General features: G+C 31.3%; 87 protein-coding genes, 2 tRNA genes and 1 rRNA gene (1 of these 90 running past the window's edge). 53 read left to right on the top strand and 37 right to left on the bottom strand.

What is annotated here, in order from left to right:
* Nucleotides 1-19 precede the first annotated feature (19 nt).
* Together rrf and JAO71_RS09900 are read left to right on the top strand one after the other, a co-directional pair.
* A 5S ribosomal RNA gene (gene rrf, locus JAO71_RS09905) occupies nucleotides 20-126 on the top strand.
* A gap of 223 nt (nucleotides 127-349) precedes the next feature.
* Nucleotides 350-2,785 (top strand): helix-turn-helix domain-containing protein, encoded by a 2,436-nt coding sequence (locus JAO71_RS09900; RefSeq protein ID WP_203000548.1) that lies wholly within the window; start codon nucleotides 350-352, stop codon nucleotides 2,783-2,785.
* A 56-nt stretch (nucleotides 2,786-2,841) separates the two neighbouring features.
* Here the strand turns inward: JAO71_RS09900 and JAO71_RS09895 are convergent, their stop codons facing one another.
* Nucleotides 2,842-3,984, bottom strand: coding sequence for an acyl-CoA dehydrogenase (locus JAO71_RS09895; RefSeq protein ID WP_116823412.1), 1,143 nt, complete (start codon nucleotides 3,982-3,984; stop codon nucleotides 2,842-2,844).
* A gap of 93 nt (nucleotides 3,985-4,077) precedes the next feature.
* Between JAO71_RS09895 and JAO71_RS09890 the strand changes: the two genes are divergently transcribed.
* From JAO71_RS09890 to JAO71_RS09850, 9 genes are all read left to right on the top strand, one after another.
* The gene (locus JAO71_RS09890; RefSeq protein WP_203000546.1) at nucleotides 4,078-5,148 is read left to right on the top strand and encodes an anhydro-N-acetylmuramic acid kinase; all 1,071 of its coding nucleotides are present in this window, start codon (nucleotides 4,078-4,080) and stop codon (nucleotides 5,146-5,148) included.
* 220 nt (nucleotides 5,149-5,368) lie between these two features.
* Nucleotides 5,369-6,595, top strand: a complete 1,227-nt coding sequence (locus JAO71_RS09885; protein WP_054851732.1) for a Glu/Leu/Phe/Val dehydrogenase dimerization domain-containing protein — start codon at nucleotides 5,369-5,371, stop codon at nucleotides 6,593-6,595.
* Between the two features lie 12 nt (nucleotides 6,596-6,607).
* The gene (nhaB, locus tag JAO71_RS09880; protein WP_054851731.1) at nucleotides 6,608-8,080 is read left to right on the top strand and encodes a sodium/proton antiporter NhaB; all 1,473 of its coding nucleotides are present in this window, start codon (nucleotides 6,608-6,610) and stop codon (nucleotides 8,078-8,080) included.
* 44 nt (nucleotides 8,081-8,124) lie between these two features.
* A complete protein-coding gene (locus JAO71_RS09875; protein WP_028289171.1) occupies nucleotides 8,125-8,826 on the top strand; it encodes a MotA/TolQ/ExbB proton channel family protein in 702 nt (233 codons plus the stop codon).
* Between the two features lies 1 nt (nucleotide 8,827).
* A complete protein-coding gene (locus JAO71_RS09870; protein ID WP_028289172.1) occupies nucleotides 8,828-9,220 on the top strand; it encodes an ExbD/TolR family protein in 393 nt (130 codons plus the stop codon).
* 1 nt (nucleotide 9,221) lies between these two features.
* Nucleotides 9,222-10,109 (top strand): energy transducer TonB, encoded by an 888-nt coding sequence (locus tag JAO71_RS09865; protein ID WP_203000545.1) that lies wholly within the window; start codon nucleotides 9,222-9,224, stop codon nucleotides 10,107-10,109.
* A gap of 6 nt (nucleotides 10,110-10,115) precedes the next feature.
* Nucleotides 10,116-11,333 (top strand): bifunctional folylpolyglutamate synthase/dihydrofolate synthase, encoded by a 1,218-nt coding sequence (locus JAO71_RS09860; protein WP_203000543.1) that lies wholly within the window; start codon nucleotides 10,116-10,118, stop codon nucleotides 11,331-11,333.
* Nucleotides 11,334-11,380: 47 nt separating this feature from the next.
* The gene (locus tag JAO71_RS09855) at nucleotides 11,381-11,674 is read left to right on the top strand and encodes a hypothetical protein (protein ID WP_028289175.1); all 294 of its coding nucleotides are present in this window, start codon (nucleotides 11,381-11,383) and stop codon (nucleotides 11,672-11,674) included.
* Nucleotides 11,675-11,680: 6 nt separating this feature from the next.
* Nucleotides 11,681-14,167, top strand: a complete 2,487-nt coding sequence (locus tag JAO71_RS09850; RefSeq protein WP_203000541.1) for an Hsp70 family protein — start codon at nucleotides 11,681-11,683, stop codon at nucleotides 14,165-14,167.
* 4 nt (nucleotides 14,168-14,171) lie between these two features.
* Here the strand turns inward: JAO71_RS09850 and JAO71_RS09845 are convergent, their stop codons facing one another.
* The gene (locus tag JAO71_RS09845; RefSeq protein ID WP_203000539.1) at nucleotides 14,172-15,863 is read right to left on the bottom strand and encodes a hypothetical protein; all 1,692 of its coding nucleotides are present in this window, start codon (nucleotides 15,861-15,863) and stop codon (nucleotides 14,172-14,174) included.
* A 168-nt stretch (nucleotides 15,864-16,031) separates the two neighbouring features.
* Here JAO71_RS09845 and JAO71_RS09840 point away from each other — a divergent pair.
* Nucleotides 16,032-16,106 (top strand) — tRNA-Val (locus JAO71_RS09840).
* A gap of 84 nt (nucleotides 16,107-16,190) precedes the next feature.
* A tRNA-Val gene (locus JAO71_RS09835) sits at nucleotides 16,191-16,265 on the top strand.
* A gap of 37 nt (nucleotides 16,266-16,302) precedes the next feature.
* Here JAO71_RS09835 and JAO71_RS09830 read toward each other — a convergent pair.
* The gene (locus JAO71_RS09830) at nucleotides 16,303-17,580 is read right to left on the bottom strand and encodes a UDP-N-acetylmuramoyl-tripeptide--D-alanyl-D-alanine ligase (RefSeq protein WP_203000537.1); all 1,278 of its coding nucleotides are present in this window, start codon (nucleotides 17,578-17,580) and stop codon (nucleotides 16,303-16,305) included.
* 66 nt (nucleotides 17,581-17,646) lie between these two features.
* Nucleotides 17,647-19,323, bottom strand: coding sequence for a gliding motility lipoprotein GldJ (gldJ, locus tag JAO71_RS09825; RefSeq protein ID WP_036598436.1), 1,677 nt, complete (start codon nucleotides 19,321-19,323; stop codon nucleotides 17,647-17,649).
* Between the two features lie 275 nt (nucleotides 19,324-19,598).
* On the opposite strand from gldJ, the gene porU reads away from it, so the two are divergent.
* The 8 genes from porU (at nucleotide 19,599) to ctlX (ending at nucleotide 30,845) form a co-directional block, all read left to right on the top strand.
* Entirely contained in the window at nucleotides 19,599-23,489 is a 3,891-nt protein-coding gene (gene porU, locus JAO71_RS09820; protein WP_203000535.1) for a type IX secretion system sortase PorU, read from the top strand.
* A 33-nt stretch (nucleotides 23,490-23,522) separates the two neighbouring features.
* On the top strand, nucleotides 23,523-24,761 hold the full coding sequence (gene porV / locus JAO71_RS09815; protein ID WP_028606910.1) for a type IX secretion system outer membrane channel protein PorV: 1,239 nt from the start codon (nucleotides 23,523-23,525) through the stop codon (nucleotides 24,759-24,761).
* Between the two features lie 79 nt (nucleotides 24,762-24,840).
* Entirely contained in the window at nucleotides 24,841-25,323 is a 483-nt protein-coding gene (gene cdd, locus JAO71_RS09810; protein WP_028289182.1) for a cytidine deaminase, read from the top strand.
* Nucleotides 25,324-25,421: 98 nt separating this feature from the next.
* A complete protein-coding gene (gene pdhA, locus JAO71_RS09805) occupies nucleotides 25,422-26,423 on the top strand; it encodes a pyruvate dehydrogenase (acetyl-transferring) E1 component subunit alpha (RefSeq protein ID WP_203000529.1) in 1,002 nt (333 codons plus the stop codon).
* A 3-nt stretch (nucleotides 26,424-26,426) separates the two neighbouring features.
* Complete coding sequence (locus tag JAO71_RS09800; protein ID WP_203000526.1) at nucleotides 26,427-28,052, top strand: pyruvate dehydrogenase complex dihydrolipoamide acetyltransferase; 1,626 nt, start codon at nucleotides 26,427-26,429, stop codon at nucleotides 28,050-28,052.
* Nucleotides 28,053-28,145: 93 nt separating this feature from the next.
* Nucleotides 28,146-29,105: a M28 family peptidase gene (locus JAO71_RS09795; RefSeq protein ID WP_116823402.1), complete on the top strand. Its 960-nt coding sequence runs from the start codon at nucleotides 28,146-28,148 to the stop codon at nucleotides 29,103-29,105.
* Nucleotides 29,095-29,781 (top strand): SDR family NAD(P)-dependent oxidoreductase, encoded by a 687-nt coding sequence (locus JAO71_RS09790; RefSeq protein WP_203000524.1) that lies wholly within the window; start codon nucleotides 29,095-29,097, stop codon nucleotides 29,779-29,781. The genes JAO71_RS09795 and JAO71_RS09790 overlap by 11 nt, the downstream gene beginning before the upstream one ends.
* Before the next feature lie 131 nt (nucleotides 29,782-29,912).
* Complete coding sequence (ctlX, locus tag JAO71_RS09785; RefSeq protein ID WP_116823401.1) at nucleotides 29,913-30,845, top strand: citrulline utilization hydrolase CtlX; 933 nt, start codon at nucleotides 29,913-29,915, stop codon at nucleotides 30,843-30,845.
* Here ctlX and JAO71_RS09780 read toward each other — a convergent pair.
* A complete protein-coding gene (locus tag JAO71_RS09780; protein WP_203000522.1) occupies nucleotides 30,778-32,898 on the bottom strand; it encodes a tetratricopeptide repeat-containing sensor histidine kinase in 2,121 nt (706 codons plus the stop codon). The genes ctlX and JAO71_RS09780 overlap by 68 nt on opposite strands.
* A 344-nt stretch (nucleotides 32,899-33,242) precedes the next feature.
* Here JAO71_RS09780 and argS point away from each other — a divergent pair, with 344 nt between their 5' ends.
* Nucleotides 33,243-35,027 carry an arginine--tRNA ligase gene (gene argS, locus JAO71_RS09775; RefSeq protein ID WP_203000520.1) on the top strand — a complete coding sequence of 595 codons (1,785 nt, stop codon included), beginning with the start codon at nucleotides 33,243-33,245 and terminating at the stop codon, nucleotides 35,025-35,027.
* 84 nt (nucleotides 35,028-35,111) lie between these two features.
* Here the strand turns inward: argS and JAO71_RS09770 are convergent, their stop codons facing one another.
* The 5 genes from JAO71_RS09770 to JAO71_RS09750 all read right to left on the bottom strand — a co-directional run bounded on the left by JAO71_RS09770 (nucleotide 35,112) and on the right by JAO71_RS09750 (nucleotide 40,765).
* Entirely contained in the window at nucleotides 35,112-35,450 is a 339-nt protein-coding gene (locus JAO71_RS09770; protein ID WP_054851719.1) for a hypothetical protein, read from the bottom strand.
* A gap of 71 nt (nucleotides 35,451-35,521) precedes the next feature.
* Nucleotides 35,522-36,592, bottom strand: a complete 1,071-nt coding sequence (locus JAO71_RS09765) for a hypothetical protein (RefSeq protein ID WP_054851718.1) — start codon at nucleotides 36,590-36,592, stop codon at nucleotides 35,522-35,524.
* Nucleotides 36,593-36,758: 166 nt separating this feature from the next.
* Entirely contained in the window at nucleotides 36,759-39,263 is a 2,505-nt protein-coding gene (locus JAO71_RS09760) for a TonB-dependent receptor (protein WP_236011234.1), read from the bottom strand.
* Nucleotides 39,264-39,282: 19 nt separating this feature from the next.
* Nucleotides 39,283-40,197: a FecR family protein gene (locus JAO71_RS09755; RefSeq protein ID WP_203000516.1), complete on the bottom strand. Its 915-nt coding sequence runs from the start codon at nucleotides 40,195-40,197 to the stop codon at nucleotides 39,283-39,285.
* Between the two features lie 52 nt (nucleotides 40,198-40,249).
* A complete protein-coding gene (locus JAO71_RS09750; RefSeq protein ID WP_203000514.1) occupies nucleotides 40,250-40,765 on the bottom strand; it encodes an RNA polymerase sigma factor in 516 nt (171 codons plus the stop codon).
* 348 nt (nucleotides 40,766-41,113) lie between these two features.
* On the opposite strand from JAO71_RS09750, the gene JAO71_RS09745 reads away from it, so the two are divergent.
* From JAO71_RS09745 to JAO71_RS09730, 4 genes are all read left to right on the top strand, one after another.
* Nucleotides 41,114-42,172, top strand: a complete 1,059-nt coding sequence (locus tag JAO71_RS09745) for a hypothetical protein (protein ID WP_203000512.1) — start codon at nucleotides 41,114-41,116, stop codon at nucleotides 42,170-42,172.
* Nucleotides 42,173-42,267: 95 nt separating this feature from the next.
* Entirely contained in the window at nucleotides 42,268-43,035 is a 768-nt protein-coding gene (locus JAO71_RS09740) for a membrane metalloprotease (protein ID WP_203000510.1), read from the top strand.
* 43 nt (nucleotides 43,036-43,078) lie between these two features.
* Entirely contained in the window at nucleotides 43,079-43,672 is a 594-nt protein-coding gene (locus JAO71_RS09735; protein ID WP_116823391.1) for a porin family protein, read from the top strand.
* A 482-nt stretch (nucleotides 43,673-44,154) separates the two neighbouring features.
* Complete coding sequence (locus tag JAO71_RS09730) at nucleotides 44,155-46,257, top strand: glucan 1,4-alpha-maltotetraohydrolase domain-containing protein (RefSeq protein WP_203000508.1); 2,103 nt, start codon at nucleotides 44,155-44,157, stop codon at nucleotides 46,255-46,257.
* 146 nt (nucleotides 46,258-46,403) lie between these two features.
* Here the strand turns inward: JAO71_RS09730 and JAO71_RS09725 are convergent, their stop codons facing one another.
* Nucleotides 46,404-46,949: a CIA30 family protein gene (locus tag JAO71_RS09725; RefSeq protein WP_116823389.1), complete on the bottom strand. Its 546-nt coding sequence runs from the start codon at nucleotides 46,947-46,949 to the stop codon at nucleotides 46,404-46,406.
* Between the two features lie 125 nt (nucleotides 46,950-47,074).
* Between JAO71_RS09725 and JAO71_RS09720 the strand changes: the two genes are divergently transcribed.
* Genes JAO71_RS09720 through JAO71_RS09710 form a run of 3 tightly spaced genes read left to right on the top strand, consistent with a single transcriptional unit; the run spans nucleotide 47,075 to nucleotide 50,269 of the window.
* Nucleotides 47,075-47,674 carry a SprT-like domain-containing protein gene (locus tag JAO71_RS09720; protein ID WP_054851738.1) on the top strand — a complete coding sequence of 200 codons (600 nt, stop codon included), beginning with the start codon at nucleotides 47,075-47,077 and terminating at the stop codon, nucleotides 47,672-47,674.
* A 23-nt stretch (nucleotides 47,675-47,697) separates the two neighbouring features.
* On the top strand, nucleotides 47,698-48,780 hold the full coding sequence (locus tag JAO71_RS09715; RefSeq protein ID WP_054851709.1) for a mannose-1-phosphate guanylyltransferase: 1,083 nt from the start codon (nucleotides 47,698-47,700) through the stop codon (nucleotides 48,778-48,780).
* Between the two features lie 10 nt (nucleotides 48,781-48,790).
* Nucleotides 48,791-50,269: a DUF389 domain-containing protein gene (locus tag JAO71_RS09710; protein ID WP_054851708.1), complete on the top strand. Its 1,479-nt coding sequence runs from the start codon at nucleotides 48,791-48,793 to the stop codon at nucleotides 50,267-50,269.
* Between the two features lie 120 nt (nucleotides 50,270-50,389).
* Here the strand turns inward: JAO71_RS09710 and JAO71_RS09705 are convergent, their stop codons facing one another.
* Together JAO71_RS09705 and JAO71_RS09700 are read right to left on the bottom strand one after the other, a co-directional pair.
* A complete protein-coding gene (locus JAO71_RS09705; protein WP_028289201.1) occupies nucleotides 50,390-51,157 on the bottom strand; it encodes an ABC transporter ATP-binding protein in 768 nt (255 codons plus the stop codon).
* A complete protein-coding gene (locus tag JAO71_RS09700) occupies nucleotides 51,154-51,894 on the bottom strand; it encodes an MlaE family ABC transporter permease (protein ID WP_028289202.1) in 741 nt (246 codons plus the stop codon). The genes JAO71_RS09705 and JAO71_RS09700 overlap by 4 nt, the downstream gene beginning before the upstream one ends.
* Nucleotides 51,895-52,004: 110 nt before the next feature.
* Between JAO71_RS09700 and pafA the strand changes: the two genes are divergently transcribed.
* Nucleotides 52,005-53,666 (top strand): alkaline phosphatase PafA, encoded by a 1,662-nt coding sequence (gene pafA / locus JAO71_RS09695; protein ID WP_203000506.1) that lies wholly within the window; start codon nucleotides 52,005-52,007, stop codon nucleotides 53,664-53,666.
* A gap of 136 nt (nucleotides 53,667-53,802) precedes the next feature.
* On the opposite strand, the gene JAO71_RS09690 is transcribed toward pafA, so the two are convergent.
* From JAO71_RS09690 to rsfS, 6 genes are all read right to left on the bottom strand, one after another.
* Nucleotides 53,803-54,069 (bottom strand): acyl-CoA-binding protein, encoded by a 267-nt coding sequence (locus tag JAO71_RS09690; protein ID WP_028289204.1) that lies wholly within the window; start codon nucleotides 54,067-54,069, stop codon nucleotides 53,803-53,805.
* Nucleotides 54,070-54,072: 3 nt separating this feature from the next.
* A complete protein-coding gene (locus tag JAO71_RS09685; protein WP_028289205.1) occupies nucleotides 54,073-54,723 on the bottom strand; it encodes a phosphatidylserine decarboxylase family protein in 651 nt (216 codons plus the stop codon).
* Nucleotides 54,713-55,534 carry a phosphatidate cytidylyltransferase gene (locus tag JAO71_RS09680; protein WP_028289206.1) on the bottom strand — a complete coding sequence of 274 codons (822 nt, stop codon included), beginning with the start codon at nucleotides 55,532-55,534 and terminating at the stop codon, nucleotides 54,713-54,715. Before JAO71_RS09680 ends, JAO71_RS09685 begins: the two co-directional genes overlap by 11 nt.
* A 4-nt stretch (nucleotides 55,535-55,538) precedes the next feature.
* Entirely contained in the window at nucleotides 55,539-56,147 is a 609-nt protein-coding gene (locus tag JAO71_RS09675) for an LUD domain-containing protein (RefSeq protein ID WP_028606930.1), read from the bottom strand.
* Between the two features lie 114 nt (nucleotides 56,148-56,261).
* Entirely contained in the window at nucleotides 56,262-58,226 is a 1,965-nt protein-coding gene (ftsH, locus tag JAO71_RS09670) for an ATP-dependent zinc metalloprotease FtsH (protein ID WP_054851705.1), read from the bottom strand.
* Nucleotides 58,227-58,235: 9 nt separating this feature from the next.
* Nucleotides 58,236-58,607: a ribosome silencing factor gene (gene rsfS / locus JAO71_RS09665; protein WP_028289209.1), complete on the bottom strand. Its 372-nt coding sequence runs from the start codon at nucleotides 58,605-58,607 to the stop codon at nucleotides 58,236-58,238.
* Nucleotides 58,608-58,702: 95 nt separating this feature from the next.
* Between rsfS and JAO71_RS09660 the strand changes: the two genes are divergently transcribed.
* Nucleotides 58,703-59,428: a biotin--[acetyl-CoA-carboxylase] ligase gene (locus JAO71_RS09660; RefSeq protein WP_203000504.1), complete on the top strand. Its 726-nt coding sequence runs from the start codon at nucleotides 58,703-58,705 to the stop codon at nucleotides 59,426-59,428.
* On the opposite strand, the gene JAO71_RS09655 is transcribed toward JAO71_RS09660, so the two are convergent.
* Entirely contained in the window at nucleotides 59,412-59,819 is a 408-nt protein-coding gene (locus JAO71_RS09655; RefSeq protein ID WP_028289211.1) for an orotate phosphoribosyltransferase, read from the bottom strand. The two genes, JAO71_RS09660 and JAO71_RS09655, sit on opposite strands and share 17 nt — an antisense overlap.
* A gap of 64 nt (nucleotides 59,820-59,883) precedes the next feature.
* Nucleotides 59,884-60,528: an orotate phosphoribosyltransferase gene (pyrE, locus tag JAO71_RS09650; RefSeq protein ID WP_028289212.1), complete on the bottom strand. Its 645-nt coding sequence runs from the start codon at nucleotides 60,526-60,528 to the stop codon at nucleotides 59,884-59,886.
* A 121-nt stretch (nucleotides 60,529-60,649) separates the two neighbouring features.
* Here pyrE and JAO71_RS09645 point away from each other — a divergent pair, with 121 nt between their 5' ends.
* Both JAO71_RS09645 and JAO71_RS09640 read left to right on the top strand, forming a co-directional pair.
* On the top strand, nucleotides 60,650-61,231 hold the full coding sequence (locus JAO71_RS09645) for an NUDIX hydrolase (RefSeq protein ID WP_116823386.1): 582 nt from the start codon (nucleotides 60,650-60,652) through the stop codon (nucleotides 61,229-61,231).
* Between the two features lie 168 nt (nucleotides 61,232-61,399).
* Nucleotides 61,400-63,925, top strand: a complete 2,526-nt coding sequence (locus JAO71_RS09640) for a T9SS type A sorting domain-containing protein (protein WP_203000502.1) — start codon at nucleotides 61,400-61,402, stop codon at nucleotides 63,923-63,925.
* Nucleotides 63,926-64,164: 239 nt separating this feature from the next.
* Here JAO71_RS09640 and JAO71_RS09635 read toward each other — a convergent pair whose 3' ends face one another.
* A complete protein-coding gene (locus tag JAO71_RS09635; RefSeq protein ID WP_203000500.1) occupies nucleotides 64,165-65,898 on the bottom strand; it encodes a M14 family metallopeptidase in 1,734 nt (577 codons plus the stop codon).
* A gap of 97 nt (nucleotides 65,899-65,995) precedes the next feature.
* Between JAO71_RS09635 and JAO71_RS09630 the strand changes: the two genes are divergently transcribed.
* Nucleotides 65,996-67,657: a SulP family inorganic anion transporter gene (locus JAO71_RS09630; RefSeq protein ID WP_116823383.1), complete on the top strand. Its 1,662-nt coding sequence runs from the start codon at nucleotides 65,996-65,998 to the stop codon at nucleotides 67,655-67,657.
* Between the two features lie 76 nt (nucleotides 67,658-67,733).
* On the opposite strand, the gene coaD is transcribed toward JAO71_RS09630, so the two are convergent.
* Genes coaD through JAO71_RS09615 form a run of 3 tightly spaced genes read right to left on the bottom strand, consistent with a single transcriptional unit; the run spans nucleotide 67,734 to nucleotide 69,826 of the window.
* A complete protein-coding gene (gene coaD / locus JAO71_RS09625; protein WP_028289217.1) occupies nucleotides 67,734-68,192 on the bottom strand; it encodes a pantetheine-phosphate adenylyltransferase in 459 nt (152 codons plus the stop codon).
* Between the two features lie 12 nt (nucleotides 68,193-68,204).
* Nucleotides 68,205-68,813, bottom strand: a complete 609-nt coding sequence (locus tag JAO71_RS09620) for a hypothetical protein (RefSeq protein ID WP_203000498.1) — start codon at nucleotides 68,811-68,813, stop codon at nucleotides 68,205-68,207.
* A gap of 38 nt (nucleotides 68,814-68,851) precedes the next feature.
* The gene (locus JAO71_RS09615; RefSeq protein ID WP_028289219.1) at nucleotides 68,852-69,826 is read right to left on the bottom strand and encodes a D-alanine--D-alanine ligase; all 975 of its coding nucleotides are present in this window, start codon (nucleotides 69,824-69,826) and stop codon (nucleotides 68,852-68,854) included.
* A 126-nt stretch (nucleotides 69,827-69,952) separates the two neighbouring features.
* On the opposite strand from JAO71_RS09615, the gene JAO71_RS09610 reads away from it, so the two are divergent.
* The 4 genes from JAO71_RS09610 to JAO71_RS09595 all read left to right on the top strand — a co-directional run bounded on the left by JAO71_RS09610 (nucleotide 69,953) and on the right by JAO71_RS09595 (nucleotide 72,930).
* On the top strand, nucleotides 69,953-70,507 hold the full coding sequence (locus JAO71_RS09610; RefSeq protein ID WP_028289220.1) for a PASTA domain-containing protein: 555 nt from the start codon (nucleotides 69,953-69,955) through the stop codon (nucleotides 70,505-70,507).
* 10 nt (nucleotides 70,508-70,517) lie between these two features.
* On the top strand, nucleotides 70,518-71,558 hold the full coding sequence (locus tag JAO71_RS09605) for an RluA family pseudouridine synthase (RefSeq protein ID WP_028606937.1): 1,041 nt from the start codon (nucleotides 70,518-70,520) through the stop codon (nucleotides 71,556-71,558).
* Nucleotides 71,559-71,876: 318 nt separating this feature from the next.
* Nucleotides 71,877-72,635: a peroxide stress protein YaaA gene (yaaA, locus tag JAO71_RS09600; protein ID WP_203000496.1), complete on the top strand. Its 759-nt coding sequence runs from the start codon at nucleotides 71,877-71,879 to the stop codon at nucleotides 72,633-72,635.
* Nucleotides 72,592-72,930, top strand: a complete 339-nt coding sequence (locus JAO71_RS09595; protein WP_028289223.1) for a hypothetical protein — start codon at nucleotides 72,592-72,594, stop codon at nucleotides 72,928-72,930. Before yaaA ends, JAO71_RS09595 begins: the two co-directional genes overlap by 44 nt.
* On the opposite strand, the gene JAO71_RS09590 is transcribed toward JAO71_RS09595, so the two are convergent.
* Nucleotides 72,920-73,057: a 30S ribosomal protein THX gene (locus JAO71_RS09590; protein WP_082396101.1), complete on the bottom strand. Its 138-nt coding sequence runs from the start codon at nucleotides 73,055-73,057 to the stop codon at nucleotides 72,920-72,922. The two genes, JAO71_RS09595 and JAO71_RS09590, sit on opposite strands and share 11 nt — an antisense overlap.
* 128 nt (nucleotides 73,058-73,185) lie before the next feature.
* Between JAO71_RS09590 and JAO71_RS09585 the strand changes: the two genes are divergently transcribed.
* Nucleotides 73,186-73,857: a uracil-DNA glycosylase family protein gene (locus JAO71_RS09585; RefSeq protein ID WP_203000494.1), complete on the top strand. Its 672-nt coding sequence runs from the start codon at nucleotides 73,186-73,188 to the stop codon at nucleotides 73,855-73,857.
* A gap of 44 nt (nucleotides 73,858-73,901) precedes the next feature.
* On the opposite strand, the gene JAO71_RS09580 is transcribed toward JAO71_RS09585, so the two are convergent.
* Nucleotides 73,902-74,420: a VOC family protein gene (locus JAO71_RS09580; RefSeq protein WP_203000492.1), complete on the bottom strand. Its 519-nt coding sequence runs from the start codon at nucleotides 74,418-74,420 to the stop codon at nucleotides 73,902-73,904.
* Nucleotides 74,421-74,578: 158 nt separating this feature from the next.
* Between JAO71_RS09580 and JAO71_RS09575 the strand changes: the two genes are divergently transcribed.
* Nucleotides 74,579-74,854: a winged helix-turn-helix transcriptional regulator gene (locus JAO71_RS09575; RefSeq protein ID WP_051419137.1), complete on the top strand. Its 276-nt coding sequence runs from the start codon at nucleotides 74,579-74,581 to the stop codon at nucleotides 74,852-74,854.
* Nucleotides 74,855-74,863: 9 nt separating this feature from the next.
* Here the strand turns inward: JAO71_RS09575 and JAO71_RS09570 are convergent, their stop codons facing one another.
* Both JAO71_RS09570 and JAO71_RS09565 read right to left on the bottom strand, forming a co-directional pair.
* On the bottom strand, nucleotides 74,864-75,229 hold the full coding sequence (locus JAO71_RS09570; protein WP_028606942.1) for a DUF1304 domain-containing protein: 366 nt from the start codon (nucleotides 75,227-75,229) through the stop codon (nucleotides 74,864-74,866).
* Nucleotides 75,230-75,249: 20 nt separating this feature from the next.
* Complete coding sequence (locus JAO71_RS09565) at nucleotides 75,250-75,843, bottom strand: FMN-binding negative transcriptional regulator (protein WP_203000481.1); 594 nt, start codon at nucleotides 75,841-75,843, stop codon at nucleotides 75,250-75,252.
* Nucleotides 75,844-75,914: 71 nt separating this feature from the next.
* On the opposite strand from JAO71_RS09565, the gene radC reads away from it, so the two are divergent.
* From radC to JAO71_RS09545, 4 genes are read left to right on the top strand one after another with little or no spacing between them, the layout of a single operon-like run.
* Complete coding sequence (gene radC / locus JAO71_RS09560) at nucleotides 75,915-76,613, top strand: RadC family protein (RefSeq protein WP_203000479.1); 699 nt, start codon at nucleotides 75,915-75,917, stop codon at nucleotides 76,611-76,613.
* Nucleotides 76,614-77,912 carry a polysaccharide deacetylase family protein gene (locus tag JAO71_RS09555; RefSeq protein ID WP_203000477.1) on the top strand — a complete coding sequence of 433 codons (1,299 nt, stop codon included), beginning with the start codon at nucleotides 76,614-76,616 and terminating at the stop codon, nucleotides 77,910-77,912.
* Nucleotides 77,896-78,588 (top strand): YjjG family noncanonical pyrimidine nucleotidase, encoded by a 693-nt coding sequence (locus JAO71_RS09550; protein WP_116823374.1) that lies wholly within the window; start codon nucleotides 77,896-77,898, stop codon nucleotides 78,586-78,588. Before JAO71_RS09555 ends, JAO71_RS09550 begins: the two co-directional genes overlap by 17 nt.
* A gap of 2 nt (nucleotides 78,589-78,590) precedes the next feature.
* On the top strand, nucleotides 78,591-79,346 hold the full coding sequence (locus JAO71_RS09545) for a hypothetical protein (protein WP_116823373.1): 756 nt from the start codon (nucleotides 78,591-78,593) through the stop codon (nucleotides 79,344-79,346).
* On the opposite strand, the gene JAO71_RS09540 is transcribed toward JAO71_RS09545, so the two are convergent.
* On the bottom strand, nucleotides 79,343-80,620 hold the full coding sequence (locus JAO71_RS09540; RefSeq protein ID WP_203000475.1) for a replication-associated recombination protein A: 1,278 nt from the start codon (nucleotides 80,618-80,620) through the stop codon (nucleotides 79,343-79,345). The genes JAO71_RS09545 and JAO71_RS09540 overlap by 4 nt on opposite strands.
* A gap of 196 nt (nucleotides 80,621-80,816) precedes the next feature.
* Here JAO71_RS09540 and JAO71_RS09535 point away from each other — a divergent pair, with 196 nt between their 5' ends.
* On the top strand, nucleotides 80,817-81,584 hold the full coding sequence (locus tag JAO71_RS09535; protein WP_203000473.1) for a rhomboid family intramembrane serine protease: 768 nt from the start codon (nucleotides 80,817-80,819) through the stop codon (nucleotides 81,582-81,584).
* On the opposite strand, the gene rlmB is transcribed toward JAO71_RS09535, so the two are convergent.
* From rlmB to JAO71_RS09500, 7 genes are all read right to left on the bottom strand, one after another.
* Nucleotides 81,579-82,313 carry a 23S rRNA (guanosine(2251)-2'-O)-methyltransferase RlmB gene (gene rlmB, locus JAO71_RS09530; protein ID WP_203000471.1) on the bottom strand — a complete coding sequence of 245 codons (735 nt, stop codon included), beginning with the start codon at nucleotides 82,311-82,313 and terminating at the stop codon, nucleotides 81,579-81,581. The genes JAO71_RS09535 and rlmB overlap by 6 nt on opposite strands.
* Nucleotides 82,314-82,378: 65 nt before the next feature.
* Nucleotides 82,379-83,113 (bottom strand): hypothetical protein, encoded by a 735-nt coding sequence (locus JAO71_RS09525; protein ID WP_203000462.1) that lies wholly within the window; start codon nucleotides 83,111-83,113, stop codon nucleotides 82,379-82,381.
* 66 nt (nucleotides 83,114-83,179) lie between these two features.
* The gene (locus JAO71_RS09520; RefSeq protein ID WP_203000460.1) at nucleotides 83,180-84,685 is read right to left on the bottom strand and encodes a RagB/SusD family nutrient uptake outer membrane protein; all 1,506 of its coding nucleotides are present in this window, start codon (nucleotides 84,683-84,685) and stop codon (nucleotides 83,180-83,182) included.
* A 10-nt stretch (nucleotides 84,686-84,695) separates the two neighbouring features.
* On the bottom strand, nucleotides 84,696-87,998 hold the full coding sequence (locus JAO71_RS09515; RefSeq protein WP_116823368.1) for a SusC/RagA family TonB-linked outer membrane protein: 3,303 nt from the start codon (nucleotides 87,996-87,998) through the stop codon (nucleotides 84,696-84,698).
* 266 nt (nucleotides 87,999-88,264) lie between these two features.
* Nucleotides 88,265-89,674 carry a SusD/RagB family nutrient-binding outer membrane lipoprotein gene (locus tag JAO71_RS09510; protein ID WP_054851682.1) on the bottom strand — a complete coding sequence of 470 codons (1,410 nt, stop codon included), beginning with the start codon at nucleotides 89,672-89,674 and terminating at the stop codon, nucleotides 88,265-88,267.
* A gap of 13 nt (nucleotides 89,675-89,687) precedes the next feature.
* Nucleotides 89,688-92,906, bottom strand: coding sequence for a SusC/RagA family TonB-linked outer membrane protein (locus JAO71_RS09505; RefSeq protein WP_116823366.1), 3,219 nt, complete (start codon nucleotides 92,904-92,906; stop codon nucleotides 89,688-89,690).
* A gap of 117 nt (nucleotides 92,907-93,023) precedes the next feature.
* Nucleotides 93,024-94,712: a ShlB/FhaC/HecB family hemolysin secretion/activation protein gene (locus JAO71_RS09500; protein WP_116823365.1), complete on the bottom strand. Its 1,689-nt coding sequence runs from the start codon at nucleotides 94,710-94,712 to the stop codon at nucleotides 93,024-93,026.
* Nucleotides 94,713-94,893: 181 nt separating this feature from the next.
* Here JAO71_RS09500 and rpsL point away from each other — a divergent pair, with 181 nt between their 5' ends.
* The 8 genes from rpsL to rplB form a co-directional block, all read left to right on the top strand.
* The gene (gene rpsL / locus JAO71_RS09495) at nucleotides 94,894-95,268 is read left to right on the top strand and encodes a 30S ribosomal protein S12 (protein ID WP_028283866.1); all 375 of its coding nucleotides are present in this window, start codon (nucleotides 94,894-94,896) and stop codon (nucleotides 95,266-95,268) included.
* Between the two features lie 22 nt (nucleotides 95,269-95,290).
* Nucleotides 95,291-95,767 (top strand): 30S ribosomal protein S7, encoded by a 477-nt coding sequence (gene rpsG / locus JAO71_RS09490; protein ID WP_028283867.1) that lies wholly within the window; start codon nucleotides 95,291-95,293, stop codon nucleotides 95,765-95,767.
* A 6-nt stretch (nucleotides 95,768-95,773) separates the two neighbouring features.
* Complete coding sequence (fusA, locus tag JAO71_RS09485) at nucleotides 95,774-97,900, top strand: elongation factor G (protein ID WP_054851679.1); 2,127 nt, start codon at nucleotides 95,774-95,776, stop codon at nucleotides 97,898-97,900.
* A 12-nt stretch (nucleotides 97,901-97,912) separates the two neighbouring features.
* Nucleotides 97,913-98,218, top strand: a complete 306-nt coding sequence (gene rpsJ / locus JAO71_RS09480; protein ID WP_010181931.1) for a 30S ribosomal protein S10 — start codon at nucleotides 97,913-97,915, stop codon at nucleotides 98,216-98,218.
* A gap of 143 nt (nucleotides 98,219-98,361) precedes the next feature.
* Nucleotides 98,362-98,979 carry a 50S ribosomal protein L3 gene (gene rplC / locus JAO71_RS09475; protein WP_054851678.1) on the top strand — a complete coding sequence of 206 codons (618 nt, stop codon included), beginning with the start codon at nucleotides 98,362-98,364 and terminating at the stop codon, nucleotides 98,977-98,979.
* On the top strand, nucleotides 98,979-99,608 hold the full coding sequence (gene rplD, locus JAO71_RS09470; RefSeq protein WP_028289244.1) for a 50S ribosomal protein L4: 630 nt from the start codon (nucleotides 98,979-98,981) through the stop codon (nucleotides 99,606-99,608). Before rplC ends, rplD begins: the two co-directional genes overlap by 1 nt.
* Before the next feature lie 6 nt (nucleotides 99,609-99,614).
* Entirely contained in the window at nucleotides 99,615-99,905 is a 291-nt protein-coding gene (gene rplW / locus JAO71_RS09465) for a 50S ribosomal protein L23 (RefSeq protein WP_028289245.1), read from the top strand.
* Nucleotides 99,906-99,915: 10 nt separating this feature from the next.
* On the top strand, nucleotides 99,916-100,375 hold the 5' portion of the coding sequence (gene rplB, locus JAO71_RS09460) for a 50S ribosomal protein L2 (protein WP_028606955.1). 365 nt of this gene lie beyond the right edge of the window; 460 of the gene's 825 nt are visible here — the first part of the coding sequence; the start codon lies at nucleotides 99,916-99,918; its stop codon lies off the right edge, out of view.

Below are 100,375 nucleotides of genomic sequence, written 5' to 3'. Positions count from 1 at the left end.
CTACATACACCGAAAGATTTAAGGTGATTATAGCGATGGGGCTCACCTCTTACCATTCCGAACAGAGAAGTTAAGCCCATTTGCGCCGATGGTACTACATTGTGGGAGAGTAGGTCGTCGCCTTTTTAGAGAATCCTCAACATTTATTTGTTGAGGATTTTTTTTGTTTTATAATTTACTACAATCTTAAATAGGATATGTATACTTTAGGGGAAGAGTGAGATAACTGGGTTTAATATATTAAGAACTCTTTTTCAGTGTATTTTTTACTTGTATGATTATAATTTAGTGTGTATTTCTTTATTTATAGAATAGCATTATTTATATTACCATACATTATTAATCTTCAATGGAAATCAATAAAGACTTAATTCTAGCCAATAATTTTGTTAATAATACTGATAGAAATATTTTTCTAACAGGAAAAGCTGGTACTGGTAAAACAACCTTTCTTCATAAATTAAAACGTGATTCATTAAAAAGAATTGTAATCGTTGCTCCAACAGGTGTTGCTGCTATAAATGCGAAAGGTGTCACTATTCATTCTTTTTTTCAATTACCTTTTGGTCCGATATTGCCAAATGACGATTTAAACACTCCATCAGGTTTTAAAAGAAAGTTTAGTAAAACTAAAATCAATATTATTAAGTCTATGGATTTATTAATAATTGATGAAATTAGTATGGTTAGAGCTGATCTTCTAGATGGAATTGATAAAACCTTAAGACGGTTTAGAGATAGAAAAGTTGTATTTGGAGGTGTACAAGTTTTAATGATAGGAGATTTACAACAATTATCTCCTGTTGTAAAAGACAATGACTGGCATTTATTAAAACAATTTTATAAGAATCCTTTTTTTTTTAGTAGTTATGCTTATCAAGGATGTCAACCAATTTCTGTCGAACTAAAACATATTTATAGACAAGATAATCCTAAGTTTATTGATATCTTAAATGAAATAAGGACTAATACTTTATCAAAAGCTTCAACTGACGAATTAAATAAACGTTACAAACCCAATTTCATCCCATCGGATAATGACGGTTATATTTCATTAACAACACATAATAACAAAGCTGAACAAGTTAATAATTCAGCTTTAGCTAATTTAAAAGGAAAAGAAAAAACGTATAATGCTAAAGTAGAAGGTAAGTTTCCTGAATTCTCTTATCCTAATAAAGATAAATTAGTTTTAAAGGTTGGTGCTCAAGTCATGTTTGTTAAAAATGATAGCTCAATTGAAAAGCGTTATTTTAATGGTAAAATAGGTAAAGTTATTTTGTTGGATAAGGATGAAGTTGTCATTAAATGTCCCGATGATGAATTTAATATAATTACAAAAGCCGAAGTTTGGGATAACATTAATTATAATGTAGATCCAGAAACTAAAGCAATTACCGAAAACAAAATAGGTTCTTATACCCAAATGCCATTACGTTTAGCTTGGTCAATAACTATACATAAAAGTCAAGGTTTAACTTTTGATAAAGCTATCATTGATGCTGAAGGAGCTTTTGCACATGGTCAGACTTACGTTGCTTTGAGTAGATGTAAGTCATTAGAAGGCTTGGTACTTAAAAGTAAAATTACTTCTAACCAAATTATTAGTGATAATAACGTAATTCAATTTAATAAAGAAGCTGAAGCTAATCAGCCTACAGAATTAATTTTAAATCAATCTAAATCTAGTTATCAATTAGGTTTAATTTCTGAGATTTTCAATTTTTACAAATTTTTATATCCTGTTAATCGAATTTTAGATATTTACTATAAAAACATTGGAAGTTTTCAAGGTAATATAGAAACTCCTTTAATAACTATTAAGGATACTGTTGCTTCTTTATTAAAAGTTGCAAATGGTTTTAAAGCTCAATTGTCTGAGTTAACCTCTAAAGTTTTACTTCCAGAATCAAATAATCAAATTCAAGAAAGATTTATTAAAGCAATAAATTATTTTAAATCACAAACAGATTCTAAGATTATAGATACCTATAAAACATTTAATTTTTCAACTGATAATAAAAATTTAGAAAAAGATTTTAATAAACAATTAGATACACTTGAAGAGTTAATTGCTATCAAAACGCTTTATTTTTCAAATTTAAATAAAGGCTTTAAAGTTAACACATTCTTGGAATTACGAGCTAAGTCTGTTTTCTTAACTAAAGAAAAACCAAAAAAATCAAGAACATCTGTTATTGATGGAACTACCAATGTCGAGTTATTCGAGCTTTTAAGAGAATTAAGAAACACAATAGCTGAGAGAGAAGATTTAATACATTTTCAAATTTTCACTCAAAAGTCATTATACGAAATGTGTGAAACCTTACCAACTAATAAAACAGAGTTACTTAATGTTAATGGTTTTGGAAAAACTAGAGTTGAAAAATACGGAAAAGAAATACTAAAAGTTATTACAGATTACTGTAATGAAAATGATATAGAAACTTCAAAAGCTATTGAAGTTTTTGATAAACCGAAACCAAAACGAAAAAAAGGAGATACAATGTTGACTTCTTTACAGATTTTTAAAGCTGGTAAATCAGTAGAGCAAATTGCTTTTGAGCGTGATTTAAATGTCAATACTATAATTGGTCATTTGGCTAGCTTTATAGCAACAGGTGAGGTTAAAATAACTGATTTAATATCAGAAAAACATTATAAAGAACTTAAAGCCATTATACCAAAGCATAAATTTGAGAATCTATCCGATTTAAAACATCAAATTGATGATAAGTATACTTATGGAGAAATAAGATTAGTTTTAGACGAAATTTCAAAATAAAAAAAGGCTTTAAATTTAATTTAAAGCCTTTTTAGTTTTCTAGTTATAATCAAAGATTACCCTTTAATAACACCTCTAGAAATCACTATTTTTTGTATTTCAGAAGTACCTTCATAAATCTGTGTGATTTTTGCATCACGCATTAAACGCTCTACATGGTATTCTTTTACAAAACCATTTCCACCATGTATTTGCACAGCTTCAACCGTTTGTTCCATTGCAACTTTACTAGCATATAATTTAGCCATAGCACTAGACATGTCATAATTGTTACCTTGGTCTTTATCCCAAGCAGCTTTCATGACTAACATACGTGCAGCTTCAATTTCAGTATACATATCAGCTAATTTAAATGCAATAGCTTGATGGTTACAAATTTCTGTACCAAAAGCTTTACGCTCTTTACTGTATTTTAATGCTAGCTCATATGCACCAGATGCAATACCTAAAGCTTGTGCAGCAATACCAATACGTCCACCAGATAAAGTTTTCATTGCAAATTTAAATCCAAATCCATCTTCACCAATACGGTTTTCTTTTGGTACTTTAACGTCGTTAAATTGTAAAGTATGTGTATCACTTCCTCTAATTCCTAATTTATCTTCTTTAGGTCCAATGTCAAAACCAGGAGTTCCTTTTTCAACAATAAAAGCATTAATACCTTTATGTCCTTTTTCTCTATCTGTTTGTGCAATTACTAAGTATACATCACTACGTCCACCATTAGTAATCCAGTTTTTTGTACCATTAATAATATAGTGATCACCTTTATCAATAGCAGTAGTTTTTTGTGATGTTGCATCACTACCAGCTTCAGGTTCACTTAAACAAAATGCTCCTATAGATTCTCCCGAAGCTAACTTTGTTAAATACTTTTGTTTTTGTTCTTCTGTACCAAAAGCTTCAAGACCATAGCAAACTAAAGAGTTATTAACTGACACCATTACAGAAGCTGAGGCATCAATTTTTGATAATTCTTCCATAATTAATACGTAAGAAATAGCATCCATACCACTTCCTCCATACTTAGGGTCTACCATAATTCCCATAAAACCTAGAGCTCCCATTTTTCGTACTAATTCGTCCGGAAACGTTTGTGCGTTATCACGCTCGATAACTCCTGGTAATAATTCTGTTTGTGCAAAATCGCGAGCTGCATCGCGAATCATGATATGTTCTTCAGTTAGGCTAAAATCCATAATTTATATAAGATTGTTGATTTAATAAAAATTGTACGCAAAGATAAGTTTTTATTAGCATTTTTTCAATCGATATAGTTATTTTTACAGGATATGATTAAAGACAAGTTTTGCGTAATTGGTGTGATGTCTGGTACCTCTTTAGATGGTATAGATTTAGCTTTAATTTCATTTAAAAAAGAAACCGACTGGAGCTTCAAAATCAATAAAGCAACAACCATTGCTTATTCTCAAGATTGGACTAATAGACTAAAAGGCTTAACAGATTTAAATCCTTCACAATTAGACAGTTTAGATCAAGAATATACTACATATTTAGCTAACATAATTAATCAATTTATTCAAGAAAATAACATAAAAACTATAGATGCAGTATGCTCTCATGGTCATACAGCCTTGCATCAACCGGATTTAGGATATACGTTACAAATAGGAAACTTACCTAAGTTAGCAACATTAATTAAGCAAAATGTTGTGTGTGATTTTAGAGTTCAGGATGTTAAGTTAGGAGGTCAAGGTGCTCCTCTGGTACCTATTGGTGATCAATTATTATTTAATCAATACACTTGGTGTTTAAATTTGGGTGGATTTGCTAATATTTCCTGTCAAGCAGAAAACCAACGCATAGCATTTGATATTTGTCCAGTAAATATAGTACTTAATAAATACGTCAACAGTTTAGGTTTAAGTTTTGACAACAAAGGAAGCATTGCCAGAAACGGAAACATTTGTCAACCTCTGTTAGAACAGTTAAATGACTTACCATTTTATGCACAAAAGCATCCAAAATCTTTAGGATTGGAATGGGTAAAGACAAACATTTTTCCGTTAATAGATAGTTATAATTTAAAGACTGAAGACATTTTGCACACCTACGTTAAACACTGTGCACAACAAATAGCAGCAATAATAAACCAAACAGATAAATCATCGGTATTAACAACAGGAGGTGGTGTTTTTAATTCGTTTTTAATAGAAGAAATTCAAGTATTAACATCAAATAAAATTGTTATACCTTCAACAAAAATAATAGAGTTTAAGGAAGCCTTAATTTTTGCCTTTCTTGGTGTATTACGCTTGTTAAATCAAAATAATTGTTTAAAATCCGTAACAGGAGCTTCAAAAGACCACTCCTCAGGTAATATTTATAAATTCAATCCATAATTATCATTAGTTATGCTATGTGTTTAGAGCTCAGAAGCCCTAAAATGTTAACATTAAATTATCATAATAAAAATGGTTTAACTATTAAAATGCATTTTTTGTTTTTTTATATTTGTTGAACTAATAAAATCTAATACTTCTTAAGATGAATCAACTTTAGCTACCTTAATATTATTCTCCGATTTAAAAGAAAATATTAAAGTTGAAACCAAAATCAATAATGAAAGACTTATTAAAAATTTACGAAAATAAAGAACCAGAAATTATATTTAACTGGAAAGATTCCGAAACTGAAGCAGAAGGATGGACTGTAATAAACTCGCTAAGAGGTGGAGCAGCAGGAGGAGGAACCAGAATGCGCAAAGGATTAGACATGAATGAAGTGTTGTCTTTAGCAAAAACAATGGAAGTTAAATTTACTGTTTCAGGACCAGCAATTGGAGGTGCAAAATCAGGAATAAATTTTGATCCAAAAGACCCAAGAAAAAAAGGCGTTTTAGAGCGTTGGTATAAAGCAGTATCACCATTACTTAAAAGTTATTATGGTACTGGAGGAGACTTAAATGTAGACGAAATACATGAAGTAATTCCAATTACAGAAGAATCTGGAGTTTGGCATCCACAAGAAGGTGTTTTTAACGGACACTTTAAACCAACAGAAGCAGATAAAATAAACCGTATTGGACAATTACGTCAAGGCGTTATAAAAGTGTTAGAAAACACTAATTTTTCTCCAGATGTTGCAAAAAAATATACTGTAGCAGACATGATTACAGGTTATGGTGTTGCAGAAGCTGTAAAACATTATTATGATATTTATGGAGGAAGTGTAAAAGGAAAACGTGCAGTTGTACAAGGTTTTGGAAACGTTGGATCTGCAGCAGCTTATTACTTAGCTCAAATGGGAGCAAAAGTAGTTGGTATTATTGATATCTCTGGAGGAGTTATTAATGAAGACGGATTTTCTTTTGAAGACATAAAAGATTTCTTCTTAACTAAAAACGGAAACACATTATCAACAGATAATATGATTCCTTTTGCCGAAATGAATGAGCGTGTTTGGTCTTTAGAAACCGAAATTTTTGCACCTTGTGCAGCCTCAAGATTAATAACACAAGATCAAATAGATCAAATGATAAACACAGGTTTAGAAGTTGTATCATGTGGTGCAAATGTACCTTTTGCTGATAAAGAAATTTTCTTTGGATCAATCATGGAACAAACTGATGAGCGTGTAAGCCTTATACCAGATTTTATTTCAAACTGTGGTATGGCTCGTGTATTTGCCTACTTTATGGAACGTAAAGTACAAATGACAGATGAAGCTATCTTTAATGATACTTCTAATATTATCAAAAAAGCTATACAAAACGTACATGCTAAAAATACTTCTAAAAAAGAAATTAGCAAAACTGCTTTTGAAATAGCACTAAAACAACTTATTTAAAATATAATTAATATGTTCAAGAATTTTTTAGGGAATAGCCCAAAATGGTTTAAACTAACCATGATTAGTTTTTTAATTTTTAACATTTTTTCTTTTTTCGTATTAGGAAAAACTGTGACTTCATGGCTTTTTATTGCTGAGTTTATTTTTACTCTAGCTATGGCATTAAAATGTTATCCATTACAATCTGGTGGATTATTAGCAATAGAGGTTATTGCTTTAGGGTTAACATCTCCTGAAAATGCGTATCATGAAGTTGATCAAAATTTAGAAGTAATTCTACTTTTAGTATTCATGGTAGCAGGTATTTATTTTATGAAGCCATTACTGATGTTTATCTTTAGTAAAGTATTTACTAAAATAAAATCTAAAGTAGTTTTATCTCTATTATTTGTATTTCTATCAGCAGTTTTATCAGCCTTTTTAGATGCTTTAACAGTAACAGCAGTATTAATTAGTGTAGCTGTTGGGTTTTATGGTGTTTACCACAAAATTCATTCTAGTGAAGCAGATTATGACTCAAGTGGAGTAAAAGATAGAGAAGAATTAAGTGGAGAAACTCTAGAACAATTTAGAAGTTTTTTAAGAAGTTTAATCATGCATGGAGTTGTAGGTACAGCTTTAGGTGGTGTTTGTACTTTAGTTGGTGAGCCTCAAAACTTATTAATTGGTGAAAGATTAGGATGGGACTTTATTGAGTTTTTCATTCAAATGGCTCCAATAACTATTCCTGTATTAATTGCTGGTTTATTAACAACTATAATATTAGAGCTAACAGGATCTTTTGGTTTTGGTGAAAAACTACCTCCTGTTGTAGCTGGAATTATCGAAAATTACACAATTGAAGAAGACAGAAACAGAACAGATAAGCAAAAATATGCACTTATAGTTCAAGGTGTAGCAGCTGTATTATTAATCATGGGATTAGCTTTACATATTGCTCCTGTTGGATTTATTGGATTAGCTTTAATTATTTTCCAAACTGCATTTATGGGTATTATTGATGAGCACCAATTAGGTCATGCTTTTGAAGAAGCATTACCATTTACAGGTCTGCTTGTTGTGTTTTTTGTAATTGTAGCCATGATACATGACCAACATTTATTTAGTCCTATTATTAATTGGGCTTTAAAACAAGATCCAGCTGCACAACCAGGTTTATTTTATTTAGCAAACGGTTTCCTGTCTGCAATTAGTGATAATGTATTTGTTGCAACTGTATATATAGGAGAAGTTCAAGAAGCATTTAAAAGTGGAGCAATTGATAGAGAGCATTTCGAAAAATTAGCAATTGCTATTAACACAGGTACAAATCTACCAAGTGTAGCAACGCCAAACGGTCAAGCAGCATTCTTATTTTTATTAACTTCAGCATTAGCACCATTAATCAATTTATCTTACGGTAAAATGGTAAAAATGGCATTACCATATACAATTGTATTAGGTGTGTTAGGTTACATAATGGTAAAAATTGTTTTAGTATAATTTAATTAAAAGATTAGCGTTAGATATTTAAGTAAAAACATAATATGATAAGTACATTAATTCAAGACACTGCTCAAGCGGTAGATCCATTAACAGAAGGAGAACCAGTTGAAAAAACATTATCAATAATCGAGTTAATAACAACAGGTGGTACAGCAGGTATGATTATTATCGCATTACTATTTGTGTTATTAGTCATGGCGGTTTACATTTATTTTGAACGAATCTTTGCTATAAAGGATGCTTCAAAAATTGATTCTAATTTTATGAATCAAATTAAAGATTACGTTAGTAATGGTAAAATCGAGTCAGCTCAAAATTTATGCACAACAGTAGATTCGCCTGTATCAAGATTAATTAGCAAAGGGGTTTCTAGAATTGGAAAACCTTTAGACGATATTAATACAGCTATTGAAAATGCAGGACGACTAGAAATTTATAGTTTAGAAAAAAATGTAAGTGTACTAGCAACTATATCTGGAGCTGCACCAATGATTGGTTTCCTTGGGACAGTAATAGGTATGATTTTATCTATTTTTGAAATTGCTAATTCTGGTGGTTCTATAGATATAAAGACACTAGCAGATGGTTTATATACAGCAATGACAACAACTGTTGGTGGTTTAATTGTAGGTATTGTAGCTTACATTGCATACAACCATTTAGTTGTTAAAACAGATAAAGTTGTATATCAAATGGAAGCTAACTCGCTTGAATTTTTAGATTTATTAAACGAACCTAGTTAATATGCGTTTAAGAGGAAGAAATAAAGTAACACCAGAATTTAACATGTCGTCTATGACAGACATCGTGTTCTTACTGCTTATCTTTTTTATGATTGCATCAACTTTAGTATCGGCAGAAGCTATTGATTTATTATTACCTAAATCATCAAGCAAAACCACACAGACTAAAAACGTATCTGTAAGCGTTGATAAAAACGTTAACTATTATGTAGATATGAAGCAAGTATCTAAAGATAAATTAGAAGCAGAAGTACTAGCAAAAGTTGGTAATGTAGACTCTCCAACTATTACTATAAGATCAGATGAAAGTGTAGAAATGCAACATGTCGTGTTTATCATGGATATTGCAAACCGAAATAAAATCAAATCGTCATTGGCAGTAAAAGCACAATAAGATGAAATATTTAAAAACCAAACATGAAAAGAACTCAGCAAAAATAACAGCATTAATTATGTTGATATTACTATTGCTTCTATTTGTAGTTGGTCAAAATTATATGGATCCACCAGAAGAATATGGTGTTGCCATTAACTTTGGAGGTTCTTCTGGAGGTGGAGGAGGTGCACCAGCTCAAGCAGCTGCACCAAATAAAACACAGCCAGAAGAGACTAAACCTCAAGAAGAAGTACAGCAACAGGAAGCTGCTGCTGCACCAACGTCAAAAGAAGACGTCATTACACAAGAAGATGAAGACGCTGTTGCAATTAAAAAACAGCAAGAACAAGCTAAAAAGGAAAACGATGCTATAGCCAAAGCTAAAGCAGACCAATTAGCTAAAGAACAAGCTGCAAAAGCAGCTAAAGCTGCTGCAGAAGCTGCAGAAAAAAAGAGACAAGATGAGATTAGAAAAGCTAATGACGCTTTAATTAACGGAATTAGTAATTCAGAAAATGCATCTGATTCTAATAATAATGGTCCTGGAAATGGACCAGGTAATGGTTCTGGATCAGGTAACTCTTATGGACCAAGTAAATTTGGTGATGGTACAGGAAAAGGAAGTGGTAATGGTGTAGGTTATGGTTTAAACGGAAGAGGTAAGCCTAGATTTAACACTATTGTTCAGGACTGTAACGAGTCTGGACTTGTAGTTGTGCAAATTGAAGTTGACCGTTCCGGTAAAGTAGTAAAAGCAGTTCCAGGAGTTAAAGGAACCAAAAACACTGCTGCTTGTTTATTAGAACCTGCTCGTAAAATAGCATTAACTCATAAATGGGCTCCAGACAGTAATGCTCCAGAACGTCAAATAGGATTTGTAAGTATCAATTTTAAATTAGGTCAATAAACTATCATGACTTATTTAGAGACTGTAAATTGGATGTTTTCTCAACTTCCAATGTATCAAAAGCAAGGTCAAACAGCATTTAAAAAAGACTTATCTAACACTATTAATTTAGCTAATCACCTTAATAATCCACAACATAAGTTTAAATCTTTACATGTAGCTGGTACTAATGGTAAAGGCTCTAGTAGTCACCTGTTAGCATCTGTACTTCAGGAAGCTGGTTATAAAGTTGGATTATATACTTCTCCACATTTAAAAGATTTTAGAGAGCGCATTAAAATTAATGGCAAAGAAGTTAGCAAGCAATTTGTTATTGATTTTATAGAAGAAAACAAATCTTTTTTTGAAGATAATTCATTGTCTTTTTTTGAAATGACAGTAGGTATGGCTTTTGACTATTTTGCAAAACAAAAAGTTGATTTTGCAGTTATTGAAGTCGGTTTAGGAGGTCGTTTAGATTCAACAAATATTATTACTCCTGAGGTCTCATTAATCACTAATATAGGATTAGATCATGTGCAGTTTTTGGGTGATACTTTAAGTTTAATAGCTTCAGAAAAAGCAGGTATTATAAAATCAAATATCCCTGTTGTTATTAGCGAAACACAACCTGAAACTCAAGATGTTTTTAACGCTTTCGCGGAAAAAAACAGCAGTCCAATCTATTTTGCAGATCAATTAATTACCAAAACGTTTACAACAGATTTAAAAGGGAGCTATCAATCCAAGAATATAAAAGGTGTTGTGCAAACCGTAAACCTACTAAATAAAAAAGGATATAAAATATCTGAAGATAACATCGTTAACGGATTACTTTATTCGGTAAAAAATACAGGTTTAAAAGGACGTTGGCAGACATTAAATACAGCTCCTAAAGTTATTTGTGATACGGCTCATAATAAAGAAGGTTTAACTTTAGCAATGCAGCAGTTATCACAAGAAAAATACTCTAATCTTCATGTTGTATTTGGAGTGGTTAATGACAAAGATTTGGTTTCCATTTTACCTTTATTACCAAAACACGCAACATATTATTTTTGCAAACCAAACGTCCCAAGAGGTTTGGATGCTAGTGTATTAATGCAATCTTTTTTAGATAATGGATTTATTGGTAAGCCTTACGCTTCTGTAGAAGACGCATACAATACAGCATTAAATACAGCTTCGGTTGATGACGTAATTTATATTGGAGGAAGTACTTTTGTGGTTGCCGAAGTGGTTTAATTTCATATAAATTGTATCTTACACTTTCATTTAATTCATCATAAAAAATGTTAGAGATAATCAATCAAGTGTTTTCTATTCAATTAAAAAGTAATAAAGAAAATTTAACAGTTTTCAATAGAAATATTGATAGGATTAATCATGAATTTGAAACTTTGGGTTACCATATTATTAATCCAATTGGTCAAACATACCGAAACGAAATGACTGACGTTGAAGCCAATATTACTGGTGATTTTAATGGACAAATGAAAATTGTTAAAGTGCTAAAACCTATAGTTTATAAAAAAACTGATAACCAAAATAGTTTAGTACAAAAAGGAATTGTAATTGTAGAATAACACCCAATGAAGACCATTAACTTTGCTATTGATTTAGGTACCACAAACAGCTTAATTGCTAATTATAATAATGGTGCTGTTAAAATATATAATAACCCTTTAGGTTTAAAACAAACTTTACCTTCATGTGTTGCTTTTAGAGGTAATCGCACAATTATTGGAGATAAAGCTTTAGATTATTTAGAGAAGGATGCAGAAAATGTTTGCATGCTTTTTAAACGTAAAATGGGTACACAAGAAACTTATTTTATACCGTCTACTAACAAAGAAATGTCTCCAATAGACTTATCTTCTTTAATTTTAAAAGAATTAAAAAACTTTGTTACAGATACGGATCAACTACAAACTGCTGTAATAACAATTCCAGCATCTTTTGATACGATACAATCTAACGCAACTAAAAAAGCAGGTTATTTAGCAGGTTTTAAAGAAGTTGTTTTGTTGCAAGAACCTATTGCAGCATGTTTAGCTTTTGCAAATCAGTCTAATTTAGATATAGAAACATCTAAAAATTGGATTGTTTATGATTTTGGTGGAGGAACTTTTGATGTGGCTTTAGTTGAAGTCAATGACAGAGAATTGAAGGTTATAGATAATGAAGGCGATAATTTTTTAGGAGGAGCAGATTTTGATAATCTTATAGTCGAAAAAATAATTGTTCCAAAAATTGAGGCCAACGCTAATATTACTAACCTTTGGAAAGATATTAAATCTAAATCAAGTCGATATAAAGGCTTGTATTTCGAGTTGCTTAAAAAAGCTGAAGAAGCTAAAAAAGAATTGTCTGTTTATCCTGAAACAGAAATAGAGATAGATATTGATATTAAGGATGATAATATATTTGAACAGATTGTAATAACTAGAGCAGAGTTTGAAGCTGTTATTACTCCTAAGGTTGAGCAAACCATTACGTTTATTAAAAAAGTGATTTCTCAAAATCAATTATTAAACTCACAAATAGAACGTTTAATATTAATTGGAGGTAGTACTTATGTGCCTTTAATTAAACAGCGTATTAAAGAAGAAACCGGTATTTTAGTAGATTCTAGTATAGATCCAACATCTGCAGTTGTAGATGGAGCAGCTTACTTTGCTGGATCTAAACCTACAACTATTGAAACAGAAAAAACAATTGTAGTAGAGGAGGAGAGTAGTATTGACACTCAGATTTTTTATGAGCAAAACACTAGAGATTTAGAAGAGTTAATCACATGTAAAGTTTCTGGGACAGATTTAAAATATAGAGTAACAAGAACAGATGGTGGTTATGATTCCGGAATAAAAATAATTCAAAATGGTGGCTTTGCCGAGTTTGTACCGCTTTTAAAAGGACAATTAAACCAATTTAAAATTCAGGTTTTAGATCAACAGTTAAATCCTTTAAAAACCATCAACACAATAGCTATAAATCAAGGAAGTTATAACGTTTTAGGTCAACCGCTACCTATAGATATTTGTATGGAAGTTGATGATATTGATGCTTCGGTTACTAGATTAGAACAGATTTTTAGAAAAGGAAGTATTCTTCCATTAAAGAAAAAGATATATAAAACAGCATCAAAAACAATATTAAAAGATTCTGATGCTAATCTTATCATTAATATTGTTGAAGGGCAATCCAAAGGTTTACCAAGTTCTGGTTTAAGTATTGGTTATATAGAGTTTTCTGGAAAAGACCTTGAAGAAGATTTAATAAAAGGAACTGATATAGAAATAGAATTAGAGATTACAGAGTCTAGAGATTTAAAAATAAATGTCTATTTGCAAGCTTGTGATCAAGAATTTAAAAATGTTTTTAGCCAGTCAGAACGCACTATAAGTATTTCTAAAATAAACATGGAAATTAATGCTGTTTTATCTGATGTAGAATACCTTATCAAAGAACAAGTTGAAGAAGAAAATTTTGAGTATTCTAATAAGTTAGAACAATTAAGAGTTGGTTTAATTGAAATTCAGATTGAAACAACGTTATTAAATGATGATGATGTTTCTGATAAAAAATATCAATTAGACGATCAAAAGCGTAAGCTTATACAAACCTTTGATACGCTAACTAGAAACAAGGTTGTAGCTCTAGAAATTGAAGAGTATAACATTTCTAAAGATAGTTTAGAATGGGAAGTTAATAAAGAAGAAAACGAAAAATACAGGCCTAAATATCTAAAGGTTATTGCTAACGAAAAAGAAGTCATTAATTCTGGTGATAAATATTTAATTAGAGCTAAAATAAAAGAATTAGACGTATTGTTTAATTCAATTATCCAGTCTAGTGATGAGAATTTTATATCCTATTTTTTTGGTCTAAAATATACTTCAGGATTTACTGATACTAAAAAAGCAGATAAGTTAATGAAGCAAGGTGATGAAGCTATTGAGCGTAAAGATTATAAATCTTTAAAACATATTGTTTATGCATTATATGCTTTACTGCCAGATAGAGAAAAAGAGAAGCAAAAACAATTTAAAGATGATAGTAAAACAGGTTTAAGATAACTATTTAGTTGTATTTATTTTTATACCATTTTGTATATATGTAATCAATATTTAAGGCCTCAAGTTCTAGCTTATTGGTTTTAATATGATCACGTAAAAAAGTGTCAATAGTTGTTTTATTAGTCTTAAAATCTTTATTAAATTTTACTTCTTGACTAAAAGGCAAAATGTTAATTTCTGTATTTGTTCCGGTTTCAAATGTTTTTACTTTGTATAATTTAGATAGCTCAGTTTGTGTTTTAAAATGAGAGAATCGTCCAGGAGAAAAATATTGACCTGTATAAAATAATAACGAGTCTCCTTGTTTAATATTGATATACCTTGTTTCTTCATTAGGTATATAAATAGTTTGATCTATACCTTGGGTTAGCCTAAAAACAACAAGATCGTTATTACTATTGTTTTTAAGTAAACTATAATTATTTACTCTATTTTCTGAAGATTCAATAGTGTTAAACGTTTTTGGATAGGCATTTGTAAATGCAGTTATAGGTGTGGTTGGTTTTGGATTTTTTTCTTGATCTTCTCGTTTTGTTTTCAGCTTTAAGCTGTAAATAAATCTTATATGATTTTTTGATTTATACCTATTACCATATATGTTTGGTAATGTTATAGTTTTAATAGTTTTGTTGTTTTTTAAGATTACGGTTTCTTCTATATTGTTATTTTTAGAATTATTTGAACCTAAAGTTTGCTGCTCTAATTGTTTTTTTTCTTGAATTTTACGAATAGCCTCTAAAATATTTTTATTGTTTTCGTTTGTGTTACCAATATTAATTCTATCATATTGGTCATAATAGTTAGAAGGACTACTGCTATCACTTCTAAAAACTTTAGTTGCTATTCTAACCATTAAAATTAAAAATACTATAATGCTCCATATTCCAACACCTGTTCCTGATTTTGTTTTTTGAGATTTTCCAGTTTTGAATGCGTAAGGTTTAGCTGTTGCTGCATTTGATATTAAAACATCTTTTAGCATGTAGTTAGAAATTTCTAACTCTCCAAAAGCGACCATAGCTTTAGCGGTAAAGATAAAAGTAGAATTGTTAGTGTTTTTTCTTTTAGAATTATAGATATCAATTACAACTGAATTTAACTCGTTTATATCATCCTCAAATGAATTTGGATATTGACTTAAGCACTTAATAAAATTACGATTTGTGATATAAGCAACAGGATAATGCTTGTCTTCTAATTTTCCTTCTTCCATATAAACTTTAGCATAGTTTAGTTTAGAACTAAAAAAGCTAATAATCATTTGCTCTATTTCTTCAGTGAAAAGTCTTTGACTTAGAACAATATTAATTAGTAATATATATTTTCCTTTATTTAAGGTTTCAGCTAAAAAAGGTTTAATGTGTGCTTTTAAATAAGGCGCTAAAAACTGTTTTAAACTATCATTATTAGCAATGGACTCATGATGTATTTTAATTGAACTCTGAGGAATGTTACTATAGTCACCAGTTATTATTTGCTTTAACCATTGGTGTTTTTCTACAAAAATATGATGTTTTCTAATCGTTTCGTCTTTTAGCTCATCTATCATAGAAGCTAATTGACCTAAATTACTGCTGTTTTCCAAGACAGCTTTAGCTTTTAATTGCTTTTGTAATCGTATTATTTTATTGTTATCTAAGTCTGATATTGCCTCAATATCTAAATTTAGTTGGTCTATAATGGATATGTAGTTCAAATTGAGTAGCTATTTGAATTCAAAAATATTAAATTATTTATAATTTTTAGTTTTGTTATTAACTATATATTAATGAGTTAATTTTTTATTCGAAAAAAAAGTTATTTTTTTTGAATAAAAGGTTTTGAGAAATCAAAAAGTAATGTATATTTGCACACCTAATATTTAGGGCGCGTAGCTCAGTTGGTTCAGAGCACTTGGTTTACACCCAAGGGGTCAGGGGTTCGAATCCCTTCGCGCCCACAAAATCTCCGAAACCCCGTTTCGGATTTTTATTTTAAATTTGGTGATATATAAAAGTAACGTATATTTTCATCTTAATATTTAGGGCGACTAGCTCAGTTGGTTCAGAGCACTTGGTTTACACCCAAGGGGTCAGGGGTTCGAATCCCTTGTCGCCCACAAAAAAATCCGAAACTTTTGTTTCGGATTTTTTTATTTATAATAGTTTTAAAACTCTTTCTAAAGCCATTCCTCTAGAACCTTTAATTAAAACATGACTGTTTGTAATAGGTTTATAATGGGTTTTAAAATCTTCAAAAGAGCGATATTGTTTTACCTTATTATTTTCAGTTTTAGTTTTTATAAAGTTTTCTCCAATAAGTATGACTTCATCTATATTTAAGTGATTTGCTAGGTTTGCTATATTTTGATGCTCGGTATCTGCAGAGGCACCTAATTCAAACATATCTCCTAAAATAGCAATTTTATTTTTTTCATTTTGATTATTTAGATTTTGTAACGCAACTTCCATACTTGATGGATTTGCATTGTAGGCATCCATTATAATAGTATTAGTATCCTTTTTTATAATTTGTGACCTGTTGTTTGTTGGTACATAATCTTGAATTGCAGCTTTAATATCATTAATTGAAACATCAAAATACTTTCCTATTAGTGTTGCAACACTTAGGTTAGTAATATTATAGTCACCTATTAAATTTGATTGTATGGTTGTGTTTTCAGCCTTAAAATTTACAAAGGGATTTGCTTTTAATAAATTTATTAAATAATAATCAGTATTATTTTGGCTATATCCTTTACTGTTTTTGTACTGACTTAGTTTCTCTTTTTGAATATTATCATCGGCATTAAAAAATATAGTTTTGTTGTTAGAAGTTAAGTAGTCATATAATTCACTTTTACCTTGAATTACTCCTTCAACACCACCAAATCCCTCTAAGTGCGCTTTGCCAAAATTAGTTATATAACCAAAATCAGGTTGAGCAATTTGACATAAAAATTCAATTTCTTTTTTATGATTAGCTCCCATTTCTACAATACCAATTTCTGTTGTGTTGGTCATAGATAATAGTGTAAGAGGTACACCAATATGATTGTTTAAATTACCAATTGTAGCAGTTGTTTTGTACTTTTTGCTAAGTACAGTATTAATAAGTTCTTTAGTTGTTGTTTTTCCATTGCTTCCCGTTAAAGAAATAATTTTCAAACCCAATTGTTGTCTATGGTAGGTTGCTAGCTTTTGAAGCGTTTTAAGCGTGTTTGAAACTAATATAGTCTTGTCTGATCTACGATAATCTTCATCATCTATAATAGCGTATTTAGCACCTTTTTGTAATGCTTCGTTAGCAAAAGTATTACCATTAAAGTTTTCTCCGCTTAAAGCGAAAAACATATCATTAGTTTCAACGTTTCTAGTATCAGTGTTTACTGCTTTACAATCCAAAAACAGTTGGTATAGTTCATCTATTTTCATGAAATAAAAGTATAAAAAAAGTCCTAACAAATGTTAGGACTTTTTAATATTTAAACTAAATAGTTTTTAGTTTTTTGATTTTCTTTGACCTTTAGATTTAGATCCTACTCTAGACATAGCACATCTAAAACCAATGTAGTCTGTAGCCATGTTTTGTGGGTAATATCTTCTTTGTGCTGGATCTAACCAGTACTCTCTATCTTTCCATGATCCACCTTTGTAAACTCTAACTTCATCATTAATTAAAGAAGTACGTTTGTTTGATTTGTCATACTCTCTAATCATGTTTCCAGCAGAATCCATTTGGATGTTATGCTTTGGTGCGTTGTACATTTTTCTAGTAGATACATCTTCAGAAGTTTCTTCTTCATCATAACCAAATCTATCTGCATAGTATCTAGAAGATTGTGTGTCACCATCTCTAAAGTTACGGTTATCACTTCTGTCAAAGTTTGTTCTTAAGTAAGTTTCTTCTTCATCAATAGGTTGTGTAGCAATCTCACCTGGTAAATCTCTAGGTACTACTTTTCCGTTTGGTAAAGTATCAAATACAATCTCATCAGTAGTAACAATTTTTACTGTACCATCATCATTGATTGCATTTTTAGTATAAACATTTCCTCTATAGTAGTTAAAGTCATTAAACTCGTCATCAACTATTGGTCTGTAAACATCGGCAACCCATTCTGCAACGTTACCAGCCATATCGTAAAGACCATAATCATTTGGAGCATAAGATTTAACTTGACCAGTAATATCTGCACCATCGTCAGACCATCCAGCAATTCCACCGTAATCACCTTTACCTTGTTTAAAGTTTGCTAATTGATCTCCTTTTATTTTACGACTTCCAGAACGTGTGTACTGTCCATCCCAAGGGTATTTTTTACGTCCTCTATAAACGTTGTAGCTTCTAATTTCAGATAATCCTAAAGCAGCATATTCCCATTCAGTTTCAGTAGGAAGTCTGTATTTAGGAGAAATTAATCCAGTTTCTCTTGATGCATAAACGTTAATTTCGTCACCAGCAGCATTAGTTTGTGGCTTAAGATTCCCTCCTTTTAAAATATCTTCATTACCTCCAAAAGATTGGTTTGGCGAGTTTATATAAGTGTCAGTACTAAAGTTGGCGTCTGCTGTAGCTTCTAGATTACTACCTTCTTTAAGGTAACCATCTCTTTGTAAAGAAAGTTCGTTTACACGATCTGTTCTCCAGTTAGCAAACTCAACAGCTTGAATCCAACTAACACCAACCACAGGATATTCTCCATAACCTGGATGACGCAAATAGTTGTCTGTCATAACTTCATTATAACCTAAACGGTTTCTCCATACTAATGTGTCTGGTAAAACACCATTATAGATTGCTCTAAAGTTTTCTTCTTCTGGCGGATAAGTTCTTTTAATCCAATCTAAATATTCAAGGTACATTTTGTTTGTAACCTCTGTCTCATCCATGTAAAAAGACTGAACGTGTTGTTGATTTGGAGTGTTATTCCAATCATGCATAACATCGTCTTGTACTCTTCCCATAGTAAAAGTTCCTCCTTCTACAAATACTAATCCAGGAGCAGTTTCTTGCTCTTTAAAATTAGTGTTGTATTGAAACCCACCGTCTTTAGAATTAATTTGCCATCCTGTAGCCCTAGAGGTGTTAGAGCCACTTCCAGACCTCTTACAACCAACCAAGGTTAACGCAACTGCTACAGTTAATAATAACCTTGATACAATTATTTTCTTCATATTAATACGTTTAAGTAATCTAATAATGTTATTTTTTGGAGACGCAATATAAGAATTAAACCCAAGAAAACAAGTAAAAATGTCTTTTTTGAATAATTTTTTATTACACTTCATCCTATTTTTTTTACTTTACAACGATATAAAAATTACTTTTTATCGTTGTTTTGAAACACTATAACGTGCGTTTTTTCATTTTATTATTGTAATTTTGACTTGTTTTTATGAAATTATTAAGAAATAAATAATATCGTATAAAATTAGACGTTAGTATTGCAATGAAAAAGATATTATTTCTATTGGTTGTGCTTAACTGCCTGCCATTATTTTCTCAAGATAAAAAAGTAAGCATAGTTTGGAATAGTCCTCAAACATTTGCTGCGGATAGTTACAAATTAACTTTACCTTCCTTTAGTCCTTCTAAAAATTTTTCGTTTGATTTGGATAAGGGTATTCAGTTTGTTGAACAATGGAAAACCAATGGCTTAGTTAATGAAAACTCATTAATTATAAGTAATCCTGTATTTGTTTCTATTTCCAAGTCAGATTTAAAAAGTTTAAATGTAAATACTATTCCTGCAAGTATTAATGCAACATTAAAAAATGCAATTGCTAGAGACGTTAAGTACGCTGTTTTAACTTTAAGCCCTATTATTAAAGTTGGGAGCACTTATAAAAAATTAGTGTCATTTAATTATAGTTACAACACAAATGGTATCTCAAATCGTATTAGCAATATACAAACCATTACAAATTCAGTTTTAAGCACTGGTAGTTGGTATAAGTTTGAAGTAGAGCGCTCTGGAGTTTTTAAAATTTCTAAATCTTTTTTAAATCAAATGGGTATTAATGCAGATGCTGTTGACCCAAGGACAATAAAGATTTTTGGTAATGGTGGAAAAATGATGCCTTTTGCAAATAATGCTAACTTTCCTTTTGATCCTACAGAAAATGCAATAAAAGTTATTGGTGAAGATGATGGTGTTTTTAATAATGAAGATTACATATTATTCTATGCACAAGGACCAACTGCAGATGTAGACGTTTCTTATATCAATACAAATATTAATCCCTATAGTAATAAAACAGTTTATTACATAAATATTAGTTCTGGATTGGGTAAGCGAATCCAGAATTTTATACAACCAACAACTGCTGCAACACTGGTGGTTGATACCTTTCAGGATTATAAGTTTCATGAAGTTGATGAAACAAATATAATTTTTGTAGGTAGACGCTGGTTTGGAGAAAATTTTAGTGTTGAAAGCACTCAAAGTTTTAATTTTGATTTTCCAAACTTAGTAACTTCAGAGCCTATTAATATTAAGGTTGTTACAGCAACAACGTCTTCTAATGCTACTAGTTTTGGTATAAGTGTAAATACCAATTCAATTGGTAACATAGCGTTGTCTCAGACTAATTCTGCTGACGGAGTATATGTTACAGGAGGAACTTTTCAAGATAATACTTTAGTCACTAGTGATGATGTTAATGTGACTCTGGATTATAACAATCAAGGTAATCCTAGTGCAACAGCATATTTAGATTATATTGGTATTGAGGCTACTAGAAGTTTAACTTTTAATGGTAATCAATTTCATTTTAAAAATCAATCCACTACAGTAAACACTACAGGTGTTGCTAATTATAATTTATCTAATGCAGCTCAGGTACAAGAGGTTTGGGATGTAACAAATATATATGATGTTGGAACAATACCTAATACTAATCAAGATAATGTGTTAAGTTTTAATGCTCCAATGGGAGATTTAAAAACCTTTGTCACTGTTAGTTCTCAAAACTATTTTCAACCTATTTTATCTCAAAATAGTCGTGTTAACAATATTAATTTAAAAGGTACAATTTTTCAGAATGCTCAAGGGGTTTTTCAAGACATAGACTATTTAATGTTAACAACAAGGTCACATTTAGGTCAAGCCCAACGCTTAGCTCAGATTAATAGAGATAAGAAAAATTTAAACGTTAAAGTTGTCATTTTAGATGAAATTTATACTGAGTTTTCTTCTGGTAATCCTGATATAGCTGGTATACGTAATTTTGTTAAGTACGTGTACGATAATGCTAGTACTCCGGAAAACCGAGTAAAATACCTTTGCATTTTTGGTGATTCATCTTTTGATTACAAGGGTCGTATTGCTAGCAATACATATAATTTTCCAACTTGGAATGCTTATAGTAGTTTTAATTTATCAAGTTCATTTATATCTGACGACTTTTATGCTTATGTTGACGATAACGAAGGAACTTTAGATGTCTTTAATAACGCTAATAAATTGGATATAGCTGTTGGAAGAGTCTTGGCTGATACACCTTTAAGAGCAAGTCAAATGGTGGATAAGGTTGAAACGTATTATTCCAAAGAGGCTTTAGGTAGCTGGCGAAACAATTTTGTAGTTGTATCCGATGATGTTGATGAGGCTTGGGAAGCTACTTTGCAAGAAACAACAGATGAAATTGGTGACGAGGTAACAGCATTTAAACCTTTTATTAATGTAACAAAAATTCATTCGGATTCGTATCAGCAAGAAGCTTCAGCTGGAGGAGATCGCTATCCTGAAGTTAAAGAAGCTATGACAAACGCAATCGAGAGAGGTGCAATTATGGTTAACTATTTTGGTCATGGTGGAGAAGACGGTTTGGCTTTTGAGCGTATTTTTCAGAATACAGATGCAGAAGCCTTGAATAATGATTGTAAGTTAAATCTGTTTGTAACTGTAACCTGTGAGTTTACAAGATTTGATAATCCACTAAGGATTACTGCTGGCGAATTTATTTATTGGAATAAAGATGCTGGTTCTATTGGTTTGATAACTACAACTAGACAAATTTTTGTTACTGTAGGTAAAGACTTCAATAAAATATTAAAAGAGTATTTGTTTTCATACAGTACTAATGATACTTATAGTGATTATGAATATCCTTCAATAGCCGAAGCTTTAAGATTAGCAAAAAACGATCCTGATTTTTCAAATGCACAAAAAAGTTTAGCATTTTATATTGGTGACCCTGCTTTGCAACTTGCCTTTCCTCAGTCAGATATTAGATTAACTAAAGTTAATGATGTATCAGTAACACAAGAAACAGATGTCTTACAAGCTTTAAGTTATGCTAAATTAGAAGGTGTTGTTACAGATGTAAACGGAAATACACTAACAGATTATAATGGTGTTTTAACAACAACTATTTATGATAAGCAAATTGAACGTGAAACATTAGCTAATGACAATACAACTGATGCTAATGGAATAATTAAGTTAAATTATACAACTTTAGGATCTATAGTTTTTAGAGGTCAAGCTACAGTAACTAACGGACAATGGGAAATTGATTTTATAGTTCCAAAAGATATAGGTATACCTGTAGGAACCGGAAAGGTTAGTTTTTACGCTACTCAAGAAAACTCTTTAGAAGATAAAACAGGAGCAAGCGTAGAAACGTTAAAGATTGGTGGTATTAATCCAAATGCAGCAGAGGACAATATTGGACCAACAATTCAGTTATACATGAATGACGAAGCATTTGTTTCAGGAGGTATAACAAACGAATCGCCTTTACTTTTAGCTAAATTTGAAGACGATAACGGAATAAACACAGCAAGTGGTATAGGTCATGATATTGTTGCTATTTTAGATGGAGACGAAGTTAATCCATATGTTTTAAACGATTATTACCTTACAGATGTTGATGATTATACAAAGGGAAGTTTAGATTTTCCTTTCAGAGATTTAGAGCCTGGTTTGCATACTCTAAATCTAAAAGCGTGGGATGTGTATAATAATTCGGCTACAGCCGAAATACAATTTGTTGTTTATAATGAAAATGAAAGTTTGGTCATAAATAACGTGCTAAATTACCCAAATCCATTTGTTAATTATACCGAATTTTGGTTTAGTCATAATAGTTCAGAAGTTTTAGATATTTCAGTACAAATATTTACTGTGTCAGGTAAATTGGTAAGAACATTAAATGGACAAACAGCTTTAGCTGGAGGAAAAAACATAAAATCTACATCTCGAGATATTGTATGGGATGGACGCGATGATTTTGGAGATAAAATAGGAAAAGGGACTTATATTTATAAGCTAAAAGTGCACTCACAAAGCACTAATAAAACAGTAGAAAAAATAGAGAAACTTGTAATCCTCTAATAATAAATTATATTTGTTAACTAAAATTGATACATGAAAAATAAAATATTAATAGCTACAGTCTTACTTTTATCTTTGAAAAGTATGGCTCAAACAACTGTAATTCCAAATAGTCCAGACTCTAGAGTTATAACTACAGGTATTCCTTTTGCACTTATAGCTCCAGATGCTAGAGCTGCTGGTTTAGGTGATATGGGTGTTGCAACTTCTCCAGATGGATATTCTCAATTTTGGAATGCTTCTAAAAATGCGTTTAATACTAATAAATCTGCAGTAACATTAAGTTATACTCCATACTTAAGTAAATTAGTTAATGATATAGGATTAGCTTCAGTATCTTACTTTAATCGTATCGATGAAAATAGTGCTTTTGGTGTAGGGTTTAGATACTTTTCATTAGGTGAAATTGAATTTGTTCAAGACGAATTTTCTACACCTTTAATTCAAAAGCCAAATGAATTTACAATAGATGTATCTTATTCCTTAAGATTAAGTGATCAATTTGGAATGGCTATTGGCTTAAGATATTTAAGATCAGATTTAAAATTGCAAACAGATAATGTTGATGCAACTGCAGCTAGTAGTTTTGGAGCAGATATTACTGGTTATTACCAAAGTGAAGAGGAAGCTTACAGCGATTTTAATGGTCGTTGGAGAGGTGGATTTGCAATTCAAAATTTAGGTCCAAAGTTTAAGTATGATGAAGAAGGTCAAGAAAACTTCCAGCCAACTAACTTAAGATTAGGAGGAGGATTTGATTTTATATTAGACCAATATAATACAGTAGCAGTTACAGCTGAGTTTTCTAAATTATTAGTACCAACTCCACCAGAATTAGGAACAGAATATAATTACACAGACAATAATGGTAATGGTGTTTATGATGAAGATGTTGATGATTTAGGAGATACAGTTGCTTCAAATGTGATTATCTCAGGACAAGATCCTGATGTACCATTTTTATCTGGTGTATTTCAGTCTTTTGGAGATGCTCCAGGAGGTTTTAAAGAAGAGTTACAAGAGTTTACTTATGCTTTAGGTGCCGAGTATACTTACCAAGATTCTTTTGCTTTCAGAGCAGGATATTTTAATGAGCATGAAACTAAAGGAGCTCGTAAGTTTTTTGCTTTAGGTGCAGGTTTTAAGTATAATGTTATTAATGTAGACTTATCTTATTTATTTTCAGCCTCTCAAGTGCAAAGTCCTTTAGAGAGTACTCTGCGTTTTTCTTTAACGTTTAACTTAGGAGCAGGAACTTATACAGAATATTAAAACAAATTATAATAAAGATCAAAAAACTATTGTGAAAGCAATAGTTTTTTTGTCTAAAATAGTTGCGTATATTTAAATTATGAATGAAGTAAAAATAGAAACCACATTACAAGTTTTTGATAGTATTACCGAGTTACCTCAGGATATACAAACTTTAATGGACAAAGCTTCCGAAGCACGTAATAAAGCTTATGCACCATACTCTAAATTTAATGTTGGAGCTGCCTTATTGTTAGATAATAACGAAGTTGTTACAGGTAGCAATCAAGAAAATGCGTCTTACCCATCAGGATTATGTGCAGAACGTACAGCAATATATTATGCAGGAGCACAATTTCCCGAAGCAAAATTTTTGAAAATGGCAATCATTGCTGGTTCTCAGATCAATCCTACAACAGAACCTATTCCTCCTTGTGGAGCATGTAGACAAGCTATTGCAGAGTACGAAGTAAAACAAGAGCAACCAATAGAGTTGTATTTTATGGGAGAAACTGGTAAAGTGGTGCGATCAAATTCGTTAGCAAATATTTTACCTCTTGTTTTTGATAAATCAGCATTATAACTAAATCGATTTCGTAACAAAATAACTATTTTCAGTTTTTTCATTACTAACTAATGTGTTACTTTTGTTATACGAAAAAAATAATACAAACGTCACCAATGCAAAAAGTAACAAAAGAAACGTATATAAAATGGTATGAAGACATGCTGTTTTGGAGAAAGTTTGAAGACAAGCTTGCAGCAGTCTACATTCAACAAAAGGTTAGAGGTTTCCTTCACTTGTATAATGGGCAAGAAGCTGTTTTAGCAGGCGCTTTACATGCAATGGATTTAACCAAGGATAAAATGATTACAGCTTACCGTAATCACGTACAGCCAATAGGTATGGGTGTTGATCCTAAACGTGTCATGGCAGAATTATATGGTAAAGCTACAGGTACCTCAAAAGGACTAGGTGGTTCAATGCATATCTTCTCTAAAGAACACCGTTTTTACGGAGGACATGGTATTGTAGGAGGTCAAATTCCTTTAGGTGCAGGTATCGCTTTTGGTGATAAATACCACAATGTAGATGGTGTAACTATCTGTTGTTTTGGTGATGGTGCAGCACGTCAAGGGTCATTACATGAGTCTTTTAACTTAGCAATGCTTTGGAAGTTGCCAGTAGTTTTTGTTTGTGAAAACAACGGATACGCAATGGGTACTTCAGTTGAGCGTACTGCAAACCATACAGATATTTGGAAGTTAGGTTTAGGTTACGAGATGCCTTGTGGTCCTGTAGATGGAATGAATCCTATTAAAGTAGCTGAAGCTTTTGACGAAGCTATACAACGTGCACGTCGTGGTGATGGTCCAACATTCTTGGAAGTAAAAACCTACCGTTACAGAGGGCACTCAATGTCTGATGCGCAACACTACAGAACTAAAGACGAAGTAGAAGAATACAAAAAACTAGATCCAATTACACAAGTTAAAAATGTAATTCTAGAAAAAGAATATCTTACAGAAGATGAAATCAAAGTTATTGATAAACGTGTCAAAGCTAATGTATCTGAATGTGAGAAATTTGCTGAAGAGTCTCCATATCCTGAAAAGAATGTGATGTACGATGCAGTATACGAGCAAGAAGATTATCCATTTATAGACCATAAAATCAAATAAAATATGGCTGAAATTATAAATATGCCACGTCTTAGTGACACCATGGAAGAAGGGACTGTTGCTGCTTGGTTAAAAAAAGTTGGAGATAAAATTGAAGAAGGTGATATCCTAGCTGAAATTGAAACTGATAAAGCAACCATGGAATTTGAGTCTTTTCACGAAGGGACTTTACTTCATATTGGTGTACAAGAAGGAGAAACTACTGAAGTAGATAAACTTTTAGCTATTATTGGTGAAGAGGGTGAAGATATTTCTGGTTTATTAGACGGAGGAAGTACTAAAGAAGCTTCTGCAGATGCAACTGAAACATCAAGTGATGAATCTGCATCTAATGATGATACGTCGGAAGCATCAACTTCTCAAGAGATTCCTGAAGGAGTAACTGTTGTTACTATGCCAAGGTTAAGTGATACTATGGAAGAAGGTACAGTTGCCTCATGGTTAAAAAATGTTGGAGATGTAGTAGAAGAAGGTGACATCCTTGCAGAGATTGAAACTGATAAAGCAACCATGGAGTTTGAATCTTTTCAATCAGGTACTTTATTATACGTAGGTTTAAACGAAGGTGATTCTGCCAAAGTAGATTCATTATTAGCAATTATTGGACCAGAAGGTACTGATGTTGCTGACATAGCTAAAAACTTTACTGTTGGTGGTGAAGCACCTAAAAAGGAAGAGGCTCCAAAACAAGACGCTAAAGTAGAAGCTCCTAAACAAGACACTAAAACAGAATCTGCTCCTAAAGCAGAGACTACTACAAATACAACAGGACGTATTTTTGCTTCTCCATTAGCTAAAAAAATGGCGGAAGAAAAAGGAATTAATTTATCTCAAGTTAATGGTTCTGGAGAAAATGGACGTATTGTCAAACGTGATATAGAAAACTTCTCTCCAGTTGGATCTACACAATCCTCTGCTCCAGTAGCTAAATTTGTTGCTACAGGTCAAGAAGATTTTGACGAAAAACCAAACTCGCAAATGCGTAAAGCTATTGCTAAAAACTTAGCTAAATCTAAATTTACAGCACCTCATTATTATTTAAATGTGGAGTTTGATATGGATAACGCTATGGCATTTAGAGCGCAATATAACTCTATTCCAGATACTAAAATTTCATTTAACGATATGATTGTTAAAGCCTGTGCTTTAGCATTACGTCAACATCCTCAAGTTAACTCTCAGTGGTTTGATGATAAAATGAAATTAAACAATCACGTACATATTGGTGTAGCAGTAGCTGTAGAAGACGGTTTATTAGTCCCAGTTGTTAAGTTTGCTAATGAGCAGTCTTTACCTCAAATTGGTGCAGCTGTAAGAGATTTTGCTGGTCGTGCTAGAAAAAAGAAATTATCTTTAGATGAGATGGAAGGTAGTACATTTACTATCTCTAACTTAGGTATGTTTGGTATAGAAAGTTTTACTTCTATAATAAATCAACCTAACTCTGCGATACTTTCGGTTGGAGCAATTGTTCAAAAACCTGTAGTAAAAAACGGTCAAGTTGTACCAGGTAATACTATGAAGTTAACCTTAGCTTGTGATCACAGAACAGTGGATGGAGCTACAGGAGCACAATTTTTACAAACATTAAAAGGTTTTATTGAAAACCCAGTGACGATGCTAGTATAATATTTTCGCTATAGCGGAAATAAAAACATATAAAATCCCATTTCAATATAATTGATTTGGGATTTTTTTATCTTTAAACATAAATAAATTCACATGAAAAAAATCATACTATTAAGTGCTGTTTTGCTAGTTGTTAGCGCTTGTAAAACAAAAGTAAGCAAACCAGAAACTCAAAAAGATTACACTTTAACGACTCAAGAAGTAACCAATATGGTAAGTATTTTGGCATCAGATGATTTACAAGGTCGTGATGTAGGTACAGCAGGTATTGCAGAAGCAGCTAATTATGTTGAGACAAATTTTAAATCTGCAGGATTAAAACCTTATTTTAATAGTTTTAGAGATGTATTTCAAGTAGGCGATTTAGAGGCTTTTAATGTAGTTGGTTTTTTAGAAGGTCAAGATGAAAAGTTAAAAAACGAATTTGTAGTTATTGGTGCTCATTATGACCATATTGGACAAAGTAAAACTGTTGCAAACGATAGTATTGCAAATGGAGCTAATGATAATGCAGCAGGAACAGCTGGTGTGATTGCATTAGCCAAATACTTTGGAGCTAAAAAAGCAAATAAGCGTAGTGTGTTGTTTGTAACATTTTCTGCTGAAGAAAAAGGTTTACTTGGTTCTAAGCATATCGCTAAACGCTTAAAAGAAGCTGATATTGATTTATATACAATGATTAATTTAGAAATGATTGGTGTACCTTTTAAAGACAGAGATTATCAAGCCTTTATTACAGGTTTTGAAAAGTCTAATTTAGCTGAGGTTATTAATAAACATGCTGGAAGTAAATTAATTGGTGCTTCAGATGTTGCTAAAAAATATGGTTTGTTTAAACGTTCTGATAATTATGCATTTTTTACAGAGTTTAATGTGCCATCACATACAATTTCATCTTGCGATTTAACTAATTTTGATTATTATCACCACGTTGATGATGAGGTAGATAAATTAGATTATACTTTTATGACTAGTCTAATAAATAATCTTGGACCTGTTTTAGAAAAAGTTGTTAATGCATCTGAAAAAGAAATTATTTTAAATGAAAACTAAAAATATAATAATCACAGGAACCAGTAGAGGTATTGGTTTTGAATTAGTCAAACTATTAATTGGTCAAGGACACAATGTATTAGCATTATCTAGAAATGCTGAACCTATTGAGGCTTTAAAATTAAAAAATACGACAGCCTTACCTTTTGATTTGTCTATAGAAGACGACTATTCTAAGGTAGAAGCGTTTATCCAAAACAATTGGAAACATGTTGATGTTTTAATAAATAATGCAGGAGCAATAGTTAATAAACCTTTTGCTGAAACCAGTATGAAGGATTTTGAAAATGTTTACAAAACTAACGTTTTTGGTGTTGCTCAAATGACCAAAATAGTATTACCTTTTATGAATAAAGGTAGTCATGTCTTAACCATTAGCTCAATGGGAGGCGTACAAGGTAGCATGAAATTTGCAGGCTTATCTGCATACAGTTCTAGTAAAGGAGCGGTAATAACTTTAACCGAGTTGCTTGCCGAAGAGTATAATGAACATGGACCTTCGTTTAATGTTTTAGCCTTAGGAGCTGTTCAAACCGAAATGTTAGAAGAGGCTTTTCCTGGTTACCAAGCTCCTAATACTCCAGAGCAAATGGCAAATTATATAGCAAATTTTGCTTTAACAGGTCATCAGTTTTATAATGGTAAATTATTGCAAGTGTCTAATTCCACACCATAAACTTTAAAATGGTTGATTTATTAATTTAAATTAATCCATAAAGTTTAAAGGATATTACTACGCGTAATTAATTCACTTTTTTTAAATGAATTTAATATTTAATTGAATTATTTTTGCCGAAATATTTAACCATGAAACAAACAACAAATACCATATTAATGATTCGTCCTGTTAATTTCAGAATGAATGAAGAAACTGCTGTAAATAATTTTTTTCAAGAAGAAATTGATTTAAAAAATGCAGAAATAAACGAAAAAGCTACTTTAGAATTTGATGCTTTTGTAGAGAAACTTAAAGCTGTAGGAGTTAATGTTATTGTTGAAAATGATGATAAAGCATTGAATACTCCAGACTCAGTTTTTCCTAATAATTGGGTGAGTTTTCATGAAAATGGAGATGTAGCAATGTATCCAATGTTTGCAGAAAACAGAAGACGTGAAAGACGCGAAGCTATTTTTTTAAGATTAGAAAAAGAAGGTTTTAAAATTAAAGATATTATAGATTATACTTCAGCTGAAGAAGAAGGTTATTTTCTTGAAGGTACAGGAAGTATTTTATTAGATCGTGTTAATAGTATTGCTTATTGCGCTTTATCACCTCGTGCTGATGAGGAATTGTTTATTGAGTTTTGTGAAGATTTTGAATACACACCTGTCGTTTTTACAGCAAATCAAACGGTAGATGGTAAACGTTTGCCTATTTATCATACTAATGTTATGATGTGTTTAGCAGAAACTTTTGCTGTGATATGTTTAGAAACAATTGATAATAAAAAGGAACGTAAGCAAGTTGTTTCTAATTTAGAAAAAACAGGAAAAAAAGTGATAACCATTACTGAAAAACAAATGCATCAATTTGCTGGCAATATGTTACAAGTAAGAGGTCAAGATGATGCTTTGTATTTGGTTATGAGTCAAGCTGCTCATGATAGCCTATCTAAATCACAAAAAGACTTGATTGAGGCACATTGCCCAATATTATCTAGTGCACTAACGACTATTGAGACTTGTGGAGGTGGAAGTGCTCGCTGTATGATGGCTGAGGTGTTTCTTCCAAAGGCTTAGTTAAATTATTAGTTTTATTCTTAGGGAGTTCTATATAAAAAGTACTCCCTAAATTTAAAGTACTTTCTACCCATATTCTACCTTGGTTTAATTCTACTAACTCTCTACAAATAGTTAAACCTAAACCAGTACCTTTTTCTTTATTAGTTCCTCTAGTAGAAAACGTATTATTTCCAAATAGTTTCTCTTGATTTTCTTTGCTAATACCAACACCTGTATCAGATATACTTAAAATAGATTTATCGCTATTAATTTGATTTGAAATAGATATACTGTCGCCATGATTACAAAATTTAACTGCATTGGCTAAAAGGTTTTGTATAACAATTTCTACCATACTTCTGTCTGCAAAAACAAAATCACATAAAGTATTATCTAATAATGTGATGCCTTTAGATTCAAGTTTTTGATCCATTAGTTTTACTTTTTCAAGGAATACTTCTTTAATGTCAAATAAAGACGGTTCTGGCTCTAAAGATTGCATTTGGGACTTAGACCAATTTAATAAATTAAATAAAAGTAAAGAGGCGTTGTTGGCGTTTTCGCTTAATTCAGGAAGCAAGGTTTGAAATTCGTCTTGAGATAATTGTCCTTCTTTTAATAAATCAATAAACCCCTTTGTAGAAGTTAAAGTATCTTTTAAATCATGAGATACAATTGAAAATAGTTTATCTTTTACTTTATTAATGTTTTCTAGATGTTTACTTTGTTCTAAAATAGCCTCATTTTGTAATTCTATTTTCTTGTTTTGTGCCTCAAGTTGTTTAGTATATTTTAAGCGATTTTTTCGCTTTACAAATAGCAATACAAAAAAGGTTAGTACTACAGCAAATGCAGCTAGAAGTGCATAAAAGATAAGTTTAAACTTGTCAAATTTCTTTCTGCTAATAGAATTATTACTTAATTCAGAAGGTTGCAATAAAGCATTGACTTCTATCATAGCTTCTTCAATAGTGTCAACTTCTTTTATAGGATCTTTATCAATTTTTTTAGAGTCTATTTTTTCTTTAAGTCTATAGTATTCACCTTGCCAAACAAAGGCATTATCAAACTTACCGTTAGTAGAATCTAATATTTTCATTAGCTGGTAATTACGCAAAAGTTCTTGGTCGTTATGTGTAACTCGACTTAAATTAGAAGCTTCAAGTAATTGTGCTTCAGCAGTCCTTAAACGGTTTTGTTTTAAGTTTAATTCTCCAAGACTATTTAAGGCAATTAAAATTTCGTTTTTATTATCTAAACGTCTATTAATGTTTATTGATTCAGCTAGATATCTGGTTGCAGTACGGTAATCGTTATTTTTCAGATATGCGTTACCAAGATGAGGTAATATTTGTGCGCGCAAATTGTGGTCTTTAGAGCTAGCATAACCTAAAGCACTCTCAAAATAGTTAATGGCTAGATTATATTTTTCTTTTTTTAGATATAAGTAGCCTAATTCTTTATTAGTTTCAATTAAGCCAGCGATGCTGTTTGATTTTTTATCTACATTTAGTTTTTTAATATTAAAAGCAATTGCCTTTTCTGTGTTTCCAGCAGTATCGTAAGCTTTGGCAAGACTTTGATAATTTTTTGACAAATCATCATATAGTTCACGTTTTTCTAACTCGTTAATAGCAGCTAATGCATGAGCTAATCCGTCTTTGTAATTTCCATTTTTAATCTCAATTATTCCAAGATTACTATCTATTTGTGCAACAGATATTGAGTCTTCAATATTAGAGAAAAGTACTTTAGCGGTTTTAAAATAATCTATTGCTTTATGTATGTTTCCTTCTTGGGTATGGATTTTAGCTTTGTATAAAATGATATTTGCAAGTCCTTTTTTGTAGTCAATATCTTTTGCAAGCTTTTCACTTTCGTTAACAAATTTCAATGCTTTGCTATATTGTTTGTCTTCAAATAAGTATTTTATAATATTCAGAGAAGTGTTAACTTTAATCGAATCTGGATTTTGATAAGCTAACTGTATAGTTAAGCGCTCTAGCTCTTCATCTTGAGAAAAACCAAAGGTTAAATTACATAATAAAAATAGGACAAGTAGTCTCTTCATTTAAAAATTTAACTGTACATAAAACGTGACAAATTGCGAATGTCTCAAAATAAACTTTAAAATTTTATGTACTTTCTAAGTTAATTAAATTAAAAGAAGAAAATAGAGGGATTTTCCTTCAAAACATAAAAGTCAATATTAATAAGTTTAAAACATAATTTTTAAGAGGTAATACCAAAAAATTAGACTAACGGTAAGATTTGTTTTCTTCATGTAATGTAACTGTTTTAAAGTGTTTTAAATACAGGTCATATAACGGTTAGTTAATCTAATATAAAGCCTATCAAAAAATAACAATTTCTTGCAAGAAATACTATATTTGCCTTTTCAAAAAAGTACAATTCATGAGTCTTCAAAACACATTAGAGCAACACATTAAACAAGCGGTTAATACCATTTATAATGCTAATTTAGAAACGGTCGAGTTTCAAGCAACTAGAAAAGAATTTGCTGGAGATATTACAGTAGTCGTGTTTCCTATGTTACGTGTTGTAAAAGGTAATCCAGTCCAAATTGGTCAAGCTATTGGTGAGTATTTAGTGCAAAATGTAGAGCAAGTTGAGGCTTTTAATGTCGTAAAAGGGTTTTTAAATCTTGAAATTTCAGCTTTCTATTTTGTGGATTTTTTCAATACTATAAAACAAAATGTAAATTATGGTTTTGTTGACGCTTCCGCGGAAAATAAAGCTGTTATGGTTGAATACTCTTCACCTAATACAAACAAACCCTTACACTTAGGACATATTAGAAATAACTTATTGGGTTATAGTGTTTCTGAAATTTTGAAAGCTTCAGGTAAAAAAGTTTACAAAACGCAAATTATTAATGATAGAGGTATACATATTTGTAAAAGTATGTTGGCTTGGAAGCGTTTTGGAAACAATGAAACACCAGAGTCTACAGGATTAAAAGGAGATAAATTAGTAGGTAATTACTATGTCAAATTTGATCAAGAATATAAAAAAGAAATAGCAGCTTTAGTAGCCAAAGGAAAAACAGAAGAGGATGCTAAAAAGGAAGCACCTATTTTAACTGAAGCTCAGCAAATGCTTCAAAAATGGGAAGCAGGAGATAAAGAAGTAGTTGCCCTTTGGGAAACAATGAATGGTTGGGTTTATGATGGTTTTAATACGACTTACAAAAACCTTGGTGTTGATTTTGATAACTTATACTATGAAAGTCAAACGTATCTTTTAGGTAAAGAGTTTATTGCAGAAGGTTTAAAATCTGGTGTATTCTTTAAAAAAGAAGATGGATCTGTTTGGTGTGATTTGACAGATGATGGTCTTGACGAGAAAATAGTGCTTCGTTCTGATGGGACAGCAGTTTATATGACTCAAGATATTGGTACAGCTATACAACGTGTAAAAGATTATCCTGATGTTGGAGGTATGGTTTATACTGTTGGTAATGAGCAAGAATACCATTTTCAAGTATTGTTTTTAATTATTAAAAAACTTGGATTTGATTGGGCTAAAAACTTATTTCATTTAAGCTACGGAATGGTAGATTTACCTTCAGGTAAAATGAAGAGTAGAGAAGGTACTGTTGTTGATGCAGATGATTTAATTGTTGAAATGGCTGATACAGCTCAAACCATATCTGAAGATTTAGGCAAATTAGATGGTTATACAGATCAGGAAAAAGCAGAACTATATAAAACAATAGGTTTAGGCGCTTTAAAATATTATATACTAAAAGTAGATCCTAAAAAACGTATTTTGTTTGACCCAAAAGAGTCTATAGACTTTCAAGGTAATACAGGTCCTTTTATACAATATACTTATGCTAGAATACAATCTATTTTACGCAAAGCTAATGAAGATACTAGTGTAACACTTAAGTCTAGTGATGTTGCTTTAGAAGATAAAGAACGAGACTTAATTAAACAATTACAGTTGTTTCCAGAAGTAATACAACTTGCAGCTAATAACCACAGTCCTGCTTTAATAGCTAATTATACTTATGATTTAGTAAAAGCTTTCAATAGTTTTTACCAAAACGTATCAATATTAGGTGCAGAAACACAAAATGAAATTGTATTTAGAGTACAGTTATCTCAAGCTGTAGCTAATACTATTAAAAATGCTTTTAACCTATTAGGAATTGACGTGCCAGAGCGTATGTAGTTACTCTTATTTAGAATATGATATTAAAAACGCTTTCAAGAAATTGAAAGCGTTTATTTATTAATAGATCTACTAATTGCTTCTCTATTTTGAGCTCAAAGCCATATTGGCAAGCCAAAACTGAATAATAAAGCTTCCCCAAAAAACAATAAAAGCAAGCGTTATTTTATTAGCTCTATCATTTTTTGTTAAAGTTTTGTAGTGTTTGCTAATGTCCCATTTAACAATGCCTTTTTTAGCCATTTTTGAGGCTAAATAATATACTGGTGTAATAAATATAAATCCACCAATAACTAAAACTGCTAAGTTTTTAGAGTTACTTAATATTAAAGATAAAGCTAGTATTAGATATAAACCAGTAGCTATAAATGTAAAAGGAAATGAAAAAAATAATATAGTGGATGGAATAATTTTTTCTGGCATTTTTTTATTTACGAGCCATTTTGAAGTACAATAAAATGCCAATAATAATTTTTGAAATATTTGTTTGAACATTAATTTTTAAAATTTGGAGGTAGTTTTATGTTAGGAGCAACATAGGTGTTGTCAATTTTTACGTCATTAAATATTGGAGTTGTTTTTTTAGGAAAATGCTTTATAGGTTTGTTGTTCCAAAGATCAGAATCACTTCCAAAAGTATTATCAATTCCTTCGCTAATATTAAAAGCATAATCTAAAATACCATATATAGCTAAACCAACAACTACTGCAGGAGCACCAACTGCTGTTGCAGCTATACCTACCACTAAAAGGGTTCCGTCAACGTAAGTGTGTGGTTTAATTTCTGTATCATTAATATAGGCATCACCAACTTCATATATAATTGTACCTGCAGATAGATAAGGTCCAACTTTTGCTACTTTTCCTGCTTTTTTCATAACCTTTTCAGCTCCATGAAATATTTTACCTGCTTTTGCTGGTTTGCCTACGCTTTTTGCAACTTTTGAAATCTTGTAAGCATAATGTCTTTTAAATTCCTTTGGTGTTCTGCTGTACAATTCTGCAAGATCACCTAAACCACTAATGTTTTTTTTAGTTGTTCCGTAAACTTGAGAAGCTAATAACATCCAATCATATTCTTCTTTAGACACATAATCATTTTGTAGTTCTAAATGTATTGGATCAGCTTCTAAAAGTTGTTGGTTTTGTTGGTAAGATTGTAAACTTTCGGTTGAGGTAAACGTAGCATAATCGCTACCATTACTTACAGTTACAGTAAAAGCTCTACTACCACCTAAAGTGGTTGTTCTAAAATCTACACATGCCGTATTTGGTACCAATATCCACTTGTCACCAACAAAGACTTCTTTGTGTGTCATTGAGCTAGTAGAATACCTAATATAATTATTAAAATTAGGAGGCTCTTGGTTTTGAGTTTGTTCTCGAGCAATATCGTCTAAAATTTGAGAAATTTCTTTGTTATGTGCGTTTAAAGACGACTCTAGATAACTACCAAAACTGCGGTTGTTTTGATTGTATACAGATGTTCCCATTTTACATTGCCAAGCAAAGTCTACTTCTTGCTGTAGTACTATTTGTAATGCTTTTAATTTTTCATTTAACATTGTATAATAAGTTATTTAGTAAAACAATTTAAATCATTCGGTATACAAACATAACATTATTTATTTTTAAATGCTATAGGTGTTTTTTGGTTTGTTTGTTGTAACTTATTGAAATACAGTTGTTGGTTTGTTTCTTTTATTAAATAAAGATATTTGGTAAATAGTATTAAAAATTAACGCGTAGACTTACGTTTGGCGTTAGGCCTAAAGACAGGTTGTTTACCTCAATAGTATTGTTGCTATCCTCAGGATCTACTTGATAATATCTATTAATTACATTGTCTTCATTACTTAAGTTACGTACACCTGCTTTTAGACTAATATTAGTTGTGTTATTAAAATCATAGGTATAACCTAAAGAGGCATCTAAACGTAAAAAATCGTCTACATTTTGGATATTGGGTTGGTCATAATTGACATAATAATTGTTGTTAATTTCAATTGTTGGGTTAGCTTCAAGAGGTTTTGTGTATGGTTGTCCAGAATGCCAAATACCACCTAATGATAATTCTAAGTTTTTTATTATAGAATAATTTATAGCCAAAGAGATAGAGTGTCTAATGTCTACATTATTAGGGAAAACACTAGGTGTAAAGCTTTCAAAAGTATAATTGTTAATACTATAAGTGTAACTTAACCATGTGCTAAATTTATCAGTAGTTTTATTTGCTAAAAACTCTATGCCTTTTGCAGTGTAACTTCCTGTGGCACTCAGATATTGAAAATTATTATAAAAACCTTGATTGCTAGCTGTAATCCCATCAACCGTTTTGTAAAATCCATTAATATCAATATTTAAATTATGTTTACTATAATCAACACCAAATGATGCTTGTTTACTAGTAGATATTGGTATGGTATTATTGTCTGCTAATATCCAGCGTCTATTTTCAACGCCTAAAAAATCATCCTGAAAATCTACAATTTGTGTTGCAGACTGATTTTTAAATTCTCCTTCTAATTTTAAAGCCCATTGATTAGATAGTTTTTGTCTTGCAGTAATACGAGGTTCTATTAATAACTTATCAAATTTCTGAAAATAATTTCCGCGTAGTCCAATCCTTAAAAAGGTATTGTCTTTATGGTATTCTATTTGTGTAAACAATGCATGGTTTAACAGAACATCTTTTTTTGTACGTGAATAAGAAGGGGCAGTTACAGTAGTTTCATTTAATATACCAATCTCGTTAAACTGATAACCATTTAAAAAATTTAAAAACGGAGTAAAACTATAGTTGGTTTTAACCTGTATACTGGTTTCTAATACTTCATTAGCTTGTGTTAAGCGTTGCTCTGTTTGGACTCTTAAATCTGAAGCATCTACTGTATATCTAGAGTAGTTACCAGATACGTCTGTGCTAAAGTTTTTTGTCCATTGTGCTTTCCAATGTCCACCATAACCTAAATTGTCTTGAGCTAAATTACTGGTTTTTGACGTGGTTGTATTATCGCTATCAGTAATAGTTTCGGCATAATCTAAATTGTTATTAATACCAATAATATTAGCTCTAAAACGATGTTTTTTGTTTAAGTCAAAAAGTAGTTTTGCAGTAAAATCATAAAAGACAAAATCAGAAGAAGTTGTGCTGTTTTCAATATTAGAATTGATATTTATATCACTATCCTGAAAACTTCTTTCAAAATAATTATCATAAGTAGGTGTGCTAATCACATCAGTGATAGAACGTCTTCCTGAAATATGTAATGCTAGTTTTTTACTAACAGGAATTTCTAAAAAAGCATCTGCACTAATTAAATTTACACCAGCTCCTCCAGAAAAAGTATCTTCAATTTTATCTTTAGTATACATGCTAATGGTACTTGAAACACCGTCACTGTATTGACTGCTGGTTCCGTTTTTAGTCACAATAACTTTGTTAGTTAAGTTTGGGTTATAAGCAGATATTAACCCAAAAAAGTGACCAGAATGATACATTTTTATACCATCCCAAAGGATTAAATTTTGGTCATTTGTTCCTCCTCTTACATTAATGTTGGCAATACTTTCGTTAACGCTTTCAACGCCTGGTAAAGCTTGTATGGACTGTAAAATATCAGGTTCGATTAAGCCTGGTAAATTCCCGAATTCTTCTGTGTTTAACACAATACTACCATCTATAAATTTTTGCAAACCTGTAGTTAAGTATTTAGTAATTAAAACTTCGGTTAACATTTGGTTGTCCTCTGTAAGTGCAATTGTTGGACAAGATTGTTGATTGTTAAATAATGTTTTAGCAGAAATTTTTAACGTTTGATAACCTAAATAAGAAATAGAAAGTGTCGCTTTAAGCGGAATTTCGGTTAAGTTAAATTCACCATTATAATTTGTGCTTGTACCTTGATACGTATTATCAATAATAACTGAAGCGCCAATCAGCGCTTCATTGGTTTCTTTTGAAACTAAAGTACCACAAATAGAAATTGTTTTTTCTAACACAGAAACGGTAATATACCGACTATCTATTGTTTTAAAATTTAGTAAGGTATTAGCGTTTAAGTGTTGTAACGTTTGTTGTAAATTTAATTCCCTTTCCGGTTGAGGTATGTTGATGTTAGCAACATCGTCTACAGCATAACTAAATTTTACATCAAATTGCTCTTGAATACTTATTAAGTAATCAGCTAAAGGCAAGCTATTAGTTTGACCAAAACTAATAACAATCCAAAACATTAAACAGTAGGTTAGCCAGTTATTGCCCTTCATATTTATATAAGGTAACAGTAGTATTATTAATTTTATAACTTAATTTTAAAGGTATTGTTATGGCTTGTAATGCAGTATTTAAGTTGCTGTGTGTAAAGGTACCTGTAAATAATTGTGTAGTGTCAATAGCATCAGCATTAATAGTTACATCATATTGACGTTGTACTTCTGCAATGACTTGTTGTAAGCTAATGTTAGTAAAAGTACTTTCGGCTTTAAGCCAACTAGGAGATGTTGCTTTTGTGTTATCTATTAATTCTATATTATCATTAACAACCTTAAAACCTTTACCTTTTGATAGTTTAATAGTTTTGTTATTATGTGTTACACTAACCAATCCTTCAAAACATACGACTTCAAAATAGTTGTCACGCTCCTTAACATTAAACTGTGTACCTAAAACTTGTACTAAACCTGCAGAAGTATTAACGGTAAATTTTTGTCCTTTTTCAACTTTAAAAAAGGCTTCACCATCTAATGTTAAATCGCGTTTATCATCCCAAGTTTTTGAGTTATAAGATAAGCTAGATTGTGCATTTAATATTACCTCAGAGTTATCAGGTAATTTAAATGTTTGAGTTTGGGCAACTGTTGTTTCAAAATTTTTGGTGTTATTAAAAAAGGCAAAGTATGAGATGCCAAGCATAAAAATAAGCATTGCTGCTACCTTAAAAAAGGTTTTAAAGTTTAAGCTAATAACTTTAGGTTCGGTTTTAGTTAATGGACGTTGCTTAAAAGCATTTAACGCTTGTTGTGCATCTACTTTTGGAGCCTCCATTTGTGAGCTATAATGCTTAATTTTTTCTAAAGTTTTAAAATCTTCAGACTGTTTTAAAGCATCAAGTTCTGGTTTGGTTAATTGGTCATCAAACCATTTTAATATGTCGTTTTCTTTTTTCATTGGTATAAGTCCTTCAATCTTAAGACAATTAAGTCTAGTTTTACCCTACTTATTAAATATTTTTTATGTGCTGCTTTAATGTTTTTAAGGCACCAGACATTCGTTTTTCTACTGCTTTTTGTGATATACCAAGTAGTTCTGCTATTTCACGATATTTTTTTCCGTCAATTCTATTTAATAAAAAGACTTCGCGCTGACCGTCTGTTAATAAAGCAATGGCTTGTTGTAACTTGGTTTTAAATTCTTCTTCCTCTAATAAATATTCAGGACTTTGATTATCTCTATCTATATATGGAGCAGCTTTTGCATAATCCATGACTACTTTATTGTGCTTTATAGTATTTAAAAACATATTATTAATGGAGGTAAATAAATAGGTTTTGGCTTTACTAAATTCAATTTTAGCACAATGTTCCCAAATCTTAGAAAACGCATCTTGTACTAAATCTAAAGCTTTAGCATTGTCACCACATTTATAATAAGCAAAGTTGCTAGCTTTTTGCACGTGCTTTAAATAAAAGTCGCTAAAAAACTGGTCCTCACAAAGGTTGTTTTGGCTGTCTGTCATATATCATTTATAGTATTAAAGACAATAATTAAAAATAATTGAAACCAAAAGTAGGGTAAAAAAACTTTGGGTTGTCTTAAGTACATATTAGCCCAAAGATATAAAAATATGAATACCGAAAAAGTTAGTACAATAATAGAAGTCATACTAACAGTAGTACTAATATCAAGCTTTGCAACTATAATTTACACAATAAATCAATTAATTAAAATTTTAGGGTAGGGTAAAATAAAAATTAGTTGTCTTACCTATAGAAAGGCGAAAAAATAGCTTTGAAAAAGAAAAATCAAAAAGTATTAAACTACAATTAACAAAAAGAAAAATTAAATTTACAAACCATTAAAAATTATGAAAAACTTAAAATTAATTACAGCACTTTGTCTATTAGCAATCTTTTCATTTACATCTTGTCAAGATGAAATTGATAATGAAAATGGAGACAATCCAAATACAAACACAGCTAACTCACAAACAGCAAGTAACCTTGAGCGTGCTTCTGCTTATGATGGATCATTTGATGACTTTTTAGATGGCGTATCTTGTTCTTCTATTATATTGCCAGTTACAGCAACTGTTAATGGGACTCAGGTAAGTATTATTAGTCAGTCAGATTACCAACAAGTTATTGATATTTTAGCTCAATTTAATAACGATAATGACACAGTAGTATTACAATTCCCGTTTGCAGTAACATTAAGTAATTATACTGAAGTTGTTATAGCTAGCCAGTCTGATTATGACGAAATTATGAATGTTTGTGAAACGTTAGAAGACGCTGGTGAAGACGCTATTTCTTGTATTGACTTTAACTTTCCAATTACAATATTGACTTACAGTTTAGATTTTGAACAAACAGGAAGTGTTGTTGTTGAAACCGAACAACAATTATATACGTACATAAACAGTATGGGAGACGATCAGTTATTTTCGGTTAACTATCCAATTACAGCAACGGTTGAAGGAGATACATCTCAAACCATATCTATTAATAGTGACGCACAATTACAAGCGGAAATCTCTGATTGTTTAGGTATAGAATCAATCGAAGAGCAAGCTCAAAATGATGCGGATGAGGTTGAAATGATTTTAGTAGATGGTGTTTTTGAAGTGCAGTCTATTATTGAAGCAGGAGTTGATACAGCTGTAGACTTTGCAGAATTCACAATTGATTTTGCCAATGATTTATCAGTTGTAGCTGAAAATGTTGTTAATACAACAGTACAAGATGTTCAAGGTACATACGAAGTAACATCACAAACAGAAGTACACGTAAATCTAACGTTTAGTAATAACACAACGTTTAATATTTTAAATCAAAATTGGGTTGTTACAAATTATAGTAGTACATCAATATCATTACAAAGTACAACCAATGCAGCACTAACCTTAGTGTTAACACAAATATAGATAAGTAAATTAAGTGATTATTAGTTTGTTTAACTTTGCTGTCTCTAAACTTAGAGGCAGTAATTTTAAAATAAGTAAAAAGAAAAAATAGTAAGATGAAAAAAGTAATGTTTTTAGTTGCGGTTTTGGGGCTGATCTGGTCTTGTAGCAGTGATGATGCTCAAACCGAAACGTTTGACACACCAGAACAAGCCAATCAATTAGCAGTTGGTACCTCTGCAAACGATTTATTATCAGACAATACTTTTACCAGTTTAGTAATCGAGTTAGTATATGTTGAGGGTTTTGAACCATCACAAACAGCAGTTAATAATTTTGTGTCTTTTTTAGAAGACAGAACATTTAAACCTGACGGAATTACGGTACAAAAAAGAGCTATTTCAACAACAAATCAATCCCCTTACACTAATCAAGAAATTATAGCAATAGAAGATGCCAATCGTACCTTATTTAACAATGATAACCAAATAACAGTTTGGGTATTTTTTGCAGATGGAGAATCTGCAAGTAATACAGATGAAGGTGTTGTATTAGGTACAGCCTATCGCAATACATCATTTGTGATATATCAAGAAACTATTCAAGAGTTAACGTCTGGTACCCTAAGTAATACACGACCAATTTTAGAAACAACTGTAATAACGCATGAGTTTGGACATATACTTGGACTAACAAATTTAGGCTCAGATTTGCAGTCCGATCACGAAGATTTAGATCATCCTAAACATTGTGATGTCGAGTCATGCTTAATGTATTGGCAAGCCGAATCTGGAAGTAATGTTATGGATATGATTTCTGGAGGCAATGCACCACAATTAGATGCACAATGTATTGCAGACTTGCAAGCCAATGGTGGAAAATAATGACTAATTATCATTTACAAATAATAACTTAAAATTTAATATTATGAAAAAGCAATATGTAGCAATAGCACTATTTTTTAGTGCATTATTTATAGGTCAAGCACAAGATAATGACTTGAAAAGTAAATCAAACGGAGGATTAAAAGCAGGTTATAATTTAGCTTCAGTACAATATGATGGAGAAGCAGAAACTGGTCAACGTAGTGGTTTTCATGTTGGTTTGTATGGAGAATCTTATTTTACCGAGTTTGCTGCCATACAAATTGAAGTAATGTATTCACAACAAGGTTATGAAATTGAAACAGATGCAGGTATATTCACTCAAAAACTTAATTATATTAATTTACCTTTATTACTAAAATTATATCCTGTCAGCACGTTTTATTTAGAAGCTGGACCGCAAATAGGTTATGCCATTTCTCATAAAGAAACTTATGATGCAAACTTTAATTTATTTGATACCTCACAAGAGTTTGAACCAAATAATTTTGATTACGGAGTTAATTTTGGGGCAGGTTTTAAAACAGAATCTGGTGTCACTCTTGGCGCACGTTACCATTTAGGATTAGGAGATGTATATGATGAAGGAGAACCTAAAAACAGAGTTTGGCAATTCTCGGTTGGATTTGCTTTTTAACACAAACATATTCCCTTCATAAAAAAAATGCTCTCAATATTTTGAGAGCGTTTTTTTATATAAAATTGATATAGTCAATTTCAATGTTAAATTCACCTTCTTTTTATCGCTAATAATTAAAGCAATATTAAAAACAATTTTTAATGCCACATAAAAAACCTTACATGTTTCATGTTTTTTTGTACTTGAAAGTTGTTTTCGGACTTTAAAATTAACTAATTATGTATTGTTAGTTTAATTATGTAATCAGTTTTTATGGATTATAAGAATAATGATAATTAACGCGATTATATTTCTGAATAAACAGAATTTTACTAATTAATTATGATTATCTCAATATTTTGGTAAAATTCGTCAATATTCTATGTGTAAATGTTAAATTAATAAAAGTTATTAACTCGAAAACGTTGTAGTTGTTTTAATAATAAATTTAGGGTTGAAAAATTACTATATTATTGATAATTAACCAATAAAATAAAAATATGACAACCAAAACTTATTTTAAAACATTCAAATTAGGACGTTTTTCACTTAAAACGTATTGCTTAATTTTTGCTTTTCTACACAGCTTTCTTTTAACAGCACAGCGGGAAAATGATGATCGTGTAATGCTTCAAGGTTTCTATTGGGAATCTGCAGCAAATAATCCAAATAACTGGTATAATATTGTTAATAATTTGTCCCAAGAAATATCAGATATAGGTATCGATATGATATGGCTTCCACCTCCAAGTGATGCAGGTTCACTTGAGGGTTATTTACCAAGAGAACTTAATAATTTTGAAAATAATTATGGGAGTTTACAAGCTCATTTAGATTTATTAAATGCACTAAATTCTAAAGGAATAGAACCAATTGCAGACATTGTAATAAATCACCGAGTAGGTTCAACCAATTATGTAGACTTTACAAATCCAGAATGGGGAACAGATGCTATTACCTCTAATGATGAAGTATGGAGTGTTCCAGAGTATTTTAATACTAACCCAAGAGGTAGTTATGATACAGGAACGTCGTATGAAGCAGCAAGAGATATTGATCATACAAAAACATATGTTCAAAACAGTATTATCAATTTTTTAAATAATCTAAAAAATATAGGTTATAAAGGATGGCGATACGATTTTGTTCATGGTTTTGATAATTATTATTATACATTGTATAATGGAGCTACTAACCCAACTTTTTCGGTTGGAGAAAATTACAACTCTAGTAAGCAAGTAATTCAAGATTGGATTGATGGTACTGGATCAACTGCTTTTGATTTTCCAACTTATTTTACTTTGAAATCTGTAATAAGAGACAACAATTATTCTTATTTAGCAAATAATGGTGAAGCCTCTGGAGGAATAGGATGGGATCCTAGAAACAATACAACGTTTGTTGAAAATCATGACACACCAAGATATGATACACCAAACAATGTATTAAATAGTGGCAATGTTGTACAAACTTATGCTTACCTGTTAACACATCCTGGTGTACCATGTATTTATTGGCCACATTTATTTGATTGGGGAAATGCGGTAAAAGGAGAGATTAGTGATTTAATTACTATTCGAAAAAATGCAGGTATACATAGTCAGAGTAATGTAACAATTAATACTGCCCAAAACGGTCTTTATGCAGCTATTGTAAATGGAAATAATTATGATGTTGCAATGAAAATAGGACCTAATGACTGGTCTCCATCTGGATCTAATTGGACTCTAATTGCTTCTGGAAATAATTATGCAGTTTGGACTAATAATGACGGTACAACAGATAATGATAACGATACAAGTACTTTTAAGGTTTATACACAAGATTATGCTACTATTTATAGTTGGGATGATAACTTAAATGCAACTAATGGAGTTTGGCCTGGAACAACACTAAATAATGAAGGGAATGGTTGGTTTTCTGCAACAGTGATAGGAAACTGTTCAAACCTTATTTTTAGTAATAATGGAGGGAATCAAACAGATGATTTATTTACTTGTTCAAACATGCCTTACTATTATGACAATTCATGGCATGCCTCTCCTCCAAATACAACTTTAGAGAGCTTCAAAATTTATGTAAAAGATTATACTCATGTTTATACATGGAATAATAATCAAGAAGCTACTAGCGGAGAATGGCCTGGAACAGAATTAAATGAGGCTAATAATGGTTACAAAACTATAACAATAGATCAAGATTGCTCAAATATTATTTTTAGTTATAACGGAAATAATCAAACAGTAAATTTAAGCACGTGCTCAAATATGCCTTATTACTATGATAATGCATGGCACAGTACTCCGACAGATATGCGATTAAGCACTAATGAAAAATCTACAGTAAATGATTTTGTATTATATCCTAATCCATTGAAAGATAAGGTGTTTTTTAATGTAAATATCAAAGACGCTAAGGGGACAGTTTCAGTTAAAATTATAAATTTTAAAGGCGTATCAACTAATGTGTATTCTAACACACTTAATAAAGGAAAGCATACTATTACATTTAATAGAGATGATTTAAAGTTAGCTAACGGACTTTATTTCTTAAGAGTTGCTGTAAACGGTAAAATCATTAATAAAAAGATTAGTTTAGAGTAATTTAAATTTGTTTTTTTAGAAATTAAGAGCTACCTAAAAGGTAGCTCTTTTTGTTATCACTTAAATAGTATAAATTTTATAAACTGAGATTCATTTTTTTTTTTTTTATAAATTTCGGTTGGTTTTACCTTTTAGCAAAATGATATTTATATAAACTTGATATAATCAATTTCAATGTTAAATTCACCTTCTTTTTTATCGCTAATAATTAAAGCAATATTAAAAACGTCTTTTAAATCCTCAGCAGGCATATTGTTGCCAATTATCTCACTAATTTTATAATGTTTAAATTCGGATAATGGTACTTCAATGGTTTCCCAATCTTTAGTTTTTGGACTAAAAATATGTTTGTAATAAGGTATGTAATATTGTTGACTACTTTTTAAAGACAATCCAAAATTACGATTGGTATTATCACTCTTGTAGCGGATTATCATGATTTTACAATTGTTTAAAGCACCTTCGTCTATTAAAGTGCGTACACTAGCAAAACCACCATTGTTTTCAAGGCTAACATTTCCTGTAAACAATAGGCTGTCATCTTTTAGATTTATTTCAGAGGTAGATAATCCACCCATTACTCCATCATTAACTATTCGCCAAGATGCTCCAGTTTTATCTTTTCCAAAATCTATTGTTAATCCAGTTGCTGAGGTCATAAATATAGTCGCTATTAGTATTAAGTCTTTCATAGCTAAATATACAACATTCAAAAAATACTTTTTATAAAGTATTGTTAATTGGTGACTCGTTTTTAGATTTAAAAATCAATAGTCAATATTATTTCATTTTACATAAATCCATTATTTTTGTTGAAATGCAAAACACCATTTCTCACTACATTCCAGAAGCAGCAGTTCCAAAAGTTTTACAACTTTTAGCACATGACCATTTGGTAGTAAAAGTTAAAAAAGAACGTAAAACGAGACATGGCGATTATAGAAGATTACCAAATGGGAAACATCAAATTACTGTTAATGGAAATTTAAATAAGTATCGTTTTTTAATTACTTTAATTCATGAAATAGCACATTTAGAAGCTTTTTCTAAATTTGGACGACATATTAAACCTCATGGAGCAGAGTGGAAGCGTACCTTTCAGCATTTAATGTTACCTTTTATAAATCCTGATGTTTTCCCAGACAACTTGCTTCCGCATTTAGCAAAACACTTTAAAAACCCAAAGGCATCTAGCGATACAGATGTGCAACTCGCCTTAGCTTTAAAACAATTGGACGCTCCAAATAATAAAAGTTTTATATTTGAAGTACCTTTGCATCAAACCTTTAAAATACACAATGGTCGTGTGTTTAAAAAAGGAGTAAAGCGACGTACTCGTCATGAGTGTGTTGAGGTTAAAACAGGTAAAGTTTATTTGTTTAATGCCAATGCAGAAGTAGATATAATCAATAATTAAAAATACACATAATACACCAAGACATGCAAAATAAAAATTATTATGCCATTTTAATGGCTGGAGGAGTAGGCTCTAGATTTTGGCCAGTAAGTACATCTGAGTTTCCTAAGCAATTTCATGATATGTTAGGTACTGGAGATACTTTAATTCAAAAAACGTTTAGTCGTTTAAGTACCTTAATTCCTAAAGAAAACATTTTTATTTTAACCAACGAGAAGTACAATGACTTAGTCTTGGAGCAACTTCCAGAAGTTAAGCAACGTCAAGTGGTTTTAGAGCCAGCAATGCGTAATACAGCACCTTGTATCTTATACGCAAGTCTTAAAATACAAAAAGAAAATCCTGACGCAGTCATGATTGTTGCACCAAGTGACCATTGGATTGAGGACGAAAGTGCATTTACTGAAAACGTAAAACAAGCGTTTGAGTATTGTCAAGATAATGATGCCTTAATAACCTTAGGGATCAAGCCAACGTTTCCAAATACAGGATATGGTTATATCGAGTGTGGTAACGCTTCCGCTGAAAATATTAGCGACGTGGTTCAGTTTCGCGAAAAGCCAGATTATGAAACCGCTAAGCAATTTTTAGATCAAGGAAACTTTTTATGGAATGCAGGAATATTTATGTGGAGTGCAACCAGTGTAGTAAAAGCATTTCAAGATAAACAACCAGAATTATTTGAGCTGTTTAAAAACGGTTTGTCAACTTATAATACAGAGTTTGAAGACGATTTTATAAGAGATAATTACGCTAAAGCGGAAAACATCTCAGTAGATTATGCTATTATGGAATCTTCAACAAACGTATACGTAATACCAGCAACTTTTGATTGGAATGACTTAGGTACTTGGGGAAGTTTGTATGATAAATTAGATAAAGATAATGACAATAATGCTGTTGTTAATGCAAAAACTTTAACAGAAGATGCGTCTGGAAACATGATACGTACTAAATCTGATAAAGTGGTGGTGGTTGATGGATTGCAAGATTATATAATTGTTGATAAAGACGAAGTTTTACTTATCTTTCCAAAGTCTAAAGAACAAGATATTAAAAAAGTCCTTCAAAAGGTTAAAGACCAATATGGAGAACATTATGGATAGGTTTTAAAACATGGAAGAAAACAACAAGCCAAAAGAAAATAAATTTGATTTCTCTGATGAAGAGAAACAAAAAGAAGCTGTTGACCAAAAAAAGCAAGCAGTTAAAAAAGATGCAAAAGGGTTATTTAAAAGTATAAAAACCTTTTTACAAGAACTGTTAGATTTTAGAGAGGATACAGATCGTGATGCGACTATTGAAGCGATAAAAGCAGATATACCATTTAAAGGTGCAACTGCATGGATTTTGATATGTTCTATTTTTGTGGCTTCTATTGGTTTAAATGCAAATAGTACAGCAGTTGTTATTGGAGCCATGTTAATTTCTCCGTTAATGGGACCAATACTTGGTGTTGGATTATCTATTGCAATAAACGATATTGATACATTAAAACGATCATTAGTCAACTTAGCTATAATGATTGTGCTAAGTTTATTAACAGCCTTTTTGTTTTTTAGGTTTTTTCCTTTAAGCGAAGATACTTCAGAGCTTTTAGGACGTGTACAACCAGATATTCGAGATGTGTTAATTGCTTTTTTTGGTGGATTGGCCTTAATTATTGCACGTACCAAACGTGGTACTATTGCTTCAGTAATTTTTGGTGTAGCAATTGCTACAGCATTAATGCCACCATTGTGTACAGCAGGTTATGGATTAGCAAAAGGTAATTGGGTGTATTTCGGTCAAGCTATGTATTTGTTTACAATTAATACCATTTTTATAGCTTTAGCAACTTTTTTAGTACTTAAAATATTGCGTTTTCCAATGCTTAAATATGCTAATTCAGCTAAACGTAAGCGTACAGCACGAATTGCATCATTGATAGCAATAGTAGTTATGATACCTGCTATGTTTACTTTTTTAAATGTGTTAAGAGAAAGCCAGTTTAAAGTAGATGCTAAAGACTTTATTAATAATGAACTTAAGTCATTACCAAACGCTAGTTATATACAAAAATACGCGACTCCAAATTATACGCCTAATGGCGAATCTAATATCGAGTTAACAACATTTGGAACAGATGTTATTTCTGATGATATGATACATTTTTTAGAAAATCGTTTACAGGAATATTCATATTTAAAAAGTTCAAAATTATTGATTAATCAGTCTAAAAACAGACAGATTAATAACCTTGAATATATGGAAGAGCTGCGTACCAGAGATTCTTTAGATCTAATGAGTCAGCAACAAAAAATCACATTCTTGGAAGACAAGGTTAGAGAATTATCAAAACTTGAACGTGGTTATGTGCCTTTTGAAGAGTTAACTAAAGAGGTTAATATCAATTACGAAAACATTAAATCTTTATCTTATGCTAGCGTTGTAAATTCTAACTTCAAAAAGATAGATACACTAGCAGTGTTTAATGTAAAATGGAATGATAGTTTAGTTAACGCTAGTCAAATTTCAAAAGAAAGAGATAAGCTATATCGTTGGTTAAAGCTTAAACTTAAGTTAGATACTTTAGTCGTGAATCAAGTTAAATAAATTATAGTAAATATTTATTGATACAAATTTTAATAAAGAATTTATAATCATTATGCGATTGTAAATTCTTTATAGTTTTATGGTGTAACCTAAACGACAATTAAAGTCATTAAATAGATATTAACTACGTTCTTCCAAGTACATTTGACGTACTTTTTTAAATAATTCAGAAGAATAAACAAAGTCTGTTACAGCTTCATTATCTGTCTTAAAAATATCATATCTAGAACCTTCCCATTCCTTTAAACCATTTTTAAGAAAAATAATTTTCTCTCCAATTTGCATAACCGAATTCATATCATGCGAGTTTATTACCGTTGTTATTTGGTACTCTTCGGTTATTTCTTTAATTAAATTATCTATAACAATAGAAGTTTTTGGGTCTAAACCAGAGTTAGGTTCGTCACAAAATAAATACTTAGGTTTGTTTACTATTGCGCGTGCAATAGCAACACGTTTTTGCATTCCTCCAGAAGCTTCACTAGGTTTTTTATGGTGTGCGTTTTCTAAGTTGACACGTTGTAAAACAAAGTTTACACGATCTTCCATTTCACTTTTACTTTGAGAAGTAAACATTTTTAACGGAAACATTACATTTTCTGCAATGGTCATTGAGTCAAACAAGGCACTTCCTTGAAAAACCATTCCAATATCTGCTCTAATCAATCGTTTTTCGTCTTCACTTAGTTTAGAAAAAATTTTCCCATCATAAGCAATACTTCCTTCTTCATAGTCAAATAATCCTAGTAAACATTTTAAAAATACAGTTTTACCAGAACCACTTTGTCCGATGATAAGGTTGGTTTTTCCTTTTTCAAAAGTAGTAGTAACTCCTTTTAAAATATGAGCATCTCCAAACGATTTGTTTAAGTTTTTAACTTCTATCATTGACTTAAAAGTAGTTGCGTTAATATATAGTTTAAAAGAATGATAACGACACTAGTCCAAACAAACGATGTTGTACTAGCCTTACCAACTTCAAGTGCACCACCTTTCATGTAATAACCATGATAAGATGGGATAGTTGCTAAAATGAAAGCAAAAATTAATGTTTTTATAAATGCATAGGCCATATGAAAAGGCTTAAAGTCTAACTGTATACCTTCAATGTAATCTGGCATTGTGGCATATCCACCATAAACACAAGCAGCTAATCCACCCATAATACCTAAAAACATTGAAATTGATATTACAAAAGGATACAAGGTTAGTGCTATAAATTTAGGAAACACTAAGTAGTTTAAACTATTAATACCCATAACTTCTAAAGCATCAATTTGTTCTGTAACTCGCATTGTACCAATGCTTGATGTAATAAAACTACCTACTTTTCCAGCCATAATTATGGACATAAATGTAGGTGCAAATTCTAGTACAATTGATTGTCTTGTTGCAAAACCAACTAAGTTTTTTGGTATTAATGGATTGTCAATATTTAAGGCAGTTTGTATGGTTACAACACCACCAACAAAAAACGAGATAAATGCAACAATACCTAATGAGCCAATAATTAAATCGTCGACATCTTTTAGGATTAATTTTTTCATTACGGACCACTTTGTTGGTTTTCGAAACATTTCGACAACCATTAAAAAGTAAGTCCCAATATAGTGTAGGTAATTCATGCTTTATTTGTTACCGCTAAAATATAAAATTCTAATATGTATTTAACCTTAATTTCAAATTAGATGTTTTAAAAGCTGTATTTTTGGCGTTCAAAATTAAATTTAATACCATGAGAGCGATAGTATCCCTATTTTTTATTTGTTTTCTGTTAAGTTGTAAGGCACAAAAAACTGTGGTGACTTCAGATAATAACACGACAGTTATGCATTCAAAACCAAAACTTGTAATTGGAATTGTTGTGGACCAAATGCGTTATGATTATTTAACTAGATTTTATAACAAATATGGCGAAGGTGGTTTTAAACGCTTGATTACTCAAGGGTTTAATTGTAAAAATAACCATTTTAATTATGTGCCAACTTATACAGGACCTGGACATGCGTCAATATACAGTGGTACTACACCAAAAATGCATGGTATAATATCTAATAATTGGTATGATAAAGTATCTGACAGCTACGTTTATTGTGCAGGAGATACAACTGTACAATCTGTAGGTACAAGCCACAAAGCTGGACAAATGTCTCCTCATAGATTAAAAACAACATCTTTTGCAGATCAAAACAGATTATTTACTCAAATGAAAGGTAAAACCATTGGTATCTCTGTAAAAGATAGAGGTGCAATTTTACCTGCTGGACATACTGCAAATGCTGCTTATTGGTTTCATGGTGCAGACCAAGGTCGTTTTATTTCAAGTACTTATTATTTAGAAGCATTACCTAGTTGGGTTAACGATTTTAATAATAATGCTGTTGCAGAAAGTTATTTGAAAGAATGGAATACGCTTTATGATATAAATACTTACATAGAAAGTGGAAGCGATTTTAACACCTTTGAAGGTGGTTTTAAAGGAAAAGAAACAGCAACGTTTCCTTATGACTTAAAAGCTTTAAGCAAAGAAAATAGAGGGTATGATATTATTAAAGCAACACCTTACGGAAACAGCATTGTTGCAGATTTTGCTATTGCAGCAATTGCAGGAGAGCAATTAGGTCAAGATGATTTTACAGATGTCTTAACAGTTAGTTTTTCTAGCACAGATTATGTTGGTCATAATTTTGGAGTTAACAGTAAAGAAGTACAAGACACCTATTTAAGATTGGATAAAGATATAGAGCGATTATTAACTGCATTAGACGATAAAGTTGGTCAAGGTAATTACACCTTGTTTTTATCTTCAGATCATGGAGCAGTGGAAGTACCAAGTTATTTACAGTCTGTAAAAATTCCTGCAGGATATTTTGATACAGATGATTTTAAAAATCGTTTAAATGAAACTATGATTTTTAATCATAAAGCAGAAAAGCTAATTAAAAACATAAGTAATAATCAAGTGTTTTTGGATCGTAAAGTGATTAAAGATTATGGGTTGAATTTAGCTCAAGTACAACAAGAAATTGTAAATACTGTTATTGATTACCCAAGTATCAACAAAGCGTATACAGCTACAAGTATGAGTAATACAGAATTTTCAAATGGAATTGAAAGTTTATTACAAAAAGGTTATAATCAAAAACGTTCTGGTGATGTTTTGTTTGTATTAGATCCAGCGGTAATTAGTTATAGTAAAACAGGATCTACACATGGTTCTGCTTTAAACTATGATACACATGTACCATTATTGTTTTATGGTAAAGGTATACAAAAAGGAAGTACTTTACAGCATACTACAATACCAGATATTGCTCCAACAATGTCAGCTTTATTAGGAATTAGTTTTCCAAATGGAGCGACTGGTAAACCATTGGAATTTGTAATACAAAAATAATTACTGGTAATTAAAACCGTTTAGATAAAAAAAAGCAGTACTTAAACTTAGTTTATGTACTGCTTTTTTTAATAATAGTAATTAAAGTTTATTCTTTTCAAACTAGTCCAGAATACTATTAAATTTATTTTAATATTTATTTTCTGTATAAAAAATAGTTATTCACCAATTCTATGTAAGCTTCTTTAGCTTGGTCAGGTGTAATATTTTTAATTTGAAATAAGGCATTGGTTTTAAAAGCATTTATGATAGGCTTTTTACTGCTAGGTCTTTCATAGTTGTTTGTAGCCTTTTTATAATAAGCATACAAACGAAGTAAAAAATCGGCAGGAAAAGGTTCCGTATGCGCATTAATTCGCTCTACAGCCTCATCAAAAATGATATCTAATTCTTCGGTAGTCATAGTCTAGATTTCGGCAATAATACTTTCGCCTCCTTTAACTTTCTGGTTTAAACCAACCTTAATATTTGTACCTAAAGGTAAATATAAATCTACTCTTGACCCAAATTTAATAAATCCAGAGTCGGATCCTTGTGCAGCAGTATCACCTTCTTTTGCATAGTTGACAATTCGTTTTGCCAAAGCTCCTGCTATTTGTCTATATAAAACTTTACCATAAGCTTGGTTTTCAACAACTACGGTTGTACGTTCATTATCAGTACTAGCTTTAGGATGCCATGCTACAAGGTATTTTCCAGGATGGTATTTACTGTAAGCAACTTGACCACTAATTGGGTAACGTGTAACGTGTACATTTATTGGTGACATAAATACACTAACTTGTAAACGTTTGTCTTTAAAATATTCTGGTTCAAAAACTTCTTCAATTACAACTACTTTTCCGTCTACAGGAGACACAACAGTACTGTCGCTTAATACAGTTAGTCGTTTTGGGTTTCTAAAAAATTGAAGTATTAATACTAAAAATATAAATAGTGTAAAAAACAACAGGTATTGTAACCATTGTATAGATACAAAACGATCTATTATTACAGTCAAAATTGCAATAATCATAAATGTAATTGCAATTATTTTAAAGCCTTCTTTATGAAACATATTTTAAAATTCTTAGAAATAAATAAATAAATGGAGCAGCAAATATCATGCTGTCAAAACGGTCTAATAATCCACCATGTCCTGGCATAATTACACCACTGTCTTTTACTTTTGCTTGACGTTTAAATTTAGATTCTATTAAGTCCCCTAAGGTACCAATAACGCTAATAATTATGCTTAAAATCAGCCAATTAGTAAAGCTTAAGGTCTCTGTAAAGATATAAATAAAATAACTAGCAATAGTTGCAAAAAATAAACCGCCTAAAAAACCTTCAACCGTCTTTTTTGGAGATATGCTTGGAAAAAGCTTTTGTTTACCAAAGTTTTTTCCAACTAAATAAGCAAATGTATCATTTACCCAAACTAATATAAATGATCCTAGAATGTACTCTGGAGTAAATGAGCCATTATGATTTGCAATAAGTAATAAAAAAACAAAACCACTGGACAGGTAGAAAGTTGTTATAATAAACCTTTTAGAACTGAATAAAGGAATTTTCTTTTCTGAAAATAAATCTTTAATTAAAATTAATTGTACAAATATGGTAATGACTTGTAATATCTGTGCAGCTTCATCAAACCCTTTATCAGATCTCATTACAAATTGCCAATAGCCAAAGACACCATATAAGATTGTAAAAATAATATAAGGCGCGATGCTTTTAAGTTGAATCAGTTTACAGAACTCGATTAAGGATACAGTTCCAAACACAAAAAACAACACGAAAAACGCATGTTGGTTTAAAAGTGATGCAACTAGTAGACTTACGTATAAGAATCCAGAAAGTGCTCTTGTAAGGGTTTCATTCATAAAACTAAAGGTCTTCTAAAAGCAACAAATATAAGTTTTTTGTACTGCTTCCATAAGATAAAAAGTCTTTTTCCTCTTGTAATTTAAAATGTTTTATGGTTGTGATGTTTGTAGGGATTTTAGAAGTGTTTTTGTTTTTTATTTCTCTAAGGCCTTCACCTATGTTTGAAACAATCTGGCTTGTAGTCGCAAATACAATAACGTTATTTGGGAATTCATTTAGCTTTTTCTCAGCCAATTGATTAGAGCACACTAATAATGAACCATCATTAGCAATTAGATTTTCACAAGTAGTAATAAAATAAGTGCATTCTGATAGTGTTTTACTTGTTTTTAATTGTGAAGATTTAAATTTATCATTTAAATTTTCATCATAAAAAAAAGCAGAATGGTCTTCCCAATTGTTTTCTAAAATAATATTGTTTAAATTATCATAAACTTCATCCATGGAATCGCAGTATAGAAATTTACCTCCATTTTTTTTGAAATTAATAGTGAAGCTTTCGTCTATAGGTAATTCTTGAGTAGGCATATACTTGCCTCTTTCATCAGACTTTGTTTCTTCCTTTTCCTTTTGAGATTTAGAACTAAAAAATTTTCTAAACAAGCTCATTATTCACTGCTATAATCTATGATTTATTCTAGGAATTACCAAATATAAAAAATCTTAGACTATCTAAAGCGATAATCTAAGATTTTTGACAATATTATGATAAACTGAAAAAACTTAGTTCTCTAAATTGTTTTCAGGTAAAAGTTTTTCAGAAGGTTTTCTATCGATATCTTCAAAAGGACGCTTTCCTAAAATTTCTTCTAAATCATCCTTAAATATAACTTCTCTTTCAATTAATCGTTCTGCTAACTTGTTAAGGACATCCTTTTTAGATTCTAATAAGTCTAAAGCACGTTGAAACTGAGTTTCAACTATATTCTTAATTTCGTTATCAATTAATTCAGCTGTTTTTTCACTGTAAGGCTTTACAAAGCCACTTTCTCCAGCAGGATCGTAATACGTTATGTTTCCTACCTTTTCATTTAATCCGTATATCATAACCATTGCTTTTGCTTTTTTGGTTACGTTTTCAAGATCGCTTAAAGCACCTGTAGATATTTGATCAAAGATTATTTTTTCGGCAGCACGTCCTCCCATTGTTACACAGATTTCGTCTAAAAACTTATTGGTTCTAGTGATGTAAGCCTCTTGTGGTAAATACCATGCAGCACCTAAACTACGACCTCTTGGTACGATAGTCACTTTTACTAATGGATCTGCATGCTCTAAAAACCAACTTACTGTTGCGTGTCCAGCTTCATGATAAGCAATAGTTTTCTTTTCTTCTACAGAAAATAAATTACTACGTTTTTCAAGTCCACCTACAATACGGTCAACAGCATCTAAAAAGTCTTGCTTTTCAACAGCTTTTTTATCGTTTCTTGCAGCAATTAATGCAGCTTCGTTACATAAGTTTGCAATATCAGCTCCAGAAAATCCTGGTGTTTGTTTTGATAAAAATTCAATATCTAAACCAGCTACTTTTTTTAGTGGTTTAAGGTGTACTTCAAATATTGCTTTACGCTCAGTTAAGTTTGGAAGATCTACATGTATTTGTCTATCAAAACGTCCTGCACGCATTAATGCTTTATCTAAAATATCAGCTCTGTTTGTGGCAGCTAAAACTATAACGTTAGTGTTAGTTCCAAAACCATCCATTTCAGTTAGTAATTGGTTAAGCGTGTTTTCACGTTCATCATTACTACCAGACATTGCGTTTTTACCTCTTGCTCTTCCTATTGCATCAATTTCATCAATAAAAATAATTGCAGGAGATTTTTCTTTAGCTTGTTTAAATAAGTCTCTCACACGAGAAGCTCCAACACCAACAAACATTTCTACAAAATCTGATCCTGATAAAGAGAAAAATGGCACTTTAGCTTCACCTGCTACAGCTTTTGCTAATAAGGTTTTTCCTGTTCCTGGAGGTCCTACTAACAAGGCTCCTTTAGGTATTTTACCTCCTAAATTGGTGTATTTTTCTGGGTTTTTTAAGAAATCAACAATTTCTTGAACTTCTTCTTTTGCGCCTTCTAATCCAGCAACATCTTTAAAGGTTGTTTTTACTTGCGAGTTTTCGTCAAATAATTTGGCTTTAGATTTACCAATATTAAATATCTGTCCACCAGCACCTCCACCTCCTCCAGAGGACATGCGACGCATAATGAAAATCCAAACACCAATAAGTAAAACAAATGGTAGTAAGCTGAAAAGTAGTTCTCCCCAAGGGTTACTATCAATGCTAAAAGTTACTTGTGCAGCATTGTCTTTACCTAACTCTTTATTAATATCATCAATAGATTCTTGAAACAACGCTAAATCACCAAACTGAAAAGAGTAGTTAGGTAATTTTGTTGTTGTTGGAAAAATTGAAGTTGGCTTAGATTTTTTATGCTCTTCTTTTGCTTCAGCTTCTTTAGTAAGGTAAACTTTAGCAGTAGTTTCGTTTACGATATCTACTTTTTCAACATCACCATTTCTTAAATAATCAAAAAATTGTGAAGGCGAAGTTTTTTCGGCACTGCTAGAGCTACTACCAAATACTTGAAGTGCTATAAAAAAGATTATGATACCTCCATAAATCCAATATGGATTAAATTTAGGTTTTTTTGGTGCTATTTTTTTGTTTTTATCAGCCATGTAATGTGTTTAATAATTTGTTTCGATAACGGTCAATTTAGCATCTCCCCAAAGACTCTCTATATCGTAATATTCTCTTATGTGTTTTTGAAAAACGTGAACCACGACGTTTACGTAATCCATAAGTACCCATTCACCATTAGATTCACCTTCAATATGCCAAGGTTTATCTTTTAATGATTTACTTACTTTTTTTTGTATTGAATTGACAATGGCGTTAACTTGTGTGTTAGAAGTACCTTCGCAAATTACAAAGTAGTCACAAACCGTGTTTTCAATTTCTCTTAAATCAAGAATGTTTATTCCTTTTCCTTTAACATCCTCTATGCCTTCTAGCATTGTTGCAATTAGCGCGTCTACGTTTGAATCTTTTTTCGCCATTAATAATATTTAAATTTGTGCAAAGTTATTATTTTTAAGTTCTTTATACTCTAAAAAAATCATAAGATTTTACAATACGAAGATAACTATTTAATATGCGTATAATCAAACTTAATGCCACTGAATCCACAAATAGGTTTATGCGTAATCTAAGTTTGGAAAGTTCTGTACAAGATTTTACAACTGTTGTCACTAGCACACAGTCTAAAGGACGAGGTCAAATGGGATCTGCTTGGCAATCAGAATCTTTTAAAAACCTAACGTTTAGTGTCTATAAAGGCTTTAAGCAGTTTGAGTTTGAAGACCAATTTAAAATTAGCATGGCTGTGTCTTTAGCAATTATTAAAGCTTTAGAAACGTTACAAATTCCTAAATTAAGTATAAAATGGCCTAACGACATTTTGTCAGCTAATAAAAAAATATGTGGTATTTTAATTGAAAATGTCATAAAACAAAGTCATATTGTGTCCTCAATAGTAGGTGTTGGTTTAAATGTCAACCAGCTAAAATTTGAAGATTTACCTCAGGCAGGATCTTTAAAATTAATAACAGGATTAAATTATGATTTAGATGAAATCTTACATCTAATACTTAAGCATCTAGAAATACAATTAAAGCTTTTAGAAAATGATACTTCAGCTTTAAAAAATAATTATGAATCTTATTTATTTAGAAAAGAAAAACCTTCAACATTTAAATCTGATGAAGGTTTATTTTCTGGTATTATAAAAGGTGTCTCTAATGAAGGTTTATTAAAAGTTATGGTTGAAGATCAAGAACTAAAAACCTTTGATTTGAAAACTATTAAGCTGTTGTATTAATTGCTTCAGGCATATTTGCAGCTAAAGTCTCTATAAATTTACTAATTGGCTTTTTAATCATCATTGCCATCATAGCATTAAACTCGCCTTCAAAAGTTAACTGAACCTCAGTTTTATTAGCCTCAATTTCTTTGATGTTACCAATTAAAGCAAAGTCAATTTTACCTCCAGCAGCACCTAAAACAATTTTGCTGTTAGGCGTCATTTCTTTCTTTTTTAATACTATTTCTGGCATTCCTTTAAGTGCAAATAAAAATTTATCTTCACCTAAAACTTCAAATTTGCTTATGTTTTCAGGCATTAAGCTTTTAAAGTTTTTAACATCGCTTAAAAAGTTAAACGTGTCTTCGGCTGATTTATCAAGGATTGCTTTTGGGCTTTCTAATGTCATTATTTAATGGTCTTTAAATTAAGTTTAAAATTTGATTGTGTTTTACACAATTAATACTACTATATCAATTAGCGTTCCAAACACTTGGGTTGGCATTCCATTGACTTAACGTTTCTATTTCTTTTTCAGAAATATAGTTACTTGAAGCAGCTTCTTTTAAAAGGTTTTCGTAATTACTTAATGTGTGTAAAGTAATGTTTTCTGACTCGAAATTGTTTTTAGAAACTTCAAAACCATAAGAAAATATTGCAATCATACCCTTAACGTTAACATTAGCTTCTTTTAAAGCTTTAACAGCATTAAGGCTACTTTTTCCTGTGCTAATCAGATCTTCTACAACAACTACATTTTGTCCGCTTTCTATATGACCTTCAATTTGGTTTTTACGACCATGACCCTTAGCTTCTGGACGTACATATACAAAAGGTAATCCTAAATATTCTGCTACAAGTATTCCTATACCAATTGCACCTGTTGCAACACCAGCAATTACATCTGGTTTTCCATAATGCTCTTCTATAAATTTACTTATTTCTTCTCTAATATAATTTCTTACAGGAGGGTAAGATAATACAACGCGATTATCACAGTATATTGGCGATTTCCAACCTGAAGCCCAAGTAAAAGGATCCTTTGGTTGTAATTTTATCGCATTAATTTGCAATAATACTTTTGCGGTTTGTCTGGCAGTTTGTTTATTAAAAATCATAGGACAAAAATACTGATTTATTTAATTTGACTTAAAATTAATTTTAAAATAAATTACAAGCTGCAAACCATGTCATTAATTTTGATATTTTTACCTAACTAAACTTGATTCACCATTTTTTATGCAATGTATTTTTGTTAACGATAAACCAATATATCTTACAACCACAGTTGAAAAAGAAACAGACTTTAAAAACTTTTTACTTAAAGATGTAAATATTGATTTGGTCTTGCAGACTATATCTAAAAAGTCTATTAATTCTGTTAGGTTGATTGGTCATGATAAGGATAAATTAATGAAAGCTTTTAAAAAAAAACTACCCAATGTTATTGCAGGAGGTGGAAAGGTTTTAAATAATAAAGGAGACATTTTATTTATTTACAGAAATGATAAATGGGATTTACCAAAAGGTAAAGCCGAAAAAAAAGAAACCATTGAAGAAACAGCTATAAGAGAAGTTGCAGAAGAGACAGGTGTTGATGGTTTAAAAATAGTAAAACCGCTTCCTGTTACTTATCATGTTTTTAAAAGAAATGGTAAATCAAAGTTGAAAATTACGCATTGGTTTGAAATGTATTCTGATTTTGAAGACGAGTTGCAACCTCAAATTAATGAAGGTATTACTAAAGTAGAATGGTTGAATGAAAAAGCAGCCAAACAAGCATTAAGTAATTCATACGCCAATATCAAGTTGTTATTTTAAAACCTTAATTTTTTTGTTAAAATTTATATTGCTGCGTTTGGTCTTAACAATCTAACCGTTTAACTTTTAATGCCTAGTTTTTAACACTTAAGCCAATATTTTATTGTAGGAAAATATTGTTAATTAGATTTGCATTTGTAAATGTAATTAATCCAAAACCCTAAAAGTATGTATAAAAAACTACCCAAAAAGACGCTTGTTTTTAAAGCGTTATTAATGCTATTTGCTTTCGCTTTTTCATCTCAATCCTATGGTTTAGAAGACACTCGTTGTGGTTCTATTTCAGGTTTTCAGTTTTCTAACGGAACAACTTCAACAGCAATAAATTATAATCAATCTTATTATATTAATGATTTACCAAACAATTTTTATATTGATTTATTAGTAAATGGTTACTCACAAAGTGCCAAGTATTATGTAAGAAATTTAGATACAGGTCAATCATATACTATTTCTGAAAATCATTTACCATATACTTTTCCTGGAGGAAATGGTGCTTGGAATTATGGTTGCGGAAATTTTGAAATTAAAGCAAAACTTTACAAATATAATAGTTGTGGACGTTATTGTGATAGTGAAACTATTAGATTTAATATTTCATGTGCTCCTGCTCAAACTTGTGGAGATATTACAGGTTACCAATTTACAAACGGAACCGAAAGCGTTGCCATAACAAATAATGGTGTTTATGAGTTGGATGCTTTGCCAAATAATTTTTATGTAGATTTATTGGTAGATGGTCAGTCTGAAAGTGCTAGTTTAAGACTAAAAAACTTAACAACAGGTCAAATTTTTAATGTAGGTGAAAATTATTTGCCATACACTATTCCAGGTGGTAATGCTGCTTGGAGTTATGGTACAGGTGACTTTAAGTTAATAGGTAAGATTTTTGAAAATAACTACTGTCAAAGCACAATGTGTGATAAAGAAGTGGTTTATTTTACAATAAACAATACTGTTTGTGGTCAAATAGACGGATTTGAGTTTTCTAACTTCTCTGATGCTGCAATTACAATTGTAGATGGAGCAAGTTATGATTTAGAAAATCTTCCTGCAGACTTTAATATTAACTTGTTAACTTCCGGACCTCTTGAAAGCGCATATTTTACTTTAACAAATGTCGATACAGGTGAAGTTTTTAATAAAACTGAAAATGTAGTGCCTTATACTTATCCTGGAGCCACTAATTCGGTTTGGTCTCATGGTTGTGGTACGTTTCAAATCTGCTCGAGTGTTTACCAAGCTAATTATGCAAATGGAACAGAATGTGATTCAGCATGTCTAACATTTACAATTACTTGTGAAGATCCTTGTGGAACAATTGATGGATTCGAGTTTTCTAACTTTTCTGACGCAACAGTTGCAATTGTAGATGGATCAAGTTACGATTTAGAAAATCTTCCATCAGATTTTAATATTAACTTATTAACTTCAGGACCTCTTGAAAGCGCATACTTTACATTAACAAATGTTGATACAGGAGAAGTGTTTAACAAAACTGAAAACGTTGTGCCTTATACATATCCTGGAGCAACAAATTCAGTTTGGTCTCACGGTTGTGGTACTTTCCAATTATGTACAAGTATATATACAGAGAATAATACTAACGGAACTGAATGCGCTAACAGTTGTGTAACATTCACAATTAATTGTGAAGCACCTTGTGGTAATTTAAAGGTTTTTGCTTTTTCAAACGGATCAGAATCAGTTACAATTACTGAAGGTGGCGAGTATAATATTTCAGATTTACCTTCAGATTTTTATATTGATGCATTAGTTGTAGGTGCTTCTGAAAGTACTATAACTACGATAACAAATTTAGAAACTGGAGCAACAACTGTTGTTACAGATAATACTTTACCTTATGCTTATCCAACAACTGAAACTAGTTGGGATTTAGGTATTGGAAATTTTAAAGTGGAAACTCAATTATTTGCAGGAGATGACGCTTCATCAACACTATGTGATGTACAAGAAGTTACATTCTTTTTAGTAGATGTATTAGAATGCGAAGCAACTTCAGCAGGAACTTCTACTTTATCAACTGGTTTAGCTATTGTGTCACCAGGAATTTCTGTAACAGTTACTGTAAACCTAAACAATGATGCAGTTTTACCTAATGGTTACCAATTAAGTACTTTATTAACAAAAGGAGATGACTTAGTAATTGAGGGTTACAGTAGCACACAAGAACTAACAATTCCTGAAGTTGGAGGTTTTTATAAAGTGCATACTTTAGCTTATAATCCTGAGACTTTTAATTTAAATGCTATTACTTTAGGAACAACAACAGCTTTTGATATTTTAGATTTAATCGCAAATAACCAAATTTGTGCAGATTTAGATGAAGTAGGAAGTCCATTAATGGTAATTGTTGTTGGTTCAACAGATAGAAATAGTAATGTGTCTGTAGGACAGGTAAAAGGTAACGCTGTTATAGAAGCTCAACTATCTACAGATGTAAAAACCTTTCCTAATCCAGTAGTAAATCAATTAAACGTAAAAGTTAATTTATTAAAAGATGAAGCGCTTAATTACTATATGATAGACATAAACGGAAAACAAGTACTTGCAGGAAGGTTATCTAACAATTCTAGTGTAATTAGTACATCAGAATTAGCTGCAGGATTTTACATCCTTAAGTTAAACTCTGAAGTAAGAAATATTTCTAAAAAGATAATGGTTAAAAAGTAGTCATTATCTCATATAATAAAAAAAACCGTTACAGTTTGTAACGGTTTTTTTATGCTTTAAAATTAGATGAATCTTTAGATGTATTTAATTATATTGATAAACTTATAGTCTACATTAGAAGTTAATCAATGTTTCTAGATTGAATTATTTAGAACAAATTGATCATGATTTAAGACTTAATTTATAGCAGGTTTTATAATAGTATAGAAACATCAATAACCACGAAATATAATATACTACTATCTTAATATTCTAAAAACAGGATATTGTAAATGTGCCTTTTCATAGTTTTTACTATGTTTATGTAGCCAATCCAATTGTGCATACCAATTTTCAGCAAAACCAGAATCATTAGCTTTTTTTAAGTTGAAATCATTTTTTAGTTTAGGGTTATTTTCCAATATACTTTCGGCTTTATCTTCCCAAACATATGGAGAAAACCCTTCTTTTTGTTGTAAAATGGTATCAAAAAAGTTCCAATTAAAAAACGAATCTGGAGCTTGAGGTTCTAACGTTTCTATTAAATATCTAAACGCATATTGATTGGTATCTATGATATAATCTCCCTTTTTAAAAATCAATTTTTCTGTTGTGGTTTTTACATTAGTGTTATAATGTTGGTAATGTCCTTCATAGGCATTTGTTCTAGTTTTATAATCATCAATTTTGTAGGATTGTACAGTTATTGTAGAGTCCTGTTGTAAGGGTTTTAAAATAACGTTATTAGATTTTAATCGTTTAATAACAGACCACCAACCTTGAGGTATAATATATGCTTTAGGTATCACGACTTCTAAGCTTGGTTTAAAGTAGTTTTGATAATTAACCTGCTTAGTAAATGGTTCATTTCGATTATATTTTAGACGATTGGTTTCTGTAATATTACTTGGTATTTTATGACCTTCATAACCTTTAAAATTTAAAGTTGTAGATTTTGTGGTGTCAATTTCCCATTGTAAAGGATAAGTCGTTTTTGCGATTAATTGTTTTGTAGCCTTTTGACGTAAGTCTTTAATTTTTGAGTAATCGTTTTCAATAATATCAATCATAGATTTCATTAATTGATAAGTCCCTTCAACACGTTGTTTGTATGGTTTTAGCATATGTGTTTCTACCATCATGCCTAAAGTGTTAAACAATGTAGTGTAACCAGTTGAGTATCTTGGACTGTCCATAAATTGACTAAAACCTGCTTCCGGAACAGTATTAAACACATTGACGTAAGGTGTGATATCCCAATTGTGTTTAGATAAATTATCCTCTAAATTAGGTTGCATTGTGTTATGAAGATAATCTCCTAACAAACCACCTAATTTGTTATGTTGCGTAAATAAATGTGTTAATGTATATTGGTAATCTGCTCCATTACTAACATGATTGTCTATAAAAACATCAGGTTGTATTAAATGAAATATTCTAGCAAAAGTCTCAGCATTTTTTGTATCACTTTTTATAAAGTCACGATTTAAATCATAGTTTCTAGCATTGCCTCTAAAACCATAAGCTTTAGGTCCATTTTGATTGGTTCTCGTGGATGTGTTTCGGTTTAAGCTACCACCAACATTATAAATTGGGATTGTAGCTAAAACAGTGTGTTTAGGCATTTGAATGTCTCCATTTGCAATATCTCTAAATAACATCATAGTAGCATCAATTCCATCAGATTCTCCTGGATGTATCCCGTTATTAATTAATAAAATACGTTTGTCATTTCTTATAGCGTTAAAATCAAAATTTTTATCAGGATTTAAAGTAACTATATGTAGTGGTTTTCCAGAATCCGTTATACCTATCGAGTCAATGGATATAGAAGGGTAGGTAGTAGCTAGATTGTTATAATATGTAATAGTTTGCTGGTAGGTTGCGGTTTCTAATCCTTTAGATTTTTCAAATACAGTTGTAAAATCAAAGTCTTTTTTAAGCTTAGGTTGACAAGACATAAAGACTAGACATAGTACTAAAATTTTTTTCATTGAAAGTTATTTTTAACAAGGGTTATACAAATATAATATTATAGACTTGTGATTGTTGGAATTAAGCGTACTTTTGCAGCTTCTAAAATTGAAGACAATGACAGAGTTTATTAGAAAAATAGTCCCAAATGCAAAGGACGACGTTTTAGCAGGTATTACAGTATCATTAGCAATGATTCCAGAAGTAGTAGCATTTGCTTTTGTAGCACAAATAGATCCATTAATGGCTTTATCAGGTGCTTTTATAATTGGTTTAATAACAGCTATTTTTGGTGGACGTCCAGGTTTAATATCTGGAGCAGCAGGAGCAGTAGCGGTAATTTTTGTAACCATGATTGCAGATGGACATACCAAAGGGATGTTAATGGATACACCTATTGAAAACATGGGTTTTTTCTATCTTATGGCCTGTGTGGTATTAATGGGTTTAATACAGATTTTAGCAGGTGTTTTTAAATTAGGTCGCTTTGTGCGTTTGATTCCACATCCTGTTATGATGGGATTTGTTAACGGTTTATCAATTGTAATATTTATTGCACAGGTAAAAATGTTTTCACATAAATCGTTACAAGTATCAGAAGCAGGTGTTAAAGAGTATGTTAGTACATTTATGCAAGGTGCAGAACTATATACCATGATTGGTTTAGTATTGTTAACCATGGGAATTATTTGGGGATTACCTAAATTAACTAAAAAATTACCAGCAGCTTTGACAGCTATATTAGTAACAAGCCTTATTGTTATTGGATTTAATATGGATGTGTCTACTGTAGGATCATATATTATAGAAGGAGGAGGAACTGGTTTAAAAGGAGAGTTTCCAACACCAAATATGGAGCTTTGGGAAAAACTACCTTTTAACTTAGATACTTTAAAATTTATAGCATTACCTGCATTTTTAGCATCATCAGTTGGATTGATTGAATCTTTAATGACTATGAATCTTGTGGACGAGTTGACAGAAACAAGAGGTAACGGAAACAGAGAATGCGTTGCGCAAGGAGCAGGAAATATAGTGTCTGGTCTATTTGGAGGAACAGGTGGTTGTGGTATGATTGGACAAACCGTAATTAATATTAATGCAGGTGGTCGTGGACGTTTGTCAGGTATTATGATGGCTGTAACACTACTATCGTTTATTTTGTTTGCAGATAAATTAATAGAAATGGTGCCAATTGCAGCTTTAGTTGGTGTTATGTTTATGATGGTTATAGAGACTTTTGCTTGGTCAAGTTTTAGAATATTAAAGAAAATCCCTAAGTCTGATGCAGTAGTACTAATTACAGTATCATTAGTAACTGTTTTTGTGGATTTAGCTGTAGCAGTATTTATTGGTGTGATTATTTCAGCATTAGTTTTTGCTTGGGAAAATGCTAAAAAAATTAGAGCTAGAAAACGTATTAAAGCAGATGGAACTAAAGTGTATGAAATTTGGGGACCATTATTTTTTGGAAGTATTCAAGCTTTTAATGAAAAATTTGATATTAAAAATGATCCAGATACAGTAGAAATTGATTTTATAGAATCTAGAGTAAGTGATCACTCCGCATTAGAAGCCATTTTTAATCTGGTTGAAAAATATGAAAAAGAAGGAAAGCAAATACGATTAAAACATTTAAGCGAAGATTGTAAAGTATTACTATACAAATCTAGTCCAAAGTTTAGAGAAGTAGTTGTAGAGGATATAGATGATCCTAGATACCATTTAGCAGCTAATCCAGAAGAGTTTCCTAAACCTTTATCAGAATATAAGTTTTAATATTATTTTAAACTTAAAACATAAAAAAAGCATAACAATTTAAATTGTTATGCTTTTTTTATGTTTAACGTAATACTTAGTCTTTTAGTCTTACACTATCTGGTACTAGTACAGTGTAATCACCATTGTTTCTTATAACGTCTCTTACAATTGAAGATGATATATAACTGGTTCTTGCAGCAGTTAATAAAAACACAGTTTCGATTTTTGATAATTTACGATTAGTGTGTGCTATAGCTTTTTCAAATTCAAAATCTGCAGGATTACGTAATCCACGTAAAATAAATTGAGCATCAATTTCTTTACAAAAATCAATTGTTAAACCTTTATAAGTTACAACTTTTACTTTTGGTTGGTCTTTAAAGGCTTCTTCTAAAAAACGTTGTCTTTCTTCTAAAGAAAACATGTATTTTTTTTCAGAATTCACTCCAATAGCAACCACAACTTCGTCAAATAATTTGACACCACGTTTAATAATATCATAATGTCCAAGGGTTATTGGATCAAAGGATCCAGGGAAAATTGCGCGTCTCATGTTTTGTTTTTTTTAATCTCTATCTACTTCGTAGATGGTTTGTTTGTCAAAAAGTGATTGTATTTCACTTCTAGTATAGCCATCTGTTTCTGTGGTGTAATTTTTAGCTTTATCTATTTTATAAACTTTAGATTTTCTGTCAATTAGTACATCATTGTAAATTACAAATATACTATCCTTTGTTACTTTGTTAACTTTCATTGTGCTGTAATAACCACTTTGTGAAGTCTCAACAGAATATACGTCGCCAATCATAGGTTCTTTGATATAGCGTTTGTCGTTCTCGTCGTCCTTTTTACTTGTGTAAACAGCAAAACTAATTAGTAAAACTAAAACTGCTAACCCACTAAAATACCAAATTGGATATTTAGCATCAGCTTTTTCAATATTAAATTTTTCTTTTATTGAATTAGGTAACGATTTTAAATCAAATGTTTTATGACAATTGGTGCACTCTAAAATATTTTCTTTACCTAACGGAAACATAGGTATCCAATATAAGTATGCGTATTTACCAAAGATAGAATATCGCATAGTACGACCATCTTCACAATTAGGACAATTAACATTAACAAGCCTACCTTCCTTTATAGTGGTTGCTTTTCTACCGTAAAAAATCATATTAGTTTAAGTTTGGTTAGTCTCTAAATATATACTTTTTAAAGTAAAGCTTCCTCAATAGCATTACTAAACAAGGCTTCCATGCTAATACCAGCAACTTTAGCCTGTTGTGGTAAGATACTGGCAGTCGTTAAGCCAGGTACAGTATTTATTTCAAGTAAATGTGGTTGGTTGTTTTTAAATATAAATTCACTTCTAGAAAAGCCTTTCATTTTTAAAACCTCATAAACTTTTTTAGCAACAGTATTAACTTGTTCTTCTTGTGTTTGTGTTAATCTTGCAGGAGTAATTTCGTTGGATTTACCTAAGTATTTAGCTTCGTAATCAAAAAAATCATTCTCACTTACAATTTCTGTGATTGGTAATACTTTAGTTTCGCCTTTATAGGTAATCACACCTACAGACACTTCTGTTCCGTCTAAAAAAGATTCAATTATAATTTCGTCATCCTCTTTAAAAGCATGATCAATTGCTTGTTGTAAATCTTCTTTTTTATGGACTTTACTAATTCCAAAACTGCTACCAGCTTTATTAGCTTTAACAAAGCATGGTAAACCTACTTTGTCAATAATTGCGTCTTCGTTTATAGTATCTCCTAAATTGATGTAAAAACTCTCAGCAGTTAGTATTCCGTAAGGTTTTAAAACACTTAAACAATCACGTTTATTAAAGGTTAATCCAGCTTGATACATACCACAACTAGTGTGAGGTATGTTTAGTAATTTGAAATAACCTTGCATAAAACCATCTTCACCAGGACTACCATGTATGGCATTAAAGACACAGTCAAAAGTTGTTTTTGTACCATTAATAGTTACTGAAAAATCATTTTTATCAATAGCAAATTCGGTATTATTATCATCAACATACACCCATTTATCTTTAAATATATGAATGCGATATGCATTGTATTTAGTGTTGTCTAAGTTTTGATATACAACGTTTCCGCTGTCAAGAGAGATTTTATATTCGCTAGAATAACCTCCCATTATTATGGCAATGTTTTTTTTCATTTAAATCTAAATTATATCAGATATCCAATAAACAGTTATAATATTCGTTTTGTAAAAATATCATTTATTTTATTCCGAAGATAAAACCTTTTAGTTTTTATATATTTGCCTACAAAAATTAGTTAAATGAGTTTCATAAGTTTTCTTAAAAGTAAAGCGTTTTTTACGCAATTAGCAATAGCAATAGTTGCCTTGTTTGTGCTAGGTTTTATAATATTAAAATGGTTAGATATTACCACTAATAATGGTGAGTTTGAAACCGTTCCAGACTTAAAAGGTAAATCTATTAAAGTGGCTCAGATAGAGTTAGAAAACAATAATCTTGTGATGCAAATTCAGGATTCGGCTAATTTTAACCCTAATTACCCAAAGTTTTCTGTAATAGACCAAGATCCAAAAGCTAATGAGCAAGTTAAAGAAAACCGTAAAATTTATATTACTTTAAATCCATCAGGATACCGTAAAATAGCAGTGCCAGATTTATATCAGAAATCCTACAGACAAGCTAAGCCAATGATAGAAGCCTTAGGATTTAAAGTAGGTAAAAAAACATACATAGACAATATTGGTAAGGACATGGTTTTAGGTTTACGTTATCAAGGTAAAGTGTTAAAACCAGGAACAAAACTACCTAAAACAACAGCAATAGATGTTGTTTTAGGAAACGGTAACCGTCCATAAATACTATATAATGAACGATTACACACCAGAATTACCAGAACAAGAAGATAATGATACCTTATATGAGCATCATTCTTTTGTAGCAGATAAAGGTCAAAAACCATTACGAATTGATAAATGGTTAATGAACAAAATCGAAAACGCTACACGTAACAAAATACAAGACGCAGCAAAAAACGGAAGTATTTTTGTAAACGAAATTGCTGTAAAATCCAATTACAAAGTAAAACCAGAGGACGTTATAAAAGTACGTTTCGAGTATCCTCCACACGAGAATTTGTTGGTAGGAGAGGATCTTCCTTTGGACGTCGTTTATGAAGACGATCAACTACTAGTGGTTAATAAACCAGCAGGAATGGTAGTGCATCCAGGACATGGTAACTATTCTGGGACGTTAATAAATGCCTTAATTTTTCATTTTGATAACCTTCCAAACAATTCAAGTGATCGTCCAGGATTAGTCCACAGGATAGATAAAGACACTTCAGGATTGTTAGTCGTAGCCAAAACAGAAGTCGCTATGGCACATCTGTCTGCACAATTTAAAGCCAAAACTAGCGAGCGTGAATATGTAGCCATAGTTTGGGGAAATATGGATGAAGAAGATGGTACAATAGAAGGTAACATTGGACGTCATCCAAAAAACAGATTACAAAACACGGTGTATCTAGATGACGATGCAGATAAAGGTAAACCAGCAGTCACACATTATAAAGTTTTAGAGCGTTTAGGCTACGTTACATTAGTAAGCTGTAAACTAGAAACAGGTCGCACGCATCAAATACGTGTCCACATGAAACACATAGGACATACCCTTTTTAATGACGAGCGTTATGGAGGTAATTTAATCTTAAAAGGAACCACATTTACCAAGTACAAACAATTTGTAGATAATTGTTTTAAAGTACTACCACGTCAAGCTCTACATGCAAAAACATTAGGATTTGTGCATCCAACCACCAATAAGTTTATGAGTTTTGAGTCTGCAATTCCAGACGATATACAACAGTGTATCGAAAAATGGAGAGGCTACTCTAAACACATGGAATAACATTCTTATAACATTACAAATTTGGACGTTACCCTTAACCTGATTTTAGGATCAGCTTAAGGGTCGCGCTATCCATTATATCTTTTTTTGCCATTTATGGCAGCAAAAAAAGGATGCCATTACTATCGCTAACGCAACTCAAGTTTTCCATAGTAATACTAAATTTTAGTATTGTAAATTACTATAGATCCAGCTTTTAAAACCAAAGGGTTATTTGTAATTTCGTAACAACAAAAATTAACAATTAGTATATAATACCGCATTATATACCAACGTAATGTATTGCTGCAAAGCAAAACAACACTAAATTTACAGCATATGAAACTAGTTATATCTCCAGCAAAATCATTAGATTTTGAGTCAACATTACCAACAGCAAAAACGACAGATTCGCAATTTTTAAAACAAGCAAAAACCCTAAATGCTGTTTTAAAAAAACAAAAACCTCAGCATTTATCAGACTTGATGCACATTAGTGATAAATTAGCACAACTTAATTATAATCGTAATCAAGACTGGAGTTTACCATTTACAAAAGATAATGCAAGACCAGCAGTTTACGCTTTTAATGGTGACGTTTATAAAGGTTTAGACGCTTATAACTTACCCGAAGATAAAATAGACTTAATGCAAAGTACAGTAAGGATTTTATCAGGATTATATGGTGTGCTTAAACCATTAGATTTAATTCAACCTTACCGATTAGAAATGGGAACAAAGTTACCAGTTGGTAGCAATAAAAATTTATACGAATTCTGGAAAGAAGACATTGTAAAGTCTTTAAATGAAGAGTTAGAAGATGATGAGTTATTTTTAAATCTAGCATCAAACGAGTATTTTAAAGCCATAAATACAAAAGCACTTAAAGTACCAGTTATAGATGTTACCTTTAAAGAATTAAAAAACGGAAAACTTAAAATCATTTCGTTTTATGCAAAAGAGGCAAGAGGTTTAATGGCTAAATACGTTATTGAAACTAATGCAAAAACAATTGAAGATTTAAAACAGTTTAACTACAATAATTACCAATTTGATGGCAACCTCTCAACCGAAAAAAACTTGGTCTTTACAAGATAATAAACGTACAGAAGCGCAACGCAATTTATTTAAAGCAACAGGTAAACCTAAAAAAAACAAAAACGTGGTGTATTTGTTTAGTGTTATTGCTGTGCTTTTAGTAGTTAGCTTTGTGTTACCAATGTTGTATGATCAAGAAGTAATTGTATGTATTACAGATACCTTGTGTTTAAACTCTAATAGTAATACAATCCTATATCCATTGTATGTGTTTGGGACTATAGTAATACTAATATTAGCAGTTTATGGAGCATTTGTAGTTGGTAAAAAAATAGGGAATAGGTTTAAGGTTTAACCGTTCCTTTTTTTTCAATATCAATTTTGGTTTCAGGTCTTACTCGTTTTTTTATACGTGGTCGTCTAGCACCAAAAGTCCCTCTGTTTATTTTTCCTCGTTTAGTTTTTTTATCTCCTTTTCCCATAGTTTAGTATTGTTTTAATTTCCACGTAAGTGAAAATATTTAAATTAATTACTTCTTATAAGGTAACAAAACCACTATTTTTAACCAAGATTAAAAACTTAAAATTGTTATAAATCTTTGTAAACACTATGTTTAACCATAAACATCCATACGCTCCATTTATTAAAGACGATACTAAAAAGTTAATCGTTGGGACGTTACCACCTCCACGTTTTACAACAGGAGAATTGTTAGAAAAAGATGTGGACTTTTGCTATGGTAGTTACTATAATAGCTTGTGGTTATATATAGATAAAATTCATGATTTGGGTTTGTTTTATGATAATAGTCAAGAAGCAATTGACCAGCGTAAACAGTTTTTAATAGCACATAAAATAGGTGTTTGCGATATTGTAGATAGTGCGCAACGTGAAAAAGTTGATGCTTCAGATTTAGGAATGCTTAATATAAAATTACGAGATGTTATTGGGTATTTAAAGCAATATCCAAGTATAGACACTTTGTTATTTACAGGAGGAAATAGCAAAAATGGTCCTGAATATTTTTTCAGGAAACATATAAAAGATTACAATATAAAACTGAACTTGGTAAGTAAAATCACGCCTAAAATTCATCAATTTGAATTACCCACTAAAAGTAATAAGCCCAATAGGATTATTAAAACAGTCTCTTTAACTTCTGGGTCAGGAGCAGCAAATATTGCTATTGGTAGTAATCCATTGTACAAACAATTAAAAGCTAAAAATCCAAAGTTTAATACTTTTGATTTTAGGGTTATGCAGTATCGTGAGTATCTATAAAAACAAAAACGTAAGCCTTAGACTTACGTTTTTTAATAATTAAATTAGTTTTTATTTTGATAAGCACCAGAGCTGTAAGTTAACTCGTAGCTATGTGTGTAAATCTCAAATACAATCCCAAATGGATCTTCAATATAACACATTTTAAAGGGTTTGTCTTCAGGATAATACGCTCTAATAGGCATGCGCTGTTTACCTCCATAGGCAACAATTTTTTCAATTAAATCTTCAATATTAGGATCTTGAATGCAAAAATGAAATAAACCTGTGTTAAATGGATTAAAATCTGGAGCCTCTTTAACTCCATGCGGAAAAGAAAACAACTCAACTCCAACACCATCTGATGTAGCTAAATGCGCAATTTCAAAAGTCTGCCAGTCGTCACCAAAAACATCAATACACATTTGACCTATAGCAGTATCTTTTTCTTTTTTAATTTCCGATGGTTCCATAATGACATACCAACCCATAACTTCAGAGTAAAATTTAACAGCTTCTTTTATATCAGGTACAGTTAGTCCAATATGTGAAAAGGATTTTGGATAATCTTTATTATTTTTCATATACTTTATTTTAGATCGTAAAATTAATTTATATTTACCTAATTAACAATAACTTACCTAAAAGTGATATAGTTACCAAAACGAGTAAATTGTTGATTTTTAATGATATAAAAATTTTTATTTTGAAAAAAAATGTAACTTGTCCATTACATTATACTATGGACTTAATAGGTACAAAGTGGAAACCATTAGTTTTGTTTCATTTATTAGATGGTGCTTTACGTTCAGGAATTTTACAAAAGCATATTCCTGGGATTTCTAATAAAATGTTTACACAAACGGTTAGAGAATTAGAAAAAGAGGGTTTAATATCCAGAAAAGTGTATCCAGTGGTGCCTCCAAAGGTAGAGTATAAACTAACCTCTAGAGGTGAATCTCTAGAAAAAATATTAAAAGATTTAGATGCTTGGGGTAAAATTGATAGTACAATTTAACGCTTCCAATTAGCTGTTTAAAAGTATTAAGACAATACCTATAATTGCTGGTAAGGCTTGAATGAAAAATATTTTTTTTGAAACACTTAATGCGCCATAAATACCTGCTACAGTAACACAGCCCAAAAAGAAAATAGCAATATTTGCAGACCACTCTGGAGATTTAATTAAGAAAGACCAAATTAATCCTGCTGCTAAAAAGCCATTATATAAACCTTGGTTGGCAGCCATACTTTTTGTTGGCTTAAATAAGTCTTTAGGAAAATTTTTAAAGACTTTTCGACCTGTAGTTTCCCAAGCAAACATTTCAAAATATAAAAAATATAAGTGTAAAATTGCTACAAAAGCAATGATTGTTTTTATAAGTATTTCCATAATAACAGTTAATTTGTGGGTTAAAAAATCTTGTCTAAAAAGTGTGTAATACTTTGTTGATTAGCACGTAAAAGCTCTTGTCTAGCATTAGCTTTATCTTTTGGTTTTTTGTCCTGTGACAGTTTAAATTTACCTTCCCAAGTATCTATTGAAATTTCAAAAAGTTTGATATATTCTAAATTTTTATCTAACCTTGGATTGTCTGCCTCTAGAGTATATTTATGGTCAGGAGCCTCTAAAAATTGGGTCATTGTTATTAAAGACTGTTTTAATTCGGCTTTATTTTCAATTTGTGTTACAGTACCTGTTAAATGTACTTTAATATAATTCCAGGTAGGTAATTGCGTTGTGGTATATATACTTGGTGAGATATAACATTCAGGACCAGAAAAAAGCACAGTCACCTTGTTTTTGTCTTTTAATAGATTGGTTTGTGGATTGTAAATATCAATATGACCAATTAATTTCCCGTCTTCCTCACGATATATTAATGGTAAATGTGTAATTAAAGGTGTGTTGTCTTTGACAGAAATTACTGTAGCTAAGGGATACGTTTTAATCACTTCAATCAAGTGGTTTTTGTCGTTATCCTGATGTTTTTGAGGTGGATACAATTGGCTTGGTTGTATGGGTTAATGTGTTTTATTTCATTTAAAAATTACAAAATTATATGTAGTTTTATAAAATGTCTGATAAAAGTACTTCATTTTCAATTAAAAATTGGTCTCAAGATGATCAACCTAGAGAAAAACTATTATACAAAGGAAAAGCATCTTTAAGTGATGCCGAATTAGTTGCTATTCTAATAGGCTCTGGAAACAGAAATGAAAGTGCTGTGTCCTTGTGTAAACGCATCTTGTCTAGTGTAGATAATAATTTAAGCGAATTAGGTAAACTTAGTATCAAACAATTATTGGAATTTAAAGGAATAGGTGAAGCTAAAGCCATTAGCATTATTGCTGCCTTAGAGCTAGGAAGACGTCGAAGAGGAGAGGAAGCTTTGCAAAAAAAGAAAATTACTTCAAGTAAATCTGTTTTTGAACTTATGCAACCTATTATTGGAGAGTTACCACATGAGGAATTTTGGATTATATATTTAAACAACTCTAATAAAGTGATACATAAAAGTCAATTAAGTAAAGGCGGAATTACAGGTACTTTAGTAGATACACGTTTGGTTTTAAAAACGGCTTTAGAGGTTGGAGCAGTGGGACTTATTTTATCGCACAACCATCCATCAGGTACATTAGTTCCAAGTCAAGCAGACAAAGCCGTAACTTTAAAACTTAAAACTGCAGCACAAAGTTTAGATATAAAAGTCTTAGACCATTTAATTGTTACAGAAAACGCTTATTTTAGCTTTGCAGACGAAAACCTACTGTAAATGCTACTAGTATACACACATAAAATTACACCTAGATTCAAATATGTTTTTAAACAAATTTGTACCAGAATTTTAGGGATTCCAGTAAACTTTACAACCGTTATAGAGGAATTTATTGCACATGACAGCTTAAAAATGTCGTACACAAGGCAACCTTTAAGTAACGAGATTTTTGTACGCGCAAACGAGTTACTTTTTGAACAAGGTTTATCCGATTTGGATATAAATGTATTACCATGGGAAGAGACTAAATGCTTTTTTCCTACTGGAGAAAAAAGTGCCTTACCATTTGATGTTTTTGCAGCTACGTTTTATCTAATTAGTCGTTATGAAGAGTATTTACCTCATGTAAAAGATGACTATGGACGTTTCACTGCACAAGAAAGTTTAGCTTTTAAAAATAAATTTTTAGACCAACCTGTTGTAGATATTTGGGCTTATAAATTTAAAGCTATTTTACAAGATAACTATCCTGATTTTGATTTTCCAGACCAAAAATATACTGTTAGACCTGTAATAGATATTCCAGTAGCTTATGATTATAAATTAAAAGGGTTGATGCGTACAATAGGAGGTACGTTTAAAGATTTTTTTACATTTAAATTTAAACGTTTATACCAAAGATATTCTGTTGTTATGGGCTTTAAACGTGACCCATACGACACATATAAATACGTAATTAATAAGCAAAAAACTTCAAAATATAAGTTTGTTTTTTTCTTTTTATTGGGCGATTTTTCGACCTACGATAAAAATATAAATTTTCAGAAACAAAAATTTATTTCACTTATAAAACACGTTGGCGACTATTGTCAAGTTGGTATTAAAACCTCTTTTTTTGCGTTATCTAATATCGAGATTTTAAAAGAAGAAAAAGCACGAATGGAACGCATTATTAACACTGCAATTGTAGGTTCAAGACATTCGTTTTCAAAAGTTAATTTGCCAGAGTCTTATCGTCATTTAGTAGAGTTAGAAATACCAGAAGACTTTACCATGGGTTATGTTAATTATTTAGGTTTTAGAGCAGGTACATGTACACCTTTTTTATTTTATGATTTGGATTTTGAAGTACAAACACCATTAAAAATAGTGCCATTTCAAGCCTTAGATTTTGCCTTTTTAAAGTACCATTCTTTATTAGATAAGCAACAGGCTTTAAAACGATTAATACAGTCTATAAAACAAGTAAATGGTACCTTTGTACCAGTGTTTCATAATTATACCTTTGGTAACAATCCACGTTGGCAACATTTTAAAAACTTATTCAACATAATTATAGATGCAAAAACTAAATAATATTCAACATGTTTTTTTTGATTTAGATCATACACTTTGGGATTTTGATAAAAACTCTGCATTGACTTTCGATTTTATTTTCAAGAAACATAAAGTTGGTACTAACATTAAAGATTTTTTAAGTTTTTATGAACCTATAAATCTTCAATATTGGAAGTTGTATCGCGATGAAAAAGTTACTAAGGACTATTTAAGATATCATAGATTAAAAGATACTTTTGATGCTTTAAATTATACGGTTCAGGATAATTTAATACATCAATTGTCAGACGATTATATTACTAACTTATCAAGTTTTAATCATGTGTTTGAAGGTACATTTCAGCTTTTAGATTATTTAAAAACAAAATATACTTTACATATTATTACAAATGGATTTAAAGAAGCTCAGAATAATAAATTAAAAGCCTCAAAACTGGATCATTATTTTGAGACCATTACAAACTCTGAAAGTGCAGGAGTTAAAAAACCGAATCCTAAAATATTTAATTTTGCATTAAATTCGGCTAAAGCCGAAACATCAAACAGTATCATGATTGGTGATAGTTACGAAGCAGATATACAAGGTGCTTTAAACATTGGTTTAGATGCCATTTGTTTTAATTATCATAAAACAGAACTGACAAAGGACATTAAAGTTGTCCAGAATTTATTAGACATTAAAGATTATTTATAACTATGAAACTTAAATATAAAATTACTTTAATCTTATTTTTATTATTAAATCTATCATTTGGTTTATATGCTCAATCAGAACTTAATGACTACAAGTATGTAGTTGTGCCAGAGCAATTTTCTTGTCAAAAAAAGCCTAATAATTATAGACTAAATGGCTTGACCAAATTTTTATTAGAAAAACAAAATTTTACAGTTTTTCTAGATTCTGAGCAATTACCATCAGATGCAGCAAACAATGGATGTTTAGTATTGTATGCAGATGTTACAGAAGATAGTAGCATGTTTAAAACTAAGCTAAAAATTAATTTTAAAAACTGTAAAAATCAAGTAGTTTTTACCTCTCAAGAAGGAGTGTCTAGAGACAAAGAATATAAGGTAGCTTATAACGTAGCATTGCGTAATACTATTAAAACTTTTGAAACATTTAAACATAATTATTCTGCTACAACAGAAACCCAACCAGTTATCTTAAACAAGACAGTTAAAGAAACGGTTCCTGACATTCAAGAAGCTGAAGCAACAATTATTGAAACAAAAGCAAAAGACTCAATGCTTTATGCTCAAAAAATTTCAGAAGGGTTTCAATTATTAGATAGCCAACCTAAAGTAGTCTATAAAATTAAAAACACCAATCTTGAAAATGTTTTTATAGTAGAAGGTAAAGAAGCTATCATTTACAAGAAAGATAATAGCTGGTATATTGAATACTACGATAAAGGTATCTTACAAAAACAAATGTTAGATATTAAATTTTAATATCCATATTTTTCTTTCCAACGTGATCTTAAAAATTCACGTTGGGCATTTTCTCTAGCATTGTTACCAGGTTGGTATAGTTTAGTATTACTAATCTCTTTAGGTAAAAACTCTTGCGTAGCAAAATTATTGTCATAATCATGGCTGTATTTATAGTCATCACCATAACCAATATCTTTCATTAATTTTGTAGGTGCATTCCTGATATTTAGTGGTACACTTAAATCTCCAGTTTGTTTAACTAATTGTTGTGCATGGTTAATAGCCATATAAGCAGCATTACTTTTTGGTGAGCACGCAAGGTATGTCGCACATTGGCTTAAAATAATTCTAGATTCAGGATAGCCAATAGTTGTTACAGCTTGAAATGTTGTATTAGCCATTACCAATGCAGTAGGATTAGCATTACCAATGTCCTCACTAGCCAAAATTAACATGCGTCTAGCAATAAACTTTACGTCCTCACCACCTTCAACCATTCTAGCTAAGTAATATACAGCAGCATTTGGGTCACTACCTCTTATAGATTTTATAAATGCCGAAATAATATCATAATGCTGTTCACCAGTTTTATCATAGCGAACAGTATTATTTTGTACCTTATCTAACACCATAGCATCAGTAATAGTTACAGGATCTTTATCTTCACTATTTACAATTAGCTCAAAAATATTTAATAATTTTCTAGCATCACCACCAGATAAACGTAATAAAGCACTGGTTTCTTTAAGTGTTATGTTTTTTTGCGATAAGTACTCATCTTTTTTAATAGCACGCTTTAAAAGGTCTTCTAAATCGGTTTTTTCAAAAGCTTTTAAGATATAAACCTGACAGCGTGACAATAATGCCGATATTACTTCAAAACTAGGGTTTTCAGTCGTTGCACCAATTAATGTCACCCAACCCTTTTCTACAGCTTGCAATAAACTATCTTGTTGAGATTTACTAAACCTATGGATTTCATCAATAAATAAAATCGGGTTTTTAGCAGTAAACAAACCACCACTATTTTTAGCCTTATCAATTACCTCACGTACATCCTTTACACCAGAGCTAATTGCGCTTAAAGTATAAAACGGTCTATTAGAGGTAGTAGCAATAATATTGGCCAAGGTAGTTTTGCCTATTCCAGGTGGTCCCCAAAGTATCATACTCGGAATAATACCTTGTTTAATATGAGTTGTTAAAGTTCCGTTTGGACCCACTAAATGCGATTGACTTATATAGTCATCTAATGTTTTTGGACGTAATCTTTCTGCTAAAGGCGTATTCATACTGTAAAATTAAATTAAATTTTGTTTTGGCGTGCCTTTTTTGCTCATTCTTCACAAAAAAGTCGGGCTCTCACTACTCAATCTTTTCGCTTAGGCAAAAAGGATTTCAAACAAACCGTTCCATCCCTCACGCACCTACCAACTGACATTATTGCATTACATTAAAAATGGATAACTATTTGCTATCTAATTAACAATGAAACACCAAGAACCTTTTAAATTTACCAATGACGTTTTAATTTATCCTATAGCATTTGTGATATTATTATGGTTAATTTTTGCTACCGAAATAAGGTATGGTTTTTCATTAAACTTTCTTGGTATTTACCCACAAAATCTGACGGGTTTAATAGGTGTAATTTGTAGTCCCTTTATACATTCTGGTATTTCGCATTTATGGCATAACACTATTCCTTTGTTTGTGTTAACCACAGCATTATTTTATTTTTATAGATCCATAGCATTTAAGGTATTAATTTACGGTATTCTTTTGTCAGGCTTTTTAACTTGGTGTATTGGTAGACCTTCATACCATATTGGAGCTAGTGGTTTAATATACGTCTTAGCAAGTTTTATTTTTTTTAAAGGTGTTTTTGCTAAATATTATAGGTTAATAGCATTATCATTATTAGTAGCATTCTTGTACGGAAGTATGATTTGGAATACCATTCCCTTAGAAGAAGGTATTTCATGGGAAGGACATTTAAGTGGTTTAATAGTAGGGTTATTATTTGCTTTGTTTTTTAGAAAGCAAATAGCAAAACCAAAACGTTATGTTTGGGAAGAGCCTGATTATAATGAAGCAGACGATGAGTTTTTACAACAATTTGATGAAAACGGATACTTTATAGAAAGGGTAGAGGAGGAGGAGGAGGATTTAGATTTACAAGAATCAGATTCAACGTTACCATTAAAAATACACTACACTTTTAAAGAAAATAAAACAAGTAGCAACGATTTATAATCGTTGCCTTACAGCCTCATATAAAAATGCACCACAAGCAACGCTTACATTAAGGGATTCAATATCTCCTAACAAAGGTAATTTAGCTTTTTCATCTGCAATTTTCAAAATAGAAGGATTTATTCCACGACCTTCTGATCCCATTATTATTGCGCAAGGCTTTTTAAAAGACACATCAAAAATTGTGTTATCAGTTTTTTCAGTAGCAGCTATAACTTTTATATCTGAGGCTTGAAGAAAAAACACAGCATCTTTAATATGATCCACTCTACAAATTGGAATTTTAAATACAGCTCCAGCACTTGTTTTAATAGTGTCTCCATTTACAGGAGCAGCACCTTTACTTTGGATTATTATTCCATCAACACCTGTACATTCAGCAGTACGTATAATAGCTCCAAAATTTCTAACGTCACTTAATTGATCCAGTAACAAAAATAAAGGCCTTTCATTTTTTGCAGACACTTTTTCATAAAGTTCTTCAATGTCATAAAACTTAATAGGAGCTATTTGTGCAACAGCACCTTGATGATTATTTTTAGTTAGTCGGTTTAGTTTTTCAACAGGTACGTAAGACGAATTAACTCTTTTATCTTTCAATACAGCTTGTAACTCTTGAAACAGTTCTCCTTTTAGCCCTTTTTGTAAAAAGACTTTATCTACATTTTCTCCTGCATTTAATGCTTCAATAATAGCTCTAAGACCAAATATTTGAGTTGATTTTTCCATGATACAAAGGTATAAAAAAAGAGCCTGCAAATTGCAGGCTCTTTTTAAATATTCTAACACTTAAGTTATGGTAACGTAAACGTTGCGCTTGATCCTGAACCATATGATCCATCAGAACTAAACAATACAGTTCCTGTAGACGTGATAAGTTCTATTGCTCCAGCACCATCTCCGTAATCATCAGAAACAATAAACTGGTATGTACCACTTTCAACACATAGTGTAGTTTCAATTGACCCTGATAATCCAGCATATGCATTAGCATATGAAGCATATGGTCCGTTTTCTACTACTACATTACCTTCAGCATCTTCTATTGCCCAGTATAATTCTTCTGGCCAATCATCTAAAGTGATATTTAAATTAACTTTGTTAAATAAACACTCTTCTAATACAGATAATGTTATTCCATCACCTAAGAAAAGACCATCACCACCCTGTAAGTTTAAGATTATCGATTCTGAGTTAGCTAATGTTAAGTCAACATCTGTTATTGAAATATCTATTTTACCAACATTTGTAGAACCTGGTATTGTAACCGTAGAGGGTAAAGTGTAAGTTGAAGGGTCTAAAGTAGAATCTGGTGATAACATAATGTTGAATGTTCTGTCAGAATCAACAATGTTTGCTGAATAGACCATTACTTCAAATGTTGATGTACCGTCTGCTTCAACTTCTAATGTCCTGTTATTTTCAAATGAAACATAATTCGTTCCAGGAGCTTCTACTTCTTCTTCACAACTTGTGAATATGAATAAAGCAAACATAAATATTAATAATATTATTTTATTATTTTTCATAAGATTTGATTTTAGCAAAAAACACTTTTTTACATGAAGTAAAAAAGTGTTTTTAATTAGTTTAAATTATTGGTTTTGTGATCCTAAAAATGGATTATTTTGGATCTCATCTTGAGGAATTTCAAATTGCATTCTCTCATCATTGTAATCGATAGCCTCTCCTACAAAAGATAAGTGATTATCACCTCTTTGTGTAGTTGCTTTATTACGTTTCATTGCTAAGAAAGATTTTCCTTCTCCCCATAACTCAATTCTAGTTTGAAGGTATATTTCGTCTTGTAAAGCTTGACCTGATAATGCATCTACATATGAAGCATCAGTTAGTCTATTGTCTAATAAAGCTTTTAAGCTTGTTCTAGCTGGACCATCAAAACCTAGTTTTGCATTTGCTTCAGCATTTAGTAAATACATTTCTTCAACACGCATGTATACATAATCAGCAGTTACAACTTGTGATGTTCCACCTATAGAACCAGATGCATAAAATTTACCAGCAGGTTGTAAGTGTCTATCATTAGTTGGATTATTTATAAATTGTGCCTTTCTAAAGTCGTTATTTGGAATAGCATCATATAAATCAGCATCAATTGCTTTATAATCACCTGCCCAAGCATAACTGTATGAAAATTGATCAATTTGTCCCCACCAAGAGATTAGTCCTAATCCGTTATTTTCAGTTACATCAATACCCCACATCCAACTTGGATTATTTACATCACAGAAACAATTTGTTACATCTCCACTTGCTAGCATTGAATAATTACCTGAATTAATAACATCATTAGTTAAAGAAGCTACATCTACATCTCTACCTCCTTTAGCGCCTAATACATATGCTAATATAGCTTTAGCTACATCTTGATTTACTTGGTTTTTAGCAGCTCTATTAAATCCATCTAATAATTCTATTGCTTCTGTCAAATCATTTTCCATTAAATCATAAACTTGTTCAGCTGTAGATTTTGGAAGGTTTTGATTTTGTGGCTCTGTATATAATGGTAATATTTCTTCAGATGCATTATATTCTTTTTGAAAATATTGTGTCAAATAGAAGTATGAGTGAGCTCTCATTGCTTTGGCTTGACCCATAGCATACTTGTTTTCTTCTATTTCTGGTATTGCATTGTTACCTCCTAAGTTTTCAATAACAGTATTTGCAGACCTTACTATTCTATAATAGTACCTCCAAACCATTCTGTTTCTTGCTCTAGTAAAATCTAATGGTGCTTGAAACTCTGTTATTTCGGCACGATACCATCCAAAAGTACTATTACTTAAAGCCATGTCACCAGAAAGCATGTCTCCAAAAACATCATAAGATTTATGACCAAAGTCATCATGGTTAGTAGTTCCTCCTGATCCAGCTTGTATCATCTGTGCATACAATCCATTAATGAAAGCAGCTGGAATTGCTAAATTAGTTTCTGCCCCTTCAGCTAATTGATCTGAAGTCAGGAATTGAGTTGGTTGACTAGTTCCTGAGACACCAGTATTATCTAGAAGATCATCAGAACATCCTGTAATGCTTAGCATCAAACTTGATACAAAAGCGATTTTTAATATTTTTTTCATTTTTTTTTTTTTAAAATTTAATTCTTGCTCCTAACGTAATTGTTGTTGGAGGAGCATAAGTTCTACGCCCAGAATTACCCGTTTCATTAATAGAAGGGTTAAATCCTTCTCTAGCAGACTTAATGAATAAGTTATCTCCAGATACCCAGAAATTTAGAGCATCAATAGCAATATTATCTAACATTTTACTTGGTAAAGTGTATCCAATTCTAGCATTGTTTAACGCTAAATAGTCTGTACTAGTTATAAATCTTGTTGAAGCACTTGTACCATTAACTATAGCATTGTCTGATAAAATTGGTACATCTGTTATATCTCCTGGGTTTTGCCATCTGTTAGATATATCAGTATGATAATTATTACCAGCAGCACCAAAACGATCACTCATTAATTCTGCGTATTGCGCATCATAAGCATAACCACCAATGCTGTAAGTAAATTGAGTAGATAAATCAAAGTTTTTGTATCTAGCAGAAAGTCTTAAAGCACCTCTTAAATCAGGTATAAATGATTTATCAATGAATACTTGAGTTGCATCAGCATACGTGTCAGTTACAGTTCTTTTGATATTGCTTCCTTGTTTTTTCTTTTGATATTCAAAAAGAGAACCAGAAGTGTTTAAATCATTACCATTACCATCATCGATAGAAAAAGATTCTTCACCAGCATCAAGTACACCGTTATTATTGGCATCATCATAATATTGGTACCATAAAGGTGAACCATTTGATGGGTCAACTCCAGCCCATTCTCTCATCCAAAAATCAAACATTGATCTACCTTCCGCAAAAGCATAAAGACCGCTATCTAATGATGATCCTGAATCAATTATTTTACTAACACCTGTACTTGGATCTATAGGCATTCTTTTCATTTCGTTACTTAAAACTTCACCATTTACAGAAAGATCTAATTTGAAATCTTTAGTATTAACAATATGTCCTGTTACATCAAATTCTAAACCTGCATTTAAAATCTCACCATCATTAACTCTAATACTAGATATTCCAGCTGAAGGTCCTACACGTTGGTTAAAAAATAAGTTGTCAGTATTTTTTCTGTAGTAATCTAAATTTACATCTAAATAATTACCAAAACTCATTTCTAATCCTCCTTGTATCATCTTAGAAGTTTCCCAAGTTAAATCAGGATTTCCAACGATATTTAAGTCTAAAGCTAATTCTCCACCAACTAAACTAGAATTATAAGTATCAAACCCACGTGTTGTACTAACACCCTGCTGATCTCCTGTTATACCATAAGATGCTTTAACTTTTAAATAAGACATAAAACTATCCTGTAAGAATTCTTCATTACTTACTATCCATGCAGCTCCTATAGATCCAAATACACCCCATTGATCATTAACAAACCTAGATGATCCATCAGTACGAACTGAACCAGTTAAAAAGTATGTATTGTCAAAATTGTAATCTACTTTACCAAAATAAGATTCTATAGCAGAAGCATTTTCATATCCATCAGGTAAACCTGCTGTTTCTAAATAATTACTTAAATTATATATACCAGGTACAATTACATTTTGCATAAATTGTCTTGATTGAGTAAAGCTAGATTCAAACGATTCGTGAGCCGCTAAAATCTCTAAAGAGTGTCTGTCATTTGAAAATGGAGCATTATATTTCAATAACTGTAAAAATGACTTAGTCCACCTAACTTGATCAGTTACTGATAAACTTCCATTTGTGTTTGCTCCAGTTCCGTATACATGATTAGATGCATTATTTCTTCTAAAAAAAGAATATTGTCCACCAAAAGTATTTTCGAAACTTAAGTCATCAGAGATTTTGAATTTCATAGAAATATTACCGTTTATTCCTTGGGTATTTCTAAGGTCGTTATCAAGTGTTGCAGATCCAATTGGGTTTAATAAATTGGCATTAGGTCTATTTCTAGTAAAACCATTATAGTCTCCAGTAGGCGATCCATAATCAAATTGGTATCCACCATAAATATTATCAGGAATTAAAGTACCTGTATTTGGAAAACGAGCATATACTGGATATATAGGTGCCATTTTATCAGCAAATTCAAATATATTTTCAGATCCTTCTATCTGACCATTGTTTGTGGTTTTAGAAGTTGAATAACCAATGTTTACCCCAACGTTTAACCAATCTTTTACATCAGAGTCTAAATTTAATCTAGCTGTAACTCTTTTAAAATCAGAGTTTATTGAATATCCTTTTTCATCGTAGTACCCAACAGAAGCAAAGTATTTTGATTTTTCTGATCCTCCACCAATTCTAACATTGGATTCTGTTCTTATACCAGTTCCAAATGCTATATCAGCGTATCTTTCAGGTGTAAATAATCTATTAACACCTGCTCTAACTTGTCCAGTTGTAGGATCAATTAATTCTTCAGCTGTTGCAACATCCCACATATTGTATCCAGCACCTATACCATCGTCGGTAAATAATGTTGAATTCGCAAATCCTGCTGGATCTGGATTACCTGTAACTTGACCTCTGTTTTTTAATCCTTCCCAAACATATCCAATGTATTCCTCAGGGTTAGTAATTACATCATACCTTGGTATGATTTGCATGTTAACTCCAGATTTAAAATCAACTTCTACATAACCATCAGTTCTAGAACCAGTTTTAGTCGTGATTAATACAACTCCATTTGCTCCTCTTGAACCATATATAGCAGTAGCAGTAGCATCTTTAAGTACTGTTGTACTCTTAATATCAGAAGGGTTAATAGAGTTTAATTCAAAGACACCATTGTAAGGTATACCATCAACTACGTATAACGGAGAACGGTTTCCTAATGGTGACCCATAACCTCTTACACGTACAGTTGCAACTGTACCTGGTTGTCCCGAGGTATTAATTACAGTAACACCTGCTACCTCACCAGCTAAGGCTTGAGTAACATTTGCAAAAGATTTTGCTTCAAGGTTTTCAGAACTAATAGTAGTTGCTGTTCCCGCAAAAGCTTGTTTTGTAGAAGTACCGTAACCAATTACTAGCACTTCTTCTAGTTGGTTATCAGGAGCTAGAGATATATTGATAGTGTTTTCACTACCAACTATAACCTCTTTGTTACTATATCCAACATAACTGAATTGTAATTTTTCACCAACATTTACATTGATAGAGTATCCTCCGTCAAAATCTGTTGATGTTCCATTAGACGTTCCAACGACAACTACATTGGCAGTTGGCAACGGTAAACCGTTTTCGTCAGTTACGACACCTGAAACTGTTTTGTCTTGTGCAAACGATATTTGCACAACAAACGCTAGAAATAGCGTTAAAATTCCACTAAACTTTGTTTTCATTTTTATTTTTATTTGAATTAGTCTGAGCCAAAAATCTTAATAAAAACTTAATAAAACAACTTTTTTGTCATAATTTTTGTTCTACACGAATGAAATGTTTAATGATTCTTATCTTTTGTTTAGATTAATTCAATATGTTGTACTCTTAATGTTTAGAAGTAATTCATGTTCTAATTATTTGCATGATAATGTTTTATGGATAATTTTTTCTAAAAAAAAAGCCTTGGAATAATTTTCAAGGCTTTTGATAAAATGTTAAAGAAATATTAATTTATATCCCAAAACAATTTAGTGGTTTTGGTATCTCCTCCTATTGCAGTTGATGCTTTACCCCAGTTAATTTCATTTAGATTTTGTTCGTTAACAGGGTATGTATATCTGGTAGGAATTGGATCACCCGTATTAACTGGTAAGTTAAACTGTGGACTGTCAAATTTTCTCCAAACTGTCCAACCTTCAAATCCTCTATTGTACATTGCTAACCAAAATTGAGTTCCAATCTTCTCTCTCCAATCTCCAGATGCTGTTGCATAGGCTACAGCTGGATTTGCTAAATAAGTTGTTAAGTCTGAAGCTTCCCAATATTCAAATGAAGCTGTAATTCCATTTTCATAGTGTTCTTCTACAGTACCTCCAACAGACCAATTTCTAGCAGCAGCTTCAGCTAAATAAAAAGAAACTTCACTATAGTCTAATAATACTCCTTTAGCTTCAGGGTCATGTATATCTAATTCATCATCATATCCTGCTATGTGAGTATATCCAGGAAATGAATTGTTATCTCCATAAGGGCCTCCTTCGTAGATTCCAGCCCCTAGATTATCATCAAAATATTCAGGTCTCCTTGGGTCATTTAACGTATTCATTACATCAGCTAGAGTATTAGCGATAACGTAATCAGTTCTTCCTGTTTGAACTAAGTCAACCCATATTGGGTTTGTGTTAGGTGTTGCAGACTCATAAGCAAGTAATGCATTATCGTCGTTTGATGAGAATACTCCTGCAGTGTAAGCAGCTTCAACTGTTGATTGAGATAAAGTTGGGTTTACATCAGATAACCTAATTCCTAATCTTAACTTTAAAGAATTAGCAAACTTATTCCAAGCTGTCATGTCTCCACCATAGATTTTATCTGAAGTTATAAAACCGTTACCTGTTAGATTTGGGATAGCTTCATTTACCCTTGTAATTAAATCGGTGTAAATAGTTTCTGCATCATCATATTTAGGTAATGTAACATCTCCTAATGCCTCTGTATAAGGTATATCACCAAAAGTATCTACCATTTGTTGCCAAGCATAAATCATTAAAATTTCAATTTGTGCTTTACTAGTTGAAGATGTAGTTATGTCCTTAGCTGTTTTTAAGTCTAATAACACATCTCTGTATATTTCTGACCAATGACTTTCAGGGATATTACGTTCTGTTAGGTTGTAATTACTCTCATCAATGTAAGTTGTTTGTGTCCAATACTGCCCAAATAATCTAAAGATGTTTGAATTAACATTTGTGCTGGTCATTTGATCAAATAAGCTTTTTACAGCTCCATTAAACAAAAAGTCTGCATCGACTTGTGTTGGGTTTTTTGGGTCTCTATTTAAATCCTCGTATAATTCATCTGTTTGACATGAGAATAATACCAAGATTGATAAAATTGTTATATATGTTTTTTTCATAATTTTTTGTTTTTTAGAATTGTAACTTTAATGATGCTCCAATTTCACGTATTGTTGGATAAGAACCAGATTGGTATCCTTGAATATTTCCTGAACTTAAACCAGCTTCTGGATCTGCATAAGGTGTGTTTTTATCTATAATCCAAAGGTTTCTACCAATTAGAGATATTGATGCTCCAGTGAATGGTAGTCTACTTAACATATCGTCGTTAAAAGAATATGTTAAGCTTGCTTCTCTTAATTTTATAAAACCAGCGTCATATACGTGTTGGCTATTTGTAGCTCTAGCATATCCCCAAGGGTTAGCATATGTGCTAGCATCTGCTCTAACTGTGTTTGGTGTTCCGTCTGCTTGAACTCCAGGCAAAATTATACCACCACTATCAGCACCAGATGTTACTGGGTTTCTTACGGGATTACCTAAGTCATTTGATCCAGCAGTAATATCGTATAAACCTGTAGCATAACCGTACCATGTATCAAGAGAAAATACATCTCCTCCTTTTTGCATATCAATTAAAAAACTTAGATTAAAGTTTTTGTAATTAATACTGTTGTTTAGTCCTGCTGTCCACTCAGGATTAATATCACCAATAATTTCATTATTTGATGTTCTTTCATAATATCCATTAGCACCAACTATTGGTTGGCCGTTTTCATGGTAAACAAAATCTGTACCTCTAATTGTACCGTAAGGTTGACCGGGAGTCGCGTTTATAGATACACCACCTTGTAATGACGCTAATTGTAGATTGTCTATACCATCAGTAAGCTCAACTACTAAACTTTTGTTTTTTGCCCAGTTTAAGTTAACATCCCAACTGAAATTTTCTGTTTTAATTGGTGTGACATTTAATTGTACTTCCCATCCTTTGTTTTCTATTGTACCTGCGTTTAATAATACAGAAGAGTATCCTGTTGCATTAGATACTGGTACATAAGTAATCTGATCTTTGTTGGTGGTGTTATAGTATGACACATTAAGTCCAGCTCTTCTATTAAAAAATTGAGCTTCAAGACCAAATTCGTAGTTTTCTTGTCTTTCAGGTTTTAATTCTAAATTGTTTCTAGCTCCTGGGTTAGTGGCATATGCTGTACCAGAAAAAGGTGTTTCGATTGTGTAAGTATTAAAAACCCTATATGCAGATGTTGCATTTCCAACTTCAGCATAGTTAGCACTAAGTTTTCCAAATGATAACCATTCAGCATCAATTAATTTAGAAAAAACTAAACTTGATGCTACTGAGAAATAACCATATGTATTGTCTTTAATTGGTAGTGTTGAAGCTCTATCTCTTCTGTAAGTTCCTTCTAAGTAAGCTAATCCATCATAACCTAAACTTGCTCTTGCATATAGACCGTCAACTTTGCTAACAGCTTCATATTCTGTAGGTGCTTCTATAGCATTAACACTATTAGATAAAGAGTATAATCCGGGTAAGTTTAATCCTCCGTTAGTTTGAGCATAAATACTGCTTCTATCATTTCTTCTTAGGTTAAAACCAACATTACCTTCTAAGTTAAGTTTGTCAGTTAAATTTTTATTAGCAGTTAAAATAAAGTCGTAATTATATTCAGCTACGTTGTTATTATATCTTGAATATTTTGAAACGTTAGCACTTCCTACGTTTGTTCTTTCTTCTTGTAATTCAGAATAAGTATCAAAAGTGAATCTTCCTAAGGCACTTAGCCAATCATTGATTTCATAATTTAAGGCAAAGTTTCCAAAGTATCTGTTTCTTTGATCTGTTTCATAATTTTCAAAGAATGTCCAATATGGATTGTCAGAGTAAATTGGAGATAAATCTGTAGGAGATGAAGTGTTCCAAGTGATGTTTTGTCCTGTTGCAAAATAAGCATTTTTTTGAGCTTCTAAGTCAACATTTGTTTGAAACCATTGTCTAAATTGTTGCATAACGTTGTTTGCATCGTATCCAGTACCATATCTTCCTTTTCCATTTGTTTTTGTGTAAGTAAAAGTAGTTGACGCAGTAAATTTGTCGCTTAAATTATGTGAAGCAGAAAAATTTATTGTATTTCTTTTAATTTCACTGTTTGGTAAGTTTCCTTCTTGTAGCATGTTAGTAAAACCTAATCTAAAGCTACTTGTGTCATTTCCTCCGTCTAAAGCAACAGAGTTAACTCTTGTTCCTCCGCTTTTCCATACTGAATTAGGATCGTTTGCTCCTGCTACCCATGGAGTTGCTTGAAGGTATGTGTCTAATTGTGGGTATAATGCATCCCATTGGTATACTAATAATGATGGGTCAAATGCAGCTCCGTAAGAAGCGTCTTCTGTAGTTGGAGTAATCAAATCAGGATTACCATCACCATCGATATCTTCATAAAAAAAGAATCCTGATGGATCATCATAATACGGTCCATAACCGGCACCGTAAGATTTTTGGTATACTGGAAGTGTTTCTGAATCAGCACTTCCTATAGTATAACTAGAGTTTAATGTTACACCAATACCTTTTCTTTTTTTTCCTTTTTTTGTGGTAATCATTACAACACCATTAGATGCTCTTGATCCATAAAGAGCTGTCGCAGCTGCACCTTTTAATACGTTTATTGTTTCAATATCATCTGGATTGATATCTGAAGCTGCATTACCATAATCGTAACCACCACGACCACTTCTTTGTCCGGCAGAGTTTGAGTTACCGTTATCTACAGGTATACCATCTATTACAAATAAAGCTTGGTTATTTCCAGCTATAGATGCGTTACCTCTAATAACAACATTTGTTGATCCACCTAATGTACCAGAGCTTTTAATATCTAATCCAGCTACTTTACCAGATAAAGAATTAACAAAGTTTGATGATTTAACTTTAGAAACTTCGTCTCCTCCAACTTCCTGAGTTGCATAACCTAAACTTTTCTTTTCTCTTTTAATCCCTAACGCTGTTACAACAACTTCATCTAATGTGTTTCCTGGGTTAAGAGATATATTAATGCTACTTGAAGATGATACAATTTTTTCAACTGTGTCATAACCAACATAACTAAACACTAATGTTTCTCCCGTATTTGCTTGAATGGTGTATTGCCCATCGAAGTCTGATGTGCTTCCATTTGATGTCCCTTTTACTACAATGGTTGCAGACGGTAAGGGGAAGCCATTTTCATCGGAAATTGTTCCGGTAATTGTTTGTTCTTGCGCATAAGCGAAACTCGCTAATGTCACACAAAACAATGTTAAAATTCGATTTAAATTTGTTTTCATATTGATATATTAAATTAGTCTTATCTCAAAACTCATAAATTAATGCCAACAAAACAATCATTTTGACGATTATTTTTGATAAAATTTAAAATTTATTCTACAATAGCGTTAAAATACTTAAAATATCGTTTTAATGCTTAGATGTATTTTTGAGTTGGAAAAATTGAAGACTTCGTTTTTTTGCTTTCCATTTGCGTAGATAAATCTTAATAAACCTCCTTTGGTTAAGACTCCAAATCCAAATCCAAATCCGTATAGATTTTCCTCTTGTTTAATTAAGTTGTTTTTAAAAGTTGCAACGTCAATTATAGAATTAACAAAAATGCTATTGCTTAGTCTGTATCTGTATTCTGTATTAAGTATATATAGGCTATTGGCGGTTAAACTGTTTTCTGTAAAGCCTCTTATGCTGTTTATGCCTCCAAATCTAAAAAGTTCATTCTCTAAATAATTTTCAGAATTTAGTAGCTTAATGCTGGTTCTAAAGTAAATACTGTTTTTATTATTTAAATTAAAAATGTGATTAGCATCTATGTTAATTAATGTTTGGTTTAAATTGTTTGTGTTGGATTTTCTTGTGCCATAACCTGTTTCTATTTTTACAAAAGTTTGAATTGGAAATAATAAGTCATCCTTTTGATGTTTGATGTATTGGTATTTTATATTAAAAAAGTTATTGGTATAATCTATTATATTCAAATTAGTGTTTTCATTTGTCAAATCGCTTGATTCGGTTGTTGAAATACCTGTGTAAATAGAGTGTTTATCATTTAGTTGATAAAATAAATCAACTTTTTGATTGGTATTTATAAAGGTAGAGTCTCTTTTAAGGATGCTTAATGAAGCTTCAATGCCTATTGGAGAGTTGAAGATGTAAGGAAGGTTAGTTGTCAGGTTAAAGTTTTTTTGTTCCGTTTCATCTGATTTGTATTCTAGATGAAGACTTTCTCCATAGTTTAAATTGTTAATTAAATTTAAGTTTAAATAACCGTTAAATTCAATTTTATTAGAATTTTCATTTGTTGCAAATCCTAAATAACCATCAAAATTATTACTGGGTGTTTTTTTTAGATAGATATATAGTTTGGTGGAATCTTTTAAAAATAAGACTTCGGGACTTTTTATTTGTTTCGAGAAATTAAGATTGTTTAAGCTGATTGTCTTTGTATTAATTTCATCTAAATTAAAGGTTTTGTCTTTTTTTATTTTAAGAAAGTGTCTTAGGTAAGATTTAGGGAATTTTTCATATCCTTTAATGACAATTCTGTTTAGTACTCGTTTTTTTTCATTAGTATCAATTTTAAGTTTTCCAGTAAGTGTTGAGTCATTTTTCTTTTGTATTTCAATTAAACTTAACTCGCTAAATGGATAGCCTTTGTTGTTGATTATTCTATTTTGAAGTTCTAGGTTTTTTTCAAGCTTTGTGTATTCAGATATATAATAGTTTTTGTTTTTACTCTTTGTAAGATTTAGTTCCTGATATACTGAATCGGTAATGTTTTTTTTGTCTATATATATATGAACAAATTTTATTTTGTTTTTTAGTATTATGATGCACTTGTAATTTGTAGAGTCCTTTGTTGAGATTTCAGTAACTTCATTGTTTAAGTATCCTTCGTTGAATAGTTGTTTTTGAAATGCTTTAATTTCGTTAGTGATAGATTTAGATGAGTAGTGATGCTTGTTGTATGGTATTATTTTTGATTCAGCATTTGGATAGGTTTCAATTTTTAAATTAATATTTTGACTTTGTGAGGTTACAGAGTGTAAAATATAAAGTAATAAAATAAATTTTCTTAAAAGCAATTTGTGTGATTGTAAAGGTGAGAGATAAATTTAACGTAAAAAACTTATTATTTAATATGAGTCTTTGAATATATTTTAAATTCTATTGAAAATTAATGAATTAAGGTTTGATTTATGAATTATAATTCATACATTTGCACCCCTCTTAGAGAGAGGTAACATAAAATTATATTAAAATTATATGCCAACAATTTCACAATTAGTACGAAAAGGAAGAGCCAAAATAACCAAGAAGAGTAAATCGGCTGCTTTAGATTCGTGTCCTCAGAGACGTGGTGTGTGTACTCGTGTTTATACAACGACACCTAAAAAGCCTAACTCAGCAATGCGTAAGGTGGCAAGGGTTCGTTTAACAAACGGAAACGAAGTAAATGCATACATCGGCGGAGAAGGTCACAATTTACAAGAGCACTCGATAGTATTGGTTAGAGGTGGAAGGGTAAAAGATTTGCCAGGAGTTAGATATCACATCGTTCGTGGTGCTTTAGACACAGCAGGTGTTGCAGGTAGAACACAACGTAGATCTAAGTATGGTGCAAAACGCCCTAAAAGTTAATTAAAAAACTTAAGAAGAAGACATGAGAAAAAGAGCAGCGAAAAAAAGACCGCTTTTACCGGATCCTCGTTTTAACGATCAGTTAGTAACTAGATTTGTTAATATGATGATGTGGGACGGAAAGAAGTCTGTAGCTTTTAAAGTATTTTATGATGCAATTGATATCGTAGATACTAAAAAGACAGATGAAGAAAAAACAGCTTTAGAAATTTGGAAAGATGCATTATCTAATGTTATGCCTCACGTAGAAGTACGTAGTCGTAGAGTAGGAGGAGCAACATTTCAAATTCCTAATCCAATACGTGCAGATCGTAAGGTTTCAACTGCAATGAAATGGTTGATTAGTTATTCTCGTAAGAGAAACGAAAAGTCTATGGCATTGCGTTTGGCTTCAGAAATTTTAGCAGCAGCTAAAGAAGAAGGGGCAGCAGTAAAGAAACGTGTGGACACACACAAAATGGCAGAAGCCAACAAAGCATTCTCTCACTTTAGATTTTAATAAGAAATGGCAAGAGATTTAAAATTCACAAGAAATATCGGAATTGCAGCTCATATTGATGCAGGTAAAACTACAACAACAGAGCGTATTCTTTATTACACAGGAGTTTCTCACAAAATTGGAGAAGTACATGATGGTGCTGCTACAATGGACTGGATGGAGCAAGAGCAAGAAAGAGGTATTACAATTACTTCTGCTGCAACGACTTGTACATGGCAATTTCCACTTGAAAATGCTCAACCAACACCAGAAACTAAAGGGTACCACTTTAATATTATTGATACTCCTGGTCACGTTGATTTTACAGTAGAGGTAAATCGTTCATTACGTGTATTAGACGGGTTAGTATTTTTATTTAGTGCTGTTGATGGTGTTGAGCCTCAATCAGAAACTAACTGGAGATTAGCTGATAACTATAAAGTACCAAGAATAGGATTTGTTAACAAGATGGACCGTCAAGGTTCAAACTTCTTAGGAGTTTGTCAACAAGTAAAAGATATGTTAAAATCTAACGCTGTGCCAATCGTTTTAAACATTGGTGATGAAGCAGATTTTAAAGGTATTATTGATTTAGTAAAAAACAGAGCTATCGTATGGCATGACGAAACTCAAGGGGCAACTTTTGATGTTATTGAAATTCCAGAAGATATGAAAGAAGAAGCTCGTAAGTATCGTGCACTTTTAATTGAAGAAGTAGCAAGTTATGACGAGAATCTTTTAGAAAAATTCATGGAAGACGAAGATTCTATTACAGAAGAAGAAGTGCATGCTGCACTTAGGGCTGCTGTAATGGATATGGCAATCATTCCAATGATTTGTGGTTCTGCATTTAAAAATAAAGGAGTACAGTTTTTATTAGACGCAGTATGTCGCTACTTACCGTCTCCAACAGATAAAGAAGGTATCAAAGGAATGAACCCTGATACTGAACAAGAAGAAATTCGTAAGCCAGATGTTAAAGAGCCTTTCGCTGCATTAGCATTTAAAATTGCTACAGATCCTTTCGTAGGACGTTTAGCATTTTTTAGAGCTTATTCAGGTCGTTTAGACGCTGGATCTTATATCCTTAACAACCGTTCAGGGAAAAAAGAACGTATTTCTCGTATTTATCAAATGCACTCTAATAAACAAAATGCTATCGATTTTATTGAAGCAGGAGATATTGGAGCTGCTGTAGGATTTAAAGACATTAAGACTGGAGATACTATGTCTGATGAAAAACATCCTATAGTTTTAGAATCTATGGACTTCCCAGATCCAGTAATTGGTATCGCAGTTGAGCCTAAGACTAAAGCAGATGTTGATAAATTAGGTATGGCTTTAGCTAAATTAGCAGAAGAAGATCCTACATTTACAGCTAGAACAGACGAAGCTTCAGGACAAACAATTATATCTGGTATGGGTGAGCTTCACTTAGATATTATTGTAGACCGTTTAAAGCGTGAGTTTAAAGTAGAAGTTAATCAAGGTCAGCCACAAGTTGAGTATAAAGAAGCTATTACTAGACCAGCAGATCACAGAGAAGTTTATAAAAAGCAATCTGGAGGACGTGGTAAATTCGCAGATATCGTATTTACTATCGAGCCAGCTGATGAAGGTGTAACAGGATTACAATTTGAATCTACAATTAAAGGTGGTAACGTTCCTAAAGAATTTATCCCTTCTATTGAAAAAGGATTTAAAATGGCAATGGCTAATGGGCCACTAGCTGGTTTTGAGGTTGATGCAATGAAAGTTACATTAAAAGATGGATCTTATCACGATGTGGATTCGGATCAATTATCTTTCGAATTAGCAGCTAAACTTGGGTTTAAAAACTCAGCAAAAGCAGCTAAAGCTGTAATAATGGAACCAATCATGAAACTTGAGGTAATTACACCTGAAGAAAACATGGGAGACATTGTTGGAGATTTAAACAGAAGAAGAGGTCAAGTAAGTGACATGGGTGATAGAGCTGGAGCAAAAACTGTTAAAGCTACTGTGCCATTATCAGAAATGTTTGGATATGTTACAACATTAAGAACATTATCTTCTGGTAGAGCTACATCTACTATGGAATTTTCACACTATGCTGAAACTCCTTCAAATGTATCTGAAGAAGTAATCAAAGCAGCTAAAGGCGTTGAAGCTTAAAACTAAAAGAAAATGAGTCAAAAAATTAGAATAAAATTAAAGTCTTACGATCATAATTTAGTTGATAAGTCTGCTGAAAAGATTGTAAAAACAGTAAAGAGTACTGGTGCTGTTGTAACTGGACCAATTCCATTACCAACACACAAGAAAATTTTCACTGTATTACGTTCACCACACGTAAATAAGAAGTCAAGAGAACAATTTCAATTAAGCTCTTACAAGAGATTATTAGATATTTACTCTTCATCTTCTAAAACTATTGACGCTTTAATGAAACTTGAATTACCAAGTGGAGTTGAAGTTGAGATTAAAGTGTAAGTAACACCATTCGTTTAAAGATTTTAAGCGAAACATGTCCTAAGCTTCGAGCGAAGGAAAAACGGTAAAAATACAATTCAAGGCTGAAACGTATTTTCAGCCTTGAGTTTTTAATAAATAGTAACAATAAATAAATAATTATTATGTCTGGGTTAATTGGAAAAAAAATCGGTATGACCAGCATCTTCGATGAAAATGGTAAAAATATGCCATGTACAGTGATCGAAGCTGGACCATGTATCGTTACCCAAGTCAGAACTGAAGAAGTTGACGGTTATAGTGCTGTTCAACTTGGTTTCGATGACGCGACAGAAAAGAGTGCTACTAAAGCTGACTTAGGTCACGCTAAAAAAGCAGGAACTTCTGTAAAACGCAAAGTTGTTGAATTCAAAGGTTTTGATGCGGAGTACAAATTAGGTGATGCTATAACAGTAGATCACTTTACAGAAGGTGAATTTGTTGATGTATCTGGTACATCTAAAGGAAAAGGATTTCAAGGGGTAGTTAAACGTCATGGATTTGGTGGTGTAGGTCAAGCGACTCACGGTCAACATAACCGTTTAAGAGCACCAGGATCGATTGGAGCAGCTTCTTATCCTGCAAGAGTATTCAAAGGAATGCGTATGGCAGGTAGAATGGGAACAGATTCAGTAAAAGTTGAAAATTTAAGAGTTTTAAAAGTAGTTCCAGAAAAGAACTTACTTGTTGTTAAAGGTTGTGTACCTGGACATAAAAACGCTTATGTAATTATTAGAAAATAATGAAAGTAGCAGTTTTAGATATAAACGGAAAAGAAACAGGTAGAAAGGCAGACCTTTCTGACGGTGTTTTTGCTATTGAACCTAATAATCATGCTGTATATTTGGATGTTAAGCAATACTTAGCTAACCAAAGACAAGGTACTCACAAATCTAAAGAAAGAGCTGAGATTACTGGAAGTACACGTAAGATTAAAAAACAAAAAGGAACAGGTACAGCCAGAGCAGGTAGTATCAAGTCAGGTGTTTTTAGAGGAGGAGGACGTATGTTCGGACCAAGACCTAGAAATTATTCTTTTAAACTTAATAAAAACTTAAAACGTTTAGCGCGTAAGTCTGCATTAAGTATTAAAGCAAATGAAAAGTCAATTATCGTTTTAGAAGACTTTAATTTTGATGCTCCAAAAACAAAAAACTTTACAGCAATTTTAAATGCATTAGACTTACAAAACAAAAAATCACTGTTTGTCTTGGGTGCGTCAAATAATAATGTATATTTGTCATCACGTAATTTAAAAAGCTCACAAGTTATAACTAGCTCAGAGTTAAGTACTTATAAAATATTAAATGCAAATCAAATTATTCTTTTAGAGGGTTCTCTAGAAGGAATTGAGTCGAATTTAAGTAAATAGAACAAAATGAATATCTTAATTAAACCTATAATCACAGAAAAAGCAACTGCTAATAGCGAGTTGAATAACTGCTACAGTTTCTTTGTGAACACTAAGGCGAACAAGGTAGAAATTAAAAAAGCAGTGGAAGCTGCTTATGGAGTTTCTGTTGAAAAAGTTCGTACAATTAATGTCCGTCCAGATAGAAGTACCAAGTTTACAAAAACTGGTATTCAGCATGGTAAAACAAATGCTACTAAAAAAGCAATTGTACAACTGGCGGAAGGTGAAATGATTGATTTATACACTAACATGTAATTAAAGACAAATGTCAGTAAAAAAATTAAAACCAATCACACCAGGTCAGCGATTTAGAGTAGTTAATGGATTTGACGCCATTACTACTGACAAGCCGGAAAAAAGCTTATTAGCTCCGAAAAAAAGATCAGGTGGTAGAAACAGTCAAGGACGTATGACAATGCGCTATAAAGGTGGTGGTCATAAACGTAGATATCGTATAATCGATTTTAAAAGAGCTAAGGTAGGTGTTCCTGCAGAAGTTGCATCGATCCAATATGATCCTAACAGAACAGCGTTCATTGCATTATTAAATTATCAAGATGGCGAGAAAACTTATATCATTGCTCAAAATGGTTTACAAGTTGGACAGACAGTAGTATCAGGTGAAGGGGCAACTCCTGAAATCGGTAATGCTATGCCATTAGCTAATATTCCATTAGGTACTATTATTTCTTGTGTAGAGTTAAGACCAGGTCAAGGTGCTGTAA

Origin of the sequence: Olleya sediminilitoris (assembly GCF_016785945.1) — a bacterium.
Lineage (GTDB): Bacteria > Bacteroidota > Bacteroidia > Flavobacteriales > Flavobacteriaceae > Olleya > Olleya sediminilitoris.
Note: the sequence above shows the minus strand (reverse complement) of the source record. Positions and strands in the feature narration are given on the sequence as shown.

Bases quoted from the DNA above. Each gene is read 5' to 3' on its own strand.
- JAO71_RS09655 (WP_028289211.1), bottom strand. From the start codon at position 59,819: ATGACATTAGAAAGCCCAAAAGCAATCCTTGATAAATCAGCCGAAGAC.
- ftsH (WP_054851705.1), bottom strand. From the start codon at position 58,226: ATGGCTGATAAAAACAAAAAAATAGCACCAAAAAAACCTAAATTTAAT.
- JAO71_RS09710 (WP_054851708.1), top strand. From the start codon at position 48,791: ATGGAAGAAAACAACAAGCCAAAAGAAAATAAATTTGATTTCTCTGAT.
- JAO71_RS09550 (WP_116823374.1), top strand. From the start codon at position 77,896: ATGCAAAAACTAAATAATATTCAACATGTTTTTTTTGATTTAGATCAT.
- pafA (WP_203000506.1), top strand. From the start codon at position 52,005: ATGAGAGCGATAGTATCCCTATTTTTTATTTGTTTTCTGTTAAGTTGT.
- JAO71_RS09615 (WP_028289219.1), bottom strand. From the start codon at position 69,826: ATGAAAAAAAACATTGCCATAATAATGGGAGGTTATTCTAGCGAATAT.
- JAO71_RS09740 (WP_203000510.1), top strand. From the start codon at position 42,268: ATGAAAAAAGTAATGTTTTTAGTTGCGGTTTTGGGGCTGATCTGGTCT.
- JAO71_RS09870 (WP_028289172.1), top strand. From the start codon at position 8,828: ATGCGTTTAAGAGGAAGAAATAAAGTAACACCAGAATTTAACATGTCG.
- JAO71_RS09675 (WP_028606930.1), bottom strand. From the start codon at position 56,147: ATGAGCTTGTTTAGAAAATTTTTTAGTTCTAAATCTCAAAAGGAAAAG.
- JAO71_RS09570 (WP_028606942.1), bottom strand. From the start codon at position 75,229: ATGGAAATACTTATAAAAACAATCATTGCTTTTGTAGCAATTTTACAC.
- JAO71_RS09755 (WP_203000516.1), bottom strand. From the start codon at position 40,197: ATGAAAAAAGAAAACGACATATTAAAATGGTTTGATGACCAATTAACC.
- rplD (WP_028289244.1), top strand. From the start codon at position 98,979: ATGAAAGTAGCAGTTTTAGATATAAACGGAAAAGAAACAGGTAGAAAG.
- JAO71_RS09895 (WP_116823412.1), bottom strand. From the start codon at position 3,984: ATGGATTTTAGCCTAACTGAAGAACATATCATGATTCGCGATGCAGCT.
- JAO71_RS09685 (WP_028289205.1), bottom strand. From the start codon at position 54,723: ATGTTTCATAAAGAAGGCTTTAAAATAATTGCAATTACATTTATGATT.
- rpsG (WP_028283867.1), top strand. From the start codon at position 95,291: ATGAGAAAAAGAGCAGCGAAAAAAAGACCGCTTTTACCGGATCCTCGT.
- JAO71_RS09890 (WP_203000546.1), top strand. From the start codon at position 4,078: ATGATTAAAGACAAGTTTTGCGTAATTGGTGTGATGTCTGGTACCTCT.
- JAO71_RS09580 (WP_203000492.1), bottom strand. From the start codon at position 74,420: ATGAAAAATAATAAAGATTATCCAAAATCCTTTTCACATATTGGACTA.
- pdhA (WP_203000529.1), top strand. From the start codon at position 25,422: ATGCAAAAAGTAACAAAAGAAACGTATATAAAATGGTATGAAGACATG.
- JAO71_RS09525 (WP_203000462.1), bottom strand. From the start codon at position 83,113: ATGAAAAATAATAAAATAATATTATTAATATTTATGTTTGCTTTATTC.
- JAO71_RS09620 (WP_203000498.1), bottom strand. From the start codon at position 68,813: ATGATTTTTTACGGTAGAAAAGCAACCACTATAAAGGAAGGTAGGCTT.
- JAO71_RS09885 (WP_054851732.1), top strand. From the start codon at position 5,369: ATGAAAGACTTATTAAAAATTTACGAAAATAAAGAACCAGAAATTATA.
- JAO71_RS09865 (WP_203000545.1), top strand. From the start codon at position 9,222: ATGAAATATTTAAAAACCAAACATGAAAAGAACTCAGCAAAAATAACA.
- rplW (WP_028289245.1), top strand. From the start codon at position 99,615: ATGAATATCTTAATTAAACCTATAATCACAGAAAAAGCAACTGCTAAT.
- JAO71_RS09900 (WP_203000548.1), top strand. From the start codon at position 350: ATGGAAATCAATAAAGACTTAATTCTAGCCAATAATTTTGTTAATAAT.
- argS (WP_203000520.1), top strand. From the start codon at position 33,243: ATGAGTCTTCAAAACACATTAGAGCAACACATTAAACAAGCGGTTAAT.
- JAO71_RS09555 (WP_203000477.1), top strand. From the start codon at position 76,614: ATGCTACTAGTATACACACATAAAATTACACCTAGATTCAAATATGTT.
- rpsJ (WP_010181931.1), top strand. From the start codon at position 97,913: ATGAGTCAAAAAATTAGAATAAAATTAAAGTCTTACGATCATAATTTA.
- JAO71_RS09590 (WP_082396101.1), bottom strand. From the start codon at position 73,057: ATGGGAAAAGGAGATAAAAAAACTAAACGAGGAAAAATAAACAGAGGG.
- coaD (WP_028289217.1), bottom strand. From the start codon at position 68,192: ATGAGACGCGCAATTTTCCCTGGATCCTTTGATCCAATAACCCTTGGA.
- JAO71_RS09730 (WP_203000508.1), top strand. From the start codon at position 44,155: ATGACAACCAAAACTTATTTTAAAACATTCAAATTAGGACGTTTTTCA.
- yaaA (WP_203000496.1), top strand. From the start codon at position 71,877: ATGAAACTAGTTATATCTCCAGCAAAATCATTAGATTTTGAGTCAACA.
- JAO71_RS09715 (WP_054851709.1), top strand. From the start codon at position 47,698: ATGCAAAATAAAAATTATTATGCCATTTTAATGGCTGGAGGAGTAGGC.
- ctlX (WP_116823401.1), top strand. From the start codon at position 29,913: ATGAAACAAACAACAAATACCATATTAATGATTCGTCCTGTTAATTTC.
- JAO71_RS09515 (WP_116823368.1), bottom strand. From the start codon at position 87,998: ATGAAAACAAAGTTTAGTGGAATTTTAACGCTATTTCTAGCGTTTGTT.
- JAO71_RS09520 (WP_203000460.1), bottom strand. From the start codon at position 84,685: ATGAAAAAAATATTAAAAATCGCTTTTGTATCAAGTTTGATGCTAAGC.
- radC (WP_203000479.1), top strand. From the start codon at position 75,915: ATGTCTGATAAAAGTACTTCATTTTCAATTAAAAATTGGTCTCAAGAT.
- JAO71_RS09645 (WP_116823386.1), top strand. From the start codon at position 60,650: ATGCAATGTATTTTTGTTAACGATAAACCAATATATCTTACAACCACA.
- rplC (WP_054851678.1), top strand. From the start codon at position 98,362: ATGTCTGGGTTAATTGGAAAAAAAATCGGTATGACCAGCATCTTCGAT.
- JAO71_RS09640 (WP_203000502.1), top strand. From the start codon at position 61,400: ATGTATAAAAAACTACCCAAAAAGACGCTTGTTTTTAAAGCGTTATTA.
- JAO71_RS09545 (WP_116823373.1), top strand. From the start codon at position 78,591: ATGAAACTTAAATATAAAATTACTTTAATCTTATTTTTATTATTAAAT.
- JAO71_RS09800 (WP_203000526.1), top strand. From the start codon at position 26,427: ATGGCTGAAATTATAAATATGCCACGTCTTAGTGACACCATGGAAGAA.
- JAO71_RS09850 (WP_203000541.1), top strand. From the start codon at position 11,681: ATGAAGACCATTAACTTTGCTATTGATTTAGGTACCACAAACAGCTTA.
- rpsL (WP_028283866.1), top strand. From the start codon at position 94,894: ATGCCAACAATTTCACAATTAGTACGAAAAGGAAGAGCCAAAATAACC.
- JAO71_RS09720 (WP_054851738.1), top strand. From the start codon at position 47,075: ATGCAAAACACCATTTCTCACTACATTCCAGAAGCAGCAGTTCCAAAA.
- gldJ (WP_036598436.1), bottom strand. From the start codon at position 19,323: ATGAAGAAAATAATTGTATCAAGGTTATTATTAACTGTAGCAGTTGCG.
- JAO71_RS09575 (WP_051419137.1), top strand. From the start codon at position 74,579: ATGGACTTAATAGGTACAAAGTGGAAACCATTAGTTTTGTTTCATTTA.
- cdd (WP_028289182.1), top strand. From the start codon at position 24,841: ATGAATGAAGTAAAAATAGAAACCACATTACAAGTTTTTGATAGTATT.
- JAO71_RS09705 (WP_028289201.1), bottom strand. From the start codon at position 51,157: ATGATAGAAGTTAAAAACTTAAACAAATCGTTTGGAGATGCTCATATT.
- JAO71_RS09630 (WP_116823383.1), top strand. From the start codon at position 65,996: ATGACAGAGTTTATTAGAAAAATAGTCCCAAATGCAAAGGACGACGTT.
- JAO71_RS09700 (WP_028289202.1), bottom strand. From the start codon at position 51,894: ATGAATTACCTACACTATATTGGGACTTACTTTTTAATGGTTGTCGAA.
- JAO71_RS09725 (WP_116823389.1), bottom strand. From the start codon at position 46,949: ATGAAAGACTTAATACTAATAGCGACTATATTTATGACCTCAGCAACT.
- porV (WP_028606910.1), top strand. From the start codon at position 23,523: ATGAAAAATAAAATATTAATAGCTACAGTCTTACTTTTATCTTTGAAA.
- JAO71_RS09875 (WP_028289171.1), top strand. From the start codon at position 8,125: ATGATAAGTACATTAATTCAAGACACTGCTCAAGCGGTAGATCCATTA.
- porU (WP_203000535.1), top strand. From the start codon at position 19,599: ATGAAAAAGATATTATTTCTATTGGTTGTGCTTAACTGCCTGCCATTA.
- rlmB (WP_203000471.1), bottom strand. From the start codon at position 82,313: ATGGAAAAATCAACTCAAATATTTGGTCTTAGAGCTATTATTGAAGCA.
- JAO71_RS09605 (WP_028606937.1), top strand. From the start codon at position 70,518: ATGAACGATTACACACCAGAATTACCAGAACAAGAAGATAATGATACC.
- JAO71_RS09660 (WP_203000504.1), top strand. From the start codon at position 58,703: ATGCGTATAATCAAACTTAATGCCACTGAATCCACAAATAGGTTTATG.
- pyrE (WP_028289212.1), bottom strand. From the start codon at position 60,528: ATGATTTTTAATAAACAAACTGCCAGACAAACCGCAAAAGTATTATTG.
- JAO71_RS09735 (WP_116823391.1), top strand. From the start codon at position 43,079: ATGAAAAAGCAATATGTAGCAATAGCACTATTTTTTAGTGCATTATTT.
- JAO71_RS09510 (WP_054851682.1), bottom strand. From the start codon at position 89,674: ATGAAAAAAACATATATAACAATTTTATCAATCTTGGTATTATTCTCA.
- JAO71_RS09540 (WP_203000475.1), bottom strand. From the start codon at position 80,620: ATGAATACGCCTTTAGCAGAAAGATTACGTCCAAAAACATTAGATGAC.
- JAO71_RS09760 (WP_236011234.1), bottom strand. From the start codon at position 39,263: ATGTTTTGGATTGTTATTAGTTTTGGTCAAACTAATAGCTTGCCTTTA.
- JAO71_RS09690 (WP_028289204.1), bottom strand. From the start codon at position 54,069: ATGACTACCGAAGAATTAGATATCATTTTTGATGAGGCTGTAGAGCGA.
- JAO71_RS09750 (WP_203000514.1), bottom strand. From the start codon at position 40,765: ATGACAGACAGCCAAAACAACCTTTGTGAGGACCAGTTTTTTAGCGAC.
- JAO71_RS09795 (WP_116823402.1), top strand. From the start codon at position 28,146: ATGAAAAAAATCATACTATTAAGTGCTGTTTTGCTAGTTGTTAGCGCT.
- nhaB (WP_054851731.1), top strand. From the start codon at position 6,608: ATGTTCAAGAATTTTTTAGGGAATAGCCCAAAATGGTTTAAACTAACC.
- JAO71_RS09770 (WP_054851719.1), bottom strand. From the start codon at position 35,450: ATGCCAGAAAAAATTATTCCATCCACTATATTATTTTTTTCATTTCCT.
- JAO71_RS09610 (WP_028289220.1), top strand. From the start codon at position 69,953: ATGAGTTTCATAAGTTTTCTTAAAAGTAAAGCGTTTTTTACGCAATTA.
- JAO71_RS09860 (WP_203000543.1), top strand. From the start codon at position 10,116: ATGACTTATTTAGAGACTGTAAATTGGATGTTTTCTCAACTTCCAATG.
- JAO71_RS09585 (WP_203000494.1), top strand. From the start codon at position 73,186: ATGTTTAACCATAAACATCCATACGCTCCATTTATTAAAGACGATACT.
- JAO71_RS09790 (WP_203000524.1), top strand. From the start codon at position 29,095: ATGAAAACTAAAAATATAATAATCACAGGAACCAGTAGAGGTATTGGT.
- JAO71_RS09745 (WP_203000512.1), top strand. From the start codon at position 41,114: ATGAAAAACTTAAAATTAATTACAGCACTTTGTCTATTAGCAATCTTT.
- JAO71_RS09505 (WP_116823366.1), bottom strand. From the start codon at position 92,906: ATGAAAACAAATTTAAATCGAATTTTAACATTGTTTTGTGTGACATTA.
- JAO71_RS09635 (WP_203000500.1), bottom strand. From the start codon at position 65,898: ATGAAAAAAATTTTAGTACTATGTCTAGTCTTTATGTCTTGTCAACCT.
- JAO71_RS09765 (WP_054851718.1), bottom strand. From the start codon at position 36,592: ATGTTAAATGAAAAATTAAAAGCATTACAAATAGTACTACAGCAAGAA.
- JAO71_RS09855 (WP_028289175.1), top strand. From the start codon at position 11,381: ATGTTAGAGATAATCAATCAAGTGTTTTCTATTCAATTAAAAAGTAAT.
- JAO71_RS09535 (WP_203000473.1), top strand. From the start codon at position 80,817: ATGAAACACCAAGAACCTTTTAAATTTACCAATGACGTTTTAATTTAT.
- JAO71_RS09595 (WP_028289223.1), top strand. From the start codon at position 72,592: ATGGCAACCTCTCAACCGAAAAAAACTTGGTCTTTACAAGATAATAAA.
- JAO71_RS09680 (WP_028289206.1), bottom strand. From the start codon at position 55,534: ATGAATGAAACCCTTACAAGAGCACTTTCTGGATTCTTATACGTAAGT.
- JAO71_RS09830 (WP_203000537.1), bottom strand. From the start codon at position 17,580: ATGAAAATAGATGAACTATACCAACTGTTTTTGGATTGTAAAGCAGTA.
- rsfS (WP_028289209.1), bottom strand. From the start codon at position 58,607: ATGGCGAAAAAAGATTCAAACGTAGACGCGCTAATTGCAACAATGCTA.
- fusA (WP_054851679.1), top strand. From the start codon at position 95,774: ATGGCAAGAGATTTAAAATTCACAAGAAATATCGGAATTGCAGCTCAT.
- JAO71_RS09780 (WP_203000522.1), bottom strand. From the start codon at position 32,898: ATGAAGAGACTACTTGTCCTATTTTTATTATGTAATTTAACCTTTGGT.